The organism is Caballeronia mineralivorans PML1(12) (genome assembly GCF_001028175.1).
Lineage (GTDB): Bacteria > Pseudomonadota > Gammaproteobacteria > Burkholderiales > Burkholderiaceae > Caballeronia > Caballeronia mineralivorans.
This window is the reverse complement of the sequence record NZ_AEJF01000005.1, coordinates 1-87,866: the sequence shown is the minus strand read 5'-3', so window position 1 is coordinate 87,866 and position 87,866 is coordinate 1. Positions and strand designations below refer to the sequence as shown.

Here is an 87,866-nt window from a genome sequence, read left to right as displayed (position 1 = left end):
TCAATGCGTTGATACGTGAATTCACGCGAGCCGGCCTGACTGCCGGCCAACCGGCACTTTACGCGCGGCTGCGGTACTCGTTGGTCCGCGTATCGATTTCGATCTTGTCGCCGATGCCGCAGAACAGCGGCACTTGCAGCTCGAAACCCGTGGCCAGCTTGGCGGTCTTCAGGACCTTGCCCGACGACGTGTCGCCCTTCACAGCCGGTTCCGTGTAGATGATCTCGCGGACCAGCGCGGTCGGCAGCTCCACGGAGATGGCTTTCTCGTTGTAGAACACCACTTCGCACGGCATGCCGTCTTCGAGGTAGTGCAATGCGTCGCCCATCATGTCGGCTTCGACTTCGAACTGGTTGTAGTCGGAGTCCATGAACACATACATGGGGTCGGCGAAGTACGAGTACGTCACTTCCTTGCGCTCGAGCTGGACGACGTCGAATTTGTCGTCCGCCTTGTACACCGATTCCATGTTGCCGCTGGAAAGCAGGTTACGGAACTTCATCTTCACGACCGCGGAATTGCGGCCGGATTTGTTGTACTCGGCCTTCTGCACGACCATGGCATCGCTGCCGATCATCACGACGTTGCCGACGCGGAGTTCTTGTGCGGTCTTCATATTAAAAAACTGTCCTGTACGAAAATGTGAGCCTGATCGCTGCAGTGTCGACGGCTGGCTCGTGGCCAAGGATCTTGTTAATCCCCAACCTCGGGCGCCTTGGCCCTTGTGGCCGCTTCACTGGATATTCTGACTATTCCCACCGTGCTTATTCCACTGTCGCACTGTGGAATTCCGTCCGGAACTTAATTGTTCTGAACTGCAAGCCGTTGGATAACCGCTTATTTTAACTGAGTTTTCGCGAATTCTGCCAGATTTCCAGCCAGATCGCCGATGCTCGCCAGTTCCGCCGCCCAATCGGCGGCACGCTGTTCCAGCAGCGCGCGATTTCGCCAGAAATCGTCCCAGTCCGGGGCGCCCGCGCCGTTCCACGCATGCCAGAAGCGTTCAAGCGACGCCCGCGCTCCATCAGGCAAGCCGTTCGCGTAGTGCGCGAGCGCGGCGTCGAGTTTCGGCAGATGAGCGTCGTCGCCTTGCGGATAGATTTGCCAGACAAACGGCTTCTGCGCCCATTGCGCCCGCACGAATGAATCTTCGCCACGCACGAAATTCAGATCGGCGGCCCAGAGCAGGGAATCGAAGAGCGGCTGCTCGACAAAACCGAGCGCGTAAGCCTTCAGCGACCCGCTTTGTGCCTTCGCCCCGGCAAGGAAGTCCGGCAGGCCGAAAAACCTCGCCAGTGCCCCGGAGATGCGCCCCTCCGGCACGAGCAGCGCGACCGGCGTGTCCGAATCGCGCCATTGTTCAAGCAATGTATCGATGGCCGGGTTCTCATACGCGAACATCGAGATCACGGTTGTGCCGGGCGGCGGCGCCGTGATGCCGACACGCGCGCGCCACCAGGCATCGCGCCGGAACGCCTCGCGCTCGGCGTCAAGCGTGCGCTCTTTCAGCACCCCGCCGGTTCCGGGACCCAGGCCGGGAAAGAAGAATGTTTTGTCGAGCGCGTAGCGCGGATGCGGCGACGGCCTCAGATGAAAATCCGCGACCCAGTCCTCTGCGCTCAGATATTCGAGATTCAACCACACGGGCTTCTGCTCGCGGCAGGCCATTGCGCTCACGTACACCGCCGGTAATTCGCAGCCGAACGCTTCGATCACCACATCGGCTATCTGCAGCGTGTCGCCGGCGTGCGACGGCGCGTGCCAGTGCTCGATCACGACGCCCGCGGCGCTTTGCCGGTCGAGCGCGGGATCGACGGCGGGGCAGAGCGCATGAAAGGCCTTGAGGTTATCGACGAACAGGCGCACTTGCCAGCCATGCTCAGCCGCGAGTTGGCGCGCGAGCCGCCAGCAGACGCCGATGTCGCCGAAGTTATCGATGACTGCGCAGAAAATGTCGCAGGCGATGTTGCCAGCTGGAGCGTCGAAATTGACGCTGGCGTTGCCGGCAGCAACCGGCAATTGTTCCGATGAAGACGGCATGGGCAATAGGGCGGCGACGAACCGCTAATGAATGGTGGACTACGGTTTGAACTAAACTGGCGTTTTTAAGGATAACGATTCGCGCGGTGCACTGCGTTACGGTTGCGTTACGAGCTTGCATGTTGACGACGCATCACTCGTCCGCTTCTCGTCGGCCATCCGGCGCATTTTCCGGCGTGACTGGAAACCAATAAAACTTTGCTGAACTTAAGCCGCGCGCTCCCCGCAATCATCCCTGCATGACAGACTCCGACGTTTTCGACCCCAAAAAAAGCCTGGCTCAGCTGCCGCACTTGCCGGGCGTGTACCGGTATTACGACGAGCATGGCAACGTGCTGTACGTCGGTAAAGCGCGCGACCTGAGAAAACGCGTGTCGAGCTATTTTACGAAGACGCTGCTTTCGCCGCGCATCGCGATGATGGTCACGCGCATTCGCAAAATCGAAACGACGGTCACGCGCTCCGAAGCCGAAGCGCTGTTGCTCGAGAATAATCTGATCAAGGCGCTCGCGCCGCGCTACAACATCCTGTTTCGCGACGACAAGTCTTATCCCTATCTGAAGCTCACTGGCCACAAGTTTCCGCGCATGGCGTATTACCGTGGCAGCGTCGACAAGAAGAACCAGTACTTCGGTCCGTTCCCGAGCGCGTGGGCCGTGCGCGAAAGCATCCAGATCCTGCAGCGCGTATTTCAGTTGCGCACCTGCGAAGATTCTGTCTTCACCAACCGCACGCGGCCTTGCCTGCTGCATCAGATCGGACGCTGTACCGCTCCGTGTGTCGGCTTGATCAACGAAGAGGACTACGCACGCGATGTATCGAACGCATCGCGTTTCCTGCTCGGACGGCAGGGCGAAGTGATGAAGGAACTCGAGCAGAAGATGCACGCGTTCGCTGCCGATCTCAAGTTCGAACAGGCTGCGGCCGTGCGCAATCAAATGAGCTCGCTGTCCACGGTGCTGCATCAGCAGGCGATCGAAGTGGGCGGCGATAACGACGTCGATATCCTCGCGGTCGTCGCGCTCGGCGGCAAGGTGTGCGTGAATCTCGCGATGGTGCGCGGCGGCCGGCATCTCGGCGATAAAGCCTATTTCCCGACGCACGTGGAAGCGGCGCTCGCGATAGAAGAGGCGATGCCGGAAGAACTCGCCGACGATGAAATCGTGGCAGGCGTGGGCAATATTGTTATCGAGCAAGTGGAGGCAAGCGCCGATGACATAGCCCTGCCGCCCGGTACGCTTGCCTCGCTCGAACAGGATTTCGAGGCCCATGCGACGACTGGCGAGATGCAGGACGAGATCGCCGAGACCGGTGCAATGCCGCCGCTCGACGCGACTGAATCCGAGCGTCAGGGCGCGCTCGAAGCCGAGGTGCTCGAAGCGTTTATCGCGCAGCATTACATCGGCAATCGCGTGCCGCCGGTGCTGGTCGTGAGCCACGCACCGACGAACCGCGAGCTCGTCGATCTGCTGATCGAACAGGCTGGGCACAAGGTCGCGGTGCTGCGCCAGCCGCAGGGACAAAAGCGCGCGTGGCTGTCGATGGCCGAATCGAATGCCAAGCTCGCGCTCGCGCGCCTGTTGTCCGAACAGGGATCGCAACAGGCCCGCACGCGTTCTCTCGGTGACACATTGAGCCTCGAAATGGACGATCTCGCGCAGTTGCGGATCGAATGTTTCGACATCAGCCACACGATGGGCGAAGCGACGCAGGCGTCGTGCGTGGTGTATCACCATCACAAGATGCAGTCGGCCGAATACCGGCGCTACAACATCACTGGCATCACGCCCGGCGACGATTACGCCGCGATGCGCCAGGTCCTCACGCGCCGCTACGAGAAGATGCTGGCCCAGGCCGCCGCGCGATCCGCCGATGAACCCGTTGAGTCTCAAACCGGGTTGCAGTCGCAAGGGCAAGTGGAACCACAAACCGGTTCCGAAGCCGATGTTGCTGAACCTGTGCCATCGGGAGGCCGGTTGCCGAATATCGTGTTGATCGATGGCGGCAAGGGCCAGGTCGAAATCGCGCGGCAAGTGTTCGCCGAACTGGGCCTCGATCACGGCATGCTGGTCGGCGTGGCGAAGGGGGAAGGGCGCAAGGTCGGCCTCGAAACCCTGATTTTCGCCGATGGCCGCGCGCCGCTCGAACTCGGCAAGGAGAGCGCGGCGCTGATGCTCGTCGCGCAGATTCGCGACGAAGCACACCGCTTTGCGATCACCGGCATGCGGGCCAAACGGGCGAAGACGCGGCAGACATCGCGGCTCGAGGAACTGGAGGGGATTGGCGCGAAACGGCGTCAGAAGCTGCTATCGCGTTTCGGCGGTTTGCGCGGCGTGCAGGCGGCGAGCGTGGAAGATCTTGCGAGCGTCGAAGGCATTTCGCAGGCGCTCGCCGAGCAGATCTACCGGCAGTTGCATTGAGTGCAACGTCCGGCCGTGCGGCCCGTCGGCTTGTGACATATAGGTCGACGCGGCACAATGGCACCTCTCTATAAGAGTCACGCCCATGCCGTTTAATTTTCCGATTTTCCTGACGTGGCTGCGAATTGTGCTGATTCCGCTCGTCGTGGGCGTCTTCTATCTGCCGGACGTGATGATGAGCCCGGACCATCGCAATCTGCTTGCAATGGTCATCTTCGTGTTGGCCGCGCTGACCGACTGGTTTGACGGTTACCTCGCGCGCAAGCTCAATCAGACATCGGCATTCGGCGCGTTTCTCGACCCCGTCGCGGACAAGCTCATGGTGACCGCCGCGCTGCTCGTGCTTGTGCAACTGATGCGGTTGAACGCGGTGATTGCGCTGGTTATCGTGGGACGTGAAATCACGATTTCGGCATTGCGCGAATGGATGGCGCAGATCGGGGCATCGAAGAGCGTGGCCGTGAATTCGCTCGGCAAGTTCAAGACGCTTTGCCAGATGGTGGCCATCCCCATGTTGCTGTTCTACGGGCCGCTGAAGATTGCCGGCACGCCGCTCGTTATCGATACCCGTGTGTGGGGGCTCTGGCTGATCTACGTCGCCGCGTTCCTCACGGTCTGGTCCATGCTCTATTACATGAAGCTCGCGTGGCCGCAGATTCGCGAGCGGGGCGGCATGCTCTGATCGACGGTTGAAGGCGGGTTGAAGGCGGTAAAAAGTGATGGGGCACATACAAAGCCCTTGACACTAAAGTTGGGCTTCTCCATAATCTCGTTTCTGTCGGATGCGCGCAAAACACCGCAGCGTTTGATGAAGTACAAAAGCAGTAAATTGGCAGAAGAAGTCGGCAAGATGCGGGAGTAGCTCAGCTGGTAGAGCGCAACCTTGCCAAGGTTGAGGTCGCGAGTTCGAGCCTCGTCTCCCGCTCCAGATCAAGAGGTCCTCGGCAATGGTAAGCCGGTGGCTGGCAGCACAGTGTAAGACCATGCGGGAGTAGCTCAGCTGGTAGAGCGCAACCTTGCCAAGGTTGAGGTCGCGAGTTCGAGCCTCGTCTCCCGCTCCAACAAAAAGGGGAAGCCAAGCTTCCCTTTTTGTTTGGTGGCCCGGCTCAATGTGTTGATGTGGGTCAGTTTTGCCAGACACGGAATGTTTGATGTAGTCCCCGCTTCTGGCGCGATAGCAAAGCGGTTATGCAGCGGCCTGCAAAGCCGTTTAGGCCGGTTCGACTCCGGCTCGCGCCTCCAGACAAAGCCCTGATTCGTCAGGGCTTTTTCTTTGTCTGAGCGGTTTCCATATATGGAAATGCGCCGTCTAAAGTGGTAAAAAGCCCTCTCGAACCACTCCAAAAAAACGCCAAACCACTCGCATATCGGCTCATTGGCCGTTCGCGTGAGTTTGGCTCGGGGCTATGTCCACAAAAAGAATGCGTCCATCCGGGACGTGGGAATACATCATCCGGCGCAAAGGCATTCTGCCAAAGCCACTTTCCTTGACCTTTGACACAGAGGAAGAGGGCGACGCTTACGTCAAGAGACTGGAGCAGATGCTCGACGCCGGCATCCTACCCGAGGATCTTGTCGCGCGACGTAGCGATCTGGTCTCGATCGACGATGCGATCCGCTCCTACATGACAGAGGTCTCGCTACCGTCCTCGGATGCATCGTTGCTCAACGCACTGATCGATCGTTGGAACGGTCAGGTGCTCACGGGTGTCGACTATCAGTGGGCGGGGGTGAAGAGCATGAAGCGGAAAGACGTTATGGCGCCATCGACGATTCGCCACTACGTGGGGGCGCTCGCTCGGTGCTTCGATTGGGTTGTGCGATCCGGCACGCCGTCGCTCGCTACAAATCCGCTGCGCCTTCTTCCGAAGCGCTATGCCACATACACGGACGAAGACTCGGCCGCTGTTCGTGCACAAGACAAGAAGCCGAAAGAGGGCGTGCATCGTGACCGCCGGCTTTGGGTCGATGAAGAGAAAGCTGTCAGGCGGATCCTTGCAGGCGAGAAGCCCGAAAAGCGTCAACGTGGGCCTGACCTGAATTTCCGACCGGCTATGGAGTTCTTGTTCGAGCTCGGCATTGAATCGGCAATGCGGATGCGTGAAATGTACACGCTCGACGTCGACCAGGTTGACGTCGGTCGGCGGACGGTATTTCTCGACAAGACGAAGAACGGTAGCAAGCGACAGGTGCCATTGACGACCGTCGCGATCCAGTCATTCGAGAATTATATGAAGGCGGTCAAAGACGGTGACCCGGAGATGTCGGGCTTCGAGTTCGATGGTGGCCGACTATTTCCGTGGCGGGACGGTTGTCGTGATCGCAAGGTGTTGGCAGGAGTATCAGTGCGGCTGTCAGGGCAATTCGGTCGCATCTTCGCGGCGGCCGGGTGCGGGGACGTGACATTTCACGACCTGCGACACGAGGCTACGTCTCGGCTTTACGAGAAGACTTCTCTGTCCGATGTACAAATCGCGAAGATCACCGGACACTCCGATACGAAAGTGCTCATGCGCTATTCAAATCTCCGCGGTAGCGATCTTGCGGTTCGCCTATGGTGACTCAGGTCCTATCAAACAGACGCGTGGCGTCGCGAACGATGACGTGAGTATTGAATCAGTTACTATCTACACTATTATTGAGCCGGCAGTGGTTTTGTCGACCTGAAAAAAATTCTCCAGTCGCAGTTGCGTGGAGTCGGGAACGGGAAAATGGCCGCGAATCGCGAAATATTTGATGCGCAGATCGTATTTTCAGGGGAATTTTTGCCCGCGTTGTTCTCTCCTGATTGGTTCGGGCGCAACAACCTGATTGGAACCGAGGATGTCGAAGTTGCGAGGACAGGCAATCTCGTCGTGAGCCGGGACGTCACGACCTTCCAAACGGACTGGTTTACGTTTCAGGCATTGCAGCAGCAAATAGTCGCCACCTCGTTGGGGCCGGTAACGCCCTTACTAATGGATCTAGCAGTCGGCGTCTTGATGCTCTTGCCTGAGACGCTGATTACGGGAGTTGGATTAAATTTCCGGTCGCATTACAAAACGTCCACGTGGGCTGAGTATCATCGAATCGGAGATACCCTTGTTCCGAAGGACCGTTGGAATACCCTATTCCCTGGAATGCACGTCGGCATGGCGAATCTTCAGGTGATGGCGGAGAAGCTCAAAGACGATGGCGTAGCAGTCAGCGGCGATCAATACCACGTATTTGTGCAACCTTCGGGCCTGCTCAAAGAGGGCGTCTTCATTGCGACCAATGACCACCGCGCGGTCAGCGTTGATTCTCCTAAGCAACCCCCTGGAGAGAAGGCGGCGCAGATCGTAAGAGACAGTTGGGAATCGGCATGGCATCGCTCGATGGAACTGACTGACCAACTGTTGGCGGATGTACTGGGAGGCTGAGATGGCAAGTACACAGGCGCTGGCAGCTCCGAGTAGCTACCTGAAGGCGTTGCACGCCGATCTGGCGTCTCTCACGAGACGCGAGTCTATCAAAGGCTCAAGGACATCCGAGTCCATTAAAGGCTCAGGGACGTCCACGCTCGTGGCGAGCAATAACGATGCAATTGCGGACGTGAGCGAAGTCCTCCGCCAATTCTCAGAGCGGAGTGATGCTTTGTTGAGTGTGGGAGGGTTGAAAGAAGGTACTTTGGTAGCTGCTAGCCCGACCGTAGTCGAAGTTCCCTTGAAACAGGACCGCAAACTGGCGAAGGGAGCGCCGAGAGTTGTCGCACAAGTTACCGCCTATACGGCACCCATCGAGGTGTTCGAAGGCACCGTACGTTCGGTCGACCGCGCTTCGGAGGTGATGTATGTAACCCTCGCTTCGAAGACTCGCGATGTGTCAGATCATGCTGCTGACATCAGCTTCACATGGGTGAACCCGCAAGACTTGGATCTGATCGCGCCGGGGGCGGTTTTTTATCTGTCGCTATACAAAGAAAGGCGCGGAGGCACGATACGCAATACAGAAGAGCTCCGATTTCGACGGATGCCGACATGGACGCGCACACAGATTGCGCGAGTCAGGGAGGACGCTGACCGTCTTTATTCCAAGCTTCAGGCCCGACCACTTCTAGAAGAATAAGCGAATGCAATATACGGCGGGACCGGCTCCAGATGAGCCGGAGGTCGTGGTTTTTGGCCCCGGCTATGGCGAAGCAATAGCCGTGCACCTCGGGGACAATCAATGGCTGTTGGTCGACTCGTGTCGAAACCCGAAAACGAAGGTGCCCGCGTCGCTAGAATATTTGCAGCAAATCGGCGTCGATCCGACTCAAGTGTTGGCGATCGTCGCGTCGCATTGGCATGATGACCACGTTAGAGGACTATCCGCATTACTGAATGCGTGCTCGAACGCTGAGCTGTTTATTTCGGGGGTTTTCAATGACCAAGAGGCAATGGCGTTCTTGGCTGCCTACTCAGGCAAGCATACGTCTGGTCTAAGCAGAGGTACTCGCGAACTGTATGATTCGGTAGGTAGATTGGGCAGCGCGGTGATCCCGGCTTTTCACCGGACGCTGATCATGCAGCGACAGATAAGCGGGCACAGAGTACAGGTGGCTGCACTTTCGCCAACGACCGAGGGTCAGGCGAAAACTCTTGAACATTTCGCGTCTTATGTGCCGTCCGACGACGCAGAGACGGGCGACAGTCCAATTAACCACGCTCCCGATCTGCAACCCAATATGGAATCTGTCGTTGTCCATATTGACCTGGGCGACGATGCCATTCTGCTCGGCTCGGATCTGGAGCATCATGGATTGGCCGGCTGGCAGGGAATCGTGGAATCAAGGTTCGGCCGCAACCTCAGACAAGCTTCGATTTACAAAGTGGCCCACCACGGGTCTGTAACGGCGGAGTACCAGGGGATATGGGATCTCATGCTTCGTGCGGCCCCGACATCTGTACTCACGCCGTTTATAAATGGCAGTGTGAAGCTGCCTAAGGACGTCGATCGACAGCGTGTTCGCGGCGCTTCCAGCCAGTCATTTATCAGCTCCGGTGCCAGTAGAAAAGCTCTGCTTGATCGGGAAATTGAGAAGCGCCTTGACGCCATGTGTACCAATCTGACGCCGGTCAACAACGGTTTCGGCGCAGTCCGCTTACGTCGCCAAAACGGCCAGTGGACTTCGGCTCTGTTTGGCGACGCAATGGTTCTCTAGTGGATTTCCGAGGAGTGGTACTAGGACGCGGCAGTGCTTTCGTGTTCAATGCCGCTTTCAAAAAATGTTGTCTCAGGAAGTCGAGGAAGCACCCGCGCGCGTCTCCCCGGTCTGCGTCGGTCCGGAGTGTCAAATTGCCTCGCGATCGCACAGGCCACACGGGAGTCAGTTTCTGGCTCATGTGCGCCCTGCAGGCGGGAGAGAGATTGTTCGTGCACCTTCTTGCGCAAGAACGTAAGAACGTCATCTTCTAGGCACACCCAGGCACGACCGATTTTCGCGCCGGGTAGCTCCCCGGTCCCGGCGAGCTTCATCACTGTGTTGCGGTCGACCTTCAGCAGATCTGCGCATTCAATCAAGTCGAAAGTTTTCATTGTTTACTTGCTCGTTGTATGGCGATCGCCTGAAACGCGGCCAGCGTCTCTGCCGCCCGAAACCCTTGTGTCGCAGCACGCGGCTTTGCTGCGCTTCCCGAGATACACCAGAACACATCCATTCGCTTCCGCTCGCTCATCATGCGGAAGCTTTCGATACTACCCTGTCGCTCCAGTTCAGCGAGGGCCACGTCGACGAGCCTCATGCTTGTTTGCAGCGATCGCACCAGCACAGTCTTAGGCTGATGCTCGACTTCTAACGCGTCGAGGATCTCTTCCTGCAAAGTTGCTTTGTCGCGGGCGATTTGTAGGTGCCCACGTGCGTCAAGAACAGTTGTCGCGCGGGCTGAGTTATCGATCTTCCATCTCATACGGTGTCTCCTTCCTCGTCGTTTGCATTCATCGCGGCATCGAGCAAATCGCGAATTGTCTTAGCCCTGCAGGGTTTCAAAAAGGAAGCGGACGGTGACTTCCTGATCGATTCCGTGACCCACACCTACTCGGGGCGTAGTTGGGAAACCGAGGTCGAGCTCAACGCGGGGAACAAGGGGAAAGCGAAAGTCGGCCACGGCAAAAAGCCGGCCAAGAAAATCAACCTGGTCGTGCAGTCTCCATCGAACTAGCAGGTCGAAACAAGGCATCAAAGCAACTTTGCGCGAGGCCGCCTTAACGGGCGGTTTTTTTATGGCCGCTCCGATCGTTCATCGGACGGTCATTTTTTATGGAGGCTGCATTTGAACGAGAACCTCAAATATTCCGAGCAGGGCATGTCGCTCACGCAGGCCGCCGAGACGCTTTACCTCTTTGCTTATCCGGATCCAGCCTCGCCCTTGGCGAAGGAGCTGCAGCGCCGTGGCTTGTGGTTGGCCACGTTGCGCGGTGAGCCCATCCCGGCGAGCCCCCTCGGCCTGAGCGGTGCGCCGTGGACGGGCGGCTGGGGGCATACGGGCGCTGAGATGCATTACGGCATGACGTTCTCGCGGGAGCAGGCCGTCGCCTGGCTGCGTCAGGACGTGGCAAGCGCCGAGGCGACGGTCAAGCGCGTGGTTCGTGTCGGGCTCAATCAGGAAGAGTACGACGCGCTTGTCGACCTGGTCTTCAACATCGGCAGCGGCAATTTCAACACGTCGACGCTGTTGCGCAAGCTTAATGCCGGCGACACGGAGGGTGCGATTGCCGAGTTCGCCCGATGGAACAAGGCGGGTGGTGTCGTGCTCGCCGGCCTGGTCAAGCGCCGCGAAGCGAACCGCGCGCTGTTCCAGCTCGGCGCGAATCACCAGCGGAGGGCCGCATGAAAACCGATGCGCTAGCGCGGCTGATTTACGCGTACATGGCTGTCTACATCGCGGTGTCGGCATTCACGGCACCCTGCTTGGCAACCTCGGTGATGCTCGTGCTCGATGGCGTCTGGGGGTATGCCGTGACGTGCGGCACGGGGGCGCTCGCGGCGGTGATCGCATTGGACGTCGCGATCAATGACTGGTTGCCGGACAAGTATGTCTTCCATTGGGCAAGAGTCCGCCGGCACTGGTTGTATGTGCTGACTGCAGCAGCGTATGTCACGCCGATCTTCGCGGCGAGTGCCTACGTCGTCAACGCGGCGCAGTTCATTTTTTATATCGACATGGCGTCTTTCGGGCTCGTTCTGGGCTACCGGGAAGCGCAAGCCTATCGGGAAGCTCAAGCGAAGCGGGGGTGTCAGTGCGCCGAATGATCGTCGGGATGTGGGGAGCAATTGCGTTGCTGTGGGCCGCAGCAGCGTATGCGATGAGCCGAGCGGCAAGCGAGGTGGTGGCGTTCAGCCTGGAGAGTATTCCGAGTGCGTCGTTAGCGCTTGCGGTGACGCTGGCATTGATTGGCGGCACGGCGAGCACCTTTCAGCGACTGGCATCCAGCGATCCGCTGGTGCGTTCGATTCTGGTCGAGGTCGGCAGCGTTATCACGGCGTCTGTTGTGGCCGGCCTAGCCGCATTCTTTTTTTGTACGTGGCGCGAGTGGCCGGCGCCGCTCACTGCGTTCGTGATCACGTTATCGAGCTGGGGCGGCAAGCGCGTGCTCGACCAGGCGCTCGATGCATGGGTACGAAAAATCCAAGGAGAAAAAGCATGACTGAAATAACCAGTCGTCTCGCGGCACTCGCGGCGGCCGTTGCCGCGATTGCGTTGGCGGCCCTCAGTGCGTGGTTGTACATCGAGCTGCGTGCGCTGCGATCGGAGCACGTCGATACGGTTCGACAGTTAGCCACGAAAACGGAGGACAACGGCGTGCTGAAGTCGCAGCTCGCGACGTCACAGTCGGACCTGGCCGCGATGACGGACGCGGCCGGCAAATCCTCTGCATCGGTCGTGCTCTTCGTGGCACAGGCCAGTGCGGCGCAGGCGGCTGCAAGCGAGGCTAGAGCCAAGGCCGTGCAGCAATCGGCCAGCTATCAGAAACAGATCGACGCGCTCACCGACCGTATCGATTCCCACACCAATCCACCGGAGACCTGCGATGCGGCACTCGATCGTTTGCGCGGCACTTTGTAACGTACTGCTTCTCATTCCTGGCTGCGGATCCGCGCCAGTCGAGCAGCCGATCTCGGCGATCACACACACGCGGGTTGTTGAGACACGCGTGGCCGTGCCGGTTCCGTGCGTCGAGTCGGTTCCGGCGTCACCGGTGTTTTTGTCGGACTCGGATTTGCTGGCTGCGCCAAACGGATCCGCAGTCGATCGGATCTGGCGAGATCACCTGCAGCGCAAGGAATGGGAGGGGGTCTTGACGGCGCAGTTGATCGCGTGCGCGAAGAGCGGCGTCGCAAAATAAAAAGGCGTGCTGGGCGGCCTACAGGCGTGGGTCGTCCGCTGTTAATGGACGTGCTCTCCAGGGACCAATGACAACGTCACAGGCGGGCGCGGAGTGGGCCGTTCGTCTAGCTTCGCGATCGCCCAATCGATCGCGAAATTGTGGGCCGCATTGCTTGACGCAAAATATCCGAGCGGCCCAGATGATCGTTGCTCGCTGCCCTCACGTTCGATGATGGCGACGGCCTCATACCCGTGCTTCGTCTCCACGACAAAGGGCTTAATCACCGCGCCCCGATGAAAGAGTTGCATAATTTCGTCTCCTCCGCATTTCTGGCCGGTTTGATAAAGATAGACGAAATGGATCGAGGATGAGCAAGAATTTCGTTTCTTCAACGAAGGTCTAGTCCATCGAGTCGTTTTGCCGGCCGGCATTTCTAAGCAAAGTAACTTTTCCGCGCTTCGCGGCGCGAGAGAAGACAGGGCGACGGCGGGTTTGTTCGCGCATTCCCGTCGTCGCCTTTCCACTGTTCTAGCCAGTGAATTAGCCAAGGCCCTGCCACCCACCGGTGGGCGGGCCGAATTCTAGCGTATTTCCAGATAAGGCAATCACGTATGGCAAATCCCATCATTCCGTGGATCGGCGGCAAGCGCCGGCTTGCGGACCATCTCATTCCGCGCTTTCCGAAACATGAGTGTTACGTCGAGGTGTTCGCGGGCGGCGCTGCGCTCTATTTCCTGCGTCCGCCAGCAGCGGTGGAGGTAATCAACGACATCAATGGCGATCTCATTAATTTGTACCGCGTTGTGCAGCACCATTTAGAGGAGTTCGTGCGTCAGTTTAAGTGGGCGTTGACCAGTCGGCAGGTGTTCAAGTGGTTGCAGGACACGCCACCGGAAACGCTCACCGATATCCAACGGGCTGCACGGTTTTACTACCTCCAGCAGAACTGTTTCGGCGCCAAAATCGAGAGCCAGACGTTCGGGACGGCGACGACGACACCGCCGGGCCTCAATCTACTGCGGCTCGAGGAAACGTTGTCGGGTGCTCATCTACGACTTGCGGCGACGTTCATCGAGCGGCTCGACTGGAAGGCGTGTATTGACCGGTACGACTGGCCTCATACGCTGTTCTATCTTGACCCGCCGTATTGGGATACCGAAGGGTACAGCGTGCCGTTCGAGTATGCAGAATACGTCGCGATGGCAGCTCGTCTCAGGACGCTGAAGGGCCGGGCGATCGTCAGTCTTAACGACCATCCGGACATCAGGCGCGCGTTCGATGGTTTTCACATCGAGACAGTGGATATCAAGTACACGGTCGGCGGTGGCGGGCGCGAGGCAGCTCGAAAGGAGGTGATCATTTTTAGCTGGAATGATGCAGCCGAACCGGTAGGGCTTTTCTAATATACCGGAATCGAGGGAGTCCGCTTTGGCGGGCTCCAAACGCGCTTGCGAGCGAGCCTTGCTATACGCGAGTTGCAAGGCGAACAGCGCGGTCCCGGAAATTAGCTGAAAAAGCTCCCGCGACGCGAGAGGTGCATTTGGCGAGAGGCGAAGCCGCTGCAAAGGACGACGAATACTACCGATCCTTATTTTTGTTTCATAGACTTCTGACTGAAACACATAATTTCGTTGCGCGGCCTCATGTGTGCGACGATAGTTGCTGATGGATCATCGATGTACTTCCTGCTGAACTGCAAAGCACATTCATTACGCGCCTGCACCGCGCGGCCGGCTGCATCGAGATACTCGTTCGGATGGCTCTCGTGGAATGCGGGCGGCATTTTAGACAAGACTTACAATGAGCGCACTATGGCAGTCGGCGTTGCATCGACGCTGGCCTGTGTGAGGCTCAAACAATTAAGTGGGCTGGGAGAGGATGAAGGACAGGGCAACCGTTCTGTGTGTTCGAGACGATCGCATTTTGCTGGTTGCGAGGGAAAGGTCCAGATGGGCGCTGCCCGGCGGAAGAATCCGTCGGGGTGAAGCACCCCATGAAGGCGCCCTACGTGAACTGGAAGAGGAAACTACGCTCGCCGCTAATCAGCTAATGTATCTTTTCCAGTTTAGCGGCTTCAACACGTTGCACCACGTCTTCTTCGCTGACGTAGAACCTCACGCGAGCGCACAACCGAGCAACGAAATCGCAAAGTGCAGGTGGTTCGCTCCCGTCAAAATAGCGACGCTTTCCTCCAGCGTGCCAACTCGTGGAATTGTGGAGCTTTTCTTCCGGCACATCAGCGTTCTGGAACCTGACAACATGTGGCGGCCATAGCGGCACGCGACCGGACGGCCAAATGAATCGCATTTATCGGTATCACGGATTCGACATTGCAGTGGCCGTTGAGACCGACTTTGGCTGGAAGGTCGGGGGCCGTGTGCCGGCCAGCGTTGGATACGTCGCAGTCGTGAAAATCAGCAAGGTCGGTGCCGCTGGCACGGTCTTATCCCCACTGCGTCTTGGCGAATCGCAAGGCAAACCATTTACCAGCGAAACCGACGCGCTCATGGGCGGCTATACCGCTGGGCGGCGTATGGTGGATGACTTGTTCACTTCATAGCATGCTGCGCTACAGCAGATTGTGACAGCGCAATTCGCTGGAAAGCGCCTCGTGACCGGTGAACAAGTGTCCGTGAAGACCCGCTTCACGCGCTCCGGCTACATTAATCTCAAGGTCGTCAACGAAAAGTACTTCGGCCGCTGAGACGTCTAGTGCGTCGAGGCAACGATGATATGTTTCAGCCGCAGGCTTCGCGGCTTTAAATGAGGCAGACGCGAAGACGTTAGCGCGGAACACGTTGGCAACAGCCGGGCAGAGATACCCAATATTGTCTGCGACCATCCGGGGGTTATTCGTCAGCACAGCAACTCGGTAGCGCTCGGCGACTGCAGTAGCCAGTGCCAGTACTGCGAGATTAGGCGTCATGGCCGCCCGGCGAGCGAGCAACCAATCGTATTTCGATATAGGGCAGTTGAGCAAACACTCTGTCTCGTTCAGGTATTCGGCATCGTCAAGGAGACCTGCGTCTGCCTGCGCTTCCAGTCCCGAGTCCCAGATGGCATGACGGACTTCATCGAATGTTCGGCTAGACAACGCAGCCAGATGACGGACGCGTGCGGACCGGTCGTAATGACACAAGACGTCGTCCATGTCGAATAGAACCAGGGATATGGGTGTCGTCATAAGATGGTGGCCGCGAAGTGGTCGAATGCCGCTATTTTGACCGTGCGCCGCTGGAAGGCACAGGCACAGTTTGAACGTGAGAAATCAGGCCAGCTTCGCGAGTTGCTAAGATCGACCGGTCTCCGACAATCGCAGCCGGCCGGGGCGACGTTGATCAATCGCTTCTTTGCATTTTGTCGGCTTCGCGCAGTTGCGCCAGTGCTCTGACAAAACCACCGGCCCTAACCCTGGTTACCTCAGCATCAAAACGACTTAGAGCGCGTTGCAACTCTATCCAGTCCGACTCGCTGTCGACAGTGTTGGGGCCAGCCTCTGTCCTCACTTCTCGTGCAAGCCTTTGGGCAAAACCCGCATCCAACGTTCCTCGCGCTACGAGATCGGTCAAATAGGCGGCCAATTCAGTTAAGCCTTCAACGCTCGCGCGCGGCCCGTGTCCCACTCCTTCCGTCTTCCTGTTCATAGCATTCACGACAAAAGCACGCGGTTAGATGGCAGGTTTAACAACACAACGATCCGCCTGGTTGCTTGCGGCTTAACCAGGTCGAGGCAGTCTTTATTGCTTTTAAAGGCACCGGCTACAAGGAGGGGAACGGGCCAACCTTCCCGTGCCGGGGTCGACTAGGACACTGTTTCAGCGATGCGAAATGAATAGCACAAGTGGCATAGTGATTGCCGCCAGCGCAGTCTGAACGGTAATGATTCCCGCCGACAACCGATGATCCCCGCCTAACAGCTTCGCCATAATGTACGCCGACGGGGTGCATGGCAGCGAGTTGAACAACACGATTGTCGTCAACGCAGGGCCATGAATTCCGAGACTCACGCCTATCCAGAGAGTAAGTAGTGGGACGAGCAATAGCTTGATAAACGATGACTGCAGAACAGGCCCCCGTGCTGCCTTTGCCGCTTTCATATCAAGGCCAGCACCTACGGCGAGGAGACCTAACGGCAGTGATGCCGCTCCAAGGATAGACAGAATGTTCGAAGGGGTACTCGGCAGTGAAAGGCCGCTCACATTAAAGAGCGCGCCAAGCAACACCGCCATGATCACGGGGTTCTTCAGCAACGCGCTAACGATTTGCCGGCCGGTTGGGGCGCCGCCACTGCCATAGTGCATCAGGATGATGATCGATGCCACATTGAGCAAGGGAATTGCGACCGCAATGCTGATCGACGTCAACGTCAGACCAACACTTCCATACATCGCCGCAGCAGCGGCGACGCCCACGTAGGTATTGGGTCGCAGTGCGCCTTGAATCACTGAGGAAAAAACTGCTCCCGATTGCTGGCTCCAGATGCGCCAAGCGTACAGCACCAGTGCGCCGGTTCCGACCGCTCCGAGAATCGCAATGGCTATGGGGCGAATCGGAAACTGCGTCAAGTTTGCTTTCGCTACCTGGCTGAACATCAACGCCGGGAACATATAGTAGTAGTTGAGCGTTTCGCATGGTAGCCAAAACTCATCGGCCAGCATTCGGCGCTGGCGGAGGACAAAGCCCATAAGAATGAGGGCAAAGATCGGGATGAGCGCTGTAAAGACGCTTTGCATGGCGCTCTCCGTTAAATGAACGTCTTAGCCAACACCACCGCACCATAGGCACCGATAAACGCGGTCATAGCGCGCTCATACAAAGGCGCACCGGTGCGTTTGAATAGCAGGTTGCCGACAGAGAAGTACACAATGACCGCAATCGGTGCGATTGCGAGGCCTTCCCAACTCAATGCGGATCTTCGCAAAACGGTGAGCGTGCACAGTTGGATCGCGCCAAACAGCAAGTAGTAGCGCGCGATGGCCAAACGCACCTGGTCCTTTTCGCTATAGCCACTCACCGCGTAGACGGCGAGCAAAGCGCCGCCCATGTTGGTTAGACCGTGGACGATTCCCATCACGGCGACGTACGCGCGACCTTGGCGCTGCACGAACCCTTGCAACCGCGTCTGCAGGCGTCGGGAGTACCGGATCACCGCGGCGCTCAGCATCGTGAGGCCAATAAGAATATCGGCCCGTGCCTTAAGATTTGCGTACATCAGTATCGCGAGCGACGCCACGACGACAAGCGCGCAGATCTTCATATTGACCCTTTCTTGGGCCGGCAATGGCAGATTGCGTCCTGACCACACCTGAATCGAGGAGATCGCCATCGACGAAGGAAGCAAGAGGCCGAGCACCGTCGTAAAGTCGAATCCGAGCAGCAGCAGCGTAGGAGTGCCAAACACGAGGATGCCCATTCCAAAAATGGATTGAACCACGGCCAGCAAGGCAATGATTACCGAAAGCACATAGACGTCGTGCATGCTATGCAGCCTCCAGGCTCTCAGCAAGTGGCCAGGCCTGTTGCTCTGCAAGTTGGCCCACCCGCACGGTCTGGAGGAAACTCAGTGATGCGTCAGCGTCGTTAGTGGTCGCTAGGACCACAAGGACAACATCGCTCTGTGTGATGTGACCAGACGTCCACAATGCTTCGAGTGCGATAGTGCCCGCGCTGTCGGCAGTTATGCTCACATGCGGCAAATGGACGCCAACCGTGCCGGGCAATAGGTTCCAAGAGCGCACAAGAGCGGTGTCGTTGCCAACAGCGATGATTGGCTGCTGAATCTGTGCCATAGAGACGAGCCGTGCGGCATAGCCAGTTCGCGACAGCACCACGATCTTCGAGATGGGAAGGGTGCGGGCCAATGCTTGCGTTGCGGCCCTCAGGTCGTTATGACTGGCGGCTGTGTTCGCGAGTGCCGGAGCTGACGCGTGCCTGTGGGCTTCGGCCAAGGTAACGATGCTGCGCAGACGCGCAACGGCTTCTACAGGAAATTTGCCAACGGCCGTCTCCCCGGAAAGCATCACTGCGGACGCACCGTCGATAACCGAATTCGTCACGTCACTGATCTCTGCCTTGGTCGGCAATGGACTTTCGATCATGCTGTGAAGCAGTTCCGTCGCGACGATTACAGGTTTTCCATATTGTTGGGCAGCAGAGATGATCTTTTTTTGATAGATCGATACATGGTCGATGCTGGTTTCAACCGAAAGATCACCACGATCGATCATGATGATGTCCGTTGCCTTAGCAATCTCATCAAGATGATCGAGTCCCCCCTGGTTTTCAACTTTGGCAACGATTTGAGGCGTGGTAGCCTCGATGAGGCTACGAATCGCTTCTACGTGCCGGGAAGACTCGACAAAACTAATGCCAACAAAATCGACTCCGGTGCTCTTGGCGAACGTGATCATTTCCCGATCGCGTGGCGTTACCAATTCTTGCCCCAGGTCGATTTCCGGAACGTTAATCCCCTTCCGGCTTTTGAGCGTTCCTGCCGTCTCGGCGACAACTTGTACATCCCTTCCACTAACTTTCTCGACTAGGAACGACAGCGTGCCATCGTCCGCATAGATGCGTACGCCTACGCGGAGCTTCGAATGAAACAGATCATAGTTAACGGGTACTTTCTCGCTGCCGTCGTGAGACAAGTCGGTCGTGAGAATCACACGATCGCCAACGTTAAATGAGGGTTCCTCGCGCAGTTGAATCGTTCGGATTTTGCGTCCGGGTATATCTAAAAGGATCGGTAGTTCGGGAAGCGTTTCCCGGATAAGGGCAATGGTGGCCTTGTGCCAGTCCAGACTGCTATGTGACCCGTTTAACCGCGCGACAGTCATGCCAGCACGGTGTAAGGCCAAAAGGGTTGAAGGGTTGTCAGATGCCGGCCCGATCGTTGCCACAATAGTTGTTTTAGCCATTTTTCTTCTGTCGATAGTTTTGTCCTAAGTAAATATGACAGTAATGTGTCATAACAGTTAATAATAAAAACTTGGCTGTTAAGACTAAAAGAAGATAAAGCGTGAAATCCGAAGCGGAAACGTGAAAAAGGGCGTTACGGCACCGCCTTCATAAGGCCTTCAACGTCTGTAGTTAGGCGGGGTCGATCGATAGTCTCCGACCAGCGTACGCCGGTTAAGGAGGTTAATTCGAGTGGTCAACTACTGCCCGGTCAATCGCGCCATCCTCGCTTCGCGTCGCTCGTATGATCCTCTTTGCGCTCCCCAGCCGGCAGGTTGTCCGACAGATTCTCCGACCCGTCGCGAGGTGATTTCTTTCTTCTCAGCAACGACTTTGCGATTCGATCCGCGGTGTCTCGAAGAGGGGTCCGCATGTACCAAGGCCACCATGCAAGGTGGTAGAACATCAGGCACGCTCCCCGGTACCCTCGGAGCCACTCCCGGCGGATTCCGTCTGTCGGGAAGCTTTCAAGTGTGCGGTACCCAAGCGATATGACGCCAATCGTCATCCAGGCGACAGCGATCAGCAGGGTTGGAAGCGACAAGGCGCAGGCCGCAACGAACAGGGCAAGCGGCAAACAGATATCAAGTGCCGAACGCGGTTTCATTCCCTGTCCCCCGTCAAAAGCGAGCTGACTTTTAGCTTACTCCACTGTGCAAAAAGGAAGGGACCAGATCGATCAACGCCCTTGTGCCAGCCAGGTGCCTCCACAGCGCGTCACTGATGACTCAACGGACAGCAACAAAGCGCACGCCACATGAACAAGCGACAGAGTTTCCTCCAGCCGCTCCGGCAGAACGGACGCCCGCGCATGGTCCATAAACTATGTCTCATGACCGGTCGCTTGGGGTCGCGAACAGTCTCTCGAAGGCAGCGAGCGGCGTCGGCTACGATATGTGGAGCGGTTAATATGGGTGGTCAATCGCGATAAGTAATTGAATTAACAGGAGCGGCGTCGGCTACGATATGTGGAGCGGTTAATATGGGTGGTCAATCGCGATAAGTAATTGAATTAACAGGAATGGTGACGGCCTGCAAAGTCGCTTTGGACCGTTGGTCCATCGGCTGACATGAACGCGAACGCGATCGGCCGCGGCAAGCAGAGTCCGGCCAGGAAGGGACGTTCGCCCGTGTGACGAGAGTCGTTGACAATTACTAGTGGAGGATCGGGTTACTCGGCAGCACTCCATTCGCGGAACCGATCGAATAATCGGAACCCAACATAGTCCGGTTCTCGCTTGTATAGCCAACGGTAGTAGCAATCCCAGTAGCTAATCATTCGATCGCGCGTCCTTTGGAAAAATAGCGAATTCTCCCGGAAGAACGCTCCATAGGTGTGTTGATCCATGGACGACAAGTGCGCTTCGACAGCATCGAGAATTTCAATGACATACTCGCCGCAGAGTTGCATAACGAATGGTGCAACCCAAGGTTCAGATGACGCTACCAGCCGTTCGATCTGGCGCTGGCGCACATGCCCATCATGGTGTCTCGTTAACAAGCACGCATATACGATGGCTTGAGTTTCATTCAAACATGCGAACAGAGTTTCGTCGGGATCATCGTAAATCCGATATGGGATATTGAGCGATTCACCTCGAACAACGACCTGCAATCCACGATCGGTCGCGTTGCTACCTCCCATCAAATCCGCGACGACACTCACATCGGAGCGCAGCGCCTCCGGAAAAGCCGTTATCAACGAACTGAATAGGGCCGCGTTCACGGCTGGTTGAGTGAGAGTCGTACGTCGTCGCGGGCAGTACGAGATGCTGCCATTGTGGCATAGGAGCATCAGGCATCTTCAACGCACCTCCCCAATGTCCGCTTCCACTAACCGTGACCGTCCCTTGCGGGTCGCGAACGGTCTTTCGAAGGCAACGAGAGGCGTCGGCTACGATATGTGGAGCGGTCAATATGGATGGTTAATCGCGGTAAGTAATTGAATTAAAGGGAATGACGACGGCCTGCAAAGCCGTTTAGGCCGGTTCGACTCCGGCTCGCGCCTTCAGAGATTCAAAGAAAAAGCCCTGACTTGTCAGGGCTTTTTCTTTGTCTGCACCATTTCCATATATGGAAATATGCCGCCTAAAGTGGCAAAAAAAGCTCTCTCTCTCTTGTATTACTCCAGCTAGCATGGCAGATGCCACTGAGACAGGAATGCGCGCTGCGAGGCGCCCAAGTACCGGAGTGGCACCGACCAGGATTGTCATTGCACCCGCGACGGCGAAGGCGCCGATGGCCACCGAATAAGATGTCACGGAGACGCCGGCAGCCAACAGTGCTGCACCCGGCGTTGACCAGCCCAATATTATGGGCGCTCGTAGCACGCAGCTTAGCGCTGCACCTACTACACCAATTCCCACGCAGAGGCTCGTGATTGCTGAGCCAATCTGCATTGCAGCTCCCCCCACCACCACATGCGCTTGAACGACCAGCGCGATCGTGCTGCCAAAACCCACCGCCGCAGCGAGGAATGCAGAGGAATAGGCCGAGAATGGCGGGAGCGCGATCAGGGACGTCTTACTCGGCGAACTCATCGTGCACACACTCGCCGGATAGTGCACGAAATAAAGTGCCGTATCGAATATTTAACGATGCGATTACAAGACATCGCTACCGTCCTGCCGCGGTTAATTCAATTGCTTTCATCGCTTTGCGATCGGCCGAGATGGTGACAGGGGTGTCGACGATTCGCGAAGACTGTCCAATACGAACGAAAAGCTCCGAGATTCTGGAGCGAAGTTCTTTTGGTGATCTGGCTATGCGCCCCTTAAGGTAGGTTTCGATTGCCGAGTTTTCGTGTCTTTGCGGCTCTGCGAACTGAAGAGCAAGGACGGGAATCCCGGCGAATGCAGCCTCAATCAAGACTGAAGCCGATAGGCCTATTACTGCATCGACCGATCCCAAAATTTCCGCGGCGGACATATTCTCGACCAGCCGCAGTCGGATGCCCCCCGATTGTTGTTCCATCGCGGAGATCCAGTTTCGCCATGGCCACATCAGCTCCCTCGGGTGCGGCTTTACGAGAAGCGTTAACGGCATATGTCCGTCTAGGTCCGCGAGCACTTTTTCGATTGCAACCAATCCTACGGTCGCCTCGTTATCCAGCAGGGGTGCGGAAAAAAAACAATCGTCGGTGGCTGCGCAAGGTTTCGACGAGTCCGGGTCAACGTTACCTCTTGCGTCGTCCTTTGCAGGTGCGGGTGTCCGATTACGTGAACCGCCGTAGGTGGCACCCCGCATTTCCTTGTCAATACATTTGCCGTCCACTGATCGACTACGCCAACCCGGTACGGCATGGCGCGTGTACTAAGTTTTTGGGGAAAGCGATCCGATATCTTCGCCCAACCGTCAATCATCGCCAAAGTCCGAATATCGAGCTTCTGCGCGACCGCCCAAATGGCATGTTCAACCTTGGTTCGAATACTGGTGCCAGTGACCACTATATCCGGGCGGAACCGCGCAATAACGCTTCTGACAGCAACCATTGACATAGTCGAAGTAACCGTTACAGGATGGAATCCTTTTTCTCGCCAAAGTGATTGCGACGGCCCGCTTGCAATGAAGAAAAGCGCATTTCCCCTCTGTCGAGCGCGCTCAGCAATCGGAACTATGAGATTCCCGCCGCCGATATCGTTTGCAAAAAACAAAATGCGCACAAATTTCCTTTCTTCGAATGACGATTGGCTGAAAACTAGACTGTCGAATTTGCCGTTTAGCAAAATTAGCGGTTGTTTTCTCTTTTAACTAAGCAAACTGCGATAGACTGACCACTCGAAGAAAATCCAAGATATTCTGAGAATGCCTTGTGTTCAAGATGCTGCCATCCGGGGTAGTTAAAATATTCATCAAAAACTAAGACCGATCCTCCGGCTAGAGATTTTATGATACATGCGTTTCAGCAAAAACTTTCCCCGCATAGCCTGAGAAAGAAAAATTCAATTGCAAGCGAATAATCGATAGATCTAACTCATAAAATTGCGTTACAGATTATTTAATTCCATTACCCGGCGACCGAAAAAATAAGCATTGCATATAAGCTATAAGCATTGAAACAATGGTCCATGTTTAGTGGGAAACAAGTTGGTCGATGTGTTCCAGATAACCGTTAGACGTAGAATCTACCGTCTAGCGGTTATCGGAACACATTTAATTGCTTCCTGGGTGCACTCGTGAAATTCGGGCGGTTTCAACTGCGGAACCGGAGGATCTTGTCGCGTGATGTAGCGATCTGGTCTCCGTCGACAATGCGAGAAGCCCGAAAAGCGTCAACGTGGACCTGACCTGAATTTCCGGCCAGCGATGGAGTTGCTCCTCGAGATCGGCATCGAATCGGCTATGCGGATGCGTGAAATGTACGCGCTCGATATCGCCTAGGTAGAGGTCGGTCGGCGTACCGTATTTCTTGACAAGACGAAAAATGGCAGCAGGCGACAAGTGCCATTGCCCGTGCTTTCGGCGCATTGCCCGAAATACACCAAAGCAAATCCATTCGCTTACGCTCGCTCAATAGTTTGGTTTCATCGCGCACGTCCAATTAGAAGCGGCGCTTGCGGCACCGCCATCGTTAATCCATGTCGGCGGGCATGTCTTTCCCCTTGCGCGTGCATCAAGCTTTTTCTTCAGATTTTGTAGGGCACGCGCACGCCGGGTTCATCCGCAGGAAAGTCCTTCGTGTTACGCGAAACCAGCAACAGCGAATTCACCTGGGCTGACGCCCATACAATCGCATCGGGCAGGCGAATCCGCTTTTGCTTGCGAATTTCAACCGCACGATTCGCAATGGCAGTGTCCAGTGCGATCACGTCGAATGATCCAAGCCATGCCCGAATGACCGCCTCGTCCTCTGCCGTTGTCCCGACGAGTACTTCCATCCAAGTAATCGTGCTGATCGCTTTGTACTCGTACCGTGCAAGTTCCTTTTTTGCTGCGCTGACACCACCGAGATAGTCGATCAGAACGTTGGTGTCGAAGAGAGCCTTTACCATTCCGAGCGCAGTTCCTGCTGGTACTCAAGGCCATCGACGTTTTTGCTCTTCCATAGCCCAAAAACGTCGGCTCCAAGCATCGGCTTGTGCTGCGAGATATACGCCTCGATCGCATCACGGATGACCGCGGCGCGAGGGCGCTGCTCGACCTCCACCAACACGGCCAACTCTTCAACCTGCGAGTCGGGCAGATCAATCAGGATTCGACTCATTACCGCCTCCATTACATGATATACATATCGTATATCACCGATCATCGCTCTGCAAGAAAAATTGCGATTCGCCACGGTTTATCGGCCGCTACCGCCCAGCGCTTTAGGCGTTGCTGGACTCTGGCAGGAAGGCGTCAGAACCCAGTCCCAGTGCAGCACGCGCGCGGGTTGGGGTCCCGGTCGATATACGGCATGACATGATCCAGCTCGGCATGCCCGAGCAGTGTCTAAATGGCATGATTGCCAGTTTGCGATCCAGCTAGCGGGCTATATTGGCACACCATCGTGCACTGAAGAACCTCCACCCGATCCAACCATGACTGAACCATCTCCCGAATTCGACTGGTGCTGGAAGCCCTTCGACGCCCTCAGCGCGCTCGACGTCTACGCCATGCTCGCCGCGCGCAATGAAGTGTTCGTGGTGGAGCAGAACTGTGTGTACGGCGATGTCGACGGACAGGACACCGACGCGTGGCATCTGCTTGTCTATCGCCGTTCAGCCGATGCACAACCGGCGCTCGCGGGTTATCTGCGAGTGCTCCTGCCGAATCCGGCTGACGGCGAAGAAGGCATCGATATCCGCATCGGTCGCGTGTTGACAACAGCCAATTTCCGCGGGATCGGATTGGGCCAGGCGATGCTCGAACGCACGCTGGGTTTCATCCATGAACAATGGCCCGGCCAGTCGATACGCCTGCACGCTCAAGCTCGATTGCAGCGCTTCTACGCCAGCTTCGGTTTCGAGCCCATTTCCGATGTCCACGTGGAGGACGACATTCCGCACATCTGGATGCGCCGCACGTAAAAGCGCAGCGCTACACCGTTTCTAGACGACTTCAGGAAGCCGACGATTCGATCACGCGGCGCACGTCGTGCGTAATCGTATCGATGGAATCGCTTTCGGTGGCGAGCAGGCGCGCGTGGCCGTGGCTATCGAAGATATAAACCGCGGAACTGTGCGTGACGTCGTATGCGCCGGATGGATCGCGTTTCTCCATCTGGTAAGCCACGCGATACCGCTTCGCAATGCCTTCAATCGCCCCGTCCGTGCCCGTCAGGCCGACGGCGTGCTGTGCGTCGAACGCACGCACGTAGTCATGCAGCACGGCTAGCGTGTCGCGCGCGGGATCGACGGTAATGAACGCAATGCGCGTGTTTTTCGCGTCGGGCCCGAGTCGCTGCAAAACTTGCATCAGCCGCGCCATGGTCTCCGGGCACACATCCGGGCAATGCGTGTAGCCGAAATAAACCAGCGTTGTCTGGCCCGCGAACGACTGACCGGTGACGGATTTGCCGGTATCGTCGGTGAGCTTGAAGTCCAGGTCGGGCAGATGGCCGCTGACATCGGTCAGCTTCCAGGGCGTGGTGTCAGGGTGTGAGCACGCGGCCAGGCCGGCGCTAAGGAGCCATGCGGTGAGCAGCGCGGCAAACCAGCTCTTGCGTTGAAAACTGGACCAGGAAGACATTTTGCAACTCGGATGAGGGTAGGGTGCATCAAGGCGGATGGCTATCTAACAAACAGCACGTCTACGAAGCCATCCGAGTGCCGACTCTATCTCAGAATAGAAGCTTACGCCGGGCGTACACGGGCGCTGGCGCACGGCCGAGGCGTTATGCCGCAGGGCCGCCAGATAAGGCTGAAAGGCTATCGAGGCGGGTCTGAAATCTGCGTGGTGCAGGAAATCGGGCGCAGGCTTTCCCTATAAGCCCTCAATGTGCCCTCAACGCCGCTTTCCCAGACGGGGTGACAAAGCGCGGTAACATGCGCACACTTTTCCGGTCCTTCTCCGGCTGAAAGGCAGATATAGATGCAAAACCTCCCAGACAATTTTCCGCTTGCCACAACCGCTTTTTTCTTCGACTTCGACGGCACGCTCGTCGAACTTGCGCCCACGCCCGACGGCGTGCTCGTGCAACCGGTCGTGCCGGCCATCCTGAGCGCGTTGCGTCGCGCGACCAATGGCGCGGTGGCGATCGTGTCGGGACGCGGGATTGACAGCATCGATTCGTTCCTGTCGATGCCCGACCTGCCCGTGGCGGGTTTGCACGGCGCCGAGCGGCGCGATTCGAACGCGGATGTCCAGCGTGTGGGTTTCAACGACGAGCGTCTGCTGCGCATGGAGCACGTGCTCGAAGGCGTGATGAAGGCCCATCCCGGCATGCTGCTCGAGATCAAGGGCGCGGCGCTCGCGCTGCATTACCGCAATGCGCCGGAACGCGGCGCGGCGGCGCGCGAGGCGACCGAGAAACTCGTCGCCCAATACGCCGATGCCTACGTGCTGCAGCCCGGCAAGATGGTCTACGAGATCAAGCCGAAGGACGTCGATAAAGGCCGCGCGGTGCTCGCTTTCCTCGATGAACCGCCATTCGCGGGCCGCAGGCCGGTGTTTATCGGCGACGATTTGACAGATGAAAAGGGCTTCGCGGTTGTGAACGAGCGCAACGGGGTCTCGATCAAGGTCGGCGCCGGCGATACGCTGGCGCATGTGCGCGTCGAATCGGTGGGTGAGTTGCTCGGATGGCTGCAGCGTATTGCAGGAATTGAAGGTTTTACAGGGATACGTTCGTGAGCCGGTTAATCATTGTTTCGAACCGGGTTGCGCCGATCTCCGAAGGCGGCCCGGCGGCGGGCGGTCTGGCGGTGGGCGTCTACGACGCGCTCAAGGAAACCGGCGGCATGTGGTTCGGCTGGAGCGGCGACGTGGTGGCGGAGCCGCCGGAGAGCATCACGCTGGAGGAACGCGGCCGCGTGACGTTCGCGACCATCGGCCTCGCGCAACGCGACTACGACCAGTATTACCGCGGGTTTTCTAACGCCACGTTGTGGCCTGCGTTCCACTATCGGCCGGATCTGATCCAGTTCGACCGCGACGAATTCGACGGTTATTGCCGCGTGAATCGCTGGCTCGCGAAACAACTGGCGCCGCTGCTGAAAGCCGATGACGTCATCTGGGTCCACGACTATCACCTGATCCCGTTTGCCCAGGCATTGCGCGATGAAGGCGTGACGAACCGCATTGGCTTTTTCCTGCACATTCCGTTTCCGGCGGCCCAGGTTCTGCTGAGCGTGCCGCGTCATCGCGTGCTGGCCGAAGCGCTGTGCTCGTTCGATCTGCTCGGTTTCCAGACCGCGCCCGATCTGCGCGCGTTTTGCGATTACATCGAGACGGAGGCGAATGGCTCGGTCGTGCGTACCGCGGGCAAGCCGAATGTGGTGAGCGCCTTCGGCAAGACGCTGCGAGCGGGGGCTTATCCGATCGGGGTTTATCCGGACGAGATCGCGTCTCTCGCCAAAGACGGTGAAAGCGGGCGCGAAGTGCAAACGGTCAAGACAACGCTGCGCGATCGCAAGCTGATTATGAGCGTCGACCGGCTGGATTATTCGAAGGGTCTGGTCGAACGCTTCCGCGCGTTCGAAAAGCTGCTGGAACATCAGCCGGCGCAGCGAAACAACGTCTCATTTGTGCAGATCGCGCCGCCTACACGCGCCGATATGGATACGTATCGCGACATCCGGCTGCAACTCGAAGCGGAATCCGGGCGCATCAACGGGCGCTACGCGGAGCTCGACTGGACGCCGATCCGCTATATCCACCGGCAATATGAACGGCCGGTACTCGCCGCGCTGTTTCACGCGTCGCATGTGGGGTTTGTTACGCCGTTGCGCGACGGCATGAATCTGGTCGCGAAGGAATACGTCGCGGCGCAAGATCCCGACGATCCCGGTGTGCTGGTTTTATCGCAATTCGCCGGCGCGGCGCAGGAACTGAACGGTGCGCTGATCGTGAATCCGCTCGATATCGCCGGCATGGCGGACGCGCTGGCCGCGGCGCTCGCGATGCCGCTGAACGAGCGTCAGGCCCGTCACGCGGACATGTTTGCGCGACTTCGCGAAAACAACGTGTCCGTCTGGCGCGACAACTTCATGCGCGATCTGCAGGCGTAAAAAAGCCGCTTAGGTCTGACGAACCTGAAGCGGCTTTTTTCCAGCTTGAGTCGCGCAGATGAAGCAAAGTTACGTGGATTCAGCTTTCGCGGCGATTTGTTGCGAGGGCATGGTCGTGGGCGGCAACTTGCCGTGTTGCTTCGACAGCAGTTCGCGATATAACCCCGGCCGGTCGCGCAACTGCTGCGGCGAACCGTCATCGATCACCTTGCCTGCGCTCATCACGATGATCCGGTCGAAGCCCTGCAGCGTCGACAACCGGTGCGCAATCGCGATCACCGTACGGCCGACCATCAGCCGGTCGAGCGCCTGCTGGATGGCTTCTTCCGACGCGCTGTCCAGCGCCGACGTGGCTTCGTCGAGCAGCAGGATCGGCGCGTTTTTCAGGATCGCGCGCGCGATGGCAATCCGCTGACGCTGCCCGCCCGACAACTTCACGCCGCGGTCGCCAACGATCGTGTCGAACCCTTCCGGCATCGCTTCAATGAAGTCCGTGCAGCGCGCCTCGCGGGCGGCGGCGAGCACTTCTTCGCGCGATGCATCCGGCCGGCCGTACGCAATGTTCTCGTACACGGTCCGGTGGAACAGCGAAATGTCCTGCGGCACGAGCGCAATCGACATCCGCAGACTGTCTTGCGTGATCAGCGAGATATCCTGTCCATCGACCTTGATCGCGCCACCCTGCGGCTCGTAGAAGCGCTGCAGCAGCGCGAGCACGGTGGATTTCCCCGCGCCCGACTTGCCGATCAGCCCAACACGCTGGCCTGGTTCGATGTGCAAGTGGAATTTATCGAGGATCGGCCGGCGGCGCGGATACGCGAACGTGACTTCTTCGAAGTCCACGCGACCGCCTTGCGGCACCAGCTCGGTCGCGTCCGAGCGATCCGGCATGCCGTGCGGCTCGAGCAGGGTCTGCACGGCCTCCGCCAGACGCGCGACGTGCTGCGTGACATCCACGAGCGCGACGGCAAGGTCGCGCGTGCCGTGGAGAATCGTGAAACCCAGCGAGCTGACCAGCACGATATCGCCGGAAGTCGCCTGTCCCTTCGACCACAGCCACAACGCCCAGCCGAGCAGCCCAGCCGACAGAATCGCGGTCACGACTGCGTGGAACAGCCGCAGTTTCTCGAGATACAGCAGGCTCTGCTGACGCGCGACCATTTCGGCCTTGACCGTCGAGCCGAAGCGCTTCTGCTCGCGAAAGGTCATACCGAATGCGCGCACGAGCGCCATGTTGCCGATCACGTCGACCAGTTCGCCGTCAACCGAAGCCGCCTTCGATGCAAACGTATGGTGCCGCGCCGAGCCGCGGCCGGCGAGCCGGTACAGCACGAACGCGAGGATGGCGGAGGCCAGCATCAGGCCCGCGGCCATCAGCGGATTGACCGCGGTGATCATCACGATCGCGCCGATCACCGCGATGCACGGCGGCAACACGTTCCACGCCGTGGTGTTCTCGGCGGTATAGATCGCATTCGATGTCGCCGTGATCCGGCTCGCGAGCATGCCGGGCTGTTTCTCGGAGAAGTAGGTGGGCGAATGGCCGCTGAGATAGGAAAACAAGTCGCGCCGCAAATCGCCCGTTACCGCGACGAACGTGTGTGCGCCGACCCAGCCGCCGACTCGCCACAGCATGTTGTCGGCAGCGATCAGGCCGACCAGGATCATGAAGGCGGACCAGAGCGGACCGGGGTGGCCGCGGCCTTGGCCGAGCACGTCGATCAGATGCTTGATGGCGTACTGCGAGGCGAGCGCGCAACCAACGGCAGCCAGCACGCTGGCCAGCACGATGGAGTGAGCGACCGGATGACGGCGGATGTAACGAAACAAGAACGCAAGCGGGCGATGCGCATAGCTCGCTAGCTTCGCGTTGTGCACGTTACGCTGAGAGACGGTGAGTTGTTCCAATGGTCGTTTTCGGTCGAGTAGAGCGGTTGAGCGCGATGCTTTGCCCTGGCCGCATGCGCGGCGCGTCTGGCCCGAGCGAGGCGATGGCGTGCAGCACCGATTGTTGAATTGTAGCGAGTGTAGCGAGCCAAATCGCCTCGCATAATGCTTTCCGTGGTGCAGATCCATCAGCCGGCGCTGAAATTCAGCAAAAGTGCGTCGTCTGAAAGGGCCAATCAGTGCCCTCTGGAGACGCGTCTTGCACCTTGTTCGATCCGCACGCGGTTCACCCGGTGCTGTTCGCGGTACCTCGACGTGAACCGGAAATTACGCCCTGTGCAGGGTAAGAGCACGTCGCGGTCCCGCTGCCGACAAAGCGGCGTTGGTGGCGATTCCGGCTGCCGGACGGGACACTGCAGCGTAGCCGGATCCGGATGGCATCGCAGCGTTTTCGCCTTTACAGCACGGCTGCGACCCGTCCGCTCAATGTAGAACAGCCTTGATAAACAAGGGCTTGCAAAGTGTATCGACGATGTAACAAGATAAATAAGTTGAAATGTAAGCTTGGAAACCGTGTAAAAACCGCGATACTTCACGCGGGTTTCCCCTTAGGCTTTTTGACAGGTTCTTGTAGGTTCCGGTCAACGGGTCGGTAGGTTGTGCGTTTATGGCTGGGTGCGCTGTTTTTACGAGATGGAATCGATCTTGCTCCGCCTGATCACACTCTGAAGCAGACGCCCAACACCCGCAGTAGCAAGTAGTACCCAAGCAAACAGCGAAGCATCGCGATTTTTTTCTCGTGCTATCGGCCATTGCGCTGGAGACACCAGCATCGTGCCGAGCCCGGGTAGGGCGATTCGCTTGATTAACGACCGATGCCAAGCGCATCAATTTTGCCTGACATTATTAGGAGTTTCCGACATGCGAATCGCTCAAATCGCGCCTCTTCACGAAGCCGTTCCTCCCAAGTTCTACGGCGGCACGGAGCGCGTGGTGTCCTATCTGACCGAAGCGCTGGTTGAGGCCGGTCACGACGTCACGTTGTTCGCGAGCGGTGATTCGCAAACGTCGGCGAAGCTTGAAGCCTTCTGGCCGCAAGCGTTGCGCCTCGACCCGACCATCCGTGACACGATGGCGCCCCACATGCTGTTGCTGGAAGAAGTGCGCCGCCGCGCCGATGAATTCGACGTGCTGCACTTTCACATCGACTATTACCCGTTCTCGCTGTTCTCGCGCCAGCCGGTGCCGTTCCTGACGACCATGCACGGCCGTCTCGACCTGCCGGAACTGCAGCCGATCTTCAGCACCTTCAACGAAGCGCCGGTCGTGTCGATTTCCGACAACCAGCGCCAGCCGTTGCCGCAAGCCAACTGGCTCGCGACCGTTTATCACGGCCTGCCGGAAAACCTGCTCAAGCCGATCCCGAACGTCGAACCGGGTTACCTCGCGTTCCTCGGCCGGATTTCGCCGGAAAAGCGTGTCGACCGGGCGATCCGTATTGCCGGCGCAGCGGGCATGAAGATCAAGATCGCGGCGAAGATCGACAACGCGGATCGCGCCTATTACGAAGAGCAGATCAAGCCGTTGTTCGCGCTGCCGCACGTTGAGTACATCGGCGAGATCAACGAGCAGCAGAAGACCGAATTCCTCGGCAACGCGCACGCGCTGCTGTTCCCGATTGACTGGCCGGAGCCGTTCGGCCTGGTGATGATCGAAGCCATGGCTTGCGGTACGCCTGTGATCGCGTTCAATCGCGGATCGGTGCCGGAAGTGATCGAAAACGGCGTGTCGGGTTTTGTCGTGGAAGACGAACTGAGCGCGATCGCCGCGGTGAAGCGCCTCGACACGCTGCCGCGCGCCAAGGTGCGCCAGGCGTTCGAAACGCGTTTTTCGTCGAAGGTCATGGCCGCGCGTTATGTCCAGACGTACGAAGAACTGCTGCGCGCGAAGCGCCGCACCGTGCTTCGCGAAGTCAACGCCGGCTGATCTTGATGGTCGACGACGCTCGCGAGAGCGTCGCCTGAAGTCGAGCTTGCTGAACTAGCAGAACAACGCCCCGTGCGCCGTCAGGCGCACGGGGCGTTGTTGTTTTGACACACTGCGGGGCCAAGCTTGCGACGTTATCGTCGGGTTGAGCATGCGGGGCCGATGCCGTTTTCGACATTCTCCCTATAATGTGCGGGCCTCGTGAGATGCAGTGCAGCATCGGAGCGAAGTTGAAGAGGGGTGTGGGAAGTCTCTTGAAAATCGCATCGCGCGACGGGAGGAACTTACCGCGCGAACAAGGACAGTTGTGAACAGGAGCGAAGTTTTGGCGAGAACGAAGCAGAGTAGCGCGAGCCCGGCACCGGGTGCGGGCACCGTATTCGCGCTGCGGGCGATCGGACTCGTGCTGGCCGCGCGCTGGATGTTCTCGATGTCGCAGATGGGCTACCTCTCTTCAATCCGGGCGATGACTTCATCGCCGTGGGCTTGTGTCACGCTCGTACTCTTGTTCCTGCTGCTGTTTCTTCCCGGCGCCCGCGCCCGCGCCGAACGGCCGCTGCATCCGTTGCCGCAATGGCTGCGACAAGCCTTGCGGCTGCTTGCGCTGCTGAGTTTCGTGTTCGCGGTGTGGTCGGTCGGGTTCTTCACCTGGACCGCCGGCTGGAAAAACGCCATGCACGCGCTCGCCGAAACCAATGGCTGGCTGCTCGTCGCGCCCGCGCTGTATGGCGTGGTGCTGTGGATCTGCCGGCCGCGTGCGTTGTGGCGCACGAATATCGCGGCGCGCCGGTTTGCTATCGGCCGCTATGCCATTTCCATCGATCCCGCCACGCGCACCGCCGTCGTCTGGGCCGAAAGCCGCAAGCTCGGTCAGTACGATGCGCGGGAGTTATCGGTGAAATGGCCTGATGGGGTAGGTGAATCCGCCGGGTCCGATGGCTCGGATGGTTTGCAAAGCGCTGCCGCTGTCGTGCCGAAGAAGCGCGGCCTATCCGTATTCGGGTTTGGCGCGCGCCCCAAGATGGAACTGCTGTGGGATTCTCCCGCTGCCGCCGGACATAATCGCAAAATCGTGTTCCGGGCCGCGCTGACTAGCGAAGGCGACCGCAAGACGGCGCGGGCACTCGACGCGTCGCTGCGTCAGAGTTAAAACACCGGCGCTTGAGGTGAGGCGTCGCTTTGTCGCGTCTGGTTTCAAGGCGCTGTAATCTCCGGTATTCGGTGCCCGGACGTCGAATTGGCACAGGTGACGTGTCGATAGGACTGACGGTAGTCAGTCGCGCCCGATTCGGGCAACTCAGTTGGTATCGTCGAACTTTCTTTGCACAAAGGAGGGCGCATGCTTGCTCGATGGTGTCTCGCAGCCATTCATTTGCTGGCGTTCGGATTTGCGTTTGCATCGGTATTCGGCCGGGCGCGGGCGTTGCGCCAACTCGATCCGGCGAGTTCCCTGAGCGCCAATTCCGCACGCCTCAAACACGTTTTTCGCGCCGATGCCATGTGGGGACTCGCCGCGCTGGTCCTGCTCGTGACCGGGGTGATGCGCGCATTCGGCGGGTTCGAAAAGGGCGGCGCTTATTATCTGCACGAACCGCTGTTTCACTTGAAGATGACGGCGCTTGTCGTGATCCTGCTGATCGAAATCGCACCGATGATGGCCCTGATCCGATGGCGCGCCGCGCTCGGACGTGGCGGAGCGATCGATCTTGGAAAAGCGCGCAGATATGCAGCGATGAGCGACGCTGAGGCAGGCTTGGTGATCGTGATGGTGATCGCCGCGACGGGAATGGCGCGGGGGATCTGGGCGGGATAGCTTGCGTATTTGCGGTTTTGGCTTGACCGGTCTTCCGACCACTAAGAGGCGTACGCCATGACACAACGCATTCTTTTGATGAGCAGTTCGCGCAAGGACCAGCTCGGGTATCTCGACCATGCCGGCGAGCAGATTCACGCGTTGCTGAAACATGAGCCGCGCAAGGTGCTGTTCGTGCCGTTCGCGGCCGTCACGTTCAGCTTCGATAGCTACGAAGACCTCGTCAAGCCGGTATTCGATCGCCTCGGTTATCCGCTCGAATCGATCCATCGCAGAGATAACCCGCTTGCGGCGATAGAACAGGCGGACGCGATAGCAATCGGAGGCGGCAACACGTTCGCCCTGCTCAAGCGACTGTACGACGCCGGTATTGTCGATGCGATTCGCGCCAAGGTGATAGCGGGTACGCCTTACCTTGGGTGGAGTGCTGGTAGCAATGTAGCGTGCCCGACGATCCGTACCACTAATGACATGCCCGTCGTCCAGCCGCCGACGCTGCGCGCGCTTGGACTGGTTCCGTTCCAGGTGAATCCGCACTTCATCGGCGGTAAACCGGTCGGCCATAACGGTGAAAGCCGCGAGGAGCGGCTTGCGGAGTTTCTCGCGATCAACGCACCGGAACAGGTCTTTGCATTGCCTGAGGGGTCGGCTTTGTATTCGGACGGTACGCACGGCACGGTGCTCGGCGAGCGTCATGCCTTGCACTTTCTCGGCGACGGGCGGCTGGAGACCTTGTGTGAAAACGAGACTTTCGCGCTCTCCCGCATTACAGGTCCAGCCGATATGAGCGGTTGGCCTGAGTTCGCGCGCTGACCGCCCAAGTTCCGCCTCCCACGTGATCAGTCTTGAGGCATTCGCCGCGCGGAAGGCGGCGCTCGCGTTTTCAAAGACGGCCCTGCATCACGACGCCTAATCGCTGGCGGCCAGCATTGGCTTGCTGCGTGCATGATTGAAGTCGGCCTTTGCTGAAACAAGGACTTTTTTTCAAAAGGTTGCAATCACCCGCCACGGCCAGCCCGGGCAGCAGGATCTGCTCGGCGTACGCAGCCCGGAGCCACAAACCGGGACATTGGCGGAAATAGCTCCATCAGAATCAGTTTTTTCAGCGCGGCCCACGTGAGGCGCGCCGTATCCGGAAGAGGCAGGCAACGTGCGTCAGAAGGGCAGTGCGAGAAGCACCTTTTATGTCAACTCCGTCCGTGCCAAGACGTTGCAAAAAAAGCGGAATGTTCGAACTTCCGCTTCTTGTCGGGTTGACCTAACTATAACTAGCACTAGCCTTGTTTTTTGTTTTTAAACCCGTTTGGACACTTTAACCTCTCGAACATGCGTTTTGCAGCACCTTGGATTTCAGGCTCAAGCTCATCCAGCATCTCTGGGCGATCATCCTTTGCCGCCTCAAAGGCCAGCAACAGTGGACGGGCATGCTTGTCATAGCCTAGATCGCGCATCGCGTTCAACACTTCTGTGGCTTGTCGGCTATCAGCAAGCATTAGGACTAAAAAGTCTTCAATGAATTGCTTGCTAACCAGAGCGGCAGCGATGTCAATTGAATCAACAGGCAAGCGGACATGGGCGCCACGAACGGTGCCCATATCGCCGGACTTAAGCAAATTCTTGATCTCGTTGACGCAACGTCGTGTTTGAAGGTTCACGCGAAACCCTCGAAAATACGAGGAAAATTCCACATCAAGCTCCGCTCCTCGCGCATACGCGATTGACGCTTCGTCCTCACGATTCTGCTTTTCCATGAGCCCGCCCAAATTGACCCATGGCACCGCATTTTCGGGATCGAGTTCAATTGCCTTGCGGTAAGCTGCCTCGGCTTCCTCGAGGCGCTTCACCTTGTTGGCCAGCAACCTGCCTAGATTGAGCCAAGGCCGGGCATTGGCCGGATCGAGTTCAATTGCCTTGCGGTAGGCCGCTTCGGCTTCCTCGAAGCGCTTCAGCTCGTCGGCCAGCAGGTTGCCCAGATTGGCCCAGGGCCACGCGTAGGTCGGATCGAGTTCAATTGCCTTGCGGTAAGCTGCTTCGGCTTCCTCGAAGCGCTTCACCTTATTGGCCAGCAACCTGCCCAGGTTGGCCCAGGGCCGGGCGTAGGCCGGATCGAGTTCAATCGCCTTGCGGTAGGCCGCTTCGGCTTCCTCGAAGCGCTTCAGCTCGTTGGCCAGCAGGTTGCCCAGATTGGCCCAGGGCAACCCGTAGGTCGGATCGAGTTCAATTGCCTTGCGGTAAGCTGCCTCGGCTTCCTCGAAGCGCTTCAGCTTACTGGCCAGCAGGGCGCCCAGGTTGTTCCAGGACCACGCGTAGGCCGGATCGAGTTCAATCGCCTTGCGGTAAGCTGCCTCGGCTTCCTCGAAGCGCTTCAGCCTGTTGGCCAGCAGGTTGCCCAGGTTGTTCCAGGGCCACGCGTAGGTCGGATCGAGTTCAATTGCCTTGCGGTAAGCTGCCTCGGCTTCCTCGAAGCGCTTCACCTTATTGGCCAGCAACCTGCCTAGGTTGGCCCAGGGCCGGGCATTGGCCGGATCGAGTTCAATCGCCTTGCGGTAGGCCGCTTCGGCTTCCTCGAAGCGCTTCAGCTCGTCGGCCAGCAGGCTGCCCAGATTGGCCCAGGGCAACCCGTAGGTCGGATCGAGTTCAATTGCCTTGCGGTAAGCTGCCTCGGCTTCCTCGAAGCGCTTCAGCTTACTGGCCAGCAGGGCGCCCAGGTTGTTCCAGGTCCACGCGTAGGCCGGATCGAGTTCAATCGCCTTGCGGTAGGCCGCTTCGGCTTCCCCGAAGCGCTTCACCTTATTGGCCAGCAACCTGCCTAGATTGAGCCAGGGCCGGGCATTGGCCGGATCGAGTTCAATTGCCTTGCGGTAGGCCGCTTCGGCTTCCTCGAAGCGCTTCAGCTCGTCGGCCAGCAGGTTGCCCAGATTGGCCCAGGGCCACGCGTAGGTCGGATCGAGTTCAATTGCCTTGCGGTAAGCTGCCTCGGCTTCCTCGAAGCGCTTCAGCGTGCTGGCCAGCAGGATGCCCAGACCGTTCCAAGGGCAACCATCCGTCGGATCAAGCTCGATAGCTTTTCGCAAGGATGCCTCGGCCTCTTTCAGATTTCCATTAAATCTTTCAAAAGCACCCTGTTCATACCATGTTCGCGAGGACGTACCGATGGAAATGGCATGATCCAGAACTTGCTTTGCTCGGGACCACCGATTGGAGCGGCGCATGGCCCCTGCCACATTGGCCCATTCGGTGGAATTTGCGTTCCCCGCATACTTCAGTCCCCAGTTCAGCCAATCTTTGGCAGCGTCATCGCTGGAAAATTTGACCAAAGACCACGCACCGACCAAACGCCATACCATCGCACGGAAAGCAGCTTTATCTTTTACTGTGACGCACGTAGCCTCGGCTTCACGCGGAGTTAGGCTCGGCAGTGACAGCTTGCCTCGTGCCCGTTGTCTGAACAACAGAGCCATATCAGCCTCGTGCAGTCCATAGCGTTGCAAACGCCGACGCTCCCCATCGAGAAGCAAGCAGAGGCGGGCGGCTTCTTCCGGCGCCGTGTCCGATGCGCAAAGCGCTTTCACACTGGCCTGTTTTTGATTGAGGTGCAGTTCTATGGAGCCGAGTATGGCCTCCTGATACTCGTTGGTTAGACCAGCTCCATCGCACCGCCGCAGTTGATCACGCATGTGTACAACTGCTTCCAGATCTTCGGGTATGTCGCCGGACGAGAGGTAGTCGTCGACGTTCCCATCCTGAGCCTCGACGTGTTGAAACAGGAGGTCCGTGCCGTGAGCCTCAAGCTCTTGCCGCAACGGAGCTGCATATTGTGTGTCGGCGACGGCAAAGGCAAATTGCGCGTCGGCCAAGGCACTCGTGTCGCTGTTGTCTTGCAGGGTGGCCTGTAGCTCATCGAGATCAAACATGGCTTCGAGGAACTCGGCGAGGCCGATTACATTTTGGCGGATGCGGCGGGTACCGCGCAATTGCAGCCAGAGACGGAACAGCTGTTCGGCGATACGGTATTGAGTTCGGCCATGGGCCGCAGATTTCTCCACCAGACCTTCACGCTCAAGAATGTCCAGTTGTGCAGATATAGTGCCAGTGGGTAGCCCCGCGTGAGCGCCAATTTCAGCGGCGGTATGACCGAATCGCAAGCCGCCTTCTCCTGGGCGACGCACAGCCAATGCGTGCATCACCACTTGGGCCTGTTCTGACAGATCCTCGAAACGAGCCTTATAGTAGGGCGTGGTGATGTCCATCAAACGCTCGAAATCCTCGATGGCGCGACCATTGGGACCTTGTCGCAGCAGTTCAAAAATGAGGCCAAGCGCCCGTAGATTGCCACCGGTTAATTCAAACAGCGCTTCAATGCGGCTGGGACGAGCCTGCAGCCGTTGCTTTACATTGGGGACGCCGTGGACGTCTGCCAAGCGTTCCAGCACTCGACGCACTTGGTCGAGATCGATCTTGCCTAGACGCTTAGGTAAAAAGAAGTCGTAGAATGCTTTGTCGTAGTCTGTAAACGGCTCAGAAAGCCTCACTGAACCGCCTATGACAATAGGCGAAACGGTGGTAGACAGAGCTTCGCGCATTGCCCAGTAGGCTGGTGAGTGCGGGTTCTTCAGCTTGCGACCAGTCTTGTCGATACGCTGAAAAACCATGTCCAGGTTGTCCACTAGAAGGACTGGGCGCCGCTTTAAATACTCGCAAGTATCGAGCAGCAGCTTCAGACCTGCGTCGGACTGAGAGTCCGTATCAATCCTGGCATTTTTGGTCTTATCGATCGCGGTAATCAGGCGATCTGACTCGTCGACCAGCTCCAGTTGATCGAGTTCATCAGACAATGATTCACATGCAGCCCACCAGAAATCGGCGAGGCTTTTGACTTGGTATAACTCTTCTGGGAAAGACAGAGCGATTAGGTGGTCCTGAAGATCCGTATCACGACGAATAGCGACAGCTAGGCGCTTGAGCAACGTGGTCTTGCCAGAGCCACGCACGCCAACCAAAAGATAGTGCTGAACGCTGCCAATTAGCGGCATGCGGGCCAGCTCATCCCGCAGAAAAGAAAAGTCACTCTGACGTGCGACGAAATTCGCAAGAAGGTCGTCGTCGCTCAGCCAGTCCGGGTTGTAGTGGTGATGGGCAAATAAAGGCTTCACGGCTCATTCCTCCGCGCCCACCACCGTCTCAGGGGTTCAAGTTGAAAACGATAACGCTTGATGCCGGTGGTTTCATCCGACCTCCAGTAGGCGTCCCTCTGCAGGATGTCGCGTAGAGAAACGAAAGTGTTCCGTACGTCATCTAGCGAGGCGTTAGGCATCCGCTCGGTCAAGTGCGCCAAAAGGGCTTCCGGTCGCGCCCCAGCAGGATCTCGGCAAGCCATGGCTAGCAAGGCTCGCGCATGGTTGGCGTCATCTTTGGGCAACTGTTGGTAGAGGCGCGTCTCCCAGTGGTGAAATTCATTATCCATGCCAGGTCGCATCAGTTTATCTATGGCCTGCACTACTAAGCTGGCATGGCTTGCCTCGGGATGTGCTGAAATGAGACCGCGCAAATGGGAAAACACAGTTTGCAAATAGTAGGGCTGCGGCCATTGCACCGCTGCGACAATTTCTTTGACGTCCTTCTCGGCAAGCTTGATCTGGTAGCTGCTGGACAGACTAGAAAGCAGGGCGACGGCCACATCATCCTCAAATGCTTCCAGAGTTTGATGGCTCAAGCTGTTGATGGTGTCAGCCATCTTGTGCTGCTGAACCAGCGTGTCGAGACCTACGGATCCCGATACCAGCCAGCGGAATTGTTTTGAATCGGGCAGGGCGCGTACGTCGTTACGAAACCAGTTGAGGAAGTGGCGTACGCGGTCCACACCGGTTATGGGGTCGCTGTTAATGATGTGGAATAGGAATATTGGCAGCTCGTCAACATATATGAGCCAAGGCTCTTCCGCCTTTGCGAGCAGGCTCAGCACTTCACATGCGACAGCCGTCCACTCTTCAGCCGTGCCGCTACCCAGTTCCACGCCAAGCGACCCGGCGCCAGGTACCGGGATCTTGACTGACTTGATGCGTCCACTGATTGCCGCAATCGCGCCTGCGATAGCCGCCTTGGTCTTTGCCGGGAATGATGCTAGGTGCGGCCTGAGCGCCGTATCCAGCTTGTCGAGAAATCCCCGCTCATCGAGGCACGAAGCAACGTTGATTTCGACTGCGCGCCACCCTTCCTCACGGACCTTGGCCATAACCGCTCGAGCAATGGAAGTTTTTCCGATGCGACGGGGGCCTAGCAGTAGGACATCGTCGTTGCGGAGGATTTCCCGTAGGTGCGCCACATCCGCGTCGCGACCAAAGAAGTTCTCACCTTCCACGGGTGAGCCGGCAATGTTGTCCATGGTAAAGCCCTTGGTAGCTATTGTCACAAAGAAATCTTAGCACAATAAAAACTTAGTGCAATAAATTCTTAGCAATAAGATTTTATTGCGTCAACACTCCCGCTCTCATCTTTACCCACAAGCCGGCTAGCACGGCCAAACCCAAAGTTTATATATATGATAATGTCCTTTATCACATATATCAGGAGCCGCCATGCCGACCCCGGACACCCTGCGTTTGACTCTGGTGCGCGCACCCGACGATGAGGCGTCCTTCAGTCCCGGATACCAGCGCGAGCTGCGGCAGTTCTATAGCCTCGCCCGTGCCGAGGGTGGCAAGATTGACGCGGTCACTTTCACGGCGGCCCACGCGGACGGGGGTGACGGCTTCGTTGGCGAATTCATGGTCCCGTGCACGCCCGTCGCCGGGTCCACGCTCACCGCGGCGACCGGCGCCTGGCTGCAAGGTCGAGCCGGGCGCACGTTGCGCCTGACAATGGGCGACGTTGAAGTTGAGGCGAGCAGTGCGGGTGAACTGTACGGGCTTTTAAATCTGACGGTGGCGGTCACGGAACGGCACGAAAAGCCCGCGACCGACCATGTCTGAGACCGCGCTCGCGGTTCGATCATCCCCTCCGCTGCCGGCGCTGGTGATCGATGCCGGTGAGCGGGCGAGCGGCCGCTTTCTTGAGTTTTTCGCATCGACCATTCGCAACCCGAACACGCGGCGAGCGTATGCGCACGCGGTGGGCGAATTCCTGACCTGGTGCGCGCAGGCCGGCGTGGTCTCGATCACGGCCGTGCAACCGCTGCATGTGGCCGCCTGGATCGAGTTGCAGACGCAGACGTTGTCGGCGCCGACGGTCAAGCAGCACTTGGCCGCAATCCGGCACCTCTTTGACTGGCTGGTGACCGGCCAGGTCGTGCCGCACAATCCGGCTGCCACGGTGCGGGGGCCGAGTCACACCGCGCGCCAAGGTAAGACGCCGGTGCTGGACCCTGTAGAAGCGCGGCAGCTGCTCGACAGCATCGACATCACGACGCCAATCGGGTTGCGAGACCGCGCGTTGATCGGGTTGATGGTGTTTTCGTTCGCGCGAATCGGCGCGGCCGTCACGATGCGGGTGGAAGACGTGTACGTGCAAAACCGGCGGCTATGGGTACGACTGCACGAAAGAGGTCGCAAGCGTCATGAAATGCCGTGTCACCACACGCTTGATGCGTATCTGCACGCGTACCTCGACGGCACCGGGATTGGCGGCGATCCTAAAGGGCCACTGTTTCGCACGATCCAGCGTGGCACCGGGCAGTTGAGTGACACGCCGCTGCCGCAGGCGAACGCCTATGCGATGGTGCGGCGTCGCGCGATCGCCGCTGGCATAGCCACGAAGATCGGCAACCATACGTTTCGCGCGACCGGTATCACCGCCTATCTGAAAAACGGCGGCACGCTAGAGAATGCCGCGGCAATGGCGAACCACGCGTCGACACGCACGACGCAGCTTTATGATCGGCGCCGAGATGACATCAGCCTCGACGAGGTCGAGCGCATCCGTGTGTAGCGGATGCGACTCCTTATGTGAGCTGCCGGCGCATCCTGGTCACAACGCTTTCTTCTCACGTGAGGTGGCCGTCGTGACTTTGCTTGTCAGCGCCGCAACCTTGTACTCGGCCAGCGATTGCGTGCGCAGTTTGCGGATGCGTAGGATTTCTCCGGCACCGCCTTTTTTGTGCGGCGAGACTTCCTCGGCATAACGCTTCAGGAGATCGCCGAAGGTGTTGAGCTCGTCCTCGATTCGGTCGACGAAGAAGCCGCGATCCATCTCGCATTCAATGCCCCGAGCCCCAAGCCTCGGCTTCGGCTCGGGTGTCGAAACTGCGATTCTGCTGGGGGGTGAGCCTGCCGCCTGATGTATGCGCGCCAGTCGTTGCCGCGTTTCCAGATGTCCGCCATTCGATGCTCCAGACGACATTGGTTGCTTTTGTGTCTGGGGCTATTTTCGACTGCGCCGCTGTTACGCCAAATGGCGTTGTGCGAGTTAGGCTCTGCTGCCAGAAAAGAAAAAGGCCCTCAAGCAATTGCCTGAGAGCCTTTTTCAACGCGATGCAAACTCAACCGCGAAATCCTGGTGGGTGGTACAGGGATTGAACCTGCGACCCCTGCCGTGTGAAGGGTCCGCTTCGCGCAGGACTGGCACAAGTATAGCGCAAGACAGACGCAATGTCGTACTGTCGCGGACTGAGGTGGTTGATCCTTTGCAGATAAGGCATTCAAGGGCTTTCATGTCGGAAAATCGAGCCTAGCTACCCATTTGCCGAGTGGTTAAAAACTTATACGTTCCCGGGGACATTTCAATCGATCAAGGCAGAGAGCCCAGCTAAACGCCTTCTGTAGGACCCGCTCCAATTGCTACACCCCGAGTGGAAGGCGAGCCGCAAGGAGCGCTGTAGGAGGTGCGGGTATTTCACGAGACGTTTCGTGTCAACGACGGTGTCGAAAATTGGGGATTCCGCCCCACACCACATGCGATTTTCTATCACATCAACTTCGGATATCGCTTCACCAGTGAGGACACGGAGATTTCGGGCAACATGAGTCTCGCGCTCAATGCGGACAACAAAAGGCTTCGAGATGACTTCAAGGACAGCTACGAAGCAGTGCCGGTGAAGACCAGGCCTTCCCATCGCTAGTATCAACGTAAGTGACCCGGCGCTGCTTGGAGGTACCCGAACGCGGACCTCGGTTCTTCGCAGCGAACTGCCTACGTTTGGCATCTGGCGAGCTTTTCAATCTGGCGTTTACGCCTTGGGACTGGAACTGGCCGGACCATTTAGTCAGGCTGACAGCCGGAGAAGTCCGGAAATACGAGATCAACATATCGCAATGCCCGGCTATCGAAAACGCTTAGGAGGTCGTTGTCTGCCGAACAATCCCGAGAGAACGATGGCGACTCGAACATTTTCAGCCGCGCGATCTCGCATCGTCAAAGGTGCCAGCTGCCTGCGCAAGCGCATCGGCAATCGCATCCACCTGGTCCATCTTGAAGCTGGTCGCGACCCGGATGTGTGGTCGCGGTGCTACCTGAAACCTCGAGCCCGGCTGAACAGCGATTCCGCGCGCAGCGAGCGTGACAAGCGCGAACTGCTGGTCGGCTACCGGAAGCCAGATGCAAAGTGTGTCTCGCCCAGAGACGGTCACGCCGCGCTCTCCCAGTGCGTTCGCCAGCGTTTCTCGCCATTTCGCGAAGCCTGTCTACAAATTCTGCGTGAACGCGGCGCAGACCTGGTTCGTTGCCGGTTATGCCTTGCAGATACGTGATGTGATTCATGACCGATTGCAGGGCGATCATCAGATCGCCAAGGCCGCCTTCGGCTATGCGGGCAAGCATGAACCGAAGGCCATCCGCGCTGACGATGGTCTTGAATGTCCTGCCCCGACGCATGGCGAGAAAGCAGCCGATGTATCCACTCGCGGTGCGTTCGGCAATGTCATACCGAGTCGCAAGATTTTTCTGCATATCGGTCAGCCTTGCGCTTCCCTGGAGTACCTGCTGCGCCGCTTCATGCGCTGCGGCAAACACTTCTGGTGCGACTCTGACCCGTACCATTTCTCCGATGCCTTTTTCTTGTCGATCGCCCCAATCATAGACTGCTGTTCGGCGGGGCGGTATGCCCGTAGGCGTAACGTACTCGAGGAATTCGGTTGTCGTGCCGTACTCGATCCTGCCCGTCGCATCGTAGTCAGGCTGGTGTAGGGCGAGAAGTCCGATAAAATGATGTGGCGGTCGGAAAATCTCCCGGCCAGCAAAGAATGGCCGGCTCTCCTAGCGCAGCCACTGCGCAGTCGACCAGACGGTATCGCTGACGATACGAACATGACCACCTCGCGGAGAGCGAGGCTTCAGGCGGCCTCTTCATTCTTGTTAGCGATTGAGCGGGGAGTGAGCGGGAGGAAAATCGCCGTGCCTGGGCGTGGAGAAACTGCATGAGCGACAAACCGGCGTCCCTGACGCCTTCGCCGGAAGGCTATGCCGACTGGTTGGCAGAGCTGAAAACCCGCATCCACGCTGCGCGGCAGCGTGCGTCGCTGGCAGTCAACCGCGAGCTGGTGCTGCTGTATTGGGGGCTTGGCCGTGACATTCTGCAGCGGCAGGCTGAGCAGGGGTGGGGGGCGAAGGTCATTGACCGGTTAGCGGATGACCTGCGTCGTGCCTTCCCGGACATGAAAGGGCTGTCGCCGCGCAACCTCAAATATATGCGTGCTTTTGCCGAGGCCTGGCCGGACGCTGAATTTGTGCAAGCGGTGCTTGCACAATTGCCCTGGTACCACCAACTAGCCCTGCTGGATAAACTGCCCGGCGCCGAGACCCGGCGCTGGTACGCGGCCAAGGCCATCGAGCATGGCTGGTCGCGCAACGTGCTCGTGATGCAGATCGAAAGCCGCCTGCTGGAGCGCAGCGGCCAGGCCGTCACCAACTTTCCGGCCACGCTGCCTGCGCCGCAGTCCGATCTGGCGCGCGAATCCTTGAAAGATCCGTACCGTTTCGATTTTCTCGGCTTGGGCGAGGAGGCGTTGGAGCGCGATATCGAACACGCGCTGGTCCGGCATGTTACGGAATTCCTGCTGGAGCTGGGCGCGGGATTTGCCTTCGTGGGTCGTCAGGTGTTGTTGAATGTGGGCGGCGATGAGTTCTTCATCGACCTGCTGTTCTATCACGTGAAGTTGCGATGCTACGTGGTGATTGAGCTGAAGGCCGGAGAATTCAAGCCAGAACACCTGGGGCAACTGGGTTTTTATCTGACCGCTGTGGACAGGCAGGTCAAGGGCGAGCATGACAACCGCAGCATCGGTCTGCTGTTGTGCAAGGGCAAGAACAAGCTGGTGGCCGAATACGCACTGAGCGACAAGAGTCAGCCAATGGGTATTGCCGAATTCAAGTTGCTACAGGATTTGCCCGTCGAGTTGCAGGCCAGTCTGCCGAGTATCGAACAGATCGAGCGTGAGCTGGGTGGCCTGGGTGATGAAGAGGCGTGAGGGGGATGCCTGTCCCCGGATTGAGTTGCGTTTTGCCACGGCCTCATTCTTTAAATTGATGAGCCATAATTTCGTGTGACGTCCATTTGAACACAGGCATATGACTACTCCTGTATCTTCTCCTATCGTTCTTCTTGGTGAGGCTATCGCAGCCGCTCCATTTAAAATTGCACCGGAAAAGGAGGCGCAATTAAGGGATGATCCGATGCTCGTGGGATTTGGCCTGGCGATATCTGATGATGATGGATTTTCCATCCGGGTGAATATCGACACGAAGGAGGCGACGCTTCCTGTATTCTCGTTGGAATACCTCTGGTGCTTTTCACTCATGATTCTGATGCTCGTCGAAGAGTATCAGGCCGCTCAAAGAGGCCAGAAAAGCACTTTCGATTTTAAAGAATCACAATGTGTATCCCAGGCGGTCGATTTGTTGAATTGGGCGCATGGCCGAATGCTGCGTGGTGACCGATCTCCCTGGCCGGAGGATGCGCCAAGGCCGGAACAATCTCCTGCTAATGATAGCGTCGAGCTTATGGTTAGCGAAGTTTTCTTGTGCGCAATTGCCTGGATTATTCATCATGAAATTGCCCACATCCGTTTGCGACATGGAATAGAAACGGTTTATTCGACGCAAGAGGAGATTGACGCGGACGCTGCGGCGACAGACTGGATATTTTCCGGGGAGCAAAATAGCGACATGCGATTCAAGAGGCAACTTGGCATGGCGGTAGCCCTTCTCTCCATGCAGTTTCTGGAAGAGCCTCAAGGAAAAGATAGCAAGGTAAAGTCACATCCACCCTCGCTGGAGCGACTGGATCGATGCTTTGAGCAGGCGCAGGTGGCCCGGGATGGTTTCATCCGCGCTTTGACAACCGTAGCGCTTCAGTTTCAATTGGCGAATCAGAATCTTCAGAGTGTCCTGGACGGAAACTCCTGGGACGAGATCATGGGCGATGCCATGGTCGCGTTTGTGACTGCGGGCCGGGATTAGGGCACGCGCGTGAGTGTGAGCAAATCAAATACGATGCGCTCGAATCGATCCGTATCCGCAATCATGGGGCGGTGGGTGCCGGTCTGACGGATAACGTCGAGTCCTTTTAGATGTTGTCCGTGGCGGCGCTGAAAATGAATCCATGAATTCGCGCCGCCGTCATAACCCAGTTCAGGATGGGCGCGTGCGAAGTCTCGCCAGACCGCGCTGGCGGTTTTCCAGTTTGTGATCGTCGATTGCATGGTTGTTTTCTCCACGGGCTTCGGGCAGGTGGCCATTTCAATCTAGTCACGATAAATCGGTATGGCAAACAGGCGGAAAATCGTGCAAAGGAAGGTTATTGCGTAAAACTGGGCGATATGCGATCACGGGAGTGAACAGGGGATTTTCCGTGATATCCGATGAGACTCCGTGATCCATTTGCCTGAATGGACCAATTGCGCAAACAGGCCGGATTGGGGAAGAAAATTTTTTTGTAAATGGTTTGCAGTGGTGATGCAAATGGGTCTAGGTATGAACGGGAGCGCCCCCGGCAAAGACACCGGGGGGCTGTGTCACGTCAGGCGGACGAATGTCCGGCTGCGTGCCTCGTCCAGGACAGTTCAGTCGCTTCGCGCAGCGTTTTCGATTCAAGGTGGCCATAGCGGCGCTGCAGGATCAGCGAGCTATGGCCGAGGACCTGCGAGGCGATGGCAATCGTGACGCCCGAGCGGAGGAGCTCGGCGGCGCGGTGGTGTCGTAGATCATGTTGATGGAGATCGGGGCGTCCGATCGCCTGGGTGAGCTTTTCCCATGACACGCGGTAATTCACGGGCTGCCCGGGAACCTTACCCGCGAACAGCAGGGCTTCGGGGTCACGCTTTGGCCAGACACGACGCATCAGGACGGCGGATTCCTCGCTGAAAAATATTTGTCGCGGCTTGTCGGTCTTGGTCTCCATGACCGTGATCACGCGGGCATCCAGATCAACATCCTTCCAGCGTCGTTCACGGACCTCGCCACGTCGTCCGCCGCTTTCGAGCAGCAGGCGGACATAGACGGCAAACCGGCGGTCAGGGTACGCATATGCGCCCTTGAGGAGGGCGATGACTTCCTTCTCCGGGAGCTCGACGCGGCGGATGCCTTCCTCGAATCGCATCAGACCGAGGGTAGGGGAGGTGAACCCGACCGGCGCAAGATGGCGGCGGATCACCCACTTGTAGACGGTACCGATCTGGCTGGTGTCGCGATTGATGGTGGAGGGTTTGTATTGACCGGACTGAAGCAGCGCTTCGGCGGCGAGGGAAATATCGCGGGTGGTGAGTGACCATGCGGCTGACCGAAAGCCTCCGTCCACTCTCGTAGTCGGAGCTCGGCGCCATCGAATTGAACCGTGCAGTAGGCGTCGGCCAATTCCTTGAACGTCATGTCGGTGGCCTGGCGCTCACTGACGCGGGCCATGGCAGCCCGAAGGTCGATTCTGGGTTTCACGATGAAGGCTCCAATGCACTGTGCAAAGAAACCTGCCCGAAGCCGTGACCCAAACTCGGAGAGCCTTATACGGCAAGGCTCTCCGGACATACTGGTGGGTGGTACAGGGATTGAACCTGTGACCCCTGCCGTGTGAAGGCAGTGCTCTACCGCTGAGCTAACCACCCGAAGAGCTTTGGATTATGTCAGAGCTTGGCTGGTTCGTAAAGTGAATCTTTGAGCGCTTCAATAATTTGATTGCCTGGATCAGGACGCCGCCGGCACCTCGGCTGCGATCGCCGTCTCGACCCGCCACACGCTTGTTCCCTTGACCGCCTTGTCGAGATCGTCAAGGACGGCGAGATGCGCGCTCAGTTCTTCCTCCGATGCCACCAGCACCGGCAACTGCAAATCATCAAGCGCAATACGCGGTGCATGACCGGTACCGGCCACTGGCGTTTCGCCGAGCATGTCGATCACCAGGCTTTCCTGGCCGCGCGTCATCGCCAAATAGACTTCTGCAAGGAGCTCAGAGTCGAGCAGGGCGCCATGCAACGTCCGATGCGCATTGCTGACATCAAAGCGATCGCACAAGGCATCGAGTGAATTACGCTTGCCGGGGAACATCTGCTTCGCCTGCACGAGCGTGTCGATCACGCCGCCGCACACTTCCTTCACGCAAGGCATGCCGACCAGACCGAACTCGACGTCCATGAAACCGACGTCGAACGGCGCGTTGTGGATGATCAGCTCCGCGCCCGCGATGAAGTCGCGCAACTCCGCGGCGATATCGGCGAACTTGGGTTTGTCGCTGAGAAATTCCGTGGTCAGGCCGTGCACCGCGAGCGCGCCCGGATCGCTGTCGCGTCCCGGATTCACGTAGAAGTGCAGGTTATTGCCGGTGAGCCGTCGATTAATCAGCTCGACGCAGCCGATTTCGATAATGCGGTCGCCCGTGCGGGCGTTGAGGCCGGTGGTTTCGGTATCGAGTACGAGTTGGCGCATAGAAATAAGAAATTAGCCTTCGGCGAGTGAAGTCACGCCGCGATTCGCGAGCGCATCGGCGCGTTCGTTTTCCGGATGGCCCGAATGGCCTTTCACCCAGCGCCATTCGATCTGATGCTGACCAACAAGCGCATCGAGCCGCCTCCAGAGATCCGCGTTCTTGACCGGCGTTTTCGCCGCCGTCATCCAGTTCTTCTTCTTCCAGCCGTGAATCCATTCGCTGATGCCCTTCTGGACATATTGCGAATCGGTGTGAATGACCACGCGACACGGCCGCTTGAGTGCCTCGAGCGCCGAAATCACGCCCATGAGTTCCATGCGGTTGTTGGTCGTCGGCGTTTCGCCGCCGAACAATTCCTTTTCCTGGTCGCCAAAGCGTAGCAGCGCGCCCCAGCCACCAGGGCCGGGATTGCCTTTGCAGGCGCCGTCGGTATAGATGTCGATTACTTTGTCTGTAGTGTCTAAGGTCATCAATGCTCGTTGCGTGTATGCGGCGCGGCGACCGGGGCGAGGCCCGGCGCGAGGGCGGGTTTTTTCAGCTTGCGCGGCCCGATCAGGCGCATGCCGCGCACGCGCTTGATGGCCGTGATCATGTAGGCAGCACCGAAGATCGGCCACCAGCGGTCACCGGCTGCTTCCATGAACTGATAGCGCGCCAGCCACTGCTCGGTGAGAAGAGGCGGACGATAGCAGCCGAAGCGTCCGCGTTCAAGGTCGAATCCGAGCAGCTTGATCCAGTCCTTGATCCGCGTGAACGCGATCATTTCGTGTGCGGAAGGGACGAACGGCTTGCCAGCAACCTTGCCGAGCGATTGCCGCGCCCCCCAGAGACTCAGCGAATTAAAGCCGAGGATGATCAACTGCCCCTCGGGCATCAACACGCGTTCGGCCTCTCTAAGCAACCGATGCGGATCGCTCGTGAATTCCAGCGTATGCGGCATGACCAGCAGATCGACGCTCTGCGCCTCGAACGGCAAATCGAGCAGATCGCACCAAACGGCGCTGCGTCCCTCCGGCGCGTGCAGGCCACGGCTTGCCGATGGCAACGACGTCACGCCTGGGCGCGCGTCGGGCGAAACCGGCGGTGGTAGTGTAAACGGCGAGCTCGCCGCGCTCGCGGTATCGAGCACGAGCCCACGATACGGCATGCGGTTCTCACGCAACGCGTCAAGCCCGGGCAAGCCGAGCTGCAGCGCGTGATAGCCGAAGATATCCGATACCACGCGGTCGAGCTGCGCCTGTTCCCAGTCGAGCACGTAGCGGCCGGGCGCGGAAACCGTCCAGGCGGGCCAGTCTATAATCGTTCGCTCTGACATGTTCGGGTGAGTCGCCTTATGAAAACGCTTGAGTACGTGCCGGTTCCGGCGTTCGAAGACAACTACATCTGGCTGATATCCGACGGTCAAGATGCCGTCGTGGTCGATCCGGGCGACGCCGCGCCCGTCGAAGCCTATCTGACGAAACGCGGTTGGCGGCTGACCGCTATTTTACTCACGCACCACCATCACGACCACGTCGGCGGCGTCGCAAAACTGCTCGTTAGCCAATCAGTGGATGGGGAAATCCCGGTGATCGGCCCGGCTGGCGAGGCTATCGAGCATCTGACGCGGCGTGTGAAGCAGGGCGATCACGTCAGTATCGCGAGTCCGGCGCTGGAATGCTCGGTTATCGATGTCCCCGGACATACTGCCGGACACATTGCGTACTTCCAGCCGAACGACGCGCAAGGCACGCCGCATCTTTTTTGCGGCGACACCCTGTTCGCGAGCGGTTGTGGCCGTCTTTTCGAAGGCACGCCGCAACAAATGCTGAACTCCCTTGACGCGCTCGCCGCACTTCCCGACGCCACGCTGGTTCACTGCGCACACGAATATACGCTGTCGAACATCCGTTTCGCCCGCGCGGCAGAGCCGGACAACGCGGCGCTAGCCGAATGGCAGAAGCAAGCGGAACAACTGCGCGCGCGCGACCAGCCGACCATCCCGACCACGCTCCTGCATGAACGCCAGGCAAATCCGTTCCTGCGTGTCGGTGAAAAAAATGTGCAGGCCACGCTCGCCGCGCAGTTCGAACGCCCGGTGCGCGACCGGCTCGATGCTTTCACACTGATGCGCGGCTGGAAGGACAAATTTCGCTAACCCGACCATGCCTGCGGTTATCTTCATCTGAAACGTGGAAAACCATTGCAGGCCTCGGATTTTTTTATGTTTTTTGCGTTTATATTGACGTGGTGAGTGCGCTTCCGTACTATCGGGTCCAAATTTCCAAGCACATTTTTTTGGAATCCGAGACGTTCATGCGATTGATTTTTAGCGCGCTCCTCGTCCTGACATTGGCTGCTTGTGCCAGCCAGGGACCGACAGCGACCAACTCCCTTTCTTCACCCCCTTCCGCCCAGACGCAGCAAGCCGTAGCAGACGCAATCCGCAAGAACGCCACCGCCAAGGAAACGATCAACATCGACAAGACGTCTGTCGATTCGCTTTCCGGACCTGACGGCGATTTGTGGGCGCGTATCCGCCGCGGCTTCCAGATTCCCGACCTGCAAAGCGACCTCGTCGACATGCAGGTGAACTGGTACGCGCAGCGCCCGGACTACGTCGAACGTATGACGGGCCGCTCGCAAAAATACCTGTATCACATTGTCGAGGAACTCGAGCAGCGGCACATGCCGACTGAACTCGCGTTGCTGCCGTTTATTGAGTCGGCCTATAACCCGCAGGCGCTGTCGGTCGCGAAGGCCGCCGGCATGTGGCAGTTCGTGCCAGGCACGGGCCGCGACTACAACCTGAAGCAGAACATGTTTCAGGATGAGCGGCGCGATGTGCTGGCGTCGACCAGCGCGGCGCTCGACTATCTCTCGCGTCTCCACGACATGTTCGGCGACTGGCACCTGGCGCTCGCCGCGTACAACTGGGGCGAGGGTAGTGTGCAGCGCGCGATCGCGAAAAACGAGGCGCTGGGTTTGCCGACGGACTATCAAAGCCTGCGGATGCCGAACGAGACACGCAATTACGTCCCGAAGCTGCAGGCGGTGAAGAACATCATTGCGAATCCGCAGATGTACGGCCTGACGCTGCCGGACATCCCGAACCACCCGTATTTCGTGACGGTCACCACGTCGCGCGACATGGACGTGACGATGGCCGCCAAGCTTGCCGGCATGACGGTGGAGGAGTTCCGCTCGCTCAATCCGTCGTTTGCCAAGCCGGTCATTCTCGGCGCGACGAGCCCGCAAATCCTGCTTCCCTTCGATAACGCCAGCGCCTTCCAGAAGAACCTGAAGTCGTATTCGGGCGCCTTGTCGTCGTGGACGACCTATACGGTGAGCGAGCGTGCGACGCCTGCGGTCATCGCGCAGAAGATTGGTGTGGACGCGGATACGCTGATGTCGGTGAACCGCATTCCGGCCGGCATGCGGCTGAAGGCGGGCTCGACCATCGTGGTGCCGCGCAGCGATGACGACGACGAGGACATCAGCGCCGATGTCGCCGAAAGCGCGATGCTGGCCGTGGAGCCGGATGTCCCCGATACCCGCAAGATGCTGATCCGCGTTCGCCGCGCACAATCCATGTCGACTTTCGCCGATCGCTACAACGTATCGGTAGGGCAGGTTAAAAGCTGGAACCGTACTCACCGCGATTCGGTCATGCCCGGTCAGTTGATCGTGCTGCACGTCCCGGTTGGGCGCGCGGTCCCTGCCGAACCCGGCCCAGTGCACGTGGAAACGGTGGCTGCATCGAGCCGGAACAAGGGTGGTGTAACGAAGATCGGCACGCACGTGCCGGAATCGAAGAGCACGGCACGTGGCGGCAAAACGAGCGCCCCGGTCAAGGTGACGCGCGTTGCCGAAAAATCCAGCGCGCCATCCAAAGCGGTCAAATCGGCTGCGGTAAAACCCACAGCGGTATCGAAATCGACCAAGTCGACAGACAAGAAGAAACAATAACCTGTCCACCCGATCAAGAACCCACGCCGTCACCAAGGTGACGGCGTTTTCATTTGCGCGTGCGCGTTAAACTTCCGCTTCATATCAAAAAGCCCCTGCGCTGCACATGACGTCTTCTGTTCGGCTTCGCGTCTTTTTTCTGTTTTCCGCCGGATATTTCGTCTCGTACGTCTTCCGCGGGGTGAATCTCGGCTTCGCGCCCTACATCACGCACGATCTGGGTTTATCAGGTGCGGATCTCGGCTTGCTCACCTCGCTGTATTTTCTCGGCTTCGCGGCCGCGCAAATTCCCGTGGGCATGTTGCTCGATCGCTTTGGCCCGCGCCGAGTCACCGCAGGCATGCTGTTGTTCGCAGCGCTCGGGATCGGCGTGTTTGGCGCGGCGCACGGTATCGGCGCGATGATGTTGGGGCGATTGCTGATCGGCGTGGGCGTATCCGTGTGCATGAGCGCCGCGTTCAAGGCGCTCGCGCAGATTCTGCCCGTGGCGCAATTGCCGATGGTCAACGGCCTCGTGATGGCGGTTGGCGGCCTTGGCGGCGTGGTGGTTGGCTCGCCGCTCGCCATGCTGCTCGGCGTGACCGACTGGCGCAACGTCTGCTTCGGCCTCGTCGCGATGACGCTCGCGGTTGCGGCGGCAATCTACCTGTGCGCGCCGGAGCATCGCGACGGCCTGCATCGCAAGGCCGATATGCTCACGCAGTTCAAGGGCACCTGGCACATCCTGGGCAGCGGCGCGTTCTGGAAGATCGCGTCGTTTTCGGTCGTCACGCAAGGCGTTTTCTACGCGATGCAGTCGCTCTGGATTCGTCCCTATCTCCTCGATGTCATGGGTCTGAGCGCCCAATACGCCGCGCTGCTGGTATCGGTGCTCGGTATCGCGATGATGATCGGCTGCGTCGGTTTCGGCGTGGCGGCGCGCAGTCTGCAGAAGCGCGGCGTTACCGTTTATGCGTTCTGCGGCTTCGGCATGGGGCTGTTTGTGCTCGTCCAGGTGCTGATGCTCGTGCGCGCGCCGATTCCGCCGGTATTGCTGATCGCGTGTTACGGCATTTTCGGCGGCACGGGCATCCTCAGCTACGCGGTGATGGCCGAGTATTTTCCGACGCACATGATTGGCCGCGCGCACAGCACGCTCACGCTGGTGCTGTTCATCCTGATCTTCGGATTGCAGGTGGGCATAGGCGCCATGCTGTCACGCTGGCCTGCCCAAGGCGGCCACTATCCTGCAGCAGCGCACCTGAGCGCGTGGGGTGTTTTGATCGTGCTGCAAATCGCCAGTGCCATCTGGTACGTCTTGCCGAGCAGCGTTCTTGAAAAGCGCGGCGGCGTGGCGTCGTAATCGCTTCATGGCCGCCGGATAAGGCCCGCAGCGCCTCGCCTGGAACGCGTCTTGCGTGCGATGTGTCTCAAATTTGGAAGGAAGGGCGGTTTCGGGCTATAATTCGAAGGTTTGAGCAAATCAACCTACACCCTAGCGCCTACCTCCCACTTACCGTTCATCCGCCGCGCCTTGCAGCACGCGCGCATCCCGCCAAACGCCTGATTCGCGCGTCCAGTCACTGGAGCGATACGGGCAGGAAAAGGCGAGTTTTGCGCCCGACGCAATCGAACGCGATGCGGGTCTGCGCGCGCCACTTCACGGCCGCGCGCGACTCCACGGTCGGATGACAGGTCGGCAAACAGGGTGTTCCAAAGGAGCCTCCCGTGTTGCCGTCATTCTCTCCCGCAATCCTCGCACTCGCCGACGGCACGGTCTTTCGTGGTCACTCGATCGGCGCGTCCGGTCACACTATCGGTGAAGTGGTGTTCAACACCGCCATCACCGGTTATCAGGAAATCCTGACCGATCCGAGCTACGCCCAGCAAATCGTCACGCTGACGTATCCGCATATCGGCAATGTCGGTGTGAACGCTGAAGATGTCGAATCCACCAAAGTCCATGCCGCCGGCCTGATCATTCGGGATCTGCCGGTGCTCGCATCGAATTTCCGCTCCGAACAATCGCTCGCCGACTACCTGAAAGCGGAAAACGTCGTCGCGATTTCCAACATCGATACTCGCAAACTCACGCGCATTTTGCGTGACAAGGGCGCCCAAAACGGCTGCATTCTCGCCGGCGATGATGAAGCCAAAGCCCTCGAGCTCGCGCGTTCGTTCCCGGGTTTGTCAGGGATGGATCTCGCCAAGGTCGTCTCCACGAAAGAGAAGTACGAATGGACCCAGGCCGAATGGCGCCTGGAAAGCGGCTACGGCGAGCAGAAGGCGCCGAAGTTTCGCGTGGTCGCGTTCGATTTCGGCGTGAAGTACAACATCCTGCGTATGCTGACCGAGCGCGGCTGCCATGTCACCGTGTTGCCGGCTGAAGCGTCCGCCGCCGACGCCTTCGCGCTGAACCCTGACGGCATCTTTCTCTCGAACGGCCCCGGCGACCCGGAACCGTGTGACTACGCAATCCGCGCGACGCGCGAGTTCATCGAACGCGGCATCCCCACGTTCGGCATTTGCCTCGGCCACCAGATCATGGGTCTGGCCGTCGGCGCGAAGACCATGAAGATGAAAACGGGCCATCACGGCGCGAATCATCCGGTGAAGGATCTCGAGAATGGCCGCGTGGTGATCACGTCGCAGAATCACGGTTTTGCCGTCGATGCCGCCACGCTGCCCGCTAACGCAAAAGTCACGCACACGTCGCTGTTCGACGGCACGCTGCAAGGCTTCGCGCTCACCGACAAGCCCGCATTCTGCTTCCAGGGGCACCCGGAAGCGTCGCCCGGACCGAACGATATCGCGTACTTGTTCGATCGCTTTGTCACGCTGATGGAAGCGCAAAAAGTCGTAGCTTAAGACCAGAACACAGCAACACAATCATTGAGAGCAGTTATGCCGAAGCGGACAGACATCAAGAGCATCCTCATCATCGGCGCGGGACCGATCATCATCGGTCAGGCGTGCGAGTTCGATTATTCGGGCGCGCAGGCTTGCAAGGCGCTACGCGAGGAAGGCTACAAGGTCATTCTCGTCAACAGCAATCCCGCGACGATCATGACCGACCCGAACACGGCCGATGTCACGTATATCGAGCCGATCACGTGGGAAGTCGTCGAGCGCATCATCGACAAGGAACGTCCCGACGCAATTCTCGCGACCATGGGTGGACAGACCGCGCTGAACTGCGCGCTCGATTTGTTTCATCACGGCGTGCTGGAAAAGTACAAGGTCGAGTTGATCGGCGCATCGCCGGAAGCGATCGATAAAGCCGAAGACCGCCAGAAGTTCAAGGAAGCGATGACGAAGATTGGCCTCGGTTCGGCCAAGTCGGGCATCGCGCATTCCATGGAAGAGGCGCTGCAGGTGCAGGCGGATATCGCCGCGCTGACCGGCAGTGGCGGCTATCCGACTGTCATTCGCCCTTCGTTCACGCTCGGCGGATCGGGCGGCGGGATTGCCTACAACAAGGAAGAGTTCGAAGAAATTTGCCGTCGCGGACTGGATCTGTCGCCAACGCGCGAATTGCTGATCGAAGAGTCGCTGCTGGGCTGGAAAGAGTTCGAGATGGAAGTGGTCCGCGACACCAAGGACAACTGCATCATCGTCTGCTCGATCGAAAACCTGGACCCGATGGGCGTGCATACCGGCGACTCCATCACGGTCGCGCCGGCTCAAACGCTCACCGACAAGGAATACCAGATCCTGCGTAACGCGTCGCTTGCCGTACTGCGTGAGATCGGCGTGGATACGGGCGGCTCGAACGTGCAGTTCGCGATCAACCCGAAAGACGGCCGCATGGTCGTGATCGAGATGAATCCGCGTGTGTCGCGCTCGTCGGCGCTGGCATCGAAGGCGACGGGTTTCCCGATCGCCAAGGTCGCAGCGAAATTGGCGGTGGGTTACACGCTCGATGAGCTGAAGAACGAGATCACGGGCGGTCAGACGCCGGCGTCGTTCGAACCGACCATCGATTATGTGGTCACCAAGATTCCGCGTTTTGCGTTCGAAAAATTCCGCGAAGCCGATGCGCGCCTGACGACGCAAATGAAGTCGGTCGGCGAAGTGATGGCCATTGGCCGCACGTTCCAGGAATCGTTCCAGAAGGCGTTGCGCGGCCTGGAAGTCGGCGTCGACGGACTCGACGAAAAGACCACCAGCCGCGACGAAGTGATTCGTGAGATCGGCGAGCCGGGTCCGGACCGGATCTGGTTCCTCGGCGACGCGTTCCGTCTCGGCCTGACCGCGGAAGAAATCTTCGAAGAAACGGCGATCGATCCGTGGTTCCTTGCGCAGATCGAACAGATCATCTCGAAGGAAAAGGCGTTGAGCGGCCGGTCGGTCGAGAGCCTGACCAAAGACGAGATGCTGTATCTGAAGCAGAGCGGTTTCTCGGATCGACGTCTCGCCAAGTTGCTCGGCTCGGATCAGACGGCCGTGCGCCGCCATCGCCATGCATTGAAGGTGCGTCCGGTCTACAAGCGCGTGGACACGTGCGCGGCCGAATTCGCGACGAAAACCGCCTACATGTACTCGACCTACGAGGAAGAGTGCGAAGCGAATCCGACCGATAAAAAGAAGATCATGGTGCTGGGCGGCGGCCCGAACCGGATCGGGCAGGGCATCGAGTTCGACTATTGCTGCGTGCACGCAGCCTTGGCGATGCGCGAAGACGGCTATGAAACCATCATGGTCAACTGCAACCCCGAGACCGTTTCCACCGACTACGACACGTCCGATCGCCTGTACTTCGAATCGCTGACGCTGGAAGACGTGCTCGAAATCGTCGAGCTGGAAAAGCCAGTTGGCGTGATCGTGCAGTACGGCGGTCAGACGCCGTTGAAGCTCGCGCTGGACCTCGAAGCGAACGGCGTGCCGATCATCGGAACGTCGCCGGACATGATCGATGCCGCCGAAGACCGCGAGCGCTTCCAGAAGCTGCTGCAGGCCCTGAACCTGCGTCAACCGCCGAACCGCACGGCGCGCGCCGAAGACGAGGCGCTGCGTCTCGCCGAAGAAATCGGTTATCCGCTGGTCGTGCGTCCGTCGTACGTGCTCGGCGGACGCGCGATGGAAATCGTCCACGAGCCGCGCGATCTCGAACGCTACATGCGCGAAGCCGTGAAGGTTTCGCACGATTCTCCGGTACTGCTCGATCGCTTCCTGAACGACGCGATCGAATGCGACGTCGACTGTATTTCGGATGGCGAAGCGGTGTTTATCGGCGGCGTGATGGAGCACATCGAGCAGGCGGGCGTGCATTCCGGCGACTCCGCATGCTCGTTGCCGCCGTATTCGCTGTCGCAGGAAACAGTCGATGAGCTCAAGCGCCAGACCGGCGCGATGGCGCGTGCGCTGAACGTGATCGGCCTGATGAACGTGCAGTTCGCGATCCAGCAAGTGCCGCGTGAAGACGGCACGAAGCAGGACGTGATCTACGTGCTCGAAGTGAATCCGCGTGCGTCGCGGACTGTGCCGTATGTGTCGAAGGCGACCGGTTTGCCGCTGGCGAAGATCGCCGCCCGTGCGATGGTTGGCCAGAAGTTGGCCGATCAAGGCATCACGAAGGAAGTGATTCCGCCATACTTCAGCGTCAAGGAAGCGGTGTTCCCGTTCGTGAAATTCCCGGCTGTCGACCCGGTGCTCGGACCCGAAATGCGTTCGACCGGTGAAGTGATGGGCGTGGGCCGCACGTTCGGCGAAGCCCTGTTCAAGTCGCAGCTCGCGGCTGGGTCGCGCTTGCCGGAAAGCGGCACGGTGCTGCTGACCGTGATGGACGCGGACAAGCAAAAGGCCGTGGACGTCGCGACCATGCTGCATGAACTGGGTTATCCGATTGTCGCGACCAAGGGCACGGCCTCGGCCATCCAGGCAGCGGGCGTGCCGGTGAAAGTGGTCAACAAGGTGAAGGACGGCCGGCCGCACATCGTGGACATGATCAAGAACGGCGAGATTGCGCTGGTCTTCACCACCGTCGACGAAACCCGTGCCGCCATCGCCGATTCCCGCTCGATCCGCATGAGCGCGCAGGCCAACAAGGTCACGTACTACACGACCATGTCGGGTGCTCGCGCGGCGGTCGAAGGTCTGCGATATCTGAAGGACCTGGAAGTCTATGATTTACAAGGACTGCATGCTCGCCTAAACTAAGGCTTCTGATTCGAGTCTCAGCAGTATCAGCAGTCTCCAAATGAAGTTCTAAGTTTCAAGGGCCGCGGTTAAGCGGCGTCTCCCTTTTTTACCGGGAGATGCACTTAACCGCGGTAATTTTTTTACGTCTGCATTTTTGCGTAATGAGTTGTTTATGAGCACAGTTCCTTTGACCAAACGCGGCGCAGCGCTGCTGCGCGACGAATTGCAACGCCTCAAATCCGTGGAGCGTCCGGCTGTCGTGAATTCGATCGCCGAAGCGCGCGCGCAGGGCGACTTGTCGGAAAACGCCGAATACGACGCGGCCAAGGAGAAGCAGGGCTTTATTGAGGGCCGCATCGCCGAGATCGAGTCGAAGCTGGCCGGCGCGCAAGTCATCGACCCGACGGCGGTGGAAGCTGACGGCCGGGTGATCTTCGGTGCGACGGTCGAGCTGGAAGAGACGGCCACGGGCGATATAGTGACCTACCAGATCGTCGGCGACGACGAGGCGGATATCGACCATGGGCTGATCTCCATCAGCTCCCCGATCGCGCGTGCGCTGATCGGCAAGAGCGAGGGCGACGTGGCGTCGGTGCAGGCGCCCAGCGGCGCGCGCGCGTACGAAATCATCGCGGTCAAGTACGTCTGATGGCCCATCGATTCTTTCGGATCGTCGCCATGATCTGGGTTGGCAGCATGCTGACGCTGGGGTACGTGGCAGCGCCGGTGCTGTTCAGCATGCTCGACCGGACCTCGGCGGGATCGGTTGCCGCGCAACTGTTTCGCATCGAAGGCATGCTGGGCGTGGTGTGCGCGCTGGTGCTGCTGGTGATGGCTAACCGCCTCGTCCGGTCGGGTTTCGTCGAATACAAGCGAACCCGCTGGGTTATCGCGGCCATGCTGGTGTGTGTGCTGGTTGGCTATTTCGCGCTGCAACCGTTCATGAGCGCGCTGCGAGTGGCGGCACAGGAAGGCGGGATGGAACTCGCGCAATCGCCGTATGCAAGCCGCTTTGGTTTGCTGCACGGGGTGTCGAGCGCGTTTTATCTGATCGAAAGCGTGCTGGGACTGGTGTTGTTCTGGCGCTTGCCGCCGGGACGGTTTCCCACGCAAACAGTGGTTCCGAAGGGAAAAACGGCCAGCGTCGCAGCACGTCGCGCACGCGGTTAAAAAAAGCCGGTGTTGCCCGAGGTAATCGGGCAACACCGGCTTTCTGCTTTCCGGACAAGCCGGAAAAACTTATTTCGATGATTGATGGTGACGCTTGGCGCTGGGCAGACGCTTCTTTGCGCGCTTGACGTTGCCACCAGCCGTCACACGTTCGTTGCCGCGAACCAGCAGTTTTTGCTTCTTCGGCTTGCGGACCACAGGTGCGTCGCGCGTGATCTTGACGACCTTGACCACACGTGGCGCACGTCCTTTCGACGACGTTTCGGCAGCAGCTTCGCCGGCACTGGGAGGCGCCACGCGATTGGCGCCGCGGACCCCGGCCGCGCGCGAAGGCTTGGCAACTTCGTCGCTTTCCGGCCGCCACACGACGAGCAACTTGCCGATTTGCTGGATCGGCGCCGCGTCCAGCTTGTCGCAAATCTCGGCGTAAGCCTCTGTGCGGGCTTCGCGGTCGTCGCCGAAAACGCGAATCTTGATGAGCTGATGCGCTGCGAGGTGCACCTCGATTTCGGCCAGCACGGCTTCGGTCAGCCCTTCGCCGCCAACGAGTACGACGGGCTTGAGCGCGTGAGCCTGGGAGCGCAGGTCGGCGCGTTGGGCGGGAGAAAGTTTAAGAGCTGGCATGAGAAGTAACGGACTCGACTAAAATGAGAGGCGCCGTAGCGTAAAAGCGGCTGAACGGTCGCGATTGCAAAACAAAGACGGGCAGGGCGGACGCCTTGCTCGAGAAAATGACGGACGGCGCGAGGCGGTGCGGCGGGCAAACGGACTTGATTTTAACGAATCTTTAATCGCCGGAGCCCGGACGCCGCCGGTTGCCAGAAAGGTCCGAAGCACTTTATCAGCCTTGGGCTTCCGGCAAACACAGGGCGCAACGGCGCCGAAATCGGCTGTCCACATCGACGAAGGCTGCCTCATAAATGAGCAGCAGCCCGAATTAGACGCGTATTATCCGCTAAAAGCACAGCTTCACGCAGCAAGAGTTCATTCTTAATGGCAAAAAATCGCTTCAATTACTCGTGGCTGCACGACCACATCAACGACCCGTACGTGAAGCTCGCGCAGCGCGAGGGCTACCGGGCGCGCGCAGCGTACAAGCTGAAGGAGATCGACGAGCAGGACAAGTTGATCAAACCGGGCCAGATCATCGTGGATCTGGGCTCGACACCGGGCAGCTGGAGCCAGTACGCGCGCAACCAATTGGCCAAAGGGTCCAAGCGCGGTGAAACGCGCGAAGGCGGGATCGACGGGAAGATCATTGCGCTCGATCTGCTTCCCATGGAGCCTATCGCCGACGTGACCTTCATTCAGGGCGATTTCCGCGAAGACTCGGTGCTGGACCAACTGAAGGAAATCGTCGGAGACCATCAAGTTGACCTTGTAATCTCCGACATGGCCCCCAACCTCTCAGGTGTTGCCAGTGCGGATGCAGCGCGAATGGAACATCTGTGCGATCTGGCGCTGGACTTCTCGCAGAATCATCTGAAGCCCGATGGCGCTCTGTTGGTCAAATGTTTTCATGGCAGCGGCTATAGTCAGATAGTAGAAAAGTTCAAGCATCAATTCAAAATCGTCGCGCCGCGCAAGCCAAAGGCGTCGCGCGATAAATCGTCCGAAACGTTTATTTTGGGCAGGCAACTCAAGCGTCGTGATTGAGAGTTGTGGGTGAAAGCGCCGCGCTGGACCGGTTGTTTCAGCGGGCATTTTTGCCGGATGTGTCCGGAAATCAGGTCCTGACCGCTATCTTCGTGCTAGTTAAAGGCTATAGCAGGGGTTTGCGGTCTGGATTAGAATGCTTTCGTGGTGCCGCAAGGCGAATGTAGGCGCCCGTCTATGAGTGAAGGAGTGGTGCTTTGAACAACAATATGTTCTCTAAGGCAGCGGTGTGGCTGGTTATCGCACTGGTGCTGTTCACGGTGTTCAAGCAGTTCGACAAGCCCCGCGTCCAGGAAGGTGTTTCGTATTCGCAATTCATGGACGATGCGAAGACCGGTAAGGTCAAGACCGTTACCGTTCAGGGCCGTAATCTCACCGTCACTCCCGCAGACGGTCAGAAATATCAGATCGTGTCGCCTGGCGATATCTGGATGGTCGGCGACTTGATGAAGTACGGCGTTCAGGTCAGCGGCAAGGCCGACGACGAACCGAACGCGCTTGTCTCAGCGCTGTATTACCTCGGGCCGACGATCCTGATCATCGGCTTCTGGTTCTTCATGATGCGGCAGATGCAAGGCGGCGGGAAGGGCGGCGCGTTTTCGTTCGGCAAGTCGCGAGCGCGGTTAATCGACGAGAACAACAACGCGATCAATTTTACCGATGTGGCCGGCTGTGACGAAGCGAAGGAGGAAGTCTCCGAGCTCGTCGACTTCTTGCGCGACCCGCAGAAATTCCAGAAGCTCGGCGGGCGTATTCCGCGCGGCGTGCTGCTGGTCGGCCCTCCAGGTACAGGTAAGACGCTGCTTGCACGCGCTATTGCAGGCGAAGCGAAAGTTCCATTCTTCAGCATCTCGGGTTCGGACTTCGTTGAAATGTTCGTCGGCGTGGGTGCAGCTCGAGTCCGCGACATGTTCGAGCAAGCGAAGAAGCATGCGCCTTGCATCGTGTTTATCGACGAAATCGATGCTGTGGGCCGTCATCGCGGTGCCGGCATGGGCGGCGGTAACGACGAGCGCGAACAGACGTTGAACCAGATGCTGGTGGAAATGGACGGTTTCGAGGCGAATTCCGGCGTGATCGTGATCGCTGCGACCAACCGCTCCGACGTACTGGACAAAGCGTTGCTGCGTCCGGGCCGTTTCGACCGTCAGGTGTACGTCGGCTTGCCGGATATCCGTGGCCGCGAACACATCATGAAGGTTCACCTGCGCAAGGTACCTATTTCGAACGACGTCGACGCTTCGGTGATCGCACGCGGCACGCCGGGCTTCTCGGGCGCCGATCTGGCGAATCTCGTGAACGAAGCAGCGTTGTTCGCAGCTCGCCGCGGCAAGCGGATCGTCGAGATGGCGGATTTCGAGGACGCGAAAGACAAAATCTTCATGGGTCCGGAGCGCAAGTCGGCCGTGATGCGTGAAGAAGAGCGCCGCAATACGGCTTATCACGAGTCGGGTCACGCGGTGGTGGCGAAGCTGTTGCCGCATGCCGATCCGGTCCACAAGGTCACCATCATGCCGCGTGGCTGGGCATTGGGCGTGACGTGGCAGTTGCCGGAACATGATCGCGTGAACCTGTATCGCGACAAGATGCTCGAGGAAATCGCCATTCTGTTTGGTGGCCGGGCGTCGGAAGAAGTGTTCCTGAACTCCATGTCCACGGGTGCTTCGAACGACTTCGAACGCGCAACGAAGATGGCGCGCGACATGGTGACGCGCTACGGCATGTCGGATGTGCTCGGCACGATGGTGTATGTCGATACGGAGCAGGACGGCATGTTTGGCAAGATGGCGTCGAAGACGGTGTCCGAAGCCACGCAGCAAAAGGTCGATGCCGAGATTCGCCGGATTCTCGATGAGCAATACGGTCTCGCGCGCAAGCTGCTGGAAGATAATCGCGACAAGGTCGAAGCCATGACAAAGGCGCTGCTGGAATGGGAAACCATCGACGCAGACCAGATCAGCGACATCATGGGCGGTCGTCCGCCGCGTCCGCCGAAGAATCTGCCGCCGCCGTCGAGCGATCCGTCGTCGGGTGGTGGAAATACCGGCGCGGAAGTCAAACCGGGTAACGCCACGGCTCCTGCTTCAGCCTGACGCGGAACCTGAGGCAATTTGGAAGGGGCTGGTGTGTTCTCACACCAGCCCCTTTTCGTTGCGGCTTGTTTTTTTCAAGCCGCCCAGTGCATATTTGCCGACCTGGTCGAGGATTGCTCAATAGCTGCTGTAGGCGCCTTGAACGGGTATGCGCAAACGTTTCTGACTCTTCAATTCAATTGCCTGGCTGGACCACTATGCAGTCGTCACCCCTTTCAAACGCTCATCACGCTGTCGCACAACCGCTTCAATGCGGTCGCTTCACGCTGAGCTTCGAGCGTCCGCTGATCATGGGCATTCTCAACGTCACGCCGGATTCGTTTTCCGATGGCGGCCGTTTCGTCGCGCGTGACGCCGCGCTCGCGCAAGCTGCCGACATGATTCGCGATGGCGCTGACATTATCGATATTGGCGGGGAATCGACGCGTCCAGGCGCGCCACCCGTGCCGCTCGACGAAGAGCTCGAGCGTGTGATTCCGGTAATCGAAGCGTTGCGGGCGGCGGGTGTACCGCTTTCCATCGATACCTACAAGCCCGCGGTGATGCGCGCCGCGCTGAACGCCGGCGCGGATATGGTCAACGACATCTGGGGTTTGCGCCGCGAAGGCGCGCTTGATGCGGTGAAAGACAGCACGTGTGGTGTCTGCGTGATGCACATGCTCGGCGAGCCGCAAACCATGCAAATCCATGAGCCTGTGTATCGCGACGTCGTGACGGAGGTGCGGGAATTCTTCGAGGAACGGGTACGGACGCTGACGAGCGAGGGAATCGCCGTGGAACGGATCTGCCTTGATCCTGGATTCGGCTTCGGCAAGTCCGTGATCGATCATAATTACGCTTTGTTAGCGCATTTCGCCGAGACACGGCCTTCGAATCTGCGTGTGCCTCTACTGGCCGGCATGTCGCGCAAGTCGATGCTCGGTGCGGTGACCGGGCGAACGCAACCGGTCGAGCGTGTGGCCGCGAGTGTGGCGGCGGCGGTGTGCGCGGCGCAACGAGGCGCGGCGATCGTGCGCGTTCACGACGTCGCGGCTACTTCCGACGCATTAAAAGTATGGCAAGCGGTGCGCGCTGCCGGCAACGCGGTGCAATGAGCGGCAACATTTGACGGCATAAACTTTGCGGACGCATTGCGAGTATGGGAATTCACGGTTCGCGCTTAATTTTGCGCAAGGATAAGAACGAAATAATGGTACGTCGATATTTTGGTACAGATGGTATTCGGGGCAAGGTCGGTGAGGCGCCGATCACGCCCGATTTCGTGTTGCGGCTGGGTTATGCAGCCGGCAAAGTGCTGGCAGGCGCGGATCGGTGGGCGCAGCGCGGCAGTCGTCCGACGGTGTTGATCGGAAAGGACACGCGGGTGTCCGGGTACATGCTGGAAGCAGCGCTGGAGTCAGGTTTTTCGGCGGCGGGCGTCGACGTCATGCTGGCCGGCCCGATGCCGACCCCGGGCGTCGCGTACCTCACGCGTGCTCTGCGTCTGGCGGCAGGCGTGGTGATCAGCGCATCGCATAATCCTTACTACGACAACGGCATCAAGTTTTTTTCCGCCGATGGCAACAAGCTCCCGGACGAAGTCGAGTTGCAGATCGAAGCGCAACTTGACGAACCCATGTCCTGCGCGCCGTCCGAACTGCTGGGGAAGGCACGCCGGCTTGACGATGCGCGCGGCCGCTATATCGAATTCTGCAAGAGTACGTTCCCGGCCAGCTTCGACCTGCATGGTTTCAAGCTGGTGGTGGATTGCGCGCATGGTGCCGCGTACGACGTCGCGCCGCAGGTGTTCCACGAGCTTGGCGCGGAAGTGGTGACAATCGGTGTGTCGCCGAACGGCTTTAACATCAACGACGGCGTCGGCGCCACTGCGCCCGACGCGCTCGTGCGCGCGGTGAAAGAGCATCGCGCGGATATCGGCATTGCGCTCGATGGCGATGCAGACCGTCTGCAGGTAGTCGATACCTCGGGCCGGCTCTATAACGGCGACGAATTGCTGTACGTGCTGGTGAAGGACCGTATCGCGACGGACGGACACGTGGACGGTGCGGTTGGTACGCTGATGACGAACATGGCCGTGGAGGTCGCGCTGAAGGCGGCGGGCGTACAGTTTGTGCGCGCCGCCGTTGGCGACCGCTACGTCCTCGAGAAGCTACGTGAGAACAACTGGATACTCGGCGCGGAAGGATCGGGGCATATTCTGTCGCTCGACCGGCATTCCACGGGCGACGGCATTGTTTCGGCGCTGCTCGTGCTCGCGGCGATCAAGCGCAGCGGCAAGGCGCTTGCCGATCTGCTCGAAGGCGTGACGCTGTTCCCGCAAAAGCTGATCAACGTGCGCATGAGTGCGGACGCCGACTGGAAGAGCAGCGACGCCATCAAGCAAGCGATTGCCGATGCCGAGCGCTCGCTGGACTCGCATGGCCGGGTGCTGATCCGCGCGTCGGGGACCGAGCCGGTGTTGCGCGTGATGGTCGAGGCAGCGTCACAAACGGACGCCATCGCGCAGGCGGAAAGCATCGCGAAGGTCGTGAAGGACGCGACGACCTGACGGTAGCCGAAGGATCGGCACCAGGAAAACGCCACGGTTCGCTCCGTGGCGTTTTTGTATTAGAGCCCTGCCCACGAATTCGTAGTGTCGAAAACGCTTAAAAAGCACGCGCTTTCTAAAATTATTTCGCTGACATAAATCGCCACATGAAGGGGCATCGGGCCGTCTCGCCAATCATTGAAAGAAACCTCTCCAGGCCGCCTCAAACGCCCATCCCACTAGGCCCCGGCGGCTAAAACCTCCTACGAAGAACTTTCATGATAGTAAGCTGATTGTCACGCTGTTTTCATCAATAGTCATCGGACTGTCACATTGAAACCCTATCCTTCGCGGTGTCGAGCCACTTGCTCACAACCCTGGAGATCACATGAAATTGATGCACACCGCGCTCGCAAGCATCGTCGGCGCAATGTTTGCGATGTCGGCGCAAGCTGCTGACATCACCGGCGCGGGCAGCACCTTTGCTGCACCGATTTACACGAAATGGGCCGATACGTACCAGAAGTCGGGCGGCGGCAAGGTCAACTACCAAGGTATTGGTTCCTCGGGCGGCATCAAGCAAATCATCGCGAAGACGGTGGATTTCGCTGGCTCGGACGCGCCGCTGAAGGACGACGAACTGGAAAAGCAGGGGCTGTTCCAGTTTCCGACAGTAGTGGGCGGTGTAGTGCCGGCAATCAACGTGCCGGGCATCAAGGCGGGCGAGATGACGCTGTCGGGTGAAGTTCTCGGCGACATCTACCTCGGCAAGATCAAGAAGTGGAACGACCCGGCTATCGTCGCGTTGAATCCGAAGCTGAAGCTGCCGGATACGGACATCGCTGTTGTGCGCCGCGCTGACGGTTCGGGCACGAGCTTCATCTGGACGAACTATCTGTCCAAGGTGAACGCCGAGTGGAAGAGCAAGGTGGGTGAAGGTTCGACGGTCAACTGGCCGACGGGTACGGGCGGCAAGGGTAACGACGGCGTCGCCGCGTTCGTTCAGCGTCTGCCGGGTGCTATCGGTTACGTGGAATGGGCGTACGCTAAGCAAAACAAGATGACGTACGTCGACATGAAAAATTCGTCGGGTGCAGTGGTCGAGCCGAAGACGGAAACGTTCAAGGCAGCGGCAGCGGGCGCGGACTGGTCGAAGTCGTTCTACCAGATCCTGACGAACGAGCCGGGCAAGGACGCATGGCCGATCGTGGGCGCGACTTTCGTGCTGCTTCACACGACGCAGGAAAAGGAAGCACAAGGCGCGGAAACGCTGAAGTTCTTCGGCTGGGCGTTCAAGAACGGCACGCAAGCAGCAAACGAACTCGACTACATTTCGCTGCCTGATTCGGTTGTTGCCCAAATCGAAACGCAATGGAAGACGAAGGTCAAGGACGCGTCGGGCAAGTCGCTCGCGCCGTAAGCTGTAGTAAGCGGTAAGCAACAAGCATCTGGCTTCTTGGTCCGTATCGCCGCGCGGTATCCGCCGCGCGGCCCTTCCGAAGGCTCCCATGTCGGACATTCAACTCTCATCGACTCCGCCCGCCAGCCGCGCTCAACGCGCTCCGAGCCGGCTCGGTGATATCGTTTTCGGTGGACTGACACGGCTCTCCGCCGTCGTCACGCTGCTGCTACTGGGCGGCATTATCGTGTCGCTGGTGGTGGCTTCGCTGCCTACGCTTCAAAAATTCGGTCTCAGTTTTCTCTGGCGAGCGGACTGGGATCCACAGACCGATAGTTTCGGCGCGCTCGTTCCTATCTATGGCACGATTGCCACCTCGCTCATCGCGCTGATCATCGCGGTGCCGGTCAGCTTTGGCATCGCGCTGTTCCTGACTGAGCTCTCGCCTGCATGGTTGCGCAGGCCGCTCGGCGTGGCCATTGAATTGCTCGCGGCGATCCCTTCGATCGTCTACGGCATGTGGGGCCTGCTCGTTTTCGCCCCTATTTTTGCGACATACTTCGAGAAACCGCTGGGCAAGCTGCTCGGCGATGTCTGGTTTATCGGCCGCTTTTTCCAGGGACCGCCCATTGGGATCGGCATCTTGTGCGCCGGTGTGATCCTCGCGATCATGATCATTCCGTACATCGCGGCCGTGATGCGCGATGTGTTCGAAGTCACGCCGGTCCTGCTGAAGGAATCGGCGTATGGCATCGGTTGCACGACGTGGGAAGTGATGTGGAAAATTGTGCTGCCGTTCACGCGGACTGGTGTGATCGGCGGTGTGATGCTCGGCCTTGGCCGCGCGCTCGGCGAGACCATGGCGGTGACGTTCGTGATCGGCAACACCAATCTGCTCGATAACGTCTCGCTGTTTTCCCCAGGCAACAGCATTACCTCGGCGCTCGCCAATGAGTTCGCCGAAGCGAGTCCGGGTCTGCATACGTCGGCGCTAATGGAGCTGGGGCTGATCCTCTTCCTGATCACGTTCGTCGTGTTGTCACTGTCCAAACTCATGCTGCTTCGGCTTGAAAAAGGGGAGGGCGCAAAGTGAGCCAGCCCACGTTGCAATTCCCCGGTTCAGGCAATCCGGAACGCGAACAAGCGACACGTGTCAAGCTACAGCGACGCCGGCGCGGTACGAACGCGGTGGCGCTGATCTTGTCGCTGGCGGCCATGGCGTTCGGTCTTTTCTGGCTCATCTGGATCCTCTATACAACGCTCAAGCTGGGTGTCGGCGGTTTGTCGATTGAGTTGTTCACGCAGAACACACCGCCGCCTAATACGGACGGCGGCGGTTTGCTGAACGCTATTGTGGGCAGCCTGATGCTGGTGCTGCTCGCGACCTTCGTCGGCACGCCGCTCGGGATTCTTGCGGGCGTCTATCTCGCCGAATATGGCGATAAACGCTGGCTCGCGAGCGTAACGCGGTTCATCAACGACATCCTGTTGTCGGCGCCGTCGATCGTGATCGGCTTGTTCGTGTATGCACTGGTGGTCGCGCAAATGGGTCGCTTCAGTGGCTGGGCAGGCGTGATCGCACTCGCTTTGCTGCAGATTCCCATCGTGATCCGCACGACCGAGAACATGCTGAGACTCGTGCCGAATGCGCTGCGCGAAGCAGCCTTCGCACTCGGCACGCCGAAGTGGAAGATGATTGTCTCGATTACGCTGAAGGCGTCGGTAAGCGGCATCGTGACGGGCGTACTGCTTGCCGTAGCACGCATCACCGGTGAAACCGCGCCGCTGCTCTTCACGGCACTGTCCAACCAGTTCTTCTCGTGGGATATGAATCAGCCAGTGGCCAACCTGCCCGTCACGATCTACAAGTTCGCGATGAGCCCGTTCCCGCAATGGCAAGCGCTCGCGTGGGCCGGCGTGTTCCTGATCACGCTCGGCGTGCTCGGTCTGAACATCCTGGCACGCGCGATCTTCTCGAAAAAATAAGGCGGAAATCTTTCCATGAACACAGTCGCAAGCGATGTGAGCGCCCGGAACGCTAATCCGGCCGGCAGCGGTGACAACTCCGGCGCAAACCCGGTGGAGCGAGGCGCGGTACCCGGCAGTTTCAAGCCGACGCATCACTCGCCCCCGGCAGGGTCGATGAAACCGAAGATCGAGGTGAACAACCTCAACTTCTTCTACAACAAGTTTCACGCGCTGAAGAACATCAACCTGCGCATTCCCGAACACAAGGTGACGGCGTTCATCGGACCGTCGGGATGTGGCAAGTCCACGCTGCTGCGCACATTCAACAAGATGTACGCGCTGTATCCGGAGCAGCGCGCCGAAGGCGAGATCCTGATGGATGGCGCGAACCTGCTCGACACCAGCCGCGACATCTCGCTGCTGCGCGCGCGCGTGGGCATGGTGTTCCAGAAGCCGACGCCGTTCCCCATGTCGATCTACGACAACATCGCGTTCGGCGTGAAGATGTTCGAGCAACTGTCGCGCTCGGAGATGGACGACCGCGTGGAATGGGCGCTGACCAAAGCGGCGCTTTGGAACGAAGCGAAGGACAAGCTGCAGCAAAGCGGCTACGGCTTGTCGGGCGGACAGCAGCAGCGCCTGTGCATCGCACGCGGCATTGCGATCCGGCCTGAAGTGCTGTTGCTCGACGAACCGTGCTCCGCGCTCGACCCGATTTCGACCGGCCGCATTGAAGAGTTGATCGCTGAACTAAAAGATGACTACACGGTAGTGATTGTCACGCACAACATGCAGCAGGCGGCGCGTTGTTCGGACTACACTGCTTATATGTATCTGGGCGAATTGATTGAATTCGGCGATACGGAAAAGATCTTTATCAAGCCGTCCCGCAAGGAAACGGAAGATTACATTACCGGCCGGTTTGGTTGAGTTTATTGCACAATCGCACGGGCTAAAAAAGGACTTCAGGAGCACATATGTCCGATAAACATTTGTCGAGCCAGTTTGACGCCGATCTGAATGCAGTGTCGTCGAAGGTGTTGGAGATGGGCGGTCTGGTCGAGTCGCAAATTATCAACGCCATGCAGGCGCTCAATACGTTCGACATGGATATTGTCGAGGCGGTGATTCTTGCCGAAACGCGCCTCAACACAATGGAAGTCGAGATTGACGAGGAATGCAGCAACATCATCGCTCGCCGTCAGCCGGCCGCGCGTGACCTGCGTTTGTTGATGGCGATTTCGAAGACTATTACGAACCTCGAGCGTGCCGGCGACGAAGCCGAGAAGATCGCCAAGCGCGTGAAGCGCATCAACGAAGATGGCATGGGGCGCAACGTCAATATCGCGGAAATCAAGTTGTCCGGCGAAATGGCGGTCTCTATTCTGCGCCGTGCACTAGATGCGTTCGCGCGCCTGGATACGGTCGCGGCCGCGCAGATCGTTCGCGACGACAAGGCCATCGACGAAGAATTCCGTGCGTTCGTGCGCAAGCTGGTGACGTACATGATGGAAGATCCGCGCATGATTTCGGCGGGTCTCGATTATCTGTTCATCGCTAAAGCGGTCGAACGTATCGGCGATCACGCAAAGAACATTGCGGAGTTCATTATTTACATTGTGAAGGGAACGGATGTCCGCCATGTGTCGCGCGATCAGCTTGAACGTGAAGCACTGAGCTGATTCTTTTGTGATCCAGATGTCAGTTATTTAACTTACGCGAAGAAGGTTACAGAGGTGCCGATGCCCAGCAGCATTCTCGTTATAGAAGACGAACCCGCGATTTCCGAATTGATTTCGGTAAATTTGCAACACGCGGGCCATTGCCCCATTCGTGCTTATAACGCGGAACAGGCGCAAAACCTGATCAGCGATGTCTTGCCGGACCTAGTACTTCTCGACTGGATGCTGCCGGGTAAATCCGGCATCGCCTTTGCGCGGGAATTACGCGGCAACGAACGCACGAAACACATTCCGATCATCATGCTCACCGCCCGCGGCGACGAGCAGGATAAGGTGCTCGGACTTGAAATCGGCGCGGACGATTATGTGACGAAGCCGTTTTCGCCGAAAGAATTGATGGCGCGGATCAAGGCGGTATTGCGCCGGCGCGCGCCGCAATTGACGGAAGACGTGGTGGCAATCAACGGGTTGCGTCTCGACCCGGCTACTCATAGGGTGGCGGCGCATACGAACGGTCATTCCGACGATATCAAGCTCGATCTCGGACCGACCGAATTCCGCTTGCTGCATTTCTTCATGACACATCCTGAGCGCGTGCATAGCCGCACGCAATTGCTGGATCAGGTGTGGGGCGATCACGTATTCGTGGAAGAGCGGACGGTGGACGTGCATATCAAGCGTCTGCGCGCAGCACTAAAGCCCGCTGGTTGCGATGCTATGATTGAAACGGTTCGTGGCAGTGGGTACAGGCTGGCCAAGAGTGCTTGAAGCCCGCGACCAATTGTGGTCGCGTGGCAATAATCTCGATCCGCTAATTCATGAATATCATCTGGACGCGGTCGCTCGTGTCCCTCGCGTTGCTCGCGGTATTAAGCGGGATCGTTGGCGCACTGTTCGGAGTGCGTGCCGCGCTCTGTTTTGCGCTCGTCATGCTCGTTCTGCAAACCCTTTTCACCACCTTTCATACGCAGCGCCTGTGGCGTTTGCTCGACGCGCCGGTGTACGGCGAAGTGCCGAGCGCGCCGGGCGTGTGGGGCGAGATTTATTATCGCTTGCATAAGCTTGCAAAGCGCTGGCATGCGCAGGTGCGCCAGGTCGAGCAGCAGCACTCACGATTTATCCAGGGCATACAGGCGTCGCCGAATGGCGTGGCCATGCTCGACGACAGCGACCAGATAGAGTGGTGCAACGCGATCGCGGAAACGCATTTTGGTCTCGATGCCAAACGCGATCTGCGTCAGCACATCACGCATCTGGTGCGTCAGCCCGACTTTGTTCGCTATCTCGCTTCGCAGCATTATGAGTCGGTGCTGGTGATGCGCGGGATGGGGTTAAACCGGCAGAACGTGTTGGCGGTGCAAATATTCCCCTACGGTGAAAACCGGAAGCTGATTCTGACCCAGGACATAACCGAACTGGAAAGAACGGATTCCATGCGCCGCGATTTTGTCGCGAACGTTTCGCACGAGTTGAAGACGCCCTTGACGGTGCTGTCGGGCTTTCTAGAGACGATGCGCGAGTTGCCGCTGAACGAATCCGACCGGGCGCGTTATCTGGATATGATGGAGCAGCAGTCGTCGCGCATGCAGAACATCGTGCGGGATCTGCTCGTGTTGGCGAATCTCGAAGGCGATGTCAAACCGCCTAGCGACGACGTTCTCGACATGCGCGCAGTGCTGCGTCATCTGGAAGAAGACGCTGATAATCTTTCGAATGGCCGACATAGAATTACATTCAGTGCCGATGAAGCGCTGACGGTGGCCGGTTCGGAAACGGAGATTGTCAGCGCGCTTGCCAATTTGGTAACGAATGCGATTCGCTATACGCCGGATGGCGGAACGATCGATGTATCGTGGCAGCGCATTCGGGATCGCGCGGTGTTTTCAGTGCGGGATAGCGGTCTCGGCATTCCGGCCGAACATATTCCGCGTCTGACGGAGCGGTTTTATCGTGTCGATAGAAGCCGCTCACGCGATACCGGCGGCACAGGCCTCGGGCTGGCGATTGTGAAGCATGTATTGCAACGGCATGGGGCCGACCTCGAAGTCAAAAGCGAGGAAGGGCGGGGCAGTACTTTCTCGGTGAAGTTTTCTGCCGCCCGTACGGCGTTGAGAAAATCGATTGCTGCCTGACGTGCCCCGAAGTGCCCGGAAGCCAAGGCACGTTCACACCATCAAGGGCAGAACTTCGCGAGCAGGCCCAGTTGCGCGTTGCGCATCGATTTACCCGGCCTGCGCCGCTGATAATGCCCGTCGCTCTGCATGAGCCACGCCGACTGGTTATCGCCGAGAAAGACTGACAATCCTTCGGCAATCACGCGCCGTTTCAGGCGGCGATCATTCACGGGAAAAGCCACTTCCACACGCCGGAAGAAGTTGCGATCCATCCAGTCCGCGCTCGACAAATACACCTTCTCTTCGCCGCCCGCATAAAAATAAAAGATGCGGTGATGTTCGAGAAAACGCCCAACGATGGAGCGCACCGTGATGTTCTCGGACATGCCTTCAACGCCTGGTTTCAACGCGCAGACCCCACGCACGATCAGATCGATTTTCACGCCTGCCTGCGACGCTTCATACAACGCGATGATCACGGTCGGTTCGAGCAGCGCATTCATCTTGGCGACAATCCGCGCTTTCTTTCCGGCGCGCGCGTTATCGGCTTCAGCACGAATGGCTTCGATCAGATTCGGATGCAGCGTAAAAGGCGCTTGCCAGAGCTGATGCAAGCGCAATTCGCCGCCAATGCCGGTGAGTTGCTGGAACACGTGATGCACGTCTTCGCAGACTTGCTGATCCGAGGTCATCACGGCGAAATCGGTATAAAGACGCGCGGTTCGCGGGTGATAGTTACCCGTGCCCAGATGCACATAACGCCTGAGCATCATCTTGCCGTTCTGCGAAACGCGCCGCACGATCAGCATCATTTTCGCGTGGCATTTGTGGCCGACCACGCCGTACACCACATGCGCGCCCACGGCTTCGAGCTGCGAAGCCCAGTTGATATTCGTCTCTTCGTCGAAGCGCGCGAGCAGTTCCACCACTACGGTCACTTCCTTGCCGTTGCGCGCGGCTTGCATCAGCGCGTCCATCAGCGGCGAGTCGGTGCCTGTCCGATAGATGGTCTGCTTGATCGCGACGACCTGCGGGTCCTTGGCCGCCTGCAACAGCAACTCGAGCACGGGCTGGAAGCTCTCGTACGGATGGTGCAGGAGCACGTCGCCCTGATCGATGGCATCGAAGAGATTCGACGACGCCGCGAGTGTCTTCGGCACCGCCGGAATATGCGGCACGAACTTCAGGTCCGGCCGGTCGACCATCTCGGGCAACTGCATCAGACGCACGAGATTCACCGGCCCGTTCACGCGATAACAATCGCGGTCGTTCAGTTCGCTCTCGTCAAGCAGGCGCCGGATCATGTGCGGTGGCGTCTCCGCCGACACTTCCAGCCGCACCGCATTGCCCAGGTGCCGCGCGGGCAGTTCGCCCTGCAACGCCACGCGCAGATTGGTGATTTCGTCTTCATCGACGAACAGTTCGCTGTTGCGCGTGATGCGGAACTGGTTGCAACTGCGCACGATCAGATGCGGAAACAGCGCGTCGACAAAACGCTGCATCAGGGAGCTCAGCAGCACGAACCCGTGCGGGTACCCTGACAGCGCCTCGGGCATGCGCACGAGCCGCGGCAGCGCGCGCGGCGCCTGCACGATACCCATCACGGCCTGGCGGCCGAACGCGTCCTTACCCTCCAGCTCGACCACGAAGTTCAGGCTCTTGTTCAGCACGCGCGGAAACGGATGTGCGGGATCGAGGCCGATCGGCGTCAACACCGGGAGCAACTCGTTCTGAAAGTAATCGGAGGCCCAGTCGGTCTGCGCCTCGGTCCACGACTCCACGCCGTGAAAGTAGATCCCTTCGCTTTCCAGCGCGGGAAACACGGTGTCCTGAAGCATCACGTATTGCTGATGCACCAGGCGATGCGCGCGTTCGACCACGAGGTCGTACACATGCTGCAGCGACATGCCGTCGGGCGAGAGCGAGCCCGGATTGTCGCGCATCTGTTCCTGCATGCCGGCCATCCGGACTTCAAAAAATTCGTCCAGGTTGCTGCTGGTGATGCAGATGAAGCGAAGCCGCTCGAGCAAGGGCACTGAGGTATCGGCGGCTTGCGACAATACACGTTCGTTAAAACCCAGAATGCCCAGTTCGCGATTAAGAAGGGGATAGCGTAAGGACATCGAAAGTATTGGCAGTCAAAAAAGCGGAATGTGCAAGGATCGCCCGGAATGCATCACAGGTTGATGACGTTTTTGTGAAATCGTAATGTCATAAATCTAACGCCTGCCTCGCGTAAGGTCGATTCTGGCAAGCTTCGTCCGAGTTCGTCTAACAATTAACTGTTTTATTGGCACATTTCGCTTCACTGGATTATTTGCCAGACCAGCACAGTCGTCCGGTTGGAATTAAAATTGGCGCGCTTCGGCGGCGCGGCGTGTTCAAATGCTGCCCGCACCGCGTGAGCACGCAAGGCGCTCGCGGGCACAACCCTACGGAAACTGGAAAATAGATGGTCAACCCCCCTCATCTTTTGGCGGCCGTAGATCTTGGATCGAACAGCTTCAGGCTGATCGTCGGACGCGTCGAGGAGACGCCTTCCGGCAGCCCGATCTATCAGGTCGATGCGCTGCGTGAACCCGTGCGGCTCGCGGCGGGCCTGTCACGAGACAAATTTCTCGACCGCGCTTCGCAATTGCGCGGCTGGGACGCGCTGAAGCGCTTTGGCGAACGGCTGCGCGACTTCCATCCCGATCACGTGCGCGCGGTCGCGACCAATACGCTGCGCGTGGCCAAGAACGCCGATGAATTTCTCGCTGAAGCGCAGAACGCGCTCGGGTTTCCCATTGAAGTGATTGCCGGGCGGGAAGAAGCGCGCCTGATTTATGCGGGCGCCGCGCATTCGGTGCCGGCGAGCGCGGGCAAACGGCTGGTGGTGGATATCGGCGGTGGATCGACGGAATTCATTATTGGCTCCCACTACACGCCAATTCACATGGAGAGTCTGTATATCGGCTGCGTGAGCCATAGCCGGCAGTTTTTTGCAGCCGGTAATGTCGATGAATATTCAATGCGGCAAGCCGAGCTCGCCGCCAAGCGCGAGATCGAGATTATCTCGAGCGAATACAAACAGACGGGCTGGGATCAGGCGATAGGGTCGTCGGGTACCGCGCGCGCGCTGGCCGAGTTGATCGAGGCGAATGGTTTCAACGATCCCGGTATCACGCACGGCATTTCCCGAGGCGGGCTGGAGCGGTTGAAAAAGGCGCTGATCAAGGCCGAGAACGTGAACCGGCTGAAGCTGATCGCGTTGAAGGCCGACCGGATTCCGGTGCTCGCGGGCGGGTTGTCGATCATGCTCGGTGTGTTCGAGGAACTGGGCATCGAATACGTCGATACCACCGACGGCGCGTTGCGGCTCGGCGTGCTGTATGACCTGCTCGGGCGCACGCAGCACCAGGACATGCGCACGGTGACGGTTGAAGGGTTCAAGCGGCGCTATGCGGTGGATAGTGATCAATCGGACCGCATTGCCGCGCTGGCCATCAGCTTCTATGAGCAGCTCGAAGCAGTCGATGCCGATGCGGAACGGCGGATCGAAAATCAAATGTTTTTGGGGTGGGCGGCGGCGTTGCATGAGATTGGGCTTTCTATCTCGCATAGCGCCTATCACAAGCATTCCGCGTATATCGCGAGTCATGCGGATATGCCCGGGTTTTCAAGGACCGATCAGGCACGGTTGGCCGGGCTGGTGCTTGGGCATGTGGGGAAGTTGGGCAAGCTTTCCCAGGCGCGGGATGTCGACTGGACCTTGCTGTTTTGTTTGCGGCTTGCGGCGTTGCTTTGCCGGAGGCGGGCCGATGTCGGGTTTCCGGCTATCCAGGTGTCTCTAGCCAACGGCGGCTTCGATGTGCGCTTGCCCAACGATTGGGTCGCGCTAAATCCGCTCACCGACTATAGCCTCGTTCAGGAGGCGGCGGAGTGGGAGAAGATCGGAAAGCCGTATCGGGTGGTTTATACCGGGGTTTGATCGCCGTAGCGGGGCGGCGTTAGGGAAAACGAGGCAGCCGATGATTCTGTGCTGCCCCATTGCGTTCGCGAATCCTTTCGGCGCAAAAGTGAAAGTAGTACGGACTTCGAACTTTATTCCACGCTTCTTGCTTTACGCCCACTTGCGCTGTGGTTCGTCGCGCCAGCGGCGTTGATCCAATCGTTATCGCTGGCGCGTTTTGTCTCTTCCGCTATCTGCTCGTTGGCGTTTTCAATCTTCAATCGGCCATGAAGTGGCGCACGTAACGCTCACCTATCTCCGATAAACGCAGCAGAGTCAAAAAGTCCGCCGTGTTGAAATCGGGATCCCATGCCGGAGCGCCGCAGATTTTTGCGCCCAAGCGCAAATAACCCTTCAACAACGGCGGCGGCGCGACCGTGGCTCCCGTGCGCAGTTCCTGCACCGGCAACGGCGTATGCGCAAACGCCCGGTATTCCGGCGACGTCAACGCCTCCTTCTCCAACCCTTCGTACAGGTCGGCGGCGTAGTGGCCGCCATCGGCCATTGCGACGCTCGCGCAGCCCAGCATGGTCTCGTAGCCGTTCTGCTTCATGTACGCCGCGAGACCGCCCCACAGCGACATGATCACCGCGCCGCTGCGGTAATCCGCATGCACGCACGACCGGCCGACTTCCACCAGCTTCGGGCGCAGATGCGCGAGGCGGGAGACATCGAATTCGCTCTCGGCATACAGCCGCCCGGCACGCGCCGCCTGATGCGGCGGCAACACGCGGTAGGTACCCACAACCTTCAAGGTGTCCAGGTCACGGACCAGCAGGTGGTCGCAAAACGCGTCGAATGCGTCTACGTCCAGGCCTGCCGGGCCTTTCAGGTGAGCCCCCATCTCGTCAGCGAACACCCGGTACCGCAAGCGCTGCGCTTCACGCAATTCAACCTCGGAATGCGCCCACGATACCCGCAACCGGTGTTGCCCCGTCACAGTCTCCGCCGCGCTCGGCAAACGCTGGCGTTCGGCAACGTTCGAGCCACCAGACCCGCTCAGTCCATTCGATGTGCTCAATAGAGCGGCGAGCGTCGTCGATTTTTGCATTGGCAATCCCCAAAGTGGATTTGGCTGACGTTTTACAGTTAGCCGCCAATGTAAGTATTCCGAATGACGCTCGCATGGCATCACGATGACGATTCAATGAAGCGTCACTGCGCCGCCACGGTTTTACCGCTTTTGGGTCCAGTTTCGTTGTGGCTACAGTAAATCAGGACTGGTTACGGCGCGCAGCACGATTTGGTCGTCGCCCGCGCGGGAGCGCTGCTGAAACCACCAGATGCCACCTTTTTTCAGGGTCCATTCGGCTTCGTGGCCGGTCATCAATGAAGCCGCGGCGCGCCCGAGCGTCGGTTGATGCCCGACCACGACCACGGTTTCAGCTACGCCACCCGGCCATTGCGCGGCATCGAGCACGGCCTGGGCGCTGGCGCCCGGCGCCAGTTCTTTCACCACGCTATACCGGTCGCCAAACGCTTCCATTGTCTGGATCGTGCGTGTGGCCGGGCTGACGAGGAACACCGTATCGTCGTCGATACGGCTCTTCAACCACTTCGCCGCCGCCTGCGCTTGTTTTACGCCGCGCGGGGTGAGTTGACGCACGAGATCGCTCGCGGCCTGGTCTTCTGCTTCGGCATGGCGCCAGAGAATGAGGTTCATCGACTGTCTCCTTTGGGTTGTGCTCAGGGTTTTCGTTTGGACCGGTGAAGGCCGCGAACGTGCTGCGGCTTCGGGCTTGTCCCGGCTGCCGGATACTTTCGATTGCGCAGGTATCAGGAAATACGCTATCATCTCGTTCTTGTCGGAGCGTAGCGCAGCCTGGTAGCGCATCTGATTTGGGATCAGAGGGTCGAAGGTTCGAATCCTTTCGCTCCGACCACGTTACAAATGAAGGGGTCACGAGTTCAGCTCGTGACCCCTTTGCCATTTCTGGCGCGCTCACATGGCTAGCGCGCCGTGCGCGGTCAAGAAAGAGACAAGAGACGAGCACGGAGCACGATAGCCACAGCAGGTTAAAGCCGCCCAGCGTTTCGATTCAATCGCAAATTCCCGATATCGTTTAATCTTCTGCGTTCACTCTCCGTATTCGAACTTCAAACTCTATTTTCCGGGCCGTCCATGCCGCGTTTCGCCGTTCTGCTTGCTTGCTCCCTGCTCCTGTCCGCCTGTGCCGATGCCACCGTGCCCCACCACACGCCGCCGCAAGATCCGCCTGATTACAAGGGCGTGCCGACCGATACCACGCCGCCGGTCATGATCATCGCGCCGGCCAAACCCGAGCAGCCGCAATGACAGCCGGGACGCGGCTCGCCCACTGCCTGCCCGTATACCGCAGCGTATAATCCGCTCATGAACACGCCCGCCAACGCCGCCCAGCCTCACGCCCACTCGTCCGCCGACGCGCTCCAGGCGGCGGTCACGATGGCCGACGAGTATTGTCGCGAGCGTGGCCAAAAGCTCACGCCCATTCGCCGCACGGTGCTCGAATTGCTGCTGGCCTCGGGCCGCGCGACCAAAGCCTATACGCTGCTCGACGAAATGCGGGCGATGCATCCGAACGCGTCGCCTCCCACGGTGTATCGGGCGCTGGATTTCCTGCTGTCAGCGGGGCTGATTCATCGCATCGAATCGATCAACGCGTTTACCGTCTGCCACGATCTCACCCATTGCCAACACGGCGTGCTGATCGTATGCCAGCAATGCGGGCGCGTGACCGAGTTGCAGCAGCAAAAGCAGTTGCGCCAGAGCCTGATGTCGCAGGTCGAGGCGAGCGGCTATCGGCTGGCGGGCGACGACATCGAGTTAAAGGGCATTTGCCCCGCATGCCAGGCCGCTGAAGATCCCAGCGCTCATCAGCACGATCACGACCACGCCTCGCATTGATCTGGCATGCGCGTCGTTTAAAGCGCTGCCAACGCAAAAAAGGCCGTTCCTGACGTCAGTCGGAACGGCTTTTTTTACTTCAAGCTGACTCCAGCATCGAACTTCGCTGGACTACGCTACAGCCCACTATGGCAGGTTTATCAAGGGCTTAGACGAGTTCATCCTATGCCGGTGCTTTCCGAAACCTGACCCGGCTTCCCTCCGCGTGACTCCCACGTGGCACCTGGAAACCGGGTGTTCGAGGGGGCAGCATGGCCAAGATCAAACTCACCAAATCCGCCGTCGATACGGCACAACCCCAGGCGCAGGCTGTCGAGCTGCGCGATACGCTGGTGCCCGGCTTCCTGTGCAAGATTACACCGGCAGGCCGCAAGGTGTTCATGCTCCAGTACCGCACGAACGCAGGCGAGCGCCGCAAGCCCGCTTTGGGCCTGTACGGCGAATTGACCGTCGAGCAGGCCCGCTCGCTGGCGCAAGAGTGGCTGGCCCAAGTGCGTCGGGGCGGAGACCCGGCCGCAGACAAGGCGGCGGCGCGCAAGGCGCCAACGGTCGAGGAGTTGTGCACGAAGTTCATGGAGGACTACTCCAAGCTGCGCAACAAGCCCAGCACGCAGGACGGTTATCGGGGAGTCATCGATTGCAACATCGTCCCAATGATCGGCCGGATGAAGGTTCAGGACGTGAAACGCCCGGACGTGGCCGCGATGATGAAGAAGATGACCCACAAGCCGGCCGAGGCGAACCGCACGTTCAGCGTCATGCGCCGGATGTTCAATCTGGCCGAGGTGTGGGGTTATCGCCCCGATGGCACTAATCCGTGCCGCCACGTACCGATGTTTCCCAACGGGAAGGCCACCCACCTCATCAGAGACGAGGACATGGGCAAGCTGTTCGGGCAACTCGACAAGATCGAAGCCGAGGGGCTGGAAAACTATGTCATCCCCTTGGCGATCCGCCTGCAATTCGAGTTCGCCGGCCGCGGCGGCGAAATCGTCACGCTCGAATGGGAATGGGTCGATCTGGAGAATCGGCGCGTGGTGTGGCCTGACAGCAAGACCGGCTGCATGTCCAAGCCCCGGAGCGAGGAAGCCTATCGGCTGCTTTCGACGGTACCGAGGCAGAAGGACAATCCCTACGTGCTGCCGTCTCCGAGCCATCCCGGCCAACACCTGACCACGGGCGAGTATTACAACGGACAACGGCTGGAGCCGTGCCCTCAAGGCGGCTGGCGCTGCGCATGTGGGCACGCACGGTATCCGCCATCGCTCGGCAACCGACATTGCCAATTCGAGCACCCCGGTCAAAGTCGGCATGGCGTTGACGGCGCACAAGACCGTGGCGTTCATGCGCTGGGTCCATACCGAGGATGACCCGGTGCGCAAGGCGGCCGATCTGGTAGCGAACCGTCGCCGGGCGATAACCGGCACGCCGCGCGCCGAGGTCGCCAAGGCATGATCCGGCTCGACATTTCCGGGCCATCGCCCGCCGCGCCGCTGACGGCAGGGATGGAGGAGTGTGCCCGTTTCGGGTATATTTCAGGGGTGGAATTGGCATGAAAGTCCTCAAGCGCAAGGACTTCGCACGGTGCCAGGCGGGCGAAAAACTGCCCGATACCGCTCTGTGCAAGGCGGTCAAGGAGATGGAAAGCGGTCTGATTGATGCCGACCTGGGCGGCTTCCTCTACAAGAAGCGGGTCGCGCGTCCAGGCGGCGGCAAGAGCGGCGGATACCGTACATTGCTGTCGGCCCGGATCGGCAATCGCTACGTGTTCCTGCACGGGTTCCCCAAGAGTGACAAGGCGAACATCACGCACGATGAGAGGAAGGCGCTGCAATACGCCAGCAAGGTGTTCCTGGATCTATCCACGGAAGCGTTGTTGAAAGCGTTGCAGGCCGGTGTGTTACTGGAGGTGTGTTGTGACGAGCAAGATCATTGAATCCTTGCGTGACGACCTGGCCGCACTGCATGAAGCAGGTGCGATCAGCAAGGTGACGATGCGCGAGTTCGATGCCATCTGCCCCCCGCCGGTGCGGGAGTTCAGTGCTGACGACATCAAGCATCTGCGCGAGCGGCTGAAATTCAGCCAGCCGGTGTTCGCTCATCATTTGCACACCACGGCCTCGACCGTGCGCAAGTGGGAGCAAGGTGATACCCGCCCGGCTGGTCCTGCCCTCAAGCTACTCAACATCATCGCCGACAAGGGCTTGCAGGCCATCATCTGATACGAGATTAACCGCGCACGACGGAGACATGCGGTGGCTACAAGGATTGCCCCTTTCAGTTCGCAGCACCTTGAAGCCGCATTCTGCGTCCTTGCCGATACTGACCGTGGCTTGAGCGGCACGCACTGGTAGATACCGATTGCCAGCAACAAGGCGATGGATGCCGACGCTGCCCTGCAGGAACTTGGCAGCGACCAGGTGGCCTTCGGTTATGTGACCACAACCGTCACGGTGATGGATGCGGATGCGACGGTACCAGCCGCTCTTTATCCAGCGAGGGCCGATGCCATGAGCGGGACCACGCGAAAGTTGCGGCTGGGGCCACTGCCGGACACGCAGACCGTCAAGCTGACGTTCTCGTGCCCGGCCCATCTGAAAGTCGACCTCGACCGCTACGCGGCGCTGCATGCGCAAACCTACGGTGAGCCGGTCGATGCAGCGACACTGATTCCGCTCATGCTGGAAGCATTCATGATGCGAGATCGGGCGTTTAGAAGAGTTAGCTAGGTAGGCTGCTGAAGCAATTACGCCACGGTGTCGATGTTCAGGACGCGCCGTCGAACTGAAGCAAAACCTTCGTGCCGGTCACAGCATGCGCAACCGCATCTTTGAGCCGATCGAGTGTGTAGACTGCAGCCACGGGCTGCTTGGGACCATTCGGGCCTAGATACTTGACAAGCTTCGTAAGGGTGGGGCCCACCTTTGCGTACATGTCGGGATAAGTCTGGAAAAAGGCGACGACTGTCAGTCGCTTGCCGATGATGGCCAGAGTCGGTAGCTCCATTGGCTTCAGCGCGACACCTCCATAGACGACGAGCTTGCCGCCCGGCGTGAGCATCTGGATAACGCGCCCGGCCGATGGCCCGCCAAGCACGTCCAGCCCGAGGGGGATATTCAGACCCTCCACTTTCTTTGCGGCGTCGTCCAACGGCTCGTCGTCGGCGATCACCACATCGCAACCCCGCTGCTTGAGCGTCTCGATATCGACCGCTTTGCGAACCAGTCCGATCGTCACGATGCCCCGTTCTTTCGCCAGCGCGATCAGCCACTGCGAAAGGCCGGAAGTCGCCGAATTGAACACCACGGCGTCACCAGGCTTCAGGTCTACATACTCGCTCAGCAACAAATCCGCCGTGACAGGATTGATGGCCATCATCGACGCCTGCTGCGCATCGGCATCGGGTGGAACAAGGACGACTTCGGCGGCCCGCGCAATGACCCTCTGTTGATAGGTCTTCAGGGTGTCCAGCAAGGGGGGAAGCACAACGCGGTCACCAATGGCGACCGACGTGACCCCCTCGCCAAGCGCCAGAACGATCCCCGCTCCCTCGTTGCCGATGGTCGCGGGCGGCGTCGGCTTCCAGGGAAAAACGCCCCACGGAACCATCAGATCATTGAAGTTGATCGGCGCATATTCCACGCCGACAAGAACTTCCCCCGGCCCAGGCGGCGGAGGCTCGGGAACGTCCCGAAGTTCAAGATTTTGTACCGCATCTCCATATCCAATGAGCTGTACAGCCTTCATGTCATCATCTCCTTGCCATACGAGTAGTTGAGCAGAGATCGCCCCGACCTAAGACCTCACAGAAGGTGAGGCCGTCGGTCAGACGTAATTGATCGCTGTGGGAGGCATTGAGCCTCCCACAGCGATCAGGCGTTTGCGCCGCCATCGACGGTCAACGCCGTTCCTGTGATGTATTGAGCCTTTGGGCCCGAGAGGAACGCCACCATGTTCCCGATGTCCTCAACCGTGCCGTACCGGCCGAGTGCGGTGAGCGACCGAAGCGTCTCGTGGAACGGGCCGTGGACCGGGTTCATGTCGGTGTCGATGGAGCCGGGCTGCACCACATTGACCGTGATGTCGCGTGGACCGAGTTCTCGGGCCAACCCCTGTGAGAAAGCAGTCAACGCGGATTTCGACAACGCGTAGACCGGCAGGCCCGCGCCCCCGGGAACGCGGTCGGCAAAGAAGCTTCCGATGTTGATGATGCGACCGCCCTTGCCGAGATGAGGAATGGCTGCCTTGCTCGCGACGATCGGAGCACGGACATTAACGTGCAGTAGGGCGTCGATGTCCTCCAGCGAGATGTCCTTGACCTCAGCCAGTCGCAGAATTCCCGCGTTATTGACGAGGATGTCGAGCCCGCCTAGCGCCGCGACCGTCTTCTCAACCGAGGCCTGGACAGCGGCCACGTCCGCACTGTCGGCCTGAATGGCGACGGCGCGACGGCCCAGTGCCTTGATATTGCGAACCACCTCCGACGCCGCGTCTGCCGACTTTTCGTAGGTAATAGCCACGTCCGCACCTTCGGCGGCCAGCGCCTTCGCGATCGCCGCGCCAATACCTCTGCTGGCACCCGTAACAAGGGCGCGCTTTCCTGTGAGTGTCATGTCACCAGCCTTCTGTGTTGTTCGTTACAGAAGGCTATACCGGTTGACTCAGGAGCGTCAATAGATTTATATATCGATCACTACAAAAGGAGGAATCATGGCAGTTATCGGACGCCCCCGGGAGTTCGATCGTGATGAGGCACTGAAAGCCGCCATGCTTGTTTTCTGGCGCAAAGGCTTCCTGGCGACTTCGATGAACGATCTTTGCGATGCCATGGGCATTCGCTCACCGAGCCTCTACGCTGCTTTTCGCAGTAAGGAAGCGCTCTATCTTGAAGCGGTGGAGCACTATGCGAAGACCATTGGGCCTTCGATCTGGGATCGCCTTACGGATGGCCCGGTTGCCCATGCTTGCGTTGAAAACTTCTTGGCGGCGGCAGTCGAGAGCCTGCCAGAATGCGACTTGACGCCTGCTGGCTGTATGGTGGCATTGGCGGCCGTCGGCGATGAATGTCCTGGCGCGGTCATGGACGCCATGAGAGAGGTCAGGCGTCATTGCCTGGAAATGTTGCGGTCGCGATTGAGCGACGCGGTGTCCGCAGGCGAGCTACCATCCTCAACGGACGTTGATCGCCTGAGCCGATTTTATCTGGGCGTTTATCAGGGAATGGCCGCTCAGGCGCGCGACGGCGCGACCTCGGCCGAACTGAAGGGCGTTGCAGAGACGGCTATGGCCGCATGGCCCGGCGCGTGAGCCGGCTCGATGCTGATCCGCAAGGCTTGGCACCGGACTGGACGCGGTGCTGAAGCCAACTGGGCGCGCCGGGATGCGCTGACCTTGCCGCTAGCAAGGCCCCTATGTGACTCCTGGCCCTGGATGCCGGTGCCGGCCCGAAGCTTGGACGAATCACGTAAGTACGCGACGGATATAGCGTTTGGCCACGTCAACCGTTTTCACGGCGAGCTTGATAGTGGCCATTTTTTATGTTCGCAACCCGAATAAGCGAAACCCCGATGCGGGCACACCGGGGTCTCTGACCCGCGAAAACTGTTCGCGTAGAGAATCGCGGGCTGGCCGTATTTTAAAGCGCATCAATCCGGCGGATTGTGATCACTTGTATCAACGCGTAACCCAATGTGCACGGGCCTCTTCGTCTTTTAAGCAGGCCTGGTCAACGAAGGCCGCGGCACGTAATTACTACGGTCAAAACGCAGGCATGAAGCCGTGTTATGCGCATTTCTTGCTGCAAAGGTATGATCGTCTTTCCTGCCGAAACAGATTTCCCGATCATGACCTCGTTGTGGATCTTCTTCGCCATTTGTCCGGTCGCGCTGGGTTCGCTGCTCGTGTTCGCGTCGCACATCGATCCGCTTTCCGGTCGCTGGCGTGGTGCCCAACTGATCGGTTCGCTACGGCGCCAAGCGAAATTCGCGGCAGGCAAACGCGTTGCACATCTTGGCAGCGCGTTCAAGAAACACGCGGGCGCTATTGCTTGCAGCGAATCACCATCGATCGGTTCTTGACGTTCGCGCCGAAAATTCCCGCCACCGTACCGCCCGAGGTCGCGCCATTGTCGACATCCTTCGACACCACGTCGTAGCCATACGAACCGCACATCTCGCCAGCCTTCTTGTAACACGCAGCCCAGCTCGTACTCGCGTCGCCGCCGCTGCAATTGATGGCAAAACCCGTGTCGCCCGACGGCAGATACGTCATCTTCGCCGTGTTGGCGCAACCGGCCAGTGTTGCCGCAGCCGCTATTACGGCAGCCGTCATGAGGAGCTTTCCGCGCGCTGTGGCGCGTACTTTCAATTTCATCGATTCTTCCCTGTTTGATAAAGCACGTCTGGCATGCACGGCGCGCTTGTCGCGCCGTTATCGCGCCGGCAGATAGCGCGACGGATCAATCGAGCTACCCTTGTAGCGCAATTCAAAATGCAGCATCACGCGATTGGTGTCGGTGTCGCCCATTTCCGCGACGGCCTGACCCTGCGTGACGCTCTGGCCTTCCTTCACCAGCAGCGCGCGGTTATGCGCGTAGGCGGTCAAGTAGTCGGCGTTGTGCTTCACGATCAGCAGATTGCCGTAACCCCGCAGCCCGTTCCCCGCATAGACCACCGTACCGGCCGCTGCCGCGACGATCTGCGTCCCGGACGCGCCGGCAATGTCGATACCCTTCGAACTCTTGCCGTCGAAACCGCGAATCACGCTGCCTTGCGTCGGCCAGATCAGCGCAATGCTGGTGGCCGGCGTAGTCAACCCGGACGCCGCTGCGCTCGATGTATCCGCGCTGCCGCTGCGGGCTGGCTGCTCGACGGGCGTGGTTGCGGCCGTC

The 87,866-nt window shown here is 58.9% G+C and carries 85 protein-coding genes, 5 tRNA genes and 2 pseudogenes; 59 read left to right on the top strand and 33 right to left on the bottom strand.

The window, feature by feature from the left end:
• Positions 1–58: 58 nt before the first annotated feature.
• On the bottom strand, positions 59–616 hold the full coding sequence (gene efp, locus EOS_RS01060; protein WP_047844746.1) for an elongation factor P: 558 nt from the start codon (positions 614–616) through the stop codon (positions 59–61).
• A 221-nt stretch (positions 617–837) separates the two neighbouring features.
• Positions 838–2,040, bottom strand: a complete 1,203-nt coding sequence (gene earP, locus EOS_RS01055) for an elongation factor P maturation arginine rhamnosyltransferase EarP (protein ID WP_082163172.1) — start codon at positions 2,038–2,040, stop codon at positions 838–840.
• 239 nt (positions 2,041–2,279) lie between these two features.
• Here earP and uvrC point away from each other — a divergent pair, with 239 nt between their 5' ends.
• The 9 genes from uvrC to EOS_RS01010 all read left to right on the top strand — a co-directional run bounded on the left by uvrC (position 2,280) and on the right by EOS_RS01010 (position 9,624).
• Positions 2,280–4,460 (top strand): excinuclease ABC subunit UvrC, encoded by a 2,181-nt coding sequence (gene uvrC, locus EOS_RS01050; RefSeq protein WP_047844744.1) that lies wholly within the window; start codon positions 2,280–2,282, stop codon positions 4,458–4,460.
• An 85-nt stretch (positions 4,461–4,545) separates the two neighbouring features.
• Positions 4,546–5,142, top strand: coding sequence for a CDP-diacylglycerol--glycerol-3-phosphate 3-phosphatidyltransferase (pgsA, locus tag EOS_RS01045; RefSeq protein ID WP_047844743.1), 597 nt, complete (start codon positions 4,546–4,548; stop codon positions 5,140–5,142).
• Between the two features lie 170 nt (positions 5,143–5,312).
• Positions 5,313–5,388 (top strand) — tRNA-Gly (locus EOS_RS01040).
• Between the two features lie 57 nt (positions 5,389–5,445).
• Positions 5,446–5,521 (top strand) — tRNA-Gly (locus EOS_RS01035).
• Between the two features lie 107 nt (positions 5,522–5,628).
• Positions 5,629–5,702, top strand: a tRNA-Cys gene (locus EOS_RS01030).
• Positions 5,703–5,947: 245 nt separating this feature from the next.
• Positions 5,948–7,021, top strand: a complete 1,074-nt coding sequence (locus tag EOS_RS01025; protein WP_235442662.1) for a site-specific integrase — start codon at positions 5,948–5,950, stop codon at positions 7,019–7,021.
• A gap of 150 nt (positions 7,022–7,171) precedes the next feature.
• A complete protein-coding gene (locus EOS_RS01020; RefSeq protein WP_047844741.1) occupies positions 7,172–7,861 on the top strand; it encodes a hypothetical protein in 690 nt (229 codons plus the stop codon).
• Position 7,862: 1 nt separating this feature from the next.
• Positions 7,863–8,546 (top strand): hypothetical protein, encoded by a 684-nt coding sequence (locus EOS_RS01015; RefSeq protein WP_152693059.1) that lies wholly within the window; start codon positions 7,863–7,865, stop codon positions 8,544–8,546.
• A 4-nt stretch (positions 8,547–8,550) separates the two neighbouring features.
• On the top strand, positions 8,551–9,624 hold the full coding sequence (locus EOS_RS01010; protein WP_047844739.1) for an MBL fold metallo-hydrolase: 1,074 nt from the start codon (positions 8,551–8,553) through the stop codon (positions 9,622–9,624).
• Between the two features lie 20 nt (positions 9,625–9,644).
• Here EOS_RS01010 and EOS_RS01005 read toward each other — a convergent pair whose 3' ends face one another.
• Together EOS_RS01005 and EOS_RS01000 are read right to left on the bottom strand one after the other, a co-directional pair.
• Complete coding sequence (locus EOS_RS01005) at positions 9,645–9,998, bottom strand: helix-turn-helix domain-containing protein (RefSeq protein WP_047844738.1); 354 nt, start codon at positions 9,996–9,998, stop codon at positions 9,645–9,647.
• Entirely contained in the window at positions 9,995–10,369 is a 375-nt protein-coding gene (locus EOS_RS01000; RefSeq protein ID WP_047844737.1) for a hypothetical protein, read from the bottom strand. The genes EOS_RS01005 and EOS_RS01000 overlap by 4 nt, the downstream gene beginning before the upstream one ends.
• A gap of 60 nt (positions 10,370–10,429) precedes the next feature.
• Between EOS_RS01000 and EOS_RS00995 the strand changes: the two are divergent.
• From EOS_RS00995 to EOS_RS00975, 5 genes and pseudogenes are all read left to right on the top strand, one after another.
• A pseudogene (locus EOS_RS00995) lies at positions 10,430–10,621 on the top strand (late control protein); the annotation flags it as partial.
• Positions 10,622–10,732: 111 nt separating this feature from the next.
• Entirely contained in the window at positions 10,733–11,293 is a 561-nt protein-coding gene (locus EOS_RS00990; RefSeq protein ID WP_053063715.1) for a lysozyme, read from the top strand.
• Positions 11,290–11,712, top strand: a complete 423-nt coding sequence (locus EOS_RS00985) for a hypothetical protein (protein ID WP_047844735.1) — start codon at positions 11,290–11,292, stop codon at positions 11,710–11,712. Before EOS_RS00990 ends, EOS_RS00985 begins: the two co-directional genes overlap by 4 nt.
• Before the next feature lie 8 nt (positions 11,713–11,720).
• A complete protein-coding gene (locus tag EOS_RS00980) occupies positions 11,721–12,107 on the top strand; it encodes a phage holin family protein (RefSeq protein ID WP_160312452.1) in 387 nt (128 codons plus the stop codon).
• The gene (locus tag EOS_RS00975; protein ID WP_047844733.1) at positions 12,104–12,526 is read left to right on the top strand and encodes a hypothetical protein; all 423 of its coding nucleotides are present in this window, start codon (positions 12,104–12,106) and stop codon (positions 12,524–12,526) included. The genes EOS_RS00980 and EOS_RS00975 overlap by 4 nt, the downstream gene beginning before the upstream one ends.
• A gap of 321 nt (positions 12,527–12,847) precedes the next feature.
• On the opposite strand, the gene EOS_RS00965 is transcribed toward EOS_RS00975, so the two are convergent.
• Positions 12,848–13,096, bottom strand: a complete 249-nt coding sequence (locus EOS_RS00965; RefSeq protein ID WP_047844731.1) for a hypothetical protein — start codon at positions 13,094–13,096, stop codon at positions 12,848–12,850.
• A gap of 303 nt (positions 13,097–13,399) precedes the next feature.
• Between EOS_RS00965 and EOS_RS00960 the strand changes: the two genes are divergently transcribed.
• The 3 genes from EOS_RS00960 (at position 13,400) to EOS_RS00950 (ending at position 15,348) form a co-directional block, all read left to right on the top strand.
• A complete protein-coding gene (locus tag EOS_RS00960) occupies positions 13,400–14,191 on the top strand; it encodes a DNA adenine methylase (RefSeq protein WP_047844730.1) in 792 nt (263 codons plus the stop codon).
• Positions 14,192–14,666: 475 nt separating this feature from the next.
• On the top strand, positions 14,667–15,062 hold the full coding sequence (locus tag EOS_RS00955; RefSeq protein ID WP_047844729.1) for an NUDIX hydrolase: 396 nt from the start codon (positions 14,667–14,669) through the stop codon (positions 15,060–15,062).
• A gap of 22 nt (positions 15,063–15,084) precedes the next feature.
• Entirely contained in the window at positions 15,085–15,348 is a 264-nt protein-coding gene (locus EOS_RS00950; protein ID WP_047844728.1) for a hypothetical protein, read from the top strand.
• A 9-nt stretch (positions 15,349–15,357) separates the two neighbouring features.
• On the opposite strand, the gene EOS_RS00945 is transcribed toward EOS_RS00950, so the two are convergent.
• The 9 genes from EOS_RS00945 to EOS_RS00895 form a co-directional block, all read right to left on the bottom strand.
• A complete protein-coding gene (locus EOS_RS00945) occupies positions 15,358–15,972 on the bottom strand; it encodes an HAD family hydrolase (RefSeq protein WP_047844727.1) in 615 nt (204 codons plus the stop codon).
• 631 nt (positions 15,973–16,603) lie between these two features.
• On the bottom strand, positions 16,604–17,521 hold the full coding sequence (locus EOS_RS00935; protein WP_047844725.1) for an AEC family transporter: 918 nt from the start codon (positions 17,519–17,521) through the stop codon (positions 16,604–16,606).
• Between the two features lie 11 nt (positions 17,522–17,532).
• Entirely contained in the window at positions 17,533–18,222 is a 690-nt protein-coding gene (locus EOS_RS00930; RefSeq protein WP_235442663.1) for a TSUP family transporter, read from the bottom strand.
• A gap of 46 nt (positions 18,223–18,268) precedes the next feature.
• Positions 18,269–19,705, bottom strand: coding sequence for a pyruvate kinase (gene pyk / locus EOS_RS00925; protein WP_047844723.1), 1,437 nt, complete (start codon positions 19,703–19,705; stop codon positions 18,269–18,271).
• Positions 19,706–20,916: 1,211 nt separating this feature from the next.
• The gene (locus EOS_RS00915) at positions 20,917–21,471 is read right to left on the bottom strand and encodes a hypothetical protein (protein WP_235442661.1); all 555 of its coding nucleotides are present in this window, start codon (positions 21,469–21,471) and stop codon (positions 20,917–20,919) included.
• 253 nt (positions 21,472–21,724) lie between these two features.
• Positions 21,725–22,285, bottom strand: a complete 561-nt coding sequence (locus tag EOS_RS00910) for a benzoate/H(+) symporter BenE family transporter (RefSeq protein ID WP_047844721.1) — start codon at positions 22,283–22,285, stop codon at positions 21,725–21,727.
• Positions 22,286–22,361: 76 nt separating this feature from the next.
• Positions 22,362–22,718, bottom strand: a complete 357-nt coding sequence (locus EOS_RS00905) for a hypothetical protein (protein WP_152693058.1) — start codon at positions 22,716–22,718, stop codon at positions 22,362–22,364.
• Positions 22,719–24,370: 1,652 nt separating this feature from the next.
• The gene (locus tag EOS_RS00900; RefSeq protein ID WP_047844719.1) at positions 24,371–24,736 is read right to left on the bottom strand and encodes a type II toxin-antitoxin system VapC family toxin; all 366 of its coding nucleotides are present in this window, start codon (positions 24,734–24,736) and stop codon (positions 24,371–24,373) included.
• Entirely contained in the window at positions 24,730–24,948 is a 219-nt protein-coding gene (locus EOS_RS00895; RefSeq protein WP_047844718.1) for a ribbon-helix-helix protein, CopG family, read from the bottom strand. Before EOS_RS00895 ends, EOS_RS00900 begins: the two co-directional genes overlap by 7 nt.
• A gap of 316 nt (positions 24,949–25,264) precedes the next feature.
• Here EOS_RS00895 and EOS_RS00890 point away from each other — a divergent pair, with 316 nt between their 5' ends.
• The gene (locus tag EOS_RS00890) at positions 25,265–25,753 is read left to right on the top strand and encodes a GNAT family N-acetyltransferase (RefSeq protein WP_047844717.1); all 489 of its coding nucleotides are present in this window, start codon (positions 25,265–25,267) and stop codon (positions 25,751–25,753) included.
• A gap of 31 nt (positions 25,754–25,784) precedes the next feature.
• On the opposite strand, the gene EOS_RS00885 is transcribed toward EOS_RS00890, so the two are convergent.
• Positions 25,785–26,414: an SCO family protein gene (locus EOS_RS00885; protein ID WP_082163171.1), complete on the bottom strand. Its 630-nt coding sequence runs from the start codon at positions 26,412–26,414 to the stop codon at positions 25,785–25,787.
• Between the two features lie 342 nt (positions 26,415–26,756).
• Here EOS_RS00885 and otsB point away from each other — a divergent pair, with 342 nt between their 5' ends.
• Positions 26,757–27,518 carry a trehalose-phosphatase gene (gene otsB, locus EOS_RS00880; protein WP_047844716.1) on the top strand — a complete coding sequence of 254 codons (762 nt, stop codon included), beginning with the start codon at positions 26,757–26,759 and terminating at the stop codon, positions 27,516–27,518.
• Positions 27,515–28,894: an alpha,alpha-trehalose-phosphate synthase (UDP-forming) gene (otsA, locus tag EOS_RS00875; RefSeq protein WP_047844715.1), complete on the top strand. Its 1,380-nt coding sequence runs from the start codon at positions 27,515–27,517 to the stop codon at positions 28,892–28,894. The genes otsB and otsA overlap by 4 nt, the downstream gene beginning before the upstream one ends.
• A gap of 69 nt (positions 28,895–28,963) precedes the next feature.
• On the opposite strand, the gene EOS_RS00870 is transcribed toward otsA, so the two are convergent.
• Positions 28,964–30,802, bottom strand: coding sequence for an ABC transporter ATP-binding protein (locus EOS_RS00870; protein ID WP_047844714.1), 1,839 nt, complete (start codon positions 30,800–30,802; stop codon positions 28,964–28,966).
• A 900-nt stretch (positions 30,803–31,702) separates the two neighbouring features.
• On the opposite strand from EOS_RS00870, the gene EOS_RS00865 reads away from it, so the two are divergent.
• From EOS_RS00865 to pepE, 4 genes are all read left to right on the top strand, one after another.
• The gene (locus EOS_RS00865) at positions 31,703–32,767 is read left to right on the top strand and encodes a glycosyltransferase family 4 protein (protein WP_047844713.1); all 1,065 of its coding nucleotides are present in this window, start codon (positions 31,703–31,705) and stop codon (positions 32,765–32,767) included.
• Positions 32,768–33,092: 325 nt separating this feature from the next.
• Positions 33,093–33,917 (top strand): hypothetical protein, encoded by an 825-nt coding sequence (locus EOS_RS00860; protein WP_047844712.1) that lies wholly within the window; start codon positions 33,093–33,095, stop codon positions 33,915–33,917.
• A 189-nt stretch (positions 33,918–34,106) separates the two neighbouring features.
• Entirely contained in the window at positions 34,107–34,580 is a 474-nt protein-coding gene (locus EOS_RS00855; RefSeq protein WP_047844711.1) for a DUF2214 family protein, read from the top strand.
• Between the two features lie 57 nt (positions 34,581–34,637).
• Positions 34,638–35,393: a dipeptidase PepE gene (gene pepE, locus EOS_RS00850; protein ID WP_047844710.1), complete on the top strand. Its 756-nt coding sequence runs from the start codon at positions 34,638–34,640 to the stop codon at positions 35,391–35,393.
• 461 nt (positions 35,394–35,854) lie between these two features.
• On the opposite strand, the gene EOS_RS43380 is transcribed toward pepE, so the two are convergent.
• Together EOS_RS43380 and EOS_RS00840 are read right to left on the bottom strand one after the other, a co-directional pair.
• Positions 35,855–39,733 carry a tetratricopeptide repeat protein gene (locus EOS_RS43380; RefSeq protein ID WP_053063713.1) on the bottom strand — a complete coding sequence of 1,293 codons (3,879 nt, stop codon included), beginning with the start codon at positions 39,731–39,733 and terminating at the stop codon, positions 35,855–35,857.
• Positions 39,730–40,962, bottom strand: a complete 1,233-nt coding sequence (locus EOS_RS00840; protein WP_152693057.1) for an ATP-binding protein — start codon at positions 40,960–40,962, stop codon at positions 39,730–39,732. Before EOS_RS00840 ends, EOS_RS43380 begins: the two co-directional genes overlap by 4 nt.
• 193 nt (positions 40,963–41,155) lie before the next feature.
• Between EOS_RS00840 and EOS_RS00835 the strand changes: the two genes are divergently transcribed.
• Both EOS_RS00835 and EOS_RS00830 read left to right on the top strand, forming a co-directional pair.
• Entirely contained in the window at positions 41,156–41,548 is a 393-nt protein-coding gene (locus EOS_RS00835) for a hypothetical protein (protein ID WP_047844708.1), read from the top strand.
• Positions 41,541–42,503, top strand: a complete 963-nt coding sequence (locus EOS_RS00830; RefSeq protein WP_047844707.1) for a tyrosine-type recombinase/integrase — start codon at positions 41,541–41,543, stop codon at positions 42,501–42,503. Before EOS_RS00835 ends, EOS_RS00830 begins: the two co-directional genes overlap by 8 nt.
• Positions 42,504–42,542: 39 nt before the next feature.
• On the opposite strand, the gene EOS_RS00825 is transcribed toward EOS_RS00830, so the two are convergent.
• Entirely contained in the window at positions 42,543–42,764 is a 222-nt protein-coding gene (locus tag EOS_RS00825; protein WP_047844706.1) for a hypothetical protein, read from the bottom strand.
• Positions 42,765–43,395: 631 nt separating this feature from the next.
• Between EOS_RS00825 and EOS_RS00820 the strand changes: the two genes are divergently transcribed.
• From EOS_RS00820 to EOS_RS00800, 5 genes are all read left to right on the top strand, one after another.
• Entirely contained in the window at positions 43,396–43,632 is a 237-nt protein-coding gene (locus EOS_RS00820; RefSeq protein WP_047844705.1) for a DUF4432 family protein, read from the top strand.
• 253 nt (positions 43,633–43,885) lie between these two features.
• Entirely contained in the window at positions 43,886–44,260 is a 375-nt protein-coding gene (locus tag EOS_RS46895; RefSeq protein ID WP_160312451.1) for a hypothetical protein, read from the top strand.
• On the top strand, positions 44,208–44,696 hold the full coding sequence (locus tag EOS_RS00810) for a hypothetical protein (RefSeq protein WP_047844703.1): 489 nt from the start codon (positions 44,208–44,210) through the stop codon (positions 44,694–44,696). Before EOS_RS46895 ends, EOS_RS00810 begins: the two co-directional genes overlap by 53 nt.
• A 230-nt stretch (positions 44,697–44,926) precedes the next feature.
• Positions 44,927–45,976 (top strand): PDDEXK nuclease domain-containing protein, encoded by a 1,050-nt coding sequence (locus tag EOS_RS00805; RefSeq protein ID WP_047844702.1) that lies wholly within the window; start codon positions 44,927–44,929, stop codon positions 45,974–45,976.
• A gap of 100 nt (positions 45,977–46,076) precedes the next feature.
• A complete protein-coding gene (locus EOS_RS00800; RefSeq protein WP_082163170.1) occupies positions 46,077–46,967 on the top strand; it encodes a phage exclusion protein Lit family protein in 891 nt (296 codons plus the stop codon).
• Here EOS_RS00800 and EOS_RS00795 read toward each other — a convergent pair.
• The 6 genes from EOS_RS00795 to EOS_RS00770 form a co-directional block, all read right to left on the bottom strand.
• A complete protein-coding gene (locus tag EOS_RS00795; protein WP_047844700.1) occupies positions 46,964–47,209 on the bottom strand; it encodes a hypothetical protein in 246 nt (81 codons plus the stop codon). The genes EOS_RS00800 and EOS_RS00795 overlap by 4 nt on opposite strands.
• A gap of 317 nt (positions 47,210–47,526) precedes the next feature.
• A complete protein-coding gene (locus tag EOS_RS00790) occupies positions 47,527–48,303 on the bottom strand; it encodes a tyrosine-type recombinase/integrase (RefSeq protein ID WP_047844699.1) in 777 nt (258 codons plus the stop codon).
• A 226-nt stretch (positions 48,304–48,529) separates the two neighbouring features.
• Positions 48,530–48,604: transfer RNA gene (locus EOS_RS00785), tRNA-Val, on the bottom strand.
• Positions 48,605–48,683: 79 nt separating this feature from the next.
• Entirely contained in the window at positions 48,684–49,421 is a 738-nt protein-coding gene (gene dnaQ / locus EOS_RS00780; RefSeq protein WP_047844698.1) for a DNA polymerase III subunit epsilon, read from the bottom strand.
• A 12-nt stretch (positions 49,422–49,433) separates the two neighbouring features.
• The gene (gene rnhA / locus EOS_RS00775) at positions 49,434–49,892 is read right to left on the bottom strand and encodes a ribonuclease HI (RefSeq protein WP_047844697.1); all 459 of its coding nucleotides are present in this window, start codon (positions 49,890–49,892) and stop codon (positions 49,434–49,436) included.
• Complete coding sequence (locus EOS_RS00770) at positions 49,892–50,737, bottom strand: methyltransferase domain-containing protein (protein WP_047844696.1); 846 nt, start codon at positions 50,735–50,737, stop codon at positions 49,892–49,894. The genes rnhA and EOS_RS00770 overlap by 1 nt, the downstream gene beginning before the upstream one ends.
• A gap of 18 nt (positions 50,738–50,755) precedes the next feature.
• Between EOS_RS00770 and gloB the strand changes: the two genes are divergently transcribed.
• From gloB to EOS_RS00735, 7 genes are all read left to right on the top strand, one after another.
• Entirely contained in the window at positions 50,756–51,559 is an 804-nt protein-coding gene (gloB, locus tag EOS_RS00765; RefSeq protein WP_047844695.1) for a hydroxyacylglutathione hydrolase, read from the top strand.
• Positions 51,560–51,717: 158 nt separating this feature from the next.
• On the top strand, positions 51,718–53,370 hold the full coding sequence (locus tag EOS_RS00760; RefSeq protein WP_047844694.1) for a transglycosylase SLT domain-containing protein: 1,653 nt from the start codon (positions 51,718–51,720) through the stop codon (positions 53,368–53,370).
• 106 nt (positions 53,371–53,476) lie between these two features.
• Complete coding sequence (locus EOS_RS00755) at positions 53,477–54,712, top strand: MFS transporter (protein ID WP_047844693.1); 1,236 nt, start codon at positions 53,477–53,479, stop codon at positions 54,710–54,712.
• A 365-nt stretch (positions 54,713–55,077) separates the two neighbouring features.
• Positions 55,078–56,217, top strand: a complete 1,140-nt coding sequence (gene carA / locus EOS_RS00750; RefSeq protein ID WP_047844692.1) for a glutamine-hydrolyzing carbamoyl-phosphate synthase small subunit — start codon at positions 55,078–55,080, stop codon at positions 56,215–56,217.
• 36 nt (positions 56,218–56,253) lie between these two features.
• Positions 56,254–59,508, top strand: coding sequence for a carbamoyl-phosphate synthase large subunit (gene carB, locus EOS_RS00745; RefSeq protein ID WP_047844691.1), 3,255 nt, complete (start codon positions 56,254–56,256; stop codon positions 59,506–59,508).
• Positions 59,509–59,662: 154 nt separating this feature from the next.
• Positions 59,663–60,139, top strand: a complete 477-nt coding sequence (gene greA, locus EOS_RS00740; RefSeq protein WP_047844690.1) for a transcription elongation factor GreA — start codon at positions 59,663–59,665, stop codon at positions 60,137–60,139.
• Positions 60,139–60,660 carry a DUF4149 domain-containing protein gene (locus tag EOS_RS00735; protein WP_047844689.1) on the top strand — a complete coding sequence of 174 codons (522 nt, stop codon included), beginning with the start codon at positions 60,139–60,141 and terminating at the stop codon, positions 60,658–60,660. Before greA ends, EOS_RS00735 begins: the two co-directional genes overlap by 1 nt.
• Positions 60,661–60,729: 69 nt before the next feature.
• On the opposite strand, the gene EOS_RS00730 is transcribed toward EOS_RS00735, so the two are convergent.
• A complete protein-coding gene (locus EOS_RS00730; RefSeq protein WP_047844688.1) occupies positions 60,730–61,284 on the bottom strand; it encodes a YhbY family RNA-binding protein in 555 nt (184 codons plus the stop codon).
• A 369-nt stretch (positions 61,285–61,653) separates the two neighbouring features.
• On the opposite strand from EOS_RS00730, the gene EOS_RS00725 reads away from it, so the two are divergent.
• The 11 genes from EOS_RS00725 (at position 61,654) to phoR (ending at position 74,117) form a co-directional block, all read left to right on the top strand.
• A complete protein-coding gene (locus tag EOS_RS00725; RefSeq protein WP_047844687.1) occupies positions 61,654–62,316 on the top strand; it encodes an RlmE family RNA methyltransferase in 663 nt (220 codons plus the stop codon).
• Between the two features lie 197 nt (positions 62,317–62,513).
• Positions 62,514–64,409 (top strand): ATP-dependent zinc metalloprotease FtsH, encoded by a 1,896-nt coding sequence (gene ftsH / locus EOS_RS00720; RefSeq protein ID WP_047844686.1) that lies wholly within the window; start codon positions 62,514–62,516, stop codon positions 64,407–64,409.
• Between the two features lie 197 nt (positions 64,410–64,606).
• On the top strand, positions 64,607–65,503 hold the full coding sequence (folP, locus tag EOS_RS00715; protein ID WP_047844685.1) for a dihydropteroate synthase: 897 nt from the start codon (positions 64,607–64,609) through the stop codon (positions 65,501–65,503).
• A 95-nt stretch (positions 65,504–65,598) separates the two neighbouring features.
• Positions 65,599–66,957, top strand: coding sequence for a phosphoglucosamine mutase (glmM, locus tag EOS_RS00710; RefSeq protein ID WP_047844751.1), 1,359 nt, complete (start codon positions 65,599–65,601; stop codon positions 66,955–66,957).
• 367 nt (positions 66,958–67,324) lie between these two features.
• Entirely contained in the window at positions 67,325–68,356 is a 1,032-nt protein-coding gene (gene pstS / locus EOS_RS00705; protein WP_047844684.1) for a phosphate ABC transporter substrate-binding protein PstS, read from the top strand.
• An 88-nt stretch (positions 68,357–68,444) separates the two neighbouring features.
• Complete coding sequence (pstC, locus tag EOS_RS00700) at positions 68,445–69,428, top strand: phosphate ABC transporter permease PstC (protein WP_047844683.1); 984 nt, start codon at positions 68,445–68,447, stop codon at positions 69,426–69,428.
• On the top strand, positions 69,425–70,321 hold the full coding sequence (gene pstA, locus EOS_RS00695; RefSeq protein WP_047844682.1) for a phosphate ABC transporter permease PstA: 897 nt from the start codon (positions 69,425–69,427) through the stop codon (positions 70,319–70,321). Before pstC ends, pstA begins: the two co-directional genes overlap by 4 nt.
• Positions 70,322–70,477: 156 nt before the next feature.
• The gene (pstB, locus tag EOS_RS00690; protein ID WP_183146081.1) at positions 70,478–71,233 is read left to right on the top strand and encodes a phosphate ABC transporter ATP-binding protein PstB; all 756 of its coding nucleotides are present in this window, start codon (positions 70,478–70,480) and stop codon (positions 71,231–71,233) included.
• 47 nt (positions 71,234–71,280) lie between these two features.
• Positions 71,281–71,985, top strand: coding sequence for a phosphate signaling complex protein PhoU (gene phoU / locus EOS_RS00685; protein WP_047844681.1), 705 nt, complete (start codon positions 71,281–71,283; stop codon positions 71,983–71,985).
• Between the two features lie 60 nt (positions 71,986–72,045).
• A complete protein-coding gene (gene phoB / locus EOS_RS00680) occupies positions 72,046–72,753 on the top strand; it encodes a phosphate regulon transcriptional regulator PhoB (protein ID WP_047844680.1) in 708 nt (235 codons plus the stop codon).
• A 50-nt stretch (positions 72,754–72,803) separates the two neighbouring features.
• Positions 72,804–74,117: a phosphate regulon sensor histidine kinase PhoR gene (phoR, locus tag EOS_RS00675; protein ID WP_047844679.1), complete on the top strand. Its 1,314-nt coding sequence runs from the start codon at positions 72,804–72,806 to the stop codon at positions 74,115–74,117.
• A gap of 41 nt (positions 74,118–74,158) precedes the next feature.
• Here phoR and ppk1 read toward each other — a convergent pair whose 3' ends face one another.
• On the bottom strand, positions 74,159–76,222 hold the full coding sequence (gene ppk1 / locus EOS_RS00670) for a polyphosphate kinase 1 (RefSeq protein ID WP_047844678.1): 2,064 nt from the start codon (positions 76,220–76,222) through the stop codon (positions 74,159–74,161).
• A gap of 329 nt (positions 76,223–76,551) precedes the next feature.
• Between ppk1 and ppx the strand changes: the two genes are divergently transcribed.
• The gene (ppx, locus tag EOS_RS00665; protein WP_047844677.1) at positions 76,552–78,069 is read left to right on the top strand and encodes an exopolyphosphatase; all 1,518 of its coding nucleotides are present in this window, start codon (positions 76,552–76,554) and stop codon (positions 78,067–78,069) included.
• A 238-nt stretch (positions 78,070–78,307) separates the two neighbouring features.
• Here ppx and EOS_RS00660 read toward each other — a convergent pair whose 3' ends face one another.
• Both EOS_RS00660 and EOS_RS00655 read right to left on the bottom strand, forming a co-directional pair.
• Complete coding sequence (locus tag EOS_RS00660) at positions 78,308–79,141, bottom strand: GNAT family N-acetyltransferase (RefSeq protein WP_082163169.1); 834 nt, start codon at positions 79,139–79,141, stop codon at positions 78,308–78,310.
• A 153-nt stretch (positions 79,142–79,294) separates the two neighbouring features.
• A complete protein-coding gene (locus tag EOS_RS00655) occupies positions 79,295–79,753 on the bottom strand; it encodes a SixA phosphatase family protein (protein WP_047844676.1) in 459 nt (152 codons plus the stop codon).
• Between the two features lie 143 nt (positions 79,754–79,896).
• Here EOS_RS00655 and EOS_RS00650 point away from each other — a divergent pair.
• The 7 genes and pseudogenes from EOS_RS00650 (at position 79,897) to EOS_RS00625 (ending at position 83,706) form a co-directional block, all read left to right on the top strand.
• A tRNA-Pro gene (locus tag EOS_RS00650) sits at positions 79,897–79,973 on the top strand.
• Positions 79,974–80,212: 239 nt separating this feature from the next.
• On the top strand, positions 80,213–80,386 hold the full coding sequence (locus EOS_RS47410) for a hypothetical protein (protein ID WP_166681214.1): 174 nt from the start codon (positions 80,213–80,215) through the stop codon (positions 80,384–80,386).
• 57 nt (positions 80,387–80,443) lie between these two features.
• Positions 80,444–80,977 (top strand): Fur family transcriptional regulator, encoded by a 534-nt coding sequence (locus tag EOS_RS00645; protein ID WP_047844675.1) that lies wholly within the window; start codon positions 80,444–80,446, stop codon positions 80,975–80,977.
• A 251-nt stretch (positions 80,978–81,228) separates the two neighbouring features.
• Positions 81,229–82,432 (top strand): annotated as a pseudogene (locus EOS_RS00640) (tyrosine-type recombinase/integrase).
• 97 nt (positions 82,433–82,529) lie between these two features.
• Complete coding sequence (locus EOS_RS00635; protein WP_047844674.1) at positions 82,530–82,913, top strand: type II toxin-antitoxin system RelE/ParE family toxin; 384 nt, start codon at positions 82,530–82,532, stop codon at positions 82,911–82,913.
• Positions 82,894–83,199, top strand: a complete 306-nt coding sequence (locus tag EOS_RS00630; RefSeq protein ID WP_047844673.1) for a helix-turn-helix domain-containing protein — start codon at positions 82,894–82,896, stop codon at positions 83,197–83,199. The genes EOS_RS00635 and EOS_RS00630 overlap by 20 nt, the downstream gene beginning before the upstream one ends.
• Positions 83,200–83,487: 288 nt before the next feature.
• Positions 83,488–83,706: a DUF2274 domain-containing protein gene (locus EOS_RS00625; protein ID WP_047844748.1), complete on the top strand. Its 219-nt coding sequence runs from the start codon at positions 83,488–83,490 to the stop codon at positions 83,704–83,706.
• A gap of 37 nt (positions 83,707–83,743) precedes the next feature.
• Here EOS_RS00625 and EOS_RS00620 read toward each other — a convergent pair whose 3' ends face one another.
• Both EOS_RS00620 and EOS_RS00615 read right to left on the bottom strand, forming a co-directional pair.
• A complete protein-coding gene (locus tag EOS_RS00620; RefSeq protein ID WP_047844672.1) occupies positions 83,744–84,724 on the bottom strand; it encodes an alcohol dehydrogenase catalytic domain-containing protein in 981 nt (326 codons plus the stop codon).
• A gap of 125 nt (positions 84,725–84,849) precedes the next feature.
• On the bottom strand, positions 84,850–85,590 hold the full coding sequence (locus tag EOS_RS00615; RefSeq protein WP_047844671.1) for an SDR family oxidoreductase: 741 nt from the start codon (positions 85,588–85,590) through the stop codon (positions 84,850–84,852).
• 97 nt (positions 85,591–85,687) lie between these two features.
• Between EOS_RS00615 and EOS_RS00610 the strand changes: the two genes are divergently transcribed.
• Positions 85,688–86,284: a TetR/AcrR family transcriptional regulator gene (locus EOS_RS00610; RefSeq protein ID WP_047844670.1), complete on the top strand. Its 597-nt coding sequence runs from the start codon at positions 85,688–85,690 to the stop codon at positions 86,282–86,284.
• A 500-nt stretch (positions 86,285–86,784) separates the two neighbouring features.
• Positions 86,785–87,054: a hypothetical protein gene (locus tag EOS_RS00605; RefSeq protein ID WP_047844669.1), complete on the top strand. Its 270-nt coding sequence runs from the start codon at positions 86,785–86,787 to the stop codon at positions 87,052–87,054.
• Here the strand turns inward: EOS_RS00605 and EOS_RS00600 are convergent.
• Both EOS_RS00600 and EOS_RS00595 read right to left on the bottom strand, forming a co-directional pair.
• Positions 87,017–87,307, bottom strand: coding sequence for a hypothetical protein (locus EOS_RS00600; RefSeq protein ID WP_047844747.1), 291 nt, complete (start codon positions 87,305–87,307; stop codon positions 87,017–87,019). The two genes, EOS_RS00605 and EOS_RS00600, sit on opposite strands and share 38 nt — an antisense overlap.
• 99 nt (positions 87,308–87,406) lie before the next feature.
• The coding region (locus tag EOS_RS00595; protein ID WP_047844668.1) for a peptidoglycan DD-metalloendopeptidase family protein at positions 87,407–87,866 on the bottom strand (460 nt) is incomplete at its 5' end.

Coding starts and splice junctions, on each gene's coding strand:
- efp (WP_047844746.1), bottom strand. CDS start 616: ATGAAGACCGCACAAGAACTCCGCGTCGGCAACGTCGTGATGATCGGC.
- earP (WP_082163172.1), bottom strand. CDS start 2,040: ATGCCGTCTTCATCGGAACAATTGCCGGTTGCTGCCGGCAACGCCAGC.
- uvrC (WP_047844744.1), top strand. CDS start 2,280: ATGACAGACTCCGACGTTTTCGACCCCAAAAAAAGCCTGGCTCAGCTG.
- pgsA (WP_047844743.1), top strand. CDS start 4,546: ATGCCGTTTAATTTTCCGATTTTCCTGACGTGGCTGCGAATTGTGCTG.
- EOS_RS01020 (WP_047844741.1), top strand. CDS start 7,172: ATGGCCGCGAATCGCGAAATATTTGATGCGCAGATCGTATTTTCAGGG.
- EOS_RS01015 (WP_152693059.1), top strand. CDS start 7,863: ATGGCAAGTACACAGGCGCTGGCAGCTCCGAGTAGCTACCTGAAGGCG.
- EOS_RS01010 (WP_047844739.1), top strand. CDS start 8,551: ATGCAATATACGGCGGGACCGGCTCCAGATGAGCCGGAGGTCGTGGTT.
- EOS_RS01005 (WP_047844738.1), bottom strand. CDS start 9,998: ATGAAAACTTTCGACTTGATTGAATGCGCAGATCTGCTGAAGGTCGAC.
- EOS_RS01000 (WP_047844737.1), bottom strand. CDS start 10,369: ATGAGATGGAAGATCGATAACTCAGCCCGCGCGACAACTGTTCTTGAC.
- EOS_RS00985 (WP_047844735.1), top strand. CDS start 11,290: ATGAAAACCGATGCGCTAGCGCGGCTGATTTACGCGTACATGGCTGTC.
- EOS_RS00980 (WP_160312452.1), top strand. CDS start 11,721: ATGTGGGGAGCAATTGCGTTGCTGTGGGCCGCAGCAGCGTATGCGATG.
- EOS_RS00975 (WP_047844733.1), top strand. CDS start 12,104: ATGACTGAAATAACCAGTCGTCTCGCGGCACTCGCGGCGGCCGTTGCC.
- EOS_RS00965 (WP_047844731.1), bottom strand. CDS start 13,096: ATGCAACTCTTTCATCGGGGCGCGGTGATTAAGCCCTTTGTCGTGGAG.
- EOS_RS00960 (WP_047844730.1), top strand. CDS start 13,400: ATGGCAAATCCCATCATTCCGTGGATCGGCGGCAAGCGCCGGCTTGCG.
- EOS_RS00955 (WP_047844729.1), top strand. CDS start 14,667: ATGAAGGACAGGGCAACCGTTCTGTGTGTTCGAGACGATCGCATTTTG.
- EOS_RS00950 (WP_047844728.1), top strand. CDS start 15,085: ATGAATCGCATTTATCGGTATCACGGATTCGACATTGCAGTGGCCGTT.
- EOS_RS00945 (WP_047844727.1), bottom strand. CDS start 15,972: ATGACGACACCCATATCCCTGGTTCTATTCGACATGGACGACGTCTTG.
- EOS_RS00935 (WP_047844725.1), bottom strand. CDS start 17,521: ATGCAAAGCGTCTTTACAGCGCTCATCCCGATCTTTGCCCTCATTCTT.
- pyk (WP_047844723.1), bottom strand. CDS start 19,705: ATGGCTAAAACAACTATTGTGGCAACGATCGGGCCGGCATCTGACAAC.
- EOS_RS00910 (WP_047844721.1), bottom strand. CDS start 22,285: ATGAGTTCGCCGAGTAAGACGTCCCTGATCGCGCTCCCGCCATTCTCG.
- EOS_RS00905 (WP_152693058.1), bottom strand. CDS start 22,718: ATGGAACAACAATCGGGGGGCATCCGACTGCGGCTGGTCGAGAATATG.
- EOS_RS00900 (WP_047844719.1), bottom strand. CDS start 24,736: ATGGTAAAGGCTCTCTTCGACACCAACGTTCTGATCGACTATCTCGGT.
- EOS_RS00895 (WP_047844718.1), bottom strand. CDS start 24,948: ATGAGTCGAATCCTGATTGATCTGCCCGACTCGCAGGTTGAAGAGTTG.
- EOS_RS00890 (WP_047844717.1), top strand. CDS start 25,265: ATGACTGAACCATCTCCCGAATTCGACTGGTGCTGGAAGCCCTTCGAC.
- EOS_RS00885 (WP_082163171.1), bottom strand. CDS start 26,414: ATGTCTTCCTGGTCCAGTTTTCAACGCAAGAGCTGGTTTGCCGCGCTG.
- otsB (WP_047844716.1), top strand. CDS start 26,757: ATGCAAAACCTCCCAGACAATTTTCCGCTTGCCACAACCGCTTTTTTC.
- EOS_RS00865 (WP_047844713.1), top strand. CDS start 31,703: ATGCGAATCGCTCAAATCGCGCCTCTTCACGAAGCCGTTCCTCCCAAG.
- EOS_RS00855 (WP_047844711.1), top strand. CDS start 34,107: ATGCTTGCTCGATGGTGTCTCGCAGCCATTCATTTGCTGGCGTTCGGA.
- pepE (WP_047844710.1), top strand. CDS start 34,638: ATGACACAACGCATTCTTTTGATGAGCAGTTCGCGCAAGGACCAGCTC.
- EOS_RS00840 (WP_152693057.1), bottom strand. CDS start 40,962: ATGGACAACATTGCCGGCTCACCCGTGGAAGGTGAGAACTTCTTTGGT.
- EOS_RS00835 (WP_047844708.1), top strand. CDS start 41,156: ATGCCGACCCCGGACACCCTGCGTTTGACTCTGGTGCGCGCACCCGAC.
- EOS_RS00830 (WP_047844707.1), top strand. CDS start 41,541: ATGTCTGAGACCGCGCTCGCGGTTCGATCATCCCCTCCGCTGCCGGCG.
- EOS_RS00825 (WP_047844706.1), bottom strand. CDS start 42,764: ATGGATCGCGGCTTCTTCGTCGACCGAATCGAGGACGAGCTCAACACC.
- EOS_RS46895 (WP_160312451.1), top strand. CDS start 43,886: ATGGCGACTCGAACATTTTCAGCCGCGCGATCTCGCATCGTCAAAGGT.
- EOS_RS00805 (WP_047844702.1), top strand. CDS start 44,927: ATGAGCGACAAACCGGCGTCCCTGACGCCTTCGCCGGAAGGCTATGCC.
- EOS_RS00800 (WP_082163170.1), top strand. CDS start 46,077: ATGACTACTCCTGTATCTTCTCCTATCGTTCTTCTTGGTGAGGCTATC.
- EOS_RS00795 (WP_047844700.1), bottom strand. CDS start 47,209: ATGCAATCGACGATCACAAACTGGAAAACCGCCAGCGCGGTCTGGCGA.
- dnaQ (WP_047844698.1), bottom strand. CDS start 49,421: ATGCGCCAACTCGTACTCGATACCGAAACCACCGGCCTCAACGCCCGC.
- rnhA (WP_047844697.1), bottom strand. CDS start 49,892: ATGACCTTAGACACTACAGACAAAGTAATCGACATCTATACCGACGGC.
- EOS_RS00770 (WP_047844696.1), bottom strand. CDS start 50,737: ATGTCAGAGCGAACGATTATAGACTGGCCCGCCTGGACGGTTTCCGCG.
- gloB (WP_047844695.1), top strand. CDS start 50,756: ATGAAAACGCTTGAGTACGTGCCGGTTCCGGCGTTCGAAGACAACTAC.
- EOS_RS00760 (WP_047844694.1), top strand. CDS start 51,718: ATGCGATTGATTTTTAGCGCGCTCCTCGTCCTGACATTGGCTGCTTGT.
- EOS_RS00755 (WP_047844693.1), top strand. CDS start 53,477: ATGACGTCTTCTGTTCGGCTTCGCGTCTTTTTTCTGTTTTCCGCCGGA.
- carB (WP_047844691.1), top strand. CDS start 56,254: ATGCCGAAGCGGACAGACATCAAGAGCATCCTCATCATCGGCGCGGGA.
- greA (WP_047844690.1), top strand. CDS start 59,663: ATGAGCACAGTTCCTTTGACCAAACGCGGCGCAGCGCTGCTGCGCGAC.
- EOS_RS00735 (WP_047844689.1), top strand. CDS start 60,139: ATGGCCCATCGATTCTTTCGGATCGTCGCCATGATCTGGGTTGGCAGC.
- EOS_RS00730 (WP_047844688.1), bottom strand. CDS start 61,284: ATGCCAGCTCTTAAACTTTCTCCCGCCCAACGCGCCGACCTGCGCTCC.
- EOS_RS00725 (WP_047844687.1), top strand. CDS start 61,654: ATGGCAAAAAATCGCTTCAATTACTCGTGGCTGCACGACCACATCAAC.
- folP (WP_047844685.1), top strand. CDS start 64,607: ATGCAGTCGTCACCCCTTTCAAACGCTCATCACGCTGTCGCACAACCG.
- glmM (WP_047844751.1), top strand. CDS start 65,599: ATGGTACGTCGATATTTTGGTACAGATGGTATTCGGGGCAAGGTCGGT.
- pstS (WP_047844684.1), top strand. CDS start 67,325: ATGAAATTGATGCACACCGCGCTCGCAAGCATCGTCGGCGCAATGTTT.
- pstC (WP_047844683.1), top strand. CDS start 68,445: ATGTCGGACATTCAACTCTCATCGACTCCGCCCGCCAGCCGCGCTCAA.
- pstB (WP_183146081.1), top strand. CDS start 70,478: ATGAAACCGAAGATCGAGGTGAACAACCTCAACTTCTTCTACAACAAG.
- phoU (WP_047844681.1), top strand. CDS start 71,281: ATGTCCGATAAACATTTGTCGAGCCAGTTTGACGCCGATCTGAATGCA.
- phoB (WP_047844680.1), top strand. CDS start 72,046: ATGCCCAGCAGCATTCTCGTTATAGAAGACGAACCCGCGATTTCCGAA.
- phoR (WP_047844679.1), top strand. CDS start 72,804: ATGAATATCATCTGGACGCGGTCGCTCGTGTCCCTCGCGTTGCTCGCG.
- ppk1 (WP_047844678.1), bottom strand. CDS start 76,222: ATGTCCTTACGCTATCCCCTTCTTAATCGCGAACTGGGCATTCTGGGT.
- ppx (WP_047844677.1), top strand. CDS start 76,552: ATGGTCAACCCCCCTCATCTTTTGGCGGCCGTAGATCTTGGATCGAAC.
- EOS_RS00660 (WP_082163169.1), bottom strand. CDS start 79,141: ATGCAAAAATCGACGACGCTCGCCGCTCTATTGAGCACATCGAATGGA.
- EOS_RS00655 (WP_047844676.1), bottom strand. CDS start 79,753: ATGAACCTCATTCTCTGGCGCCATGCCGAAGCAGAAGACCAGGCCGCG.
- EOS_RS47410 (WP_166681214.1), top strand. CDS start 80,213: ATGCCGCGTTTCGCCGTTCTGCTTGCTTGCTCCCTGCTCCTGTCCGCC.
- EOS_RS00645 (WP_047844675.1), top strand. CDS start 80,444: ATGAACACGCCCGCCAACGCCGCCCAGCCTCACGCCCACTCGTCCGCC.
- EOS_RS00635 (WP_047844674.1), top strand. CDS start 82,530: ATGAAAGTCCTCAAGCGCAAGGACTTCGCACGGTGCCAGGCGGGCGAA.
- EOS_RS00625 (WP_047844748.1), top strand. CDS start 83,488: ATGAGCGGGACCACGCGAAAGTTGCGGCTGGGGCCACTGCCGGACACG.
- EOS_RS00620 (WP_047844672.1), bottom strand. CDS start 84,724: ATGAAGGCTGTACAGCTCATTGGATATGGAGATGCGGTACAAAATCTT.
- EOS_RS00615 (WP_047844671.1), bottom strand. CDS start 85,590: ATGACACTCACAGGAAAGCGCGCCCTTGTTACGGGTGCCAGCAGAGGT.
- EOS_RS00610 (WP_047844670.1), top strand. CDS start 85,688: ATGGCAGTTATCGGACGCCCCCGGGAGTTCGATCGTGATGAGGCACTG.
- EOS_RS00605 (WP_047844669.1), top strand. CDS start 86,785: ATGATCGTCTTTCCTGCCGAAACAGATTTCCCGATCATGACCTCGTTG.
- EOS_RS00600 (WP_047844747.1), bottom strand. CDS start 87,307: ATGACGGCTGCCGTAATAGCGGCTGCGGCAACACTGGCCGGTTGCGCC.